Here is a 112465-nt window from a genome sequence, read left to right on the forward strand (position 1 = left end):
CTGATGAATTACCTTGTCTAATAACCAAAGATTTTATACTCTCTATGCATAAAGAGTTGGTTGTGGTTATAGCATCTTCATAGTTTTCATAGAAATTTGATATTAAGAATAAATCATAAGTTTTTACAAAAAAGTGAATTTTTTCTTGTTCAAAAAAACGATAAAAAGTTAAAAAATTAATATCCTCATATAAATAAATATGAAGTCTTTTATTTTGTAAATCTTGACTAAAATCGCTTAAATGTAAAGCAATATATAAAAGTTCTATTTCAGGCTCTATAACACAAATATAATCTTTGAATGGATTTTTTAATAGTTCAAAAATTAATATACCATTGCCTATTCCAAAAAAAACTAAAAATGGATGTCTTTTATAATTTTGCTCATAAAAAGATAAATTATCTAAGGTATTTTGTACGCAAAATTGTTTTGTATTATGATCATAAATATCGTAGCTTTTTTCAAAAAGCTCAAATCTTTCATTTGATTTTACTTGTAAAATTTTGTCTGCTAAATTCGTATTGGTTTCTTTTAAGGCTTGTAAATTTTTAGAAAAATTAAGCTCAAGTAGCATTATAATCCTTTATTTATATTTTTTTAAGAAAAAGCATGAATTATTCCAAAAAATCTTCTTTTTTTAACGCTTGTCCAAATTCTATATCGCAACTTGCTTTTTTACCAAGTATGATAGGTAAAAATTTAGGATGTAAGCCTAGGTTTGGTCTTATGCTTTTTACATTATCTTGTGTAAAAACCTCACCTTTTTTTATATCTTTACTCGCATATAAGCTTCTTGCAAAATGACGATTTTTTAAGGTTTTATCATCTATTGTTAAGCTAGATTTGCCTAGTGCTTGCTCGCTCAAGCGTACCATGGAGCACATTTGCTTAAATTCGTCAAAATCAAGACTAAATTTAGCATCAGCACTATTTAAGCTTTTATCTAATATAAAATGTTTTTCTATGACTCTTGCTCCAAGAGCTACTGCTAAAGTAGGTGCCAAAAAACCCTCGCTATGATCGCTTAAGCCTACTATGGTTTTAAATTTTTCTTGTAAAGTTTTGATGGCGTTTAAATTTAAATCACAAATTTGTGAAGGATAAGCCGAAGTGCATTTAAGCAAAATTAGATTTGGGTTGTTTTCTTCTTGGAAAATTTTAACAACCATTTCAAGCTCTTCTTCATAAGCTATACCCGTAGAAACCAAAGTAGGTTTGTTTTCTTTTGCCACATAACGCACAAAATCATAATCATTTACTTCAAAAGAAGCGATTTTATAAGCTGGGGGATTAAATTGTTTTAAAAAATTCACATCCTCTTTAGAGAAAGGACTAGAAAAGCAGATTAGCCCTTCATTTTTGGCGCATTCAAAAAGTTTTTCATGCCATTCATAAGGCGTTTTAGCTTCTTCGTATAATTCGTATAGTTTACGTCCATGCCACAAACCACCTTCGATAATAAAATCTTTTTTGTCAGAATTTAGCGTTAAGCTATCTGGGGTATAGGTTTGAATTTTTATAGCATCAGCCCCTGCTTTTTTAGCTGCTTGTATGGTTTTTAAGGCCACTTCAAGGCTGTTTGCATGGTTGGCTGAAAGCTCGGCAATGATAAAAACTTTTTCATCTAAATTAAAATTTTCTATAAACATTAAAAGCCTTTTAGCAAATCAAAATTATAGTATTTTATATTTTAATTATTAATTATGATTAAAGGTTTATTTAGTAAAATAAATTTATTATAAGTTTATTAAGGAAAAGCTATGACTAAAACACTTGAGTATTCGATTTATCATTTTTTTGAGCATATTTTAAAATTAAAAATTTCACAAAAAAGCGTGATTAGAGGCGAGCTTTACGGGGCTTCTATACCTTTGTATTTTAAAGATGAGGAATATAGTTTTTATTTGTTTTTTCAAAAACAAGCTTTAAATGAAATTGCACAATTTTTATTGCATGAAGAATTAAAAGAAGATGGATTGGCAGATTTAGTTAAAGAAGTGGCCAATCAAATCATAGGCTATGCTAAAAAGCTACTTAATGATACTAATGGAAAAGATGAGTATCGTTTAGGTGTTCCTGAGTATTTAGGGCGTATTGATGGATTTTCAAAAATTAAACTCAAAGAAAAATTTACTTATGAAGTAAAAAATGCTTCCTTTAGAATAGGTTATAAAAAAATATGATAGAAGATCATTTAGGATTATTGCAATCTTATGAAGATATTTTAGACATTAGTGTTGATTTTGTTAGTGAGCTTGGCACGACTAATATGAGTGTGAGAGAACTCTTAAAGCTAGAAGTTGGTTCTGTGATAGATCTTGAAAAGCCAGCAGGCGAAAGTGTGGAGCTTTACTTGAATAAAAGAATTTTTGGAAAAGGTGAGGTAATGGTGTATGAAAAAAACCTTGCCATAAGAATTAATGAGATTTTAGATTCTAAATCAGTATTGCAGTATTTTAAAAAAGAATTGCAATGAAATTTATTTGGATTTTACTACTTGCTTTGCCTCTTTTTGGGGCAAAAATTCTTGATTATAATATCTATCCTAGAGAAGATAGGGTGGATATTACTTTTTCATTTGATATTCCTTATAAAGAAGGCATTAGTCAAAAGAGAAAAGGCGATATTATTATCTTTACACTAAATGCTCAAAGTGTTAAAGAAGAAGATAAGACGTTAAATTCTAGCATTATTAAAAAAATAAAAATTTTTTCAGAAGGTAAAAAAACTTTTATAGCCTTAAGTGTTGGCGATAAGATACAAATTAATGCAGATACGATTGGTGAATACGGATTAAGACTGCGCGCTCAAAAAGAAGGTGTGAATTTAGTAACTAAAAATAGCTTAGAAGAAAAAAATGAGGAGATAAAAATGCAAGAGTATGATTTTACAAATTATATTTTAGTTGTAAGTGTTTTGATACTTTTGCTTGTTGGACTTTGGTTTTTAAAAATGTATTTAAGACAAAAACATCCTTTAGATAGAAATTTTACTTTGATTTTTCAAAGACCACTTGATAGACATAACCAACTTGTAGTCTTTGAGTATGGCTTAAAACGCTATACTATGATCATAGGAAATTCTAATGTGGTATTAGAAACAAGTGAAGCTATGATGAAAAATGAGGAACAAAACAAAACATCCCAAAAACCAAAAGAAAAAGACTTTGATTCTTATTTTGAAGAAAATAAACAAAGATTGCAAAATTTACTTTTAAAACAAAATGCTTAATTAGATTGATTAAAAGCTAAAACAATAAGTTTTGGCTTTGAAATTTTTTTGATTTCTTCTCTTGAAAAATAAATTTGTTTTTTTGTTGAATAAATATATAAGGTATGATTTTTTAATGTAAAATCAAGATTTTCATCACTATCTTTAGCAAGTTTTTTTGCTAGTGCTAGAATAAAATTAAGCCAAGCTAATATATGGTTATTTGGTAATAATTCTTTAACATGTTCTATGGCAAGGGGGTTTATTTTTTTACCATTGGCTTTTAAAAGAGTTGCAATAAGCAAAATTTCTTTGTGTGAAAAGCCAAAGTTTAAGCCACTCATTGCCATATAGGCGCTATGTTCATTAGCAAAATAAAAATTAATTTTTTCACCTATATGGGCTAATTTAGCAGCGCTTAAAAGATCTTTTTTAAAATCTAAACTTATTTTGTGAATAGGTAAAAGTACATCAAATAATTTACTTGCAAAATAAGCACTTTTATCTTTATAATCAACACCAAAGCGATCTTGTAAGGATTTTAAACTTGGGTTGAAATTTGGCGGAAATTTGGCATTAAATTGCGAAAAGTCATTAGTGTCGTTTTTTATTTTGGCGTATTTTTGAAAAAGATTAGATAAAAACACGCCTTCTCTAACACCTACTGCAGAAGTGATGATATTTTTAGCTTTGAGTTTTTTAGCTAACGCTAAAAATATAACACAACCTTCTTTTATAGTATCAAAGCGATCTTTTTTGATATCAAAATCTGTTAAATTTTTTGCATTTTGAATTTTTTCTATATAATTTTTTTCTTTTTCAAAGCTGTAGCTGAAATTATGGATTATTTTTAAAGGATAGGAATTTTTTTTCATTATAGAATTTGACAATGCTCTTAAGCTTCCACCTATGGCAATAATATTTTCACTTTGAAAATGTTTTGGAACTTGCATTAGAGCTTCTTGTATGAATTGATCTAGAGCATTTAATCTTTTAGTATCATAAAAAATCTCTTTTAATCTTACAGTTCCTAGATCAAGCGAAATACAATCTATAATTTTACCCTCTTTAATCAAGCAAAGCTCGGTTGATCCTCCACCTATGTCTATGGTGGTGGCATTTTGAATATTTGATAGTAAATTTAACGCAGCAAGACCACCTAAAAATGATTCTGTTTTACCATTAATGCATTTTATGTTTAAACCTACATTTTTTGATATTCTAGTAATAAATTCTTTTGCATTAGGCGCATCTCTTAGCGCAGAAGTTCCAACAGCAATAATTTTCCTACATTTTTCTTTTACAGCTTTTTCTTTAAAATAAGCTAGTGCCTTCTCGGCCTTAAGCATGGCTTCTTCTTGGAGAATTTTGTTGTTATTATAAGCATTTTCTCCAAGTCTTACTTTCTTTTTGTGTTCACTGCAAATAAAAAAACCATATCTTGAGGTTCTTTCAAAAACAACCATACGAACGGAGTTAGAGCCAAGATCAATTACTGCTGTTTTTTTAGCCATTAAATATCTTTATTTTTATGTTTTAAGCGAAGCTCATCAATACTTTCTACATTATCAGGATCAGGTATGATACAATCTACTGGACAGGCCACTATACAGGCTGGTTCTGAAAATTCATTCACACATTCAGTACATAAATCAGGATCTATGACATAGATTGGATCATTATCATAAATTGCTTCATCTGGACATTCTTCTCTGCATGCATCACAGGATATACATTCTCTAGTGATTAAAAGTGACATACTTTTCCTTTTATTGATAATAAAGCAAACTTATACTATATAAAAACTTATAGCTAATTTAAAAAGAGATAAAAATATTTAATTTTTAGAATGATCAAATCATTCTAAAAATTTTTTAGTTAGTTTTTTTAGGAAAACAAAAGCGATATCCTCTGCGGCGCACAGTTTCTATAGTGGAAATATTAAGAGGTTTATCCATTTTTTGTCTTATTTGATTGATTGCAACTTCTATAACATTTGGAGTTACAAGTTCAGGTTCTTCCCAAATAGCATCTAAAAGTTGTTCTTTTGATACGATTTGATCAGAGTGCCTAGCAAGGTGAGTTAAAACTTCAAAAGGCTTTCCTTTTAACTCTATGTCTTTTCCTTGATAAGTGATTTTTTCTTCATCAGGATCAATCACTAAATCATCAATCTTAATCACATTTGTCCCGCCAAATCTAAGTCTAGCTTCGATTCTTGCCATTAAAATTTCAAAATCCAAAGGTTTTTTTATATAATCATCTGCTCCAGCTTTTAAAGCTTTGATTTCATTTTCTTTGTCTGCTTTTGTACACATTGTTACTATAGCAGTTCTTGGAGATTTTTGTTTGATAGCATTGATCAAATCGCTTGCATCATTATTACCTATAGTCCAATTTGATAATACTAAATCATAATGTCTAATACCTATAAAATACTCAGCGTCTTTAAAATTTTCTGAAGTGTCGCTTTGATAGCCAAACTCATTTAAAGTGTTTGATAAAGTTTTATTAAGCGATGCTTCATCTTCTACAACTAAAATACGCATTTTATTCCTTTGAAGATAGTTTTAGTGCAAAAGTATAACACAAATTAAGCAAATGTTCAAAATTCTTTAAAAAATTTTTAATATTTTTTGCTTAAACTAGCTCCAACGCACGCATTTTTGATGATATCGGGCTTATAACAAGTAATATTTATAAATTGAAGTTTTTTATGATGTTTTTTAATATCTTTGCATATATATTTTAAAGATTTTTCTATAGTCTTAAATTTTTTCTTTTTATAGATTTTTTCTATTCTAGTGCATAATTTTGCATAATCTAAAAATTTCTTACTTTTAGCTTCTAATTCTATTAGGACTTTTTGCTCTTGAATTCTTTCAAAATCCAAAAGCCCTATAATACATTTAAATTCTAAGCTAACTTTTATATGACTTTGCATTCTTGTTTTCCAATAAGCCTTAAAATATTTGGTATGTGTTTATAAACTACTATAAAAGCGATGATAAATATCGGCGCATGGGTATTAATCACAGGCATATCATAATGAAATATAAAAGAAGTTGCAATTAAAACAATTAAAGCTCCAAGTGAGGCTAAGCTTGAAATTTTAAATACCTTACCTATAATAAACCAAGCCAAAAGTGCACATATAATCTCAAAAGGTAAAAATACTGCTAAAACCCCAGCTCCAGTAGCTACTCCTTTGCCACCTTCAAATTTTAAATAAGGAGAAAAACAATGGCCAAATACTGCTAAAACCGCCATAGTCCATAAGATATTTTCATCATAGCCTAAAATTTTTGCTACTAATATAGGTACAATTCCTTTAAGTGCATCTAAGACAATTGTTGCAACAGCAAGTGTTTTGGCAAGCTTAGGATCGCTTTCTTTTACTACTCTTAAAACATTGGTAGCACCTATGCTTTTACTGCCCGCATTTTTGATATTTGTTTTGGCAAAAATTTGAGCTAGTAAAAGACCAAAAGGTATAGCACCTATAAGATAAGCTAAAAGATAAATTATTAAATTTTCCATTTACTTTCTATCCTAATTCTATAAAGATTTATAATAATGATAGCAAAAAACTCTGAAATAAATATTTAAGAGATATTTTATCCTATAATAATTTTTATTTTTAAATAGAAATTTTTTATTTTATTTAAAGAAAATTATAGATATATTTTCAATAAGTTTATTTTAAATAGGCTTTATTTTATCTTATTTAGGAGTGAATAATGAAAAAAATTTCATTATTAGTTGCATCATCATTATTAGTTGCATCAACTGCTTTTGCTAACGATAAAGCTTTGCTTGATGAAGCAAAAGCAGCAGGTTTAGCACCTTTGCCAAAGGATCAAGCAGGCGTTGAAAAACTATTAAAAGAAATGGGCGTTAAAGCTAGCAAGTTTTCTAAAGAAAAAGCTAATCTTGGTAAAAAGCTGTATTTTGAACCAAGACTTTCTAAAAGTGGTTTGATTTCTTGTAATACCTGTCACAACTTAGGTATGGGTGGTGCTGATGGTATAGCAGCAGCTGTAGGACACAAATGGACTGCTAATCCTCATCATTTAAATTCGCCAACAGTTTATAACTCTGTTTTAAATTCAACTCAATTTTGGGATGGTAGAGCAGGTACTTTAGCAGATCAAGCAAAAGGACCAATTGAGGCAGAGCCTGAAATGGCAACTCCTGCTAAATTAGCAGTAGAAAAAATTTCTTCTATGCCAGAATATGTTAAAGAATTTAAAAAAATATATGGTAATGATGGGGTAACTTTTGATAATATAGCAGATGCTATTGCTACATTTGAAAGAACACTTCTAACTCCATCTAAATTTGATAAATTCTTAGAAGGTGATACAAAAGCTTTAAGCAAAAAAGAAAAAGAAGGTTTAAAAACTTTCATCGATAAAGGCTGTACAGCTTGTCATACAGGAGTAAATTTAGGTGGTAGCATGCAAGCTTTCCAAGTGGCAGCTAAATATAAATTTGCAAATGTAGGTGATTTTAAAGGTGATGCAAATGGTTTAGTTAAAACTCCAACTTTAAGAAATATTGCCGAAACAGCTCCATACTTCCATAATGGCGCTATTTGGTCTTTACAAGATGCGATTAAAGAAATGGGTAGTGTGCAACTTGGCATAGAAATTTCTGACAAAGAAGCAGCTTCTATAGAAACTTTCTTACATGCTCTAACAGGTAAAAAACCAAGCATTACTTATCCTCAACTTCCAAAAGCTACTGAAAAAACTCCAAAACCAGAGCTTTAATTAAAATTTTCCCTAAAGATATTTCTTTGGGGAATGTTGTTTTTTGTTTATTTTTTATATATAATGCATTCTTAATTTTTAATTAGGAATTGGCTATGAAAAATAAAATTTTATTTAGTGTGATTGCATTAACAGCTATTTTATTTAGTGCGTGTGCTAATCATGCAAAAGTAAACAATGAATTAGAGCAAAAATTAACCCAAAAGATATGTTCTGATGAATTTTTTGCCCAAGAAATGACTAAGGTAGATAAAAAAGATGATCCAGTATATGTAGGATTAAATGCAGGTTTAATCGCAAAAAATTGTGGAGATTTTAATCTTAGTAATGAATTTTTTGATAAGGTTGAGGAATCTTATCAAGTTGATGTGGATTTAAGAAGTGGCGCTCAAAAAATTGCTAAAACAGCTGTAACTACATTAATAAATGATTCTATATTAGACTATGATGGCTCTTTATATGAAAGAATAATGGTTAATGTATATAAGGGTTTAAATTTTATGAGTGAGGGTGATTATAATAATGCAAGAGTGGAGTTTAAAAGAGCTTTATTGCGTCAAGATAGAGCAAAAGATTATTTTAAAACTCAAATTGCTAAAAATAAAGCAGAATTAGAAAAGGCCAAAAAAGAAGATCCAAATTTTAATAAAAATTTTAGTGAATCAACAAAACAAATAAATGCTCAATATGAAGTTTTGTTTGAAGAATTTTCAACAAGTAAAAATTTTACCAATCCTTATGCAACTTACTTAGCTTCGATTTTTTATTATATGAGCAAAGATTATACTTTAGCTAAAGATTTATTTAAAGAAATAAAGATTTTAAATCCAAAAAATAAAGAAATTAATAAAGAGTGGAAAGCAATTAGCAATGCTAAATCAAAAAATAAATATGTTTTTATTGTTTATGAGAATGGTTTTGGTGTGATAAAGGATGAGTTTAAATTAACTCTGCCTTTGATTTTAAATGACACTCTTACGACAACTTCTATTGCTCTACCTAAGCTAAAAAAAAGAAGCCAGTCTTTTGAGTATTTAAGTGTAAATGATACTAATACTACAAAATTAGTTGATTTGGATAATGTTGTAGCAAGCGAGTTTAAGTTCGAGCAACCATCAATAGTTACAAAAGCAATAGTTTCAGCTATCTTAAAAACTACTATCAATGCAGCAGTAGCTAATAATGACTCAACAGGAGGTTTTTTAAGCCTTGCTAGTGGTATCATGAATGCAGCAACTACTCAAGCTGATGTTAGATCTTGGAGAGGATTGCCACAAAGTATAGGAGTTGTTATGATTAAAAATACAGGTAAAATTATTATTAAAACTCCAAGTGATGATGTGTTATTTGAAAGACAGATTAATCCAAAGAAAAATGTATTGGTTGTAGTGCGTTCTTTTGCACCTAGTATTGCTCCAAGTATAAATATCATAGAAAAATGAAAAAGTTAATTTTTTTATTATTATTAAATTGTATGTTATTGGTTTCACAAGATGCTCTTGATGCAAATTTTAAACATACAAATGTAAAAAGTATAAAAGAAAGAATAAATAATGCAGGATTATTAGAAGTGCAGATTATTTTTTATAGTTCTGTTGATAAAAAGCTTTCTTATAAAATAGAATGGTTTGATAAGGATGGGTTTGTTATAAAAAATACTATTGATAAAAACTATAAAAATATAAGATTATTAGCTAAACAAGAGTATATTATACAAAATATAGCTAGTAATAAGGAAGCAAAAAAATATAAAATATATATTAAATAAAAAAGGATAAAAAATGCAAAAAATTAAAATTTTAACAAGTGTAGTGGCTATAGGTGTTTTATTTAGTGCGTGTATGCAACAACCTACTTATGTAGATGGAACTGCGGCAAAAGTAAAACAAGGCGATTCTTTAAGCATGGCTTTAACTGGTGAAGATTTTGACAATACAGCTAAAGAGATGTTAAATAGTTTGTTTAATTCAAGTTATGTTGTGAATAAAATAGGAAATTCAGGTAAGGCTATTGTGGCAGTTTATGATGTGGTAAATGATACAGCTTTAAGAATAGATACTAGAAATTTGACTGATTTGATGGTAGAAGAACTTATAAATTCAGGTAAATTTGCAGCTTCAGCTACTCAGGGCAATGATAGTGCTACTCAAAATAATATGGATGATGTAATGAGCGATAAAGATGATGATAGATATGATAAAGCTACGGTATCTAAAAATCATACGCAAATTAGCGCTTCTTTGACTTTACAGGGAAGAATTGGTCAGCAAAATATAAAATTAAGTAATGGTAAAACCCAAGTTGAATACTTTTTTGTTATGAAATTAGCTGAAAAGGGCAGTGGCTTGGTAGTATGGCAAAAAACTAATAGAATCAATAAACTAGGATCTAGTAAAACTGTAAGCTGGTAATATAAAACAACAAGGAAAGATATGATGAAAAAAAGATTTGTTATTGGATCATTATTGGTAGCGAGTTTTCTTTATGCTCAAGCAACTCCACAAGTTGAAATTACTCAAGAAGATATTAAAATTCAAAATGAAATGTCAGATGCTAGCTCTAAAGATATTACTCCAAAATCTTTAGATGATTTTTTTGAAGAATTTGCAGATAATTTTGGTATAGAATATGGTATTACAAAAGATGGAAAAACCTTTTATACGGGTAGAAGTGTAGTTGCGCTAAGCGATAGCGATCCTCAATTTGCTCAAGCTTTGCAAAATGCTTACCAAAAAGCTATGCTTAATTTACAGTCTGATTTTATTGAAGATGCCTTTGGAAGAATGGCAGTGAGTAAAATTCAAAATTACGAAGCTGATAATTCTACTAATGCAAAAGAATTTGAAGAACTACCAAAAGGAAGTGTTGTAGGGCAAATTTTTGATAAACTGGTTCAATTAAGTGGTGCAAAATTAGATAAAGCTTTGAGAGATTTGGGTATTAATGTAGAAGGTTTAACAGAGGAAAGAAAAAAGATTTTATTAAAAGAAGAGTTTCTTAATAAAACAATTACTAGTGCAGTTGGTTCAATGAGCGGTTTAATTCCTGTGCAAACTATAGTTACGCAAAGAAGAGGGCAATATGATATTGGTGTAATTGCAGTCGTTTCTAAAAAAACTCGTCAACTTGCTAAAGATATGTCTTTAGCGCGTCAAAGTAACATCAAAGGTAAAGGAAAAAATATCAACGAGTATTTACCAAAAGACAATAAAGGCTTTCTTAATGAATATGGTATTCGCTTAGTTTATGATGAAAAAGGTTCACCGGTTATTTTAAGCTATGGAAATTGGGGTTATATTGCTGATGCAAATAATGCCAAGAAGACAAATATATTAGAAGATAGGGCTAAAGATACAGCTTCAACTATGGCTGATGCAGCTATAATTGAATTTATCAATACAAATTTAAGTTTAAAAGATGAAAAAACTACAGGTGAAAGTTATGAAGAAATCATCAAGCAAAGCTTAAATATCAATGACAACACTACTCAAGAACAAATTCAAGATTTCACAAATATTGTAGAAAAAATCAATACAAAAATAAAAGCAAGTGCTAGCGGAAAAATCAAAGGCATAGGAACACTTAAAAGATGGAATTATACAAGCGAAAATGGTATAGAACATGTAGGTGTTGTAAGATTTTATTCTTATGATAATGTGGCAAATATTAACGAAGCTTTAAAATCAAATTCAAACACTAGTGTCCCAAAAACTGAACCTAAAAAGTCTTCTAATATACAAAGAAGTTCTAATGTTGTAAATGATATAGATGATTTTTAGGAAAAATTTATGAAGATATTACAAATTTGTATTTTGATTTTATGTTTTCATTTGAGTTTATATGCCAAAATAATCACCACAAGCACTACCAATTCAAGTATGGGCGAGGGTATAGGAGCTAGCAGAGAAGAGGCAATAAATAATGCCATAATAGAAGCTATTGGTAAATTAAATGGTGTTAATATTGACTCGACCAAGCAGTCTTTTGTCGCGGTAAATTCAAATAATAAAAAGACTAATATAGAAGATAGCTATAAAGAGCAAATCATAAAAGCTACAAAAGGCAGAGTTGATGCATATGAAATTGATAGTGTGGTTCAAGAAAACGATAAATACATAGCAAATGTAACCATTTTTAAAACTACTACTCATAAAAAATATCAAATACCAGGTTATAAGCCAGATAGTAGAAGAAGTATTACGGTATTTAATACCTCTTCTAAATACCAAGAGCTTGGAAATATTTTACAGCAAAAAATTATCACAGGTTTACTTCAAAGTAGGAAATTTAATGTTTTAGATAGAGATTCTAAAGGTTATTATGAAATGGAGAAAGCTTTGATAAATTCATCTAATACGCATAAAGATGAAATTTACAAACTTAAGAATGTTTTAGCTACTGATTATATTTTGTTATTTCATGTAGGTGGAGTAGATCTTAAAACCAAAGGAAATAAAAATAAAATAGATATTGTGGTGGATTATCGCGTGCTTTTATTTGCCACCAGACAAATTAAATTTTCAAATACTTTAACCATGTCAGCCTTTGTTAAAGGTGATTCTTTAGTAGCTAGTGAAAAGCTAAGTGAAAAAATTGCAAAGAAAATTTCAGATGATATTTTAAATGCTATTTATCCTTTAAAAGTTGCACAAGTTAGTAATAATGAAGTAGTCTTCTCGCAAACTTTGAGTAATGATGAAATCTATGAGTGTTATTCTTTAGGTGAAGTGATAAAGGATGCTTATACTAAAGAAAATACAGCAAGAATAGAAACAAAAAGTGGAAAGGTTCAAATTATCCGCTCAACACCAAAACTATCATATGCTAAAATTCTTGAAGGAAGTGTTAAAAAAGATGATGTTTGTAGGCCTTTAGATGAAGCTAATATGGGCGTGGAAAAACAACATAGTGTAAATCCAAATGGTACAGTAAATTTAGGTTGGTAATTAACCTAAATTTAAAATTATTTTGAGTATAATCTCAAGTTTTAACCACTAAAGCTTTTTAAATTTATGTTTTATGCATAATGCTTTATGGTGCTACCAAAATATTTTAAGAAAGGATAGCTGTATGTATGCTATTATAAAACACAGTGGAAAACAATACAGAGTAAGCCAAGGTGATGAGCTTAAACTAGATCGTTTTGAAGCTGAAGCAAAATCAAGCGTAGAAGTAAGTGAAGTTCTTGCTGTATGTGATAAAGAATTAAAGGTAGGTGCGCCGTTTGTTGCGGGTGCAAAAGTTGTTTTAGAAGTGATTGCTCATGGAAAAGACAAAAAAGTTGTGATTTATAAAAAAAGACGTAGAAAAGACTCAAAATTAAAACGCGGTTTTAGAAGACAATTTACTCGCGTTAGAGTAGTAGATATTAAAGCTTAAGGAGTAAAGAATGGCACACAAGAAAGGTCAAGGTTCAACTCAGAATAATCGTGATTCTATAGGTCGTCGTCTAGGTGTTAAAAAATTTGGTGGAGAGTTTGTTCGCGCTGGCAACATCATCATTCGCCAAAGAGGAACAGCAACTCATGCAGGTAATAATGTAGGCATGGGAAAAGACCATACAATTTTTGCTTTAATTGATGGTTTTGTAAAATTTGAAAGAAAAGATAAAAATAGAAAAAAAGTTTCTGTTTATCCTGCATAATTTAAAGGCTACTTTGTAGCCTTTTTCTTCTTTTTAATCTTAATATATTAAAAAAAATATAATATCATTTTAAAAATTTATACTTTGGTGATTGTATGTTTATAGATAATGTGAAATTAGTTTTAAGTTCAGGCAATGGTGGTAAAGGTGCTGTGAGTTTTCGCCGTGAAAAACATGTTCCACTTGGTGGACCTGATGGTGGTGATGGCGGAAATGGTGGTGATGTATATTTTATATGTGATAACAATACCCATACCCTAGCGCACTTTAAAGGCAAAAAAGAACTTAAAGCGCAAAATGGCCAGCCGGGTTTGGGCCGTAACAAAAATGGTAAAAGAGGGGAGAGCTTAGAATTAATCGTTCCTCAAGGCACTCAGGTAATTGATGCACAAAGTGGGGAAGTTTTGCTTGATATGCTAGTAGAAGGCCAAAAAGAACTCTTTTTAAAAGGTGGTAAAGGTGGTCTTGGTAATACTCACTTTAAAAACTCTACTAATCAACGCCCAGATTATGCCCAACCAGGCGTGGCAGGAAAAACCTTAAGCGTGCGTCTAGAGTTAAAACTCATAGCAGATGTTGGACTTGTAGGCTTTCCAAATGTAGGAAAATCTACTCTTATAAGCGTAGTATCTAATGCAAGACCTGAAATAGCTAATTATGAATTTACTACTTTAACTCCAAAACTTGGTATGGTTGAAGTAGATGATTATAATTCTTTTGTAATGGCAGATATTCCAGGTATTATAGAAGGTGCAAGCGATGGTAGGGGTTTGGGACTTGAGTTTTTAAGACACATAGAAAGAACTTCTTTTTTACTTTTTGTGCTTGATCCATTAAGAGATATGAGTTTAAAAGAACAATTTTGCATTTTAAGAAAAGAATTAGAAAAATTTTCAAGCAAACTTTATGCAAGAAATTTTGGCTTAATGCTTTCAAAAAGTGATAGTGTAAATTTAGGTGAGGAATTTGCACAAAAAATGGAAGATGATTATAATGAGTTAAAAGCTTATTTACAAAGTCAAAATAATCCACAAAGCTTTTTTATTAAAGTATCAAGCCTTGAAAAAACAGGTTTAAAAGAGCTTAAATTTATGCTTTTAGAAGAAGTTAAAAAAATTAGAAGTCAAAATAATCTTTGATGAGTGAAAAATTAACTATAGATTTTATCCAAGAATATATCAAGTCCAATTTTAAAGGTTTGGTATATAAATTTACCTATAAAGAACATAGCTTTTTTTATAATCCCGATAAGGTTTTAAAAAACGGAGTTTATTTTTGTACTATTAAAGAAAATGATGGCATAAATGATAAAGCTTCGAATTTAAATAGAGAAGGTGTGTTTCGTCTAAGTTGCTCTCTTTGTGATCAAGATTACCAAAATCTTTTTGGTCAAAAACCTAAAAAAGCTTTAAAGGGTGAGATTGTTAGTTTAAATTATGATTTTTCTATACTTGATCTTATCATGCCTCATCCAATTTATGCTTATATGGGATATATTTGTATTAACAATCCTTCAAGAAAAAATTTTGAAATTTTTAAAGATTATCTTGAGCTTTCATATCAAAAAGCTATAAAAACTTATCAAAAAAGGATAGCGGTACTATGAAAAATATCATTTTTATGGGAACTCCCTCTTATGCAACATGTATTTTAAAAGAGCTTGTCGATAAAGGATTTAATATCCAGGCTTTATTTACTCAACCTGATAAACCTGTGGGAAGAAAACAAATTTTAACTCCAAGTGATACTAAAAAATTTGTTTTAGAAAATAATTTAAATATAGAAATTTTCACTCCAAAAAGTTTAAAAGATGAAAACATAATCAATGAAATAAAAAGCCTAAAACCTGATTTTATAGTTGTTGCTGCTTATGGGAAGATTTTACCAAAAGAAATTTTAGATATTGCTCCTTGTATCAATTTACATGCTTCCTTGCTTCCTAAATATCGTGGTGCTTCACCTATACAAAGCGCTATTTTAAATGGAGATAAAATAAGCGGGGTTTGCACTATGCTTATGGAAGAAGGGCTTGATAGTGGTGCAATCTTAGAAAGTATAGAATGTGATATCGCAGGTAAAAATTCAGCTGAAGTTTTTATTATGCTTTCAAATTTAGCAGCTAAGCTTACTATTTCTACACTTTTGAATTTTGAAAAAATTATCCCAAAAAAGCAAGATGAAAGTTTAGTTACACATTGTAAAAAAATCAAAAAAGAAGATGGCTTGATTGCTTTAGATAATGCAAGTGAAATTTATCAAAAATTTCTAGCTTTTACACCTTGGCCTGGAATTTTTTTAGAAAATGGTATGAAATTTTTAGACATAGAATTAGTTGATAGTGAAAAGACTCAAAAACCAGGTGTGATTTTGCAAGTAGAAAAGGAAAGCTTTTTGCTTTCGTGTGCAAAAGGTATTTTAAGGATTAAAACTTTACAAGAAAGTGGAAAAAAAGCTTTAGATGCTAAGACTTATTTAAATGGAAAAAGGTTAAAACTTGGAGATAGTTTATTTTGATGAACTTGAATCAACTCAAGTTTATTTAAGTGATAAAATTCGCAGTGGAGAAATTATAGAAAATACAGCCATTTGTGCTTTTATCCAAAGTGCTGGTATAGGTAGTAGAGATAATACTTGGCAAAGTAAGCAAGGAAATTTACATGTATCTTTTTGTATAAAAACTCAAGAATTAGCACAAGATCTTCCTTTAGCTTCTGCTAGTATATATTTTGCATTTTTAATGAAAGAAGTATTGCAAAGACAAAATTCAAAAGTATGGATTAAATGGCCTAATGATTTTTATATAGAAGATAAAAAAATAGGCGGATTGATGAGTTCTAAAATCAATGATTTTTTGGTTGTAGGAATGGGGATTAATCTTAAATATGCTCCATTTAATGCTGAAATTTTAGACATAGAAGTAGATATAGCAAAACTTTTAAATGAGTATTTTTCTTATGTAGATGAGAAAATTTTATGGAAGAATATTTTTAGCAAGTATATGCTAGAATTTGAAAAATCAAGAAATTTTTTTATACATAATGAAGGTAAGATTTTATCTTTAAAAGATGCTTTGTTGTATAAAGATGGTTCTATATTGTTAGATAATAAAAGGATATATAGTTTAAGATGAGTGAAATAATAACTATTGCAAATCAAAAAGGTGGGGTAGGTAAAACTACTACCGCTATTAATCTAGCGGCTTCTTTAGCAGTAGCTGAAAAAAAGGTTCTTTTAATAGATATTGATCCACAAGCTAATGCTACAACAGGACTTGGTTTTAATAGAAGTAATTATGAATATAATATTTACCATGTTTTTATAGGTAGGAAAAAACTTTCTGAAATCATTTTAAAAACTGAGCTTCCGCAATTATATTTAGCTCCATCAAATATTTCTTTGGTTGGAATTGAGCAAGAAGTAGTAAAAGAAAGCGGAGAATATAGAACAATTTTAAGAGAAAAAATCAAAGAAATTGCCAAAGATTATGATTTTATTATCATTGACTCACCTCCTGCGCTTGGAAGCATTACAGTGAATGCTTTTGCAGCAAGTGATAGTGTTATTATCCCTATACAATGTGAGTTTTATGCACTTGAGGGCGTTGCGATGGTTTTAAACACTATTAAGTTTGTGAAAAAAACTATCAATCCAAAACTAAAAATAAAAGGCTTTTTGCCAACTATGTATAGCTCACAAAATAATCTTTCAAAAGATACTGTGGAAGATTTAAAGCAAAATTTCAAACAAAAGCTATTTAGAACAGGTGATAATGAAGATGATTTCATCATCATACCAAGAAATGTAAAACTTGCTGAAAGTCCAAGCTATGGAAAGCCTATTATACTTTATGATATAAAATCTCCAGGTTCAGTGGCATATCAAAATTTAGCACATTCTATATTAGGATAAAAAATGGCAAAAAAAAGTGCATTAGGAAGAGGTTTAAGTAGCATTTTGGCTGATATTGATGAGGTTTATGAAAAAGAATTAGGCTCTAATGAAGGCAGAATAGAAGAAATTGATATAGATTTAATTAGTCCAAACCCTTATCAGCCAAGAAAAAATTTTGATACCCAAGCTCTAGAAGAACTTGCAGGTTCTATTAAAGAATATGGCTTGATTCAGCCTGTTGTGGTTTTTAAAAAAGATGAATTTGATTATATTTTAATAGCAGGTGAGAGAAGATTTAGAGCATGTAAGCTTTTAGAAAAAGAACAGATTAAAGCTGTAGTTTTAAATGTAGATGATATAAAATTACGTGAGCTTGCTTTAATAGAAAATATTCAAAGAGAAAATTTAAACCCTATAGAATTAGCACATTCTTATAAAGAGTTATTAGAAATTCATGATATCACTCAAGAAAAATTAGCCGATCTTATTCACAAATCAAGACCTCAAATTGCTAATACTTTAAGACTTTTAAATTTAAATGAGCAAACGCAAAATTTCATTATAGAAGGTAAAATTTCACAAGGACATGCAAAAGTTTTAGTGGGGCTTGAAAAAGAAGAAGAAAAAATGATAGTTGATACTATCATAGGACAAAAACTTAATGTAAGAGATACTGAAAAATTAATTAAAAATTTTAAAAATACAAACCAATTAGAAAAAAACACAACTTCAAACAAACAATATCAATCTATAATAAATTTAAAAGAAAAAATTGAATCTTTAGGCTTAAAAGTAAATGCAAAAGATTTAAAAATTACTATAAATTTTGAAAATGAAGATGAGGTTAGGGAATTTCTAAAGACATTAAATTAAATATGTTTTTAGGTATGTTTTGCTATAATTTCGCGTTTTATTTAGATTTATTTAGGAGTATTAATGTTTAATGATGTACATTTTTCCATCATGATAGCCACCGGTGTCATTTTTTTGCTTATGATAGCGATTTTAAATTCTATGCTCTATAAACCTTTGATTAAATTTATGGATTCTAGAGATTTAACCATAAAAAATGATGAAGAAAAAATGAAAAAAAATTCTGATGATGTTTCAAATGTAGAAAGTGAATTAGAAAAAATTCATATCCAAACAAGAGATGAAATCAATCAAATCAAAGCAAAAGCAATAGAAGAAGCTAAAATAAAACAAGAAAAAGAATTATCAACAAGAAAAAGAGAATTAGAAGATCAAATGCTTGTTTTTCTTAAAAGTCTAAAAGAAAAAGAAAAAGAGTTAAAAGAAGAAATGCGTTTAAAAATGCCAGAATTTAAACAAAGCTTTAAAAATAGCTTGAGTAAAATTTAAGGAAGATAAATGTTGAAAAAAATTACATTATTATCAATACTTCCTTTTTATGCTTTTGCAGCAGGTAATGGAAGTGGTGAGTATGATATTATTCCAAGAGCGGTGAATTTTGTTTTATTTGCTGCTATTTTGTATTATTTCATAGCAACACCTTTGAAAAATTTCTATAATGGTAGAATTGCAAAGATTGCATCTAGAATGAATGAAATTCAAGAAAAACTTATTGCAAGTAAAAATCATAAATTAGAAATGATGAAAAAATTAGATTTAGCCAAACAAGAAGCTGTTAATGCAATTGCTCTTGCAAAAAAAGAGGCAGAAATTATTACTGAAAAAATCGAGAATGAAACAAAAATGGAAATTAAAGCTCTAGAAAAAACTTACGAAGAGCACAAAGAATATGAAATAAGAAAAATGGAAAAAGAAGTTGTGCAAGCAGTTTTAGAAGAAATTTTTGAAGATCAAAATTTACAGCTACAACAAAAAGAAATTTTAAATATCATGATGAAAAAGGTGTCTTGATGGAAAAAGTAATTGCTAAAACATATGCAAAGGCAATATTAGAAAGAAATGATTTTGAAGATTTTTATTCTAATTTGTTAGAGTTAAGCTCAGCTTTTGCATCTAATAAATTTATAGATATTTTAAATTCATACGAAATAAAGCAAGACAAAAAATTAGAGTTAATACTTTCATTATTGAATAATCCAAGTGATGCTTTTAAAAATTTTATAAATTTGATTGTGGATAATAAAAGAGAAATGCTAATTCCAGAAATCACTAAAGAATTAAGTGAACAAAAAGCATCAAAAGAAAATACATTTTTAGGACAGGTTTACTCAAAAGAAAAATTAAGCGAAGAAGAAATTAAAAATTTAGAGGAAAAACTTAGTCTTAAATTTAATGCAAAAATTAGATTAGATAGTAAAATAAGTGATAATGACAGTGTGAAAATTAGCTTAGATGGACTTGGATATGAAATTTCATTTTCAATGCAAAGCTTAAAAGCTAAGATGAATGAATATATATTAAAAGCAATTTAAGGAGATTTGATGAAATTTAAAGCAGATGAAATTAGTTCTATTATAAAAGAAAGAATTGAAAAATTTGACTTTAATCTTGAAATAGAAGAAACCGGTAAAATTATTTCAGTTGCCGATGGTGTTGCTAAGGTATATGGCCTTAAAAATGCTATGGCTGGAGAGATGGTTGAATTTGAAAATGGCGAAAAAGGAATGGTTCTTAACCTTGAAGAATCAAGTGTTGGTATTGTTATCTTAGGTAAAGGACTTGGACTTAAAGAAGGAAGTTCTGTAAAAAGATTAAAAAAACTTTTAAAAGTTCCAGTTGGAGATGCGTTAATAGGACGTGTTGTAAATGCTTTAGGAGAGCCAATTGATGCTAAAGGCGTAATTGAAGCGAGCGAATATCGTTTTGTAGAAGAAAAAGCAAAAGGTATTATGGCTAGAAAAAGCGTTCATGAGCCATTACATACGGGTATTAAAGCTATTGATGCTTTAGTTCCAATTGGTAGAGGACAAAGAGAATTAATCATCGGTGATAGACAAACAGGTAAAACAACTGTAGCAATTGATACAATTATTAGTCAAAAAGGTAAAGATGTTATTTGTATTTATGTTGCAATTGGTCAAAAACAAAGTACTGTAGCTCAAGTAGTTAAAAAGCTTGAAGAATATGGTGCAATGGATTATACTATAGTGGTAAATGCGGGTGCATCAGATCCTGCTGCGTTACAGTATCTTGCGCCATATGCTGGGGTAACTATGGGTGAATATTTTAGAGATAATTCAAGACATGCATTGATCGTTTATGATGATTTAAGTAAACATGCTGTTGCATACCGTGAAATGTCTTTGATTTTACGTCGTCCTCCAGGTCGTGAGGCTTATCCTGGTGATGTGTTCTATCTACATTCAAGATTGCTTGAAAGAGCAAGTAAGTTAAGTGATGAGCTTGGCGCGGGAAGCTTGACTGCACTTCCTATTATTGAAACTCAAGCAGGGGATGTTTCAGCTTATATTCCAACCAATGTTATTTCAATTACAGATGGTCAAATTTTCTTAGAAACAGATTTATTTAACTCAGGTATTCGTCCTGCGATTAATGTTGGTTTATCTGTATCTCGTGTTGGTGGTGCCGCGCAAATTAAAGCAACAAAACAAGTTTCAGGTACATTAAGACTTGATTTAGCTCAGTATAGAGAATTGCAAGCTTTTGCACAATTTGCAAGTGATTTGGATGAAGCTAGTAGAAAACAACTTGAGCGTGGACAAAGAATGGTTGAAGTTTTAAAGCAACCTCCATATTCTCCACTTTCACCAGAAAATCAAGTTGTGATTATTTTTGCAGGCACTAAAGGTTATTTAGATGATGTTGCAGTTTCGAAAATTGGAGAATTTGAAGCAGCTTTATATCCATTTATTGAGGCTAAGTATCCAGAAATTTTTGAGCAAATTAGAACTAAAAAAGCTTTAGATAAAGATTTAGAAGAAAAACTAGCTAAAGCATTGAGTGAGTTTAAAGCAAACCATATATAAGGTTTTTAAATGTCTAATTTAAAAGAAATTAAAAGAAAAATAAAAAGTGTTCACAATACACAAAAGACAACCAATGCGATGAAGCTTGTCTCTACTGCTAAACTAAGAAAAGCAGAAGAGGCAGCTAAAAAATCAAAGGTTTTTGCTCAAAAAATCGATGAAGTTTTATCAGAAATTGCGTTCAAGATCAATCAATACGATGGGCTTGATGACAAACTTCCATTTTTTAGAAAAAAAGATAATATAGAAAAAATGGATATTATTTTTGTCACAGCCGATAAGGGTTTGTGTGGTGGATTTAATATTAAAACCATTAAAGCCGTAAATGAAATGCTTGAAGATTGCAAAACAAAAAAAATCAAGGTAAGATTAAGAGCTATTGGTAAAACAGGTATAGAATATTTTAATTTTCAAAATATAGAAATTTTGGAAAAATATTTAGATACAAGTTCAAGTCCAGATTATGATAAGGCTTGTGCTATTATCCAAAAAGCTGTTGATGATTTTGTAAATGGCGTGACAGATAAAATTGTAATCATTCACAATGGTTATAAAAATATGATTTCTCAAGAAATTCGTATTAATGAGTTGTTGCCAGTAGAAGCTATTGTTGGTAAAGAAGAACAAAAGTCTGAATCTTTAATGGACTTAGAACCAGAAGATGAAGAAATTTTAAACGATTTGTTAAAAACTTATTTTGAATATAACATGTATTTTTCTTTAGTTGATTCTTTGGCAGCTGAACATAGTGCTAGAATGCAAGCCATGGATAATGCAACCAATAATGCAAAAGCTAGAGTTAAGCAGCTTAATCTAGCTTATAATAAAGCAAGACAAGAATCTATTACCACCGAGTTGATAGAAATCATCAGCGGTGTTGAGTCAATGAAATAAATTTAGGAGTGATGATGCAAGGTTTTATTTCTCAAGTTTTAGGACCAGTGGTTGATGTTGAATTTAAAGACTATCTTCCACAAATTAATGAAGCTATTATTGTTAATTATGAATTAGAAGGAAAAGAATGCAAGCTAGTTCTTGAAGTAGCTGCGCATTTAGGCGATAATAAAGTAAGAACCATCGCTATGGATATGACGGATGGTCTTGTTAGAGGTTTAACAGCTGTCGCAACTGGAAATCCAATTAGCGTTCCAGTAGGCGAAAAAGTTCTTGGAAGAATTTTTAATGTAACGGGTGATTTGATTGATGAGGGTGAAGAAATCAATTTTGATAAACACTGGTCAATTCATAGAGATCCGCCTCCATTTGAAGAGCAAAGTACAAAAAGTGAAATCTTTGAAACAGGTATAAAGGTTGTTGATTTGTTAGCTCCTTATGCTAAGGGTGGTAAAGTTGGTCTTTTTGGTGGTGCAGGTGTTGGCAAAACCGTTATTATTATGGAATTAATTCACAACGTTGCATTTAAACACAGCGGATATTCGGTTTTTGCAGGTGTTGGCGAAAGAACTCGTGAGGGTAATGACCTTTATAATGAAATGAAAGAAAGTAACGTATTGGATAAAGTTGCATTGTGCTATGGTCAAATGAATGAACCACCAGGGGCAAGAAATCGTATTGCGTTAACAGGTCTTACTATGGCTGAGTATTTTAGAGATGAAATGGGACTTGATGTTTTAATGTTTATTGATAATATTTTTAGATTTTCTCAATCAGGTTCAGAAATGTCAGCGCTTTTAGGAAGAATTCCTTCAGCTGTTGGTTATCAACCAACCCTAGCTAGCGAAATGGGTAAGTTCCAAGAAAGAATTACTTCAACCAAAAAAGGATCTATTACTTCAGTTCAAGCAGTTTATGTACCAGCAGATGACTTAACAGACCCTGCGCCAGCAACAGTTTTTGCACACTTGGATGCAACAACAGTTTTAAATAGATCAATTGCTGAAAAAGGTATTTATCCAGCTGTTGATCCACTTGATTCTACTTCAAGAATGCTTGATCCACAAATTATTGGTGAAGAGCACTATAAAGTAGCACGTGGAGTACAATCAGTATTACAAAAATATAAAGACTTGCAAGATATTATTGCTATTTTGGGTATGGATGAGTTAAGCGAAGAAGATAAATTGATTGTTGAAAGAGCAAGAAAAATTGAAAAATTCCTATCTCAACCATTCTTCGTTGCTGAAGTTTTCACAGGTAGCCCTGGAAAATATATCAGCTTAGAAGATACAATTGCAGGATTTAAAGGTATTTTAGAAGGTAAATATGATGATTTACCAGAAAATGCTTTTTATATGGTTGGTAATATAGATGAAGCTATAGCAAAAGCTGAAACACTTAAAGAAGTTAGCAGAAAAGACGTTTGTTTAGATAATTGTAAAGTGGATAAGGCTAAAAAAGGTTAATTTATGCAAGATTTAATATCTTTAGAAATCATTACACCCCTTGGTATGATTTATCAAGGGGATGCAAGATTGGTAGTTCTTCCTGGAAGTGAGGGTGAATTTGGTGTTTTAAAAGGACATGCATCTTTAATCTCTTCTTTAAAAGCAGGAATTATAGATATAGAAAAATCAGATTCAACTCATGAATTAGTTGCTATTGATTCAGGTCATGCAAAAGTTTCTGAAACTAAAGTAAGTGTTTTAGCAAAAGGCGCTGTATGGGTTGGAGGAAATAGTGATAGTGAAATAGCAAAAAGATTAGAAGAAGCAAAAGATTTAATTAAATCTATGAGCAGTGATAGTATTGCACTTGCTTCTACTTTTGCTAAAATGGATAATAATGTAAGGCAAAAATAGTGGATTTTCAAGCAATTTTTCATTTTTTTGAAAATACAAGCTTAATCACTTATATAGTATTAGCTTGGCTTTCGGTGTATTTTATACTTAGTTTTAGTATATTATTTTCAAGGTTGATGCTTATTAATAAATGGACTCAAAACGAAAGCCAAGCTTTAGAAGCTTTAATGAGAGGCGAAAAAGATTTAAGTCAAAGTGCATCAATTTTAAAAAAATGTGTTGAAGTTGATGAAACAAAGATGAATATTTATAAAAATTCTGTAGAAAAAAAAGCCACAATAGGATTAACTTGGCTTAGCATTATCGCTTCAACCTCTCCTTTTATAGGTCTTTTTGGCACGGTTATTTCTATACTTGAAACTTTTGGTGGCTTAGAGATGCAAAATTCTTTAAGCATTATAGCTCCTAAAATCAGTGAAGCTTTAGTGGCTACAGGTTGTGGAATTTTAGTAGCGATTCCTGCATACAGTTTTCATTTGATTATTAAACGTAAAGCCTATGAATTGATTAATATCTTAGATAGCGAGATCAAAGTATTAGTAAGCTCTACAAAGGTATAGTTAATGTTTTTAGAAGAAAAACCTGAACTCAATATTACACCTTTGGTAGATATTATGCTTGTGTTGCTTGCTATTTTAATGGTAACAGCACCAAGTATCACATATGAAGAAAAAGTTCAACTTCCTCAAGGTTCGCAAAAAACTTCAAGTGCGCCAAATATTAAAAGTTTGATTATAACAATTAATGCAAAAAAAGAAATTTTTATAGGAAAAGATAAATTTGATTTTATAAGTTTTGCGGATAATATGAATGCTTTAAAAGTTCAGTATAATACTCAAGAGACAGTTTTTATCAGAGCGGATAAGAATCTAAAATATGATGATGTAATGAGTGTTTTAAGAACAATGAAACATTTAGGTTTCCAAAAAGTTGCTTTGCAAACTGAGTAAAAAATGGAAGAAAATTCTACACATAATCTTAAAGCTTTTATTTATGCAACTTTAGTTTATTTTTTTGTTGTTTTTTTGGTATTTTTTAAGTTGGTTGAGTATAAACCAAAAGCCATTGAATATACTGATGATCCTAATAGTTTTATCAATATAGAACTTGGAGATAGCATAAATCAAAATCAAGTAAATATGATACAAGAATTACAAAAAGAAAATCTACAAAGTTTATTTGAAGAAAATCTTCTACAAAAATACACTACCAATAAAAGCGTTAACACCCAAAATATAGAACAACAAGCAAGTGTTTTTAATGAGTTGTTTGGTAAAATAGAAGACTATCAAGAAGAAAAAACGACTAAAGTGCAGTCTTCTATGCCTTCAAAAAAACCTACTTTTGCCCAAAGAGAAAAAATCAATGATTTTTCTAAGCAACTCAATGAAAATTTAAAAATAAATCAAGAATTAGGTCAATCTGTCATGGAGCAAAAAGTAGGGGTTTATGATCAATTCTTAGGCGCTGTTAGAAAATATCTTGAAGATAGATGGAGGATTTATAATCCTAGTGGTAACTTAAGTATAGAAGTAGAATTTGTAATTGATAATAATGGTTATTTTTACCTGTTAAACACTACTAGTGCACATAGTGATAATTTTGATAAAAAAGCAAAAGAATTTTTACAAAATTTAGAAGGAAAATACATAACTTTACCTCCAAATGGTAAAATAAGAAAAATTAAAATGCAACTTAGTGATATAATTGAGTTTAAAACGGAGAAACAATGAAAAAAATACTAGTGTTTTTATTTTTTTGTTCAGTATTATTTGGACAAGATGCAACAATATCTGTTGTTAATAAAGGTATGCAATTGCCAAAAATTTATATTAAAGATCAGTCTAAATTGAATGATTTAGATCTTAAAAAAAGTTTTTATAGCATGCTTGTTAATGATATAAAAGTAAGTTCAAATTTTGAGATAACTCAAGATGAAAAACAAGGTGATTATATTTTTTCTTATATATTAAATAAAAACGGCAAACTTTTAGATATTGATGTTGAAATCTTAGCTGCAAATGAAACTAAAACAAGATTTTACGAACAAATTCTTTCCATCGAAGAGTATCCATTTTTAGCACATAGAAGTGTTGCTCAAATGAATAAAAAGTTAGGTTTTGCTCCGGTTGATTGGATGGATCATAAAATTTTAATAGCTAGAACACAAGGTAGCAAGCAAAGTGATATTTTATTAGCAGATTATACTTTAACTTACCAAAAAGTATTGATTTCAAAAGGTTTAAATTTGTTTCCTAAATGGGCAAATAAAGAACAAAATGCATTTTATTTTACTGCCTATGAAGATGAGATTCCAACTCTTTATAAATATAATATGAAAAATAAAAATATAACAAAAATTATTGCTAGCAAAGGTATGATGGTTGCTTCTGATGTGAGTGATGATGGTAAAAAAATTTTACTTACCATGGCTCCAAAAGACCAACCTGATGTATACTTGTATGATGTAGATTCAAAAAATCTGACACAAATTACAAACTATATGGGTATTGATGTAAATGGCAATTTTGTTGATGGTGATAAAAAAATTGTATTTGTGTCTGATCGCTTAGGCTATCCAAATATTTTTATGCAAAATTTAGATTCAAATTTAACAGAACAAGTTGTTTTTCATGGTAAAAATAATTCTTCGGTTTCTACTTATAAACACTACATGGTTTATTCTAGTAGAGAAGTAAATCAAAGCGGAGTTTTTAATCTTTATTTAATGTCAACCCAAAGCGATTACATAAGACAACTCACTGCAAATGGTAAAAATCTTTTTCCAAGATTTTCAAGTGATGGAGAAAGTGTTGTGTTTATTAAGTACTTAGGCTCTCAAAGTGCTTTAGGTGTTATTCGAATTAATGCAAATAAAGCTTTTCATTATGGCTTAAAAGTGGGTAAAATTCAATCAATTGATTGGTAAAATACTAAAATCATATTTTTTTTGTTATAATTAAATTATGATTTTTAAATAAACAAAAGGGGAAATCAATGAAAAAAATCATTTTTGCTTCAATTACTGCATTTGCTGTTATTGTAAGTGGTTGTGCTACTAAAAACACTAGCGTTAGTAGTTCAAGTAGTGTAGATGGCTCAAAAGGTAGCGGTGGATCTGATAGATTTGAAAATCTTGAATCTTTAAATTCTGTAGCAAATGTATATTTTGATTTTGATAAATTTAATGTTAGATCAGATATGCAAAAGGTTATTGCAAATAATGCTGAAATCTTCAATAAAGAAGCTGCTAATGCTGCAATAGTAGTTGAAGGAAACTGCGATGAGTGGGGAACTGATGAGTATAATCAAGCTTTAGGTTTAAAAAGAGCTAAAGCAGTAAAAGAATCTTTAGTAGCTCAAGGTGTTAGCGCAGATAGAATTAGCGTTAAAAGCTATGGAGAAACTAATCCTGTATGTACTGAAAGAACAAAAACTTGCGATGCTCAAAATCGCCGTGCAGAATTTAAATTATCAAAATAAGTTTTAAATAAATGAAATTAAAATTATTATCAGTAGCTCTTTTAGGAGCTACTTTTTTACACGCTGAAATTTCAGCTTTTGATGCAGGAAAAGTAGATACAAAAACACCTTATGGTTTAACTCAAAATGAAAAATTACAATATGAAAATCAAGAACGCCTAAGAGCACTGAATGAATATTATACAAATTTAACAAGTAAAATAAATACAGCAGTAGAGAATATAGAAGGATTGCAAAGTGTAACAGAGGGTTTGAATGCTCAATATTCAAAAGCTAACACAAAATTGCTTTCATTAGAAGAAACTTATCAAAATTTTGACGCAAACATAACTCAAGAAATTCAAAATTTAAGAGCTTATGTAGAGGAAAATAGGCAAATTCAAGAAAAAAATCATCAAGAAATTCAAAAAGTTTTAAGTGAAATTACAACTTTGATTAATAAAATCAACGATGATTATATTTCAAAAGAAGATATGAACAAAACCATAACTTTCTTTCAATCTGAAATAGCTAGAGTGCAAAATCAGACAAAAGTAACCCCTGTTGTTCCTATTGTAAGTGATGATAATAAAACCGAAGAAATCATTCAAGATGTAAATGAAACTCAAGATGAAGTGATTGAAGCAAAAGATGATAGTTGGAAAAAATTGCAATCTAGTGAAATTTTGAAAAAAGCGATAGAAGAAACTAATAAAAATCAATTTGAGGATGCAAAAGAAAAATTTGAACATCTAATAAGTATTCACTACAAACCTGCTAGATCTACTTTTTGGCTTGGAGAGATAAGATATAAACAGCAAGATTACGCAGGTGCTTTGGGATTTTATAAGAAAAGTTCTGCTATAAGCACTAAAGGCGATTATGTACCAAAATTGCTTTATCATACAGCTATTAGCTTAGATAAGGTTGGGGATCCAAAAAGTGCAAATAAATTTTATAAAGCTTTAAAGACGGCTTATCCTGATAGTCCTGAAGCAAAAGTTTCACCAGATAGAAAATAACAAAGGAGATAAAATGGCTATAGAAAAAAATAGTGTAGTTTCAATGTTTTATGAATTAAAAGATGCAAATACTAATGAAGTTTTAGAATCAAATATTTATGCTGAACCTATTTCTTTTATTTTAGGTAAGGGTCAAATTTTAGAAGGATTAGAAGAAGAAATTCAAAAGCTTAATGCTCCTTGTAATGCTGATATTGTGATAAAAAAAGAAAATGCTTTGGGCGAATATGATGCCAATGCATTACAAACTTTACCAAAAGAGCAGTTTGCAGGGATTGATTTGCAAGTTGGTATGGAGCTTTTTGGCGAAGGTGAAGATGGTAATACGGTAAGAGTAATTGTTAGAGAAATTACCGAAAATGAAGTTACTATTGATTACAATCATGCTTATGCAGGAAAAGACTTGTTGTTTTCAATCAATATCGTAGATGTTAGAGCTGCAAGTGAAGATGAAATTTTAACAGGAATTATTGCAGGCAGTAGAAGCTGTGGATGTGGTGGTGGAGGACATCATCATGATCATCATCACGGACATGGCGGCGGTGGATGTTGTGGTGGCCACGGACATGGCGGCGGCGGTTGCTGCGGTGGTCATTAATGAATAGCGCATTTATTTTCCCAGGTCAAGGTTCTCAAAGTGTTGGCATGGGTTTGAGTTTTTATGATAATTCTAAAAAAGCGAAAGAATTATTAGATAATGCTAGTGATTTTTGTAAAATTGATTTTAAAAATTTGCTTTTTAAGGAAAATGAAAATTTAAATAAAAGCGAATTTACACAAATGGCCATAGTATTAAACTCACTAATGGCTTATGAAGCCTTGAAAGAGCAAGTTGATATAGAAGCTAAGTACAGCCTAGGTCATTCGCTAGGAGAATTCAGTGCTTTAGCAACCCAAGATGCATTTAGCTTTTTAGATGTTATAGCACTTGTTAATAAACGCGGTAAGTTTATGCAAGAAGATTGCTCTAAAATAGAAGCTGGTATGATGGTGATTTTAGGGCTTGAAGATAAAGTGGTAGAAGAACTTTGTCAAAAAGCATTGAGTGAGAAAAAAAACATTTTTGCGGCTAATTATAATTGTGATGGACAAATTGTAGTAGCAGGTTTAAAGCCTGATTTAGCTTCTTATGAGAGTGAGTTTAAAAATGCAGGAGCTAAAAGAGCTATGCTTTTGAACATGAGCGTTGCAAGTCATTGTCCATTATTAAAAAATGCGTCTTTGAAACTTACAAAAGAATTAGAACCTATTTTAAAAGAGAGCTTTAAAAGCGTAGTGTCAAATGTTAATGCAAAAGTGTATAATGATAAAAATCAAGCTCTAATGCTTTTAAGCGAGCAACTCATCAAGCCTGTTCTTTATAAACAAAGTATTAAAGCAATAGATGAAGAAGTAGATTTTTATATAGAATTTGGTGCAAGTGTGTTAAAGGGATTAAATAAAAAAATCACTCAAAAAGAAACTTATACTTTAAGTAAAATAGAAGATATTGATGAAATTTTAAAGGTAATTAAATGAAAATAGCTATTTTAGGAGCTATGCCTGAAGAGGTTACTCCTTTACTAGAAACATTAAAAGAGTATCAAACAATAGAATATGCAAATAATACTTATTATCTTGCAAAATATAAAAATCATGAATTAATTATTGCTTATTCTAAGATAGGGAAAGTCAATTCTACCCTTAGTGCGACTATTATGATAGAAAAATTTAAAGCCGAGCTTTTACTCTTTACGGGTGTGGCTGGTGCTTTTAATCCTAGTTTAGAAATAGGGGATTTAATCTATGCTACAAAATTAGCTCAATATGATTTAGATATCACAGCTTTTGGGCATCCGCTTGGCTATGTTCCTGGTAATGAAATTTTTATAAAAACAGATGATAAGCTAAATAATCTCGCCATAGAAGTTGCTAAAGAACTTGGTGTTAAATTACAATCAGGTATTATCGCTACGGGTGATGAGTTTATTTGTGATGAGAATAAAAAAGCAAAAATTAGAGAAATTTTTAATGCAGATGCTTGTGAAATGGAAGGAGCTAGTGTAGCTTTGGTGTGCGATGCTTTAAAAATTCCATGTTTGGTTTTAAGATCTATGAGTGATAAAGCAGGTGAGAAAGCTGAATTTGACTTTGATGAGTTTGTAGAAAAATCAGCCAAAATTTCAGCTAATTTTGTTTTAAAAATTTGTGAGAAATTATGATAAATCTTAGTAAAAAACTAATCAGAGAAGTAGCTAAAGCTAATGCTAAATTTTCTTTAATAGGAGACAATGATAAAGTTTTATTAGGGCTTAGCGGTGGAAAAGATTCGCTTGCCTTAGCACATCTTTTAAAGCGTATGCAAGCACATGCGCCTTTTAAATTTGAACTTAAAGCAGTAACTTTAAGCTATGGCATGGGTGAAGATTATACTAAACTTCATAATCACTGCAAAGAACATGATATTGATCATGAAGTGATTGATTCTAATATTTATGAAATTTCAGGTGATACGATTAGAAAAAATTCAAGTTTTTGTAGCTATTTTTCAAGAATGAGGCGTGGTGCTTTATATACTTATGCTTTGGAAAATGGTTTTAATAAATTAGCTATAGCTCACCATTTAGATGATGCGGTAGAGAGTTTTTTTATGAATTTTATTTATAATGGCTCTCTTAGGAGTCTAGCTCCCAAGTATAAAAGCAAAAGAGGTGTAGAGGTTATTCGTCCTTTGATTTTTGTAAGAGAAAGACAATTAAGAGAAAATGCTATTAATAATGAATTAGAAGTAATTGGTAATGAATTTTGTCCTGGCATGAAATTAAGTGAAAAAAATGTAAAATTTCCTCATGCAAGAGAAGAAGCTAAGCAGCTTTTGGCAAATTTAGAAAAAGAAAATCCAAAATTATTTACAAGTTTAAAAACTGCATTTGAAAATATCCACACGGATAGCTTTTTTATGGTCAAGGATAATGGCTAATCTTTTAGTTGTTGTTGATTATCAAAATGATTTTATCGATGGTAGCTTGGGCTTTGAAGAAGCTACCAAGATAAAAGATAATATTCTTGCTCTTTTAAAAAATCATCAAGGTGATATTGTTTTTACTTTTGATACGCATGATGAAAATTATTTAAAAACTCAAGAAGGAAAAAATTTACCTACTTATCATTGCATTAGAGATACTTTAGGTTGGCAAATGCCAGGTGATTTTGATGCGTATTTAAAAAATGCAAAAAAAATATTTTATAAGAATGCTTTTGGTAGCTTAGAATTAGCCAATTTTTTAAAACAAAATTATTATGAAAGTATAGAATTTTGTGGTCTTGTTTCACATATTTGTGTATTTAGTAATATTATTTTAGCTCAAAGCGCTAGCATCAACTCAAAAATTATATTACATAAAAACGCAACAGCGAGTTTTAGTAAGTTTTTGGAAAATAGTGCATATGAAATTTTGCAAGCTTATGGTATAGAACTTTTATAAAATGCAAGGGTATATTTTACACACTCAGAGTGTAAAAGATGAGGATTTAATCGTTTATCTTTTAAGTACTAAAAAAGTTATTAAAAGTTATAGATTTTATGGCATGCGTCATTCTAATATACTAAGTGGGTATAAGATTGATTTTGAGCTTGAAGAAAGTTCGAGATTTTTACCACGTTTAAAAGATGTTTTACATATTGGTTTTTCTTGGATTTTAGATAGAGAGAGAATGTTTTTTTGGCAGGAATTTATCAGACTTTTTTATTGGCATTTAAAAGACGTTGAGGAAATTGATAGTTTTTATTTTGAGCTTTTAGAAGATTGTGCTAAGCGTTTTGAAAAGCAAGATTGCAAACGTGTTATAGTGGATGCTTATTTAAAAATTTTAGATTTTGAAGGGCGTTTGCATAAAAGTTTTGTATGTTTTTATTGTGATGAGTATATTCAAAAAAATGTTGTACTAGTAAGAGCTTTTTTGCCCGCTCATAAAAAATGTGCTTTTGGTTATGAGTTTAATGCTAAAGATCTTGTAAAATTATATAGGAGTTTTAATTCATCGCATTTTAGCGATGAATATATTGATAATTTATATAAAATTATCAAAGAGGGTTTTTAAGGGTAATATCATACATCATAATGACTTCTTGTCTTAATCTTGCAATGATATTTGCACTATCTTTGTGTATATTTTTTGTGATAGTATCTTGGCTATTTTTAATATTTTCAAGCAAATTTTCAAGTTCTTTTTGAGAATTTTGTAAACAAGTTTTTATACATTTTGGTTGGGTTTGTTGTAAAACTTGCTCGAAATTTAAACTTTGATTGTTAAGCTTTGAAGCATGTGCTGCTAAATTATTCGCACTTGTTCTAATGCCACCTAATGCTTTGTAAATCCCTTTTGAATTGATATGAGCTGCCATGAACCTTCCTTGTTTTATGGTATCTCTTCATTCATATTGCTTGATAATTTACAAGCAAAAATCATTCCTTATTGAAAAATTCTTGAATATATTTTCGCATAATTTCTGCATCATTAATGCGATTAACACAATCTCTAAAATTAGAAGCATCATCATAGCCCTTAGAATACTCATGTAAGTGTTTTCTAAAGATGCTTATACCTTGTTCTTTATAATGCTTTAACATTTCTTCAAAATGTGCAAAAATGATTTTATTTTTCATAGCCTTTTCGATTTTTTTGCCAGTTTTTATCTCATAAAATATCCAAGGTTTTCCTACACTTGCACGCCCTATCATCAAAGCATCACAATTTGTTATTTTAAACACCTCTTTGGCGTTATCTTCACTAATATCACCATTTGCAACTAAAGGAATTTTGATATTTTTTTTGGCTAAAGCTATGGCTTCATAATCAGCATTTCCACTATACATTTGTTTTCTAGTGCGACCATGCATACTGATAAAATCTACTCCAGCATTTTCACACGCTTTAGCGATGGCGATGGGATCTTTTTTATCAAATCCTAATCTTACTTTGACACTAGTTAATTTTTTGTTACTTGTTTTTTTGATAAGTTCTAAAATTCTTTGTAATTTATCAAGATCTTGTAAAAGAGCACTACCTGCACATTGTTTTATAACCTTATTTACAGGGCAACCACAATTAAAATCAATCCCATCTATAAAATCAAAACGATTTAATATTTCTACCGCTTTGCAAATTACGCTTTCATCCGAGCCTGCAATTTGAACTATATAAGGATTCTCAAGTTCAGCTTTTTCCAACATTTTAAGAGTTTTTGAGCTTTCATACACTAAAGCATTAGAACTTATCATCTCACTAATTGTTACATCAGCCCCAAATTGCTTAACTAAATTTCTCAAAGGCAAGTCTGAAAAACCTGCCATAGGAGCTAAAAATAAAGGCTTTTTATTAAAATCTATCATTGTATTAATTTTTCAAGTTCTATTTTTTTATTATGTTCTCTTAAAAAGAGTAAGAGTCTAAAATCCTTATGTTCGTTTTGATCATTTCCTAATTCATTAAGCAATTCATCATACATACCAAATTCTGCTAAAGTATAAAGATAAGCTTTTAAAGCTTGAGAATGACTATCTTTTAACTTTTTAAATAAAGCAATTAATATTTGAGGCTCTATTTTTTTACAAAGTATTTTAGCACAGCGTAAATATGACTTATCATCTAAAGTATTCATACTAAGTAAAACTTCGATTTCAGCGTGATTTAATTCTAAGTTTTCTTTTTCAAATCTATCCAAAAGCAATAAAATATCATCTTGGTTTTTTTGAACTTTTAGTGTTTTAATCTGACTATAAGGCGCATTTTCTAATACCATTTTATAAGCAAAAATTTCTAGCTCACTAGCTAAGGTATCTTTGTTTTTGATAAAAGAAAAAGCATAATTGCTATCATTTTGAAAGCGATTTTTTTCATTTAAAATGAAAATTTCATTATTTGAATCTAATTTATATTTTTTTAATTCCACAAATTCTTTTTTATCTAAGTGTTCAAAAATATCAATAATTTCATCTATTTTGGGATTTTGAATTTTTCCTTTAAAACAAAGAGCTTGCGTATCTTTTGCAATGTTTTGAAATTCTTGAGTTTTGAATTTAACCCTGCTTATTTTTTTTAAAAAAATATCAATAATAAAATTTTCATAATTTTTACTATCTTTAATTAGATTTTTATATTGTAAATGTTTTAAAAAGCCATAAAAACTCATATGTGCTAAAGCTAGTATCATCAAAAATAAAGCAGGCAAAACAACCCATAAGCTAATAGGCAAATTTAATTCAAAAGTGGAAATTGTAAAAGTATAATTTCCTAAATTTAGATTATAAACTAAGGCTGCGATGATTAGAAGATAAACTAAACTTGCAAAGAAAAATAATCTAATTTTCATAGCTCTTTCCTTTTTTCTAAATTTTCACGACAATTTATGCAATATTTTGCGTGAGGTTTAACCTTAAGTCTTTCAGGATGAATATCATCTTCACAATATTCACAAATACCATAAGTATTGTTATCTATTTTGCTTAATGAATGTTTAATTTCTTCTAGTTCAGCTTTTAAATTTTCATTGATTTTAAAGTCGATATGAGAGCTATTGTCAATTTGCTGTAAATCAACTTCATCCCTAGGTTCACTATCTTGTAGATTATGGATATTGTCTATATTGCCTTGAAGTTCTTGTAAAATTTCTTTTTGTCTTTGAAGTAATATATTTTTAAATTCTTCAAGATTTAATTCTTGCATAAACGCTCCTATTTGTGATATGGGTGATTTGTATTAATGCAAAATGCACGATAAATTTGCTCTAAAAGCATAGTTTTAGCAAATTTATGTACCAAGGTCATTTTGCTAAGAGCTATACTTGTATGCATATGTGCGATAAATTCTTGCTCAAATCCATAAGCACCGCCTATAAAAAATGTAATTTCATTTTTATCTTGCAATAATTTTGCAAATTCTACACTTGTAAATTCTTTACCCTTTTCGTCTAATGCTATACAAAAACCTTTTTTATAAGGACTTAGTGCATTTGTATAAGATTTTTTTGCTTCTATGGCGTTAGTGTTTTGTGCTTGATTAATTTTGTTATTAAAAACACATATATCATTAAAACTACAAAATTTCTTAATAAGCTTAGTATAATGCTCATCTATCTTGCTAAATTCATCATTATTATTTTTTTGAATGCTTAAAAGATTAATTTGCATTTTTAGTTTTTAGAAAAAAATCTTAAAAAGTCTGCTATAAATTTTTTATGTTCACTTCTTACTACAATCGCATCAATCAACCCATGTTCAAGTAAAAATTCAGCCTTTTGAAAGCCTTCTGGTAAATCAGCCCCTATGGTTTGTTTGATTACCCTAGCTCCTGCAAAGCCTACTAGGGCACCAGGTTCAGCCATGATGATATCTCCAAGCCAAGCAAAAGATGCGCTTACACCACCCATAGTTGGATCAGTTAAGACTGAAATATAAGGAAGTTTTTCTTCTGCTAATAGTTTTAACGCCGCACTTGTTTTGCTCATTTGCATTAAAGAATAAGTACTTTCTTGCATTCTAGCTCCACCGCTTGCACTCACTATAACAACAGGAGTTTTTTTCTCAATCGCTCTTTCAATAGCTCTAAGAATTTTTTCACCTTCTACTGAGCCTAAGCTTCCACCCATGAAAGAAAAATCAAAAACAACTAATTGAGTTTTTATCCCATCTATGGTGCATTCCCCGCTTATTATGGCACTTTTTCTACCTGTTTTTTCTTCATTTTCTGCCAATCTTTTTTTATACGATTTGCTATCTACAAATTTAAGCGGATCGATTGCATGTAAGTCTTTATCCATTTCCACAAAAGAGCCTTCATCGCTAAGTAATTCAATGCGTTTTAGAGGGTTTAATCTCATATGAAAATTACATTTAGGACAAACATTATAACAAGTTTCTATTTCTTTATAATACATTAACGCATGACAAGAATTACATTTTACCCAGTGATTTGGAGCTTCACTTGGAGCGGCTTGCTTGCGTCTTATACTAGAAAAAATATCTAAAAAATTCATTATCTCTACCTAAAATAAAATTTCAAAATTATAGCAAGATTTTATTGCTTTTAAAATCTTGCACCCAACATAAACTCAAATTTGCTCAAATCGTCTTTTGAGCTAGTATTAAATGGTTTAGCAAAAACTAAATTTAAAGCACCTAGTGGGGTTAACCACTCAAAGCCAACGCCTGTACTCCATCTTTGAATTTGATTTAAAGAACTCTCTCCTATAGCACCATAATCAAAAAATACACTACCTCTAAGTTTGATTCTATCAAAGATTGGAAAGCTAAGTTCTACAGAATTTGCAAAAGCCACTGTACCACCTGTTTCATCACCCCATTCGTTTTTAGGACTCACGCTTCTTCTATCAAAACCTCTAATAGTTCCTATACCACCAAGATATAATTTTTCATTGATAGGTAAATAGCCTTGATCCCATACTTTATAAAAACTCGCTTTATAACGATAAATCAAATCCCAACCTATAAACTCTTCCAAGCCTTGATAATAATTAAATTTAGTAGTAGAACTTATGAATTCTTGATCCCCGCCTAAGCCTGCATATTCAAGCGAAGTTGAGGCAATAAAACCTGATCTTGGTAAATAATAATCATCTGTATTGTTAAACACTATCGAAGGAGTGATGGAACTTTTATAAGTTTTACCAAGTTTATACCCTTGAGCGATTAAGCGATCACTTAAATGATAAATATCACTTTGTTCAAGATTATAAGTTAAATCTATGCTTGTATATCTTCCTAAAGTTTTACCAACGCTTATGTCAAAACCATAGTTTCTCTCATCATAGCTATCCCATTCTAAACGATCTGAATACAATGATCCTCCAAGAGAATAATCACTATCATTTACTCTAGGATTTCTTAAAGATACTCTACCAGAAAGTGTATCATCGCCTTTGTCTATACTCACACTTCCTTTCATACCAGAGCCTAAGATATTTGCATCAGATAATGAAGCGCTAAGTAAAATTCCATCACTAGTTCCATAGCCAATACCACCTGAAATGGCTCCAGTTGAAGCTTCCTTGACTTCTACTATCAAATCAATATGCGTATCATCTACTCTTTGTTCTTTAATATCTACATTTTCAAAATATGCAGTTCTTCTTAAGGCATTTCTTGAGTCTATTAAATCAGTTCTATTGTAAAGATTACCTTCGGTTAGATAAAGCTCTCTACGAATAACTCTATCAACTGTTTTGGTATTGCCTGAAATTTCAACATTTCTAACATATACTTTTTCATTAGGTATGACTTTAAAAATAATCATAGCTTCATGATTTTCTTTATCTTTTTGTATATCAGGTATAACTTGTACAAAAGCATAGCCTAAATCTGCTGTTTTAGTTTCTATAGTCTTTATATCTTCTCTTAGTTTTTCTATATTAACTATTTTTCCAACACTTAATTTTAAATCATTTGCCAAAGCTTCATTTTCTTCATCACTAAAAATTGGATTAAAAATTTTAATCCCTTTAACTTTATAAACCTCACCCTCGTTGATAAAATAAGTCAAATCAGCTTGATAAGTATCTGTGTAAGTATTTAAAAAAGCAGGAGATACGCTCACATCAAGATAACCTTCTTTTAAATATACATCTGAAATTCTTGAGCTATCATTTGCTAAATCAAAGATTTTAAGCTTACCATCATTAAAGCCCCACATCCAGCCTAGGGCTTCTCTTTGTTTATTTGCTACCGCAGGTTCAATATCTGAATAGCTTAATTTTTTTGCACCACTTAAATGCACTTTTTCTATGATGATATTTTCCCCACGATTTACAACAAAAGTAAGTTTTAATGAACTTGAATTGCTTAATTTTTCATCTTTGATTTCTACAACAGTATCATAAAAACCTTTGGCTTGATAAAAAAGTTTGATTTTTTCAGCAGCTTCTTTAGCTGAATTTTCATCATATAAAATTCCAGGTTTTAAGCCAACAAGGCTTTCTATTTGTTTTCTATCATTACTTGCTATACCTTGAATATCTATTTTTCCAATGGAAGGTTTTTCTACTACTTTAAAAATCAGCACCCCATTTTTTTCTTCTACTACTATGTCTTTAAAATAATTTCTATCAAAAAGATTTTTAATCGCTGTATCTATACTAGCAGGATCAATTTTTTGTCCTATTTTTAATTTAGAAATCGCAATAGCGCTTTCTTTGGAAAGTTGCGATAAGCCTTCAAATTTTATATCTTTAATCGTAGCTGCACATAAAGAACTTGAGAGTGCAAAGAAAACAAACCATTTTTTCATCAAATCTACCTAAATTTTTATATACAAAATCGTTATAATACCAAAATATTTTTAACTAATGCTTTTTAAGGAAAATTTATGAAAGTAGGTATAATCGGACTTGGCTTAATAGGTGGATCTTTGGGTCTTAGCTTAAGAGAGAATAAATTAATAGATTTAGTTTGTGGATATGATATAAACAAAGAATTTGAGCAAATCGCACTAGAGCGAAAATTAATAGATAAAATTGTTTCTTTTGAAGAATTAAAAAAATGTGATGTGATTTTTTTAGCTATTCCTGTAAGAGCTATTGTAAAAATCTTAAAAGAATTTCAAGGCATTTCTAAAGATTGTACTATCATCGAGCTTGGAAGCACAAAAGAAGAAATTATTAAAAATTTACCTTCTTATTTGAAAAGTCAATTTATCGCAGCTCATCCTATGGCAGGAACTGAAAATAGTGGTCCAAATGCAGCTATAAAAGATTTATATAAAAATGCAGTTTGTGTTTTATGTGATGTGCAAAATGCTGATCATATTCATCAAAAAAGAGCTATAGAAATTTTTTCAGATTTAGGAATGAAACTTGTATTTATGGATAGTATTGCGCATGATCATCATGCTTCTATCATTTCACACTTACCACATGTGATTAGTTTTTCTTTGGCAAATTTTGTGATGAAAGAAGAAAATAAAAAAAATATAGCTCACTTAGGAGGCCCTTCTTTTAAAGATATGTGCAGGATTGCTAAGTCAAACCCTCAAATGTGGAGTGGTATTTTTGAACAAAACAAACAAAATTTATTAAATTCTATTGATTTATTTCAAAAAGAATTACAAGAATGTAAAAAAATGATAGAAAAATGTGATATAAATGAGCTTGAGACTTGGATTAAAAGTGCAAATAAATTAAGAGAAATTCTATAAAATTTTTTATAATTTACTCTTAATTTGCTAAAGAATAATATATTTTTAAAAAAATAGATTGAAAGTGAAAATATGGTTTTTGCGCGTAAAAGATCAAATAAAAAATGGATTTTTGTAGTTTTTTTAATACTTTTAGCCTTTGTGGTGTTTGTTTTAAATACAAAGTTGTTTGAAAAAAATCCTCCGTTGATTCAAACAAAATCAGATGTAATTTATAGTAATCTAACAGACCCTATATCTATAGAAATAAGCGATGAAAGTGCTTTAAAAGATGTTAAAGTCACGCTATTTAAGGTAAATGAGTTAAATGGTGAAATACTTGTTAATGAGCATGTTAAAGGCAATAAAAAAAGTGTCCATTTTGATTTAAAATTACCAAAACCAGCTTATAAAGAAAAAGTCGATTCTTATAAACTTGTAATAGAAGCAAGTGATAGTAGTTTTTGGAATTTCTTTTTAGGAAATCAAGCGCTTAAAGAAGTGAAAGTTATCATTGATACCAAAAAACCACTTGTAGAAATTTTAGATAATTCTTACCAAATCGAACAAGGCGGAATAGGTAGTGTGGTATTTAAAGCAAGTGATGAGAATTTACAAGAAGTTTATATCACAACTGATAAAGATAAAATTTTTAAAGCAACTCCTTATGTAAAAGAAGGATATTATGCTGCTTTAATTCCTTGGGAGGCTACTGATGAGCACTTTAGAGCTTATGTGGTGGCAGTAGATAAAGCAGGTAACGTAAACAAACAAAGAATTAGATATTATTTTACTAATAAAAAATACCGTGTATCAAATATAAAAGTAAGTGATAGATTTTTAGATGGTAAGATTGAATTTTTAGCACAAAAATATGCTCCAAAAGATAGAGAATTAAGCAGGCTTGAAAAATTTAAATTTGTGAATGAAGATTTAAGAGCTTCTAATGAAGTTATTATTCATGATATTACAAGTAAAGTTCCTGATACTATGATTAATAATTTTAAAGTTAATCTTTTCAAGCCTTTAAAAAATGGCCAAAAAGTAGCTGATTATGCTGATCATAGATTTTATTCTTATAATAATCAAGCATTTAGTAGCTCTTATCATATGGGGCTTGATTTAGCAAGCGTAAAAGAAGCACCTATTATTAGCAATAACGATGGTGAAGTCGTATTTGTGCAAGAAAATGGAATTTATGGATTAAATATTATCATCTATCATGGCTTTGGTATTTATACTCTTTATGGACACTGCACTAATGTGGATGTAAATGTAGGAGATAGAGTTAGAGCAGGTGATGTTATAGGTACTACAGGCACTACAGGTTTAGCACTTGGAGATCATGTGCATTTTGGTGTTTTAGTACAAGGAGTTGAAGTGCGTCCTGAGCAATGGCAAGATGCAAAATGGATAAAAGAAAATATCTATAATGTATTAGAATCAAGCAAAAAAAGAATTTTGAGTGAATAAAAATGAATCAAACAACAATAGCAAAAGAAGTTAAAGGTGTTGGCATAGGTTTGCACAAGGGTGAGCCTATTAGTATAAAATTAGAGCCATTAGAAGCTGGTAGTGGTATAGTGTTTTATAGAAGCGATCTGGGAATTTCTTATGAAGCAAAGCCTGAAAATGTCATCGATACACAAATGGCTACTGTAATAGGCGATCATAGGGGTTATGTTTCTACTATAGAACATTTAATGAGTGCGATTAATGCTTATGGTATTGACAATGTACGTATAGTTTTAGATGCTAATGAAGCTCCTGTAATGGATGGTAGTAGCATAGGCTTTTGTATGATGCTTGAAGAAGCAGGTATAAAAGAGCTTTACGTGGCTAAAAAAATTTTAGTGATTAAAAAAAGTGTAGAGGTGAAAGAAGGTAATAAATTTGTGCGTTTAAGTCCTACGGATATGCCTATTATAAACTATACAATCGAATTTGATAATCCTATTATAGGCAAACAAAATTATTGTTTTGAATTTAGTAAACAAAACTACATAGAGCAAATAGCAAGAGCAAGAACCTTTGGGTTTTTAAAGGATGTTCAAGCTTTAAGAGCTATGAATTTAGGTCTTGGTGGAAGCTTAGAAAATGCTGTTGTGATTGATGATAATCGTATTTTAAACCCTGAAGGTTTGCGTTTTAAAGACGAATTTGTGCGCCATAAAATTTTAGATGCTATCGGGGATTTAACCTTGCTTGGATGTAGAGTTTTTGGAGACTATACTTCTTATGCAGGTTCGCACAAACTTAATCATCTTCTAACCAAAGAACTTTTAAAAGATCCTAGTGTTTATGAAGTGGTAAGTTTAGAAAAAAGTGCATATAAAGTTTATGAAAAGGTTTTTGCATAAAAAAGGTTACTTTACTTTTAAATGCCATAGCAAAACCTTTAATGCTTGGTATTTATGAAAATGATGTATTGATAAAAACCATTGAGAATGATTTAAAAGTTAGTGAAGTTTTGCCAAAAATACTGCAAGATTTACTTTCACAATATGAGTTTGAAAAGCTTATTTATGTGCATGGACCAGGCTCTTACATGGGTATAAAAATTTCTTATGTTTCTTTTAAAACCCTAGCCATAGTTAAAAATATACCTTTAAAAACTATTAGCGCTTTTGAGCTAAATAATAACGCTCCTATAGCTGCTAATAAGCATTTGTGTTTTGTAAAAAAAGATGATGAGATTGTTTTAGAAAAGACACAAGCGGGAAGTTTTTTTATGCCCCAGAGTTTAAAAGGTTTAAATTTCAGTAAAGAAAATACACCTTTTTATGTTTTAGATGCGATTAATTAAGGTAAAAAATGAAGATTTTAGTTCCTGCTACAAGTGCAAATTTAGGTCCTGGTTTTGATTGTTTGGGTTTGAGTTTAAAATATTTTAATCAAACCATAGTTGAAAAATCTAAATTTTTTAGCATTAGCATACACGGAGAAGGTGAAAATAATATCTATCTTAAAAAAAACAATAGTTTTGTCAATATTTTTTATGAAATTTATCAAAGACTTAGTGGTAAAAAAGATAATTTCCGCTTTGTTTTCCAAAATAATATCCCTTTAGCTAGAGGCATGGGAAGTTCTTCTGCTGTAATAGTTGGAGCTATTGCTTGTGCTTATGAATTAAGTGGGTTTAAAGCGGATAAAAATACCATTTTAAATGAAGCTTTAAAATATGAAAACCATCCAGATAACATAGCTCCAGCAACACTTGGGGGTTTTGTGTGTGCATTAACTCATAATGAAAAAGTTTTAGCTATAAAAAAAGAAGTGGATAAAGACCTACAAGCTGTTATAACCATACCAAATGTAGCGATGAATACTCAAAAATTAAGAGCAGTTTTAGCCAAAAAAATCAACCTAGAAGATGGTGTTTTTAATCTTTGCCATGCTTCATTTTTAACCGCTTGCTTTTTAGAGAAAAAATATGATTTATTAAAATATGCAAGTTTGGATAAACTTCATCAAAATCAAAGAATGAAACTTTTGCCAGAACTTTTTGAAGTGCAAAAACTAGCTTTAGATAATAATGCTCTCATGAGTACGCTTTCGGGATCAGGTTCGAGTTTTTTTACTCTAGCTTATAAAGATGATGCTAAACAAATCAAAGAAAAAATCAAAAATAAATTTGCTAAATTTAGAGTTGAGCTTTTAGAATTTGATGATGAGGGCTTTAAAATTTGCTAAAAATTCCAAAAAAAAGATATAATTTTGAAAAATCATATACCCATTAGAATGTGCATTGTTTGCAAAGGTCGTTATGAAAAGCAAAGTTTGCATCAATTCCAAATAAAAAATTCTCAAATTATCACTAAAGTGAAATTTGGTAGGAGTTTGTATATTTGTAATTCATGTTTTGATAAAGATGAAAAAACATTGCAAAGGGCTTTTATGAGAGCTTGCAAAGGCAATTTTCATGGTAATATAAATCAGCAGGATTTAAAGGAGATATTTTTTAATGGCAGATGTAAAGATTAGCGAGATCGCTCAAGAGTTAGGATATACAAGTAAAGAAATTATAGAAAAAGCCAATGAAATGGGCTTAGAAGATATCAAATCCCCTAACAAAAAAGTATCTTCTGAAATTGCAGAGGCGATTTATCAATACGTTCAATCTGGTGAAATACTAGATGTGGTAAAAAAAGTAGCCAAACCTAAAAAAGAAAGTGCAGCAAAAAAAACTACTAAAAAAGAAGAAAGCAAAAAAGAAGAGAAAAAAACTACTATTAAAAAAGAAAGTAAAAGCCCTACTAAAGCAGTAAGTGAAAAAAAAGATGAAATAAAAAAAGAAGAAAAACAACCTGAAAATCCTATAAAAAATGAAGTATTAGAAGAAAAAAAAGAAGAAATTAAACTCGATGAAAAGCTAGGTTCTAATTTAAATTTAGCTAAAAGAAGAGGCTTAGTCATCGTTAAAAAGAAAAAAGAAGAAAGCAAAGAAACTCAAATAAATAAAGAAGAAAAAGCTAGCACACAAACTACTCAAGGTCTAAGCCTTAGTATGATTTTTTCAAATTCAGATGAGAATTTAAAAAGAAAGAAAAAAGAAAAGAAAAATCATCCTGTAGCAAGCAAAAAAGAAAGCACTACTAAAATGGATCTTTTAGGAGATAAAGACTTTGCTGATATTTCTTTAGAAGATGATGATATGGTGGTTTTACCTGATTTTAGTGTAAAAGAAAATAAACCAGCACAACCAGCAAACAAAAAACAACCAAATATTTTAAAGCAATCTTTAAATAATTCTATCAATCCATTTGGCGAGGGTGGTATACAAAGAAGAAGTCGTAAAAAACCACCTAAAAAGGTAGAGAAAAAAGAAAGTGAAGCAATCACAAGTGTAAGTATACCTAAAGAAATTCGTGTGTATGAATTTGCTGAAAAACTTGGTAAAAACACCGGAGAAGTTATCTCTAAACTTTTCATGCTTGGTATGATGACGACTAAAAATGACTTTTTAGATGAGGATGCTATAGAAATTCTTGCAGCTGAATTTGGCGTGGAGATTAATATCATTGATGAAGCTGATGAGTTTGATTATGTAAAAGATTATGATGAAAATCAAACAGAAGAAAATTTAAGCCAAAGAGCTCCGGTTATCACTATCATGGGACATGTGGATCATGGTAAGACTTCTTTGCTTGATTATATAAGAAAATCACGCATTGCAAGTGGTGAAGCAGGTGGGATTACTCAGCATGTGGGCGCTTATATGGTGGAAAAAAATGGTAGAAAAATCACTTTTATCGATACTCCAGGCCATGAGGCATTTACTGCTATGCGTGCAAGGGGAGCTAGTATAACGGATATTGTTATTATCGTAGTAGCTGCAGATGATGGGGTAAAACCACAAACTAAAGAAGCGATCAATCATGCAAAAGCAGCTAATGTACCTATCATCATTGCTATTAATAAAATGGATAAAGAAAACGCAAATCCTGACATGGTAAAAACCCAGCTAGCAGAAATGGATATCATGCCAGTAGAATGGGGTGGAAGTCATGAATTTGTGCCAGTTTCAGCTAAAAAGGGTGATGGTATAGAGGATTTACTTGAAATTGTATTATTGCAAGCTGATATTTTAGAGCTTAAAGCAAATCCAAAAGCCCATGCTAAAGCAAGTATTATAGAATCTTCGGTGCAAAAAGGTAGAGGTCCTGTGGCTACTATCATCGTACAAAATGGTACTTTAAGAGTGGGAAATACAGTCGTAGCAGGGGAAGCTTATGGTAAAGTGCGTGCTATGAGTGATGATCAAGGCAAAGCTTTAAAAGAAATAGGCCCAGGTGAGTGCGGGGTGATCATAGGTCTTAGTGAAGTAGCTGATGCAGGAGAAACTCTAATAGCTGTAGATAGTGATAAGCAAGCAAGAGAATATGCTAATAAACGCCATGAATACAACCGCCAAAAAGAACTAAGTAAATCTACTAAAGTAAGTATAGATGAGCTTGGTGCAAAAATCAAAGAAGGCAATTTAAAAGCCCTTCCTGTAATCTTAAAAGCAGATGTGCAAGGTTCACTTGAAGCGATTAAGGCTAGTTTAGAAAAACTTAAAAACGATGAGATTAAGGTTAATATCATCCATAGTGGGGTAGGTGGTATTACTCAAAGCGATATAGAGCTTGCAAGTGCTAGTGAAAACTCTATCGTTTTAGGCTTTAATATACGCCCAACTGGTGAGATCAAAGAACGCGCTAAAGATAAAGGCGTAGAGATAAAAACTTATAATGTTATTTACAATTTGCTTGATGATGTAAAAGCCTTGCTAGGTGGTATGATGAGCCCTATTATCTCTGAAGAACAACTTGGTCAAGCTGAAATTCGCCAAGTGATCAATGTACCAAAACTAGGACAAATCGCAGGTTGTATGGTGACAGAAGGCACGATCAATCGTGGTGCGAAAATCAGGCTCATTAGAGATGGGGTTGTGGTATTTGAAGGCAATGTAAGCTCGCTCAAACGCTTTAAAGATGATGTAAGAGAAGTTGCAAAAGGCTATGAATGCGGTGTAGGCATAGAAGGTTGTAATGATATGAGAGTGGGCGATTATATAGAAAGTTACAAAGAAGTTGAGGAACAAGTAAGCCTATGAACCCAGCTGAAATCAAAAAGCTACGCACAGAAAGCATTTTAAAAGAACTTATACCAGAAGCTTTAGCAAATTTAGACAACGAAGCTTTAAAAAATTTGTGCGTAGTGGATGTAGAGTGCAAAAAAGGCAGATACGATGCTTTTGTGTATTTAGATAAAATGTTTTTTAATACCCAAGAGCAAGAAATCATACTCAATCAACTTAAAAAAGCCGCCCGTGCTTTGCAAAATTACTGCATGAGTGAGCAAGGGTGGTATAGGTGTCCGAATTTTCACTTTAAATTTGATGATAGATTAGAGTATCAAAACCACATGGATGCTTTATTTGAAAAAATCAAAAAGGAACAAAATGAATCTTGAAGCACTTTGTAAAGAAGCAGGGCTTAGCTTTTATGATGATGAGCTAGTAAGTGAAAATGGTAGAAAGATTTATAGAATTTATGTGCAAAAAGAAGGTGGGGTAAATCTTGATGATTGTGCTAGGCTTAGTGAGATTTTATCGCCTATTTTTGATGTAGAGCCACCTGTGAGTGGGGAGTATTTTTTAGAAGTATCAAGCTGTGGGCTTGAAAGAAAACTTAGTAAAATCGAGCATTTTGCAAAAAGCATTAACGAACTTGTAAAAATCACAACCAATGAAAAAGAAAAAATCGAAGCAAAAATCATCGCTGTAGATGGTGAAAATATCATTTTAGAAAATTTAGAAACTCAAGAAAAAACTACTATAAATTTTAGCGACATAAGAAAAGCTAAAACCTTCATACAATGGTAAAAATTTAGAATTCTAAATTTTTACTTATTTTTTATATAATTAAATTTAAATACAAAAACAAAAAGGCGTATAATGCTTGAAAATAAATATGATTATAATATAAGCAAAAAAGATAAAAATGGTAATGTGTATTATCATTTTCCAAAAGATGAAGATGAATTTAAAGAAGCAGTTGTAAAAAATGGTGGCATGAGTGTGTATGTTTATCAAGATGATAAATTAATAGATGAATTTCATACGAAAAGCCGAGGCTATAAATGGACTTCACCTGTTTTTAATTATTTAAAAACTATGAATAAAAATAGGGAAAGATTTTATAGATATTATAAAAATTGCAAGTTATTTGCGGTTGTGGATTAAAAGGAAATAGTATGAATATTAATTTAAACGAAGAACAAAAGAAAAATATAAAGAATAATTTTTTAGAATTTCAAAAAATTTGGACTTTGGAAAAAGTTAAAGATATGACTCTTGAAGAGTATACTAGCACCAAAAAGGATAATCCGGATAGAAATGATTTTACTTTTTGGATAGAAAATAAACTCGATGATATAGGAAGTATTTGGGGTGGTTCTAGCTTTAAATTTGGTATATATAAAAGAAATTTTAATGATGATAAAGAAAATTTAAAAGGTAAAATTTACAATGACAATTATGCTTGGTTATCTAAATATGGAAATAATCAAGATGAAGCTTTTGATAAAATAAAACAAACAATTGTAGATATAATACAAGCAAGTAAAAATAATGACTTTAAAACTATAGAAAATATAGATTTTGGAGATGCTACTAAATGGAAAATAGCTTTTCATTATCAAGATGTAAATAATATAAAAATAGTTAATATTTTTTCTAAAAATGTTTTAGACTTAATATCTTTGAATGAATTTAAAGAAAAATTAAAAATATATCAAATTTATGAGAAATTGTTAGAAAATAAAAATTTATCATTAATCAAAATGATAGAAAATATAGCTATTCCTTTATGGGTTGAGTATGGAATAAACATAAAAAAAATGAAAAAATTATTTTGTGAATATTTAAGTAAAAGAAATATAGATACTTCTAGCATAAAAAAATATGCTTCAGCTGTAGAAAATATATCTAATGAATTTTTGAAAGATAATTTATATAGTTGCAATTTATATAATTTTGATCAAAATATAGAAAAATTAAATAAAAATAATAAATTTGTATTAAAAAATAATAATGGAAATAAAATGTATTCTGTTGCTTTAAAGCATTATAGAACTTTTTTATACAATTTTGAAAGACAATTTTTAAATAATGAAATAATGGATAAGGAATTAAATATGAAAAATCCACCTTTAAATCAAATTCTTTATGGGCCTCCAGGAACGGGGAAAACTTATCACACTATAGATAAAGCTTTAGAGATTTTAAATGAAAATTTAGAAAATAGAGATGATAAAAAAGTAAAATTTGATGAGTATGTTAAAAACGGACAAATAGTTTTTACTACTTTTCATCAAAGCTATGGATATGAAGAATTTGTAGAAGGTATAAAGCCTGATATCAATAAAACAGCGGAAAATTCTCAAGAAGTAAAATATAAAATAGAAAAGGGAATTTTTAAAGAACTTTGCGAAAAAGCTTTGGATAATTATGAGAATAGTATCTTAAATGCAGATGAGTTGAATAAAAAAATAGAATTAAAAGAAAAGGTTGAAAATTTTTTAAATTGGCTTTTGGAAACAAATGAGCCTATTAGTAAAACAAAGGGTAGAAATTTCTTTGTTGTTGAAATTGATAATGAAACAATTGTGATTTATAGTGAAGGCGTAGAGAGATTCGATGGAATTTTTAAATTAAATTTATCTATATTTATGGAGTTATTAAAATGCAAAGATGAATTTAACAATGCTACTGAAATGTTTAAAAAGGTATTTAATAGAGATTATGTTGATAGAACTCATACTTATTACTTTAATTTAGTGAAAAAATTTAAAGCATATGAAAAACAATTAACTGCAAAGATTGAAAATAATAAAAACAATGATAATTCTTTAAAACCTTATATAATCATCATAGATGAAATTAATCGTGGTAATGTAAGTAAGATTTTTGGTGAGCTTATAACCTTGATAGAGCCTAGCAAAAGGATAGGCACAAAAGAAGAGTTAAAAGTGATTTTGCCTTATAGTGGCAAAGAATTTGGAGTGCCTAAAAATGTTTATATCATAGGCACTATGAATACAGCCGATAGAAGCATAACTTCACTTGATACAGCTTTGCGAAGAAGATTTGAATTTATTGAGATGATGCCTGATGTGAGCAAATTATCTATGGATTGTGAAGGTATTAATTTACAAGAATTATTAAAAGCTATCAATACGCGTATAGAATACTTGCTAGATAGAGAAAAGACTATAGGACATGCATTTTTTATAGGCATTGATAATTTAGGGAAATTAAAAAAAGTTTTTCAAAACAAAATCATTCCGCTTTTGCAAGAGTATTTTTATAATGATTATGCATTGATTGACGCGGTTTTAAATGAAAATGGTATGCTAGAAAAACAAGATACAAATAATGATTATTTGAAAAATATGACAGATTTTATAGAAAGTGGTAATGTTGTTTATAAATTTAGTGATAGCCAAAAATGGGACGAAAATACTTTTAAAAAAATATATGAATAATGAAAACAATTAACACCTTTTCTATCATCGAATACCAAACCTTTTCTAAAGAAGATTTAAAAGAAATTTTAAAAGAAAAAGCTGAAATGTTTTATAAAGAGCTAGAAGACTTTGCAAAAAATAATGAAAGTCTTCTAGGCTTTAAAAATAAAAATACTTTAAAAGCTAAAAATTATGTAGGCATTATACAAACTAAAAGTGGTGTTTTGGAGATCTTGCCAAAATGTATGAATTTGGAAAAATTAGAAGAAGATAAACTATCAAGTGAATGTAAAGAAAAATCAAAAGAAGATACTAATTCAAAATACGATAAAGAAAAATTAAAAAAATACTACGAATTAGAAAATATCTCTAAAAATGATGATTTTTATAAAAAAGATTGTGAGATTAATCCTAGTATTCTTTTAATCAACATGCTAAAAACCTTAAAAAATTCTCCCTTTAAAAAATCTCAAATTTCATCTTTAAAAATTGCTAAAATGCCTTTGTTTGAAGTGTTTATCACGATGTTTTTAGATGAATTTGATAGTGTGTATAAAAAAGGTTTGATGAAATCTTATGTAAGTAGTGAGGAAAATAGAACTTTTTTAAAAGGAAAATTACTATTTAATGAGCATATAAAATCAAATTTAATACACAAAGAAAGATTTTTTACAAGTAGTGATGAATTTGTTTTAGACATAGCGCCAAATCGTTTGATAAAATCAACATTAAATTTTTTAAAATCCAAAACAAGCTTGAATAAATTTAAAATCATCAAAGCTATGCAAATGCTTGATGAGGTAGAATTTTCTAAAAATTATGAAAAAGATTTTAGCTTTAAAATTTCAAGACATTTTGATTATTATGAAAATATACTTTCTTGGTGTAAGGTATTTTTACAAAATCAAAGCTTTGCTCCATATAAAGGTAAAAACGAGGCCTTTGCCTTGCTTTTTCCTATGGAAAAACTTTTTGAAAACTATGTAGCTTATATGTTTAAACTTGCTAATCCTAGTGAAAATATAAAAACTCAAAGTAGTAGAAAGTATTTAATCTCAAAAAATGATGAAAAATGTTTTATGTTAAAGCCTGATTTATATATAGAAAATAAAATGATCTTAGATACCAAATGGAAAATTCCAGATGATAACGAAGATGAGAAAAAACATGGTATATCACAAAGTGATTTATATCAAATGTTTGCTTATGCAAATAAATACGAGATAAAGGAAATTTATCTTATTTATCCTTTATGTGAGAGAACTTTTGATTTAAGAGAGAAGTTAAAAACTAAAGATATTAAGTTTTTAGCGCAAGGTTTTTTAAAAGCTTGCGATGAACATGTAAAGCTTAAGGTATTTTTCGCACCTTTGCCTTTTTAAAACAAGTAATCTTGATCTAGTTTCCATTTTTGCGCAATGCTTTTGTCAAGTTTATGGCAGTTTCTAAACATTTTATGCATATAATCAACTTTACTTGTATCCCAATTAGATAAGTCTTGATTAAAATTAACGCAATTTTCAAACATAAAATCCATATTTTTTACTTTAGAAATATCCCAATTCGATAAATCCTGATTAAAATTTTCACAACCTTCAAACATTGAAGCCATGTTTTTTACATTTGAAACATCCCAATATTTTAATCCTTTAAAATCACTTCTTGTAGAATTTTTAAATAATTCGCTCATATCTGTGATAAAGCGGGTATCTATATCTTTTAAATTAATTTCATCTTCAATCAACTCTTTTAACTCATCTTTTGTTTTTGGGTAATAATTTTTTAAAGATAAAATTTTCGTGTAAATATAATATAAAAATACTATACCTATAAGAATTGCTCCGATTATTAATATAGCACCAATTATAAAAGAGAAGACAAGCATAATAACATCGATATTATAGTATATTAAAAGCCCTATTCCTATGATTGCTCCAATTATGAGTGTTGGGATTAATATAAATAAAGCTAAACCTAGCCATAATTTCCAAAAAGCTAAGAGTAAAAGTATGAATATCATTATTCCTACGATAGTCCAAATCATATTATTCCTAATTAATTATATTAATTTTATTATATTGATTATTTATTGATAAGTGATTAATATATTTTGTTATATTTTTAAAAGTAAAACGATAGAAGGTAGTATGAATCACGAATTTTATATGAATTTAGCCATAGATGAAGCTTGGAAATATCAGCTTTTAACCTACCCCAATCCAGCCGTAGGCTGTGTGATCTTAGATAAAAATGGCAAAATTTTAAGCATAGAAGCACACAAAGAAGCAGGCAAGGCTCATGCAGAACTTGAGGCAGTGAGTAAAGCCTTAAAAGCACTTAATCCAAATTTAGATTTACCACAAAATGCAAATGATTTGCATGAGTTTATTTGTCAAAATCATCAGGGGTTGTTAAAAGGCGCTAGTGCTTATGTGAGCTTAGAGCCTTGCAATCATCAGGGCAAAACCCCACCTTGTGCGAAACTTTTTAGCGCACTTGGTTTTAGTGAAGTTTTTATCGCTACTAAGGATGAGCATAAGCTTGCAAGTGGTGGAGCAGAGTTTTTAAAAGATCAAGGCATAAAAGTTCACATGGGAATTTGCGAGCAAAGAGCCAAAGAGCTTTTAAAACCTTTTTTAAAATGGCAAAAGTCAAGCTTTAAATTTTTTAAACTAGCCCTTTCTTTAAACGGCTCTGCTTATGGTAAAATCGTAAGTTCTAAAGCAAGTAGAACCTATGCTCATGCATTACGCTCAAAGCTTGATTTACTTGTAGTAGGTGGAGAAACTATAAGGCATGATAGGCCTATTTTAGATGCAAGGTTAGTTCAGGCTAAAGCACCAAATTTATGCATACTAAGCCGTCAAAATTTAGAAAGTTTTGATCCAAACATTCCTTTATTTAGCGTAGCTGAAAGAGAAATTTTTACAAGCATTCCTAGTGAAGCAAAGCTCATCATGTATGAGGGCGGGGAGAATTTTTTAAAAGCCTTTAAAGATGAGTTAGATATGCTTTTGATTTTTTCAAGCTCAAATTTAAATACCTTTGAAAATGTTAAGTTAGATTTAAAACTAAAGCCTTTATATAAAGGCTTTTTAGAAAATGATACTTATGGATTTTATGAGATTATTAAATCTTAGTAGATTTTTTGTGAGCTTACTTGTGTGAAAAATTGCGCTAAAGTGTTAGCAAAAAAGCTAGCACTTTGCTCTTCTAAACGTTTTAAAAACTTATCTATGGCATCTTCTTTTTGCCAGATAGGGTTTTGCACTTTAGCTAGTTTTTCTACTTCTTTTTTGGCTTGCTCGTAATTGCCTATTTTATCAATGAGTTTTAATTTTAAAGCCTCGTTTGCTAAAAACACTTTTGCATCAGCCCATGAGTTTGTTTGATTTAAGTCTAATTTACGATTTTTAGCGACAAATTGTGTGAAAAGCTCATAGCTTTGATTAGCTAAATTTTGTAAAAAGTCTTTTTCATCTTCGCTCCATTTACGCATGAAAGTTCCTGCTTCTTTATAACTTCCTGCTTTGATGGTTTGCTCATTTATGCCAAGTTTTTGCGCAAGATTGCTTACTTCAAAGCCTTGCATGATTACCCCGATAGATCCTACAAAGCTAGCAGGATTAGCGATGATCATATCAGCTCCCACCGCACTTAAGTAGCTTCCGCTTGCTATAGTTCCACCTGCATACACTACCACAGGCTTTTTAGCTTTAAGATCTTGTATAGCTAAAGCTATTTCCATACTTGGTGCAAAAGCTCCACCAGGGCTATCTACAAAAAGCAAAACCCCTTTTATAGCTTTATCATCTTTGACTTTGTAAATTTGTTCTAAAAGATTACTCGCATCGCTAATTTCACCTTTAAGATTAATTTGAGCTAAGTTCGCATTAGAAAGTTTGGCATTATCCCCGCTTGGAGCAAGGATCAAAAACACGATAAACAAAAACACAAAGGTTTTAAAATAAGTGTTGATATAAGAAATGATTTTTCCAATTCCTTTAAAAAATGATTTTATAATTTGCATTCTTTTCCTTCTATAAAAAGTTTTAACACTTCTTTGCTTTGTAAGATAAACTGCAAAGGAAGTTGTTTTAAATTTACACTATTTGGTAAAGCAAAAAGACTAAAATCAGCTATTTTGCCTTTTCGAATTTGCCCTAGGTTTAAATTTAAAGCTTTTGCAGCTTTATTTGTTGCCATTAAAAGCAATATTTTAGCAAAATTTTCTAACTCTAAATCATCATGTATAAGTAAATTTGCTCTCATTTCATCAAGCATACTTAAAGAAGTATTTGAGCTTAAGCCATCGGTTCCTAGATGGATATTAACACCATTTTTTAAAGCAGATTTTAATTTAAAAGTGTTTTTACTCAAAAGTCTGTTTGAAAAAGCACAATACGTGATCGAGTGTAAATTTTTATCTAGCAAATCCCATTCTTTAAAATACACACAATGAGTAAATAAAGTCCTTTGGTCTTTAAAAAGCTCTAAAAAGCTTTGTGGGGTGTAAAATGGCATAGGATTTTTGCTAAATTTAGCCAAGCTCTTTTTAAAACCACCTTTTTTAAACCTTAGCCAGTTGTTTTCATGATTACTTTCAAGAAAATGTGTGCTTAGTAAATGATTATTTTCTCTAGCAAGTTTTATAGCAAATTTGGCAAGTTCTGGGTGGGTTGAGTAGGGCGCATGCACTGAAATAGCAGGGATAAATTTAGAACTTTTAAAACTCATGCTTTTTTCATAACGGTTTAAAAATTCTTCTTTTTTAGCTTGGATAAAATTTTCATTTGAACCTAAAATTTCATTGAAAAATACCACTCTAGCTTGTGAATTGACACAAGGGCTTAAATCACTCCCAAAGCTTGAAATTTCTCCTATGGTAGCAGTGCCACTTTTTAGCATTTTATGAATATTTTGTGAGATTAATTTTTCTTTGGCTTTTTCGTTTAATTGCTCGCGGTTATTAAAAATGCTATCAAGCCATTTTAAAAAGTCCCCAAAGACTAAATTTCCATTATTTGCACTAAATTCTAAATGCGTGTGTGGATTGATAAAAGCAGGTAAAAGTAAGGTATCTTTTGGAGTTGGTATAAGCTTAGCTTGTGGGTGGGATTTTTGTAAATTTTCTAAGCTATCAATTTCTAAAATATTATCATCAAAAAGAACTGCTTTGTCTTCTAAAAGATTAAAATCATCATCACAAGTTAAGATGATCTTGGGTGCTATTATAAACATTTTACCTCCTTTAAAAAGGGAAATTGTAGCTAAAATTTAGCTTTAAAATGCTATAATATAGTAAATTTTACTAAATAAAGGTTAGATTATGAAAGTTATGGTGATACAAGGACCAAACATCAATATGCTTGGTGTGAGAGAAACTCATATTTATGGCAATATGAAAATGGAAGACATCCATGAGCAAATGAAGCAAGCTGCAAAACAAGCTAATGTAGAGATTGAGTTTTTTCAAAGCAATTTTGAAGGTGAGCTAGTTGATAAAATTCAAGAATGCTTAGGTAGTGTAGATGGAGTGATTATTAATGCAGCTGCTTATGCACACACTTCTATAGCAATCCGCGATGCGATTGCAGCGATTAATATGCCTGTGATTGAAGTGCATATTAGCAATACTTATAGAAGAGAAGAATTCAGACAAAAAAGCATGATAGCACCAGTTTGTGCAGGTAGCGTGGTAGGTTTTGGTCCTTTTGGTTATCATATGGCTTTAATGGGACTTTTCCAAATTTTTGATCAAATCAATGCATATAAAGCAGCTCAAGCAAAAGCACAACAAGCAAATCAATGAATTTTATCTTAAAAAACGAAAATGCACTTTTTTATGAGTGTGGCTATTCTTGTGATAATGCTTTGTTTTTAAAACTTGAAGATGAAGCTTTTTTCATCACTGATGCAAGATATAGCTTTGAAGCTAGCGAAATGATAAAAAATGCTAAGGTAGTTTTAGCACAAGATCTTTTTGCTAGTGTTAGAGAGCTTTTAGAAAAAGCAGAAATTGATAGGGTGTGTTTTGACCCAAAAGACTTTAGTTATTTTGATTTTAAAGAACTTAGTAAAAGTGCAAATATCGTTTTTGAAGAAAAATTAGACATGAGTAAAAATAAACGCATTATAAAAAATGCTAAAGAATTACAGCTTTTGCAAAAGGCTGTAAATTTTGGCAAAGAATGCTTTAAAGAATTTGCTAAATTTATCAGCCAAGAAGGTTATGGAAAAAGTGAAAAAGAATTACATTTTAAAGCATGTGAAATTTTTCAAAAAAAAGGTGCTTTAGGACTTTCTTTTTCACCTATTGTGGCCATTAATGAAAATGCGGCTAAAGCACATGCTTTACCTAGTGATAAATGTTTAGAATATGGAGATTTGTTATTAGTTGATGCGGGTGTGGTTTATCAAAGGTATTGTTCTGATCGCACAAGAACGGCTTGTTTTGATGAAAATGGCATAGTTTTTGATAAAAATAAGCCAAATTTTAAAGATAAAGAAATTATGCAAATTTATGAAGTGGTCAAGCAAGCTCAGCTTCAAGCTATAGAAAAAGCACGCGTTGGTATGAGATCAAGTGAGCTTGATTTTATCGCAAGAGAAGTGATTAAAAACGCAGGTTTTGAAAAAGAATTTATTCATAGTTTAGGACATGGAGTGGGACTTGATATACATGAGCTGCCAAACATTAGCCCAAGAAGTGATTATGAGCTAAAAGAAGGTATGGTATTTACCATTGAACCTGGAATTTATATCAAAGATAAACTTGGTATTAGGATAGAAGATATGGTCTATCTTGATAAAGAAAAGGCAGTGGTGTTATAATTTGCTGATTAAAGGAGCTAGAAGGTTAGAAAAAATTCGTTTTTTTCCTTTTTATTCAAAAGCAGATAAAAAAGGAAAATACATAGCCATTATAGGACTTGGAAGCAATATAGAAGATGAAAAAAAACGCTTTCGGAGTTTATTTAGGCTTTTAATGCAAGATAAACGCTTGCAAGTATTGCAAACATCGCCATTTTTGATTAATAAAGCTTTTGGCTTTGAAGAGCAAAAAGACTTTACTAATGCAGTGATGGTTGTAAGTACAAGTTTGCATGCAAGAGCACTTTTAAAAGTTTTGTTTTTTTATGAGTTTAAATTCAAAAGAAAAAGAACTTTTAAAAATGCTCCTAGAACGCTTGATTTGGATTTGTTGTATTTTTCAAAAAAAGCGCGTAAAGATGAGTATTGCACAGTGCCTCATGTGGGGGTAAATGATAGAATTAGCGTAACTTTGCCTTTGGGCTTGTTAAGATAAGGAAAAATATGGGACAATTGATTCATACTTTTACAGTTGAAAGCACAGATGAGATTATACCTAAGGTTAAGCAAGATTATGGCGATAAAGCTTTGATAGTAACTAATAAGCAAATTCGTCCAAAAACTATCAATCAAAAACCTTTATACGAGGTTATAGTAGCGATTGAAGAAGCTGATTATGAAGAGCATTTAAAACAAAATAATTTACCTATGCCACCAAAGAAAAAACCAAACACAGCAAGTTTTCCTGAGGCTAAAATTCAAGCACCAAAACTTGAAGATGAAAAAAAAGAAGAAGATGTAGTGCTTGATTTTTCTTCAAAAGCTAAGCAAAAACCTATTAATCCTTATTTAAATACAAGCAAAAAAGATGATAATTTTTTAAATTTAAAAAACAAACTTTCTCAAGTTAGTTCAGAAATTAGCAAGGTTTCAAACTATCAAGATTTTTCTATGCCAAATCCAAATTATGATAAAAAAATTGAAGCCTTTGAAAAGCAAATGAATAAGCTTAATGATAAAATGAATTTGCTTGTGGATATGATGTGGGATGATAAGGCAGATTTACGCAAAGAATTAGCTATACCACCTGAGTTTGCAAGTATTTATAAGCAAGCTAAGGCAAGTGGCATGCAAGAAGCGCATTTAGAAGCGATTATGAAAGCAACTATTGAAAATATGCCAAGCACTATGAAAGCAAATCAAGAAGCAGTGCAAAGGTATTTTTACTCACTTTTGCGTAATATGCTTCCATGTCGTTTAGAAAGTGAAATTAAAAAGCAAAAAATCATGATGTTAGTAGGTCCAACAGGAGTGGGTAAAACTACAACTTTAGCAAAGCTTGCTTTTCGCTATGCTTATGGAGATAGACGCTATAAAACCGGTATTATAACTCTTGATACGTATAGAATAGGTGCGGTAGAGCAACTTTTTCAATATGCTAAGATGATGAAGCTTCCTATTATTGATAGTATAGAACCAAATGACTTAGATGATGCGATTAGAAGTTTAAATACTTGTGAGGTTATTTTAGTAGATACAACTGGAAATTCACAGTATGATAAGGCAAAACTTGAAAAAACAAAAGAATTTTTATCGCATTCTAATGCACAAATTGATGTGAATTTAGTGCTTTCAGCAAATACAAAATATGAAGATTTATTAGAAACTTACAATAATTTTTCATTTTTAAATATAGACACCTTAATCATTACAAAATTTGATGAAACAAAAGTATTTGGAAATGTGTTTTCTTTACTTTATGAAACTAGCACTCCGATGAGCTTTTTTTCCATAGGTCAAGAAGTGCCTGATGATATAGAAGTGGCTAATAGTGACTTTTTAGTGCGTTGTGTGTTAGAAGGTTTTAGAAGGGATGAAAATGAGTAATCAAGCAGAAAAATTAAAAGATCTAGTAAAAAATGAAAACTCAAATGTAAAACATACTCATTTTATCGCAGTTACTAGCGGTAAAGGTGGGGTTGGAAAAAGTACTTTTAGCGCAAATTTGGGCAACATCCTAGCTAAAAATGGTTATAAAGTAGGACTTTTTGATGCAGATATAGGGCTTGCAAATTTAGATGTGATTTTAAATGTGCGTGTGGAAAAAAACCTTTTACATGTTTTAAAGGGTGAATGCTCGCTAGAAGATATTTTAATAGAAGTAAAGCCAAATTTATGGCTTATCCCAGGTGAAAGTGGCGATGAAATTTTAAAATATAATGATAAAAATATTTACGAGAGATTTTTAAATCAAACAAGTATTTTAGATGATTTAGATTTTTTAATCATTGATACAGGAGCAGGTATAGGTGGTAATATAGGAAATTTCTTAGAGATGTCTGATGAGGTTATTGTCATCACTGTGCCTGATCCTGCTGCGATTACCGATGCTTATGCTACTATAAAAACCACTTCAAAAACTAAAGAGAATTTATTAATGGTGTTTAATGTAGTTAGGAATGAAAATGAGGCTTTGAGAATTTTTGATAATATTAAAAAAGTAGCAGATATTAACATTAAGCATAATTTAAATTTAGAATTTTTAGGATTTTTAGGTCAAAGTAAAGATATTAGTTCTAGTATTAAAAAAAGAACTTTATTTAGTGATGATGACACTAATGCAAGTGATGAGCTAAAAACCATAGCTTCTAAGCTTTTATATAGGTTGGAACAAAAAGTGCTTAATAATGTGGGAGATAAAAGCATTATGAGTTTTTTCAAAAAGCTTTTGGATCGTTTTTAGATTGAGGGAAAAAGATGAGACCAGAGAATTTTGTTGCTTTTTTTACTGTTTGTGGTTTTTTTATAGGATTAATGTTTACCATAGTTAATATAGAAGATGCAGTAGAGATAGTTGTATATACTTGTTTGATTACTTTTGTATTTTATGTTTTAATCCATATAGTAATTATGATTTTTGTAGATGTTAATAAAATTAGCGGTAGAAGCTTTAATAAAGAAAAATATGAAAATGAAAACAATAGTTTTATAGCAGAATTAGCCGCAAGAGAAAAGAAAATGGATTACTTGCTTGAAAAACTTCAAGAAGAGCGCGAAGACCTTAAAAAGCTTGAAAGCTCTTCAAAAAGAAAAGTAAAACATGCAGCCGCATAATGCCTATGCTTCTACGCTAAAAAAAGAACAAGATGATTTAGTCATCTCTTATATGCCAGCATTAAGAGCTATGGCTTTTAGGCTTAAAGAGCGTTTGCCTGCAAGTATTGATGTAAATGATTTAATTAGTATTGGTGTAGAGGAAATGATCAAACTCTCACGCCGTTATGATAAAGAACAAAATGATAATTTCTGGGGTTTTGCAAGAAAAAGAGTAAATGGAGCTATGCTTGATTATCTAAGAAGCCTTGATGTAATGAGTAGAAGCAATAGAAAAATCATCAAAGATATTGATGCTATTATAGATGAGTTTTATCAAGAAAATGAAAAAGAACCCGATGATGAATATTTAGCACAAAGACTAAATTTAGAAGTAGAAAAGGTAAAAGAAGCAAGAGCAGCTCATGCTATATCGCTTGTAATGCCTTTGGATGAACAGCTAAATTGCTTTAATGATAGCAATATCATAGAACAAATAGAAAAAGAAGAATTAATAGAAAAAATCAATGCAGTTTTAGAAGAATTTAAAGAAAGAGAAAAGCTTGTAATACAGCTTTATTATTATGAAGAATTAAATTTAAAAGAAATCGCAGAGATTTTAGAGATTAGCGAGTCAAGAATTTCACAAATTCATAAGCGTTTGCTTAAGAAGATTCGAGAAAGGCTAGTTTAATGGCTGAGATACTTTCCCAAGAAGAAATTGATGCTCTATTAGAAGTTGTTGATGATGATAGTGATGAAAGTGCAGCTTCTTCGAAATTAGAAGAGCTAGAAGATAAAAGAGATATAGTAGTATATGATTTTAAGCGTCCAAACAGGGTTTCTAAAGAACAACTTCGTTCTATTAAAGGGATTCATGATAAATTAGCAAGAAATCTTGCTTCGCAAATTTCATCTATGATGAGAAGTATAGTTGAGATTAAACTTCACTCGGTGGATCAAATGACTTATGGTGAGTTTTTAATGTCTTTGCCTTCGCCAACAAGCTTTAACGTTTTTTCAATTAAACCTTTAGATGGAAACTGCGTTTTAGAGATTAATCCAAGTATTGCTTTTCCTATGATAGATAGACTTTTAGGTGGTCAAGGAGAGAGTTTTGACACCTTAAGAGAGCTTACAGAAATCGAGCTTAATTTGCTTGATTCTATTTTGCGTATTATTATGCAAAGGCTTAAAGAAAGTTGGATGAATGTTACTGAAATTTATCCAAGTGTTGAAGCAAAAGAATCAAGCCCAAATGTTGTGCAAATTGTTTCTCAAAATGATTATCATGGTGGTAATGGAAATTATCATCGGAAATTCAAGTGGTATGGTTAATATTTGCTATCCGGTTGTGCATTTGGAAAGTATTTTGAGTCGTTTGGCAAATCGTGATATTATGATGGGTGAAACTTCGGCTAAAAAATCAAGAAATAAAGAACTTAAAACCTTGATCGGTCGTGCTGAGGTAATTTATGAAGCTATGCTTGGTAAGACTTTTATCAATGTAAATGAATTTTTAGATTTAAAACAAGGAGATATTTTAAAGCTTGATAGAAGTGCAGATGATAAAGCTATAGTAGCTATTGATAAAAAAGAAGTATTTTTAGCTCAAGTGGGGCTTCATAGATTTAGAAAGTCAATTAAAATCTTAGAACTTATCAAAACTGATAAAGATGAGATTAAAGAAATGCTTGAAAAATATGAAGATGAAAGAAGAGCAAAAGCAAATTCGTATGATGATAATGAAGAACTAGAAGAGGAAGACGATGATCAATGATTTTTTAGGCATATTCGTCAATGAATGTGTAAGTACAATAGAAGGTTTAACAGGAAAAAGTGCTGAATTTAGCGAATATTATGAGTATGATGTAAATTCTCAAGATTCTATGACTCCACCATTAGTTAGCGCTACTTTTAGCGTTAATAATGAAATGAAAATCAAAATCCTAGCCAGTGCGGTTTTAATGAGTGCAATTGGTGAGTGGATGATGGGAGAAGAAGAAATCTCCAAAAACAGTGAGCTAAATGAAGATGAAATGGACGCTGCTAAAGAAGCTATACAAAATATCATCTCAGCGTTTTCTACAACCTTAGGCGCACAAAAAGAAATTCCAAAAATGGAGTTTAGTCTAGAAAATTGTGAATTTGTTGCAGATAGTTTAGAACTTGGTGGTTTTCATAAACTATATTTATACAATGTAAAAATAGCTGATTTAGAAGAAAAAATTTCTTTGGTTTTTGATGAAAAAATTTATAAGATTTTAACCAAAACTGACTTAGAAGAAATTGTAGCAACAAATGAAGATCATACACAAGATCATAAAGCCTTGGCTAATGTAGAAGAGCTAAGAAATATCGGTTTGATTATGGATGTACGCTTACCTATAAGAGTGCGTATAGGTAGTAAAAAAATGCTTTTAAAAGATGTTTTAACCATGGATATAGGTTCGGTTATCGAGCTTGATCAATTAGCAAATGATCCTTTAGAAATTTTAATAGGTGATAAAAAAATCGCTTACGGGGAAGTAGTTATCGTAGATGGAAACTTTGGAGTGCAAATTACTGAGATAGGCTCTAAAAAAGAAAGATTAGAACAGCTAAGATGAAAGAATATGTCATTGAAGATATTGCCTATCTTAAAGAATTAGAAAAAATTCAAAAAGGCATAACTTTTTTTGGTTCTGCGCGTTTAAAAGAAGATAATGACTATTGTATTTTGGCTTCAAAATTAGCCCAAAAGTTAGCAGATCTTGGTTATAGTATCATCAGTGGTGGTGGCGGTGGTATTATGCAAGCTGCAAATTATGGGGCTATGCAAAGTCAAGCTTTACACTTAAAATCTTTTGGATTTAATATACATTTACCATTTGAGCAAAAAGCAAATGACTTTTTAGAGTATAATATCACTTTTAAGAGCTTAGCCATTCGCAAAATGGCTCTTATTCAAAAGAGTCTAGCTTTTGTGATTTTCCCAGGCGGCTTTGGAACATTAGATGAATTTTTTGAAATTCTTACTCTTAAACAACTTAGTTTTAAAAAGGATGTTCCTATTATTTTAGTTGGGCAAAAATTTTGGCAACCTCTTGATGAATTTATCAAAACTTCTTTACTAGGACTTGGAACTATATCTAAAAATGATGAGTTAAAGTATAGTATAAGTGATGATTTGGATGAAATTATAAGAATGATAAAGGAAAAAGATGAAAATTCTTGTTGCGATGAGTGGGGGTGTAGATAGTACTGTAACTGCTTATAAGTTAAAACAAGCAGGACATGAGATCATAGGTTGTTATATGAAGCTTCATGGAAAAGCTAATTATCATGAAGAAAATATACAAAAAGTTGAAAAAGTTGCTAAATTTTTAGACATCAAATATCATATTTTAGACTTACAAGAAGATTTTAAAAATCAAGTTTATATGCCTTTTGTTAATACCTACAAAGAAGGAAAGACGCCAAATCCTTGCGCTTTGTGTAATCGCTTTATCAAGCTTGGCAAGCTTTTAGAATTTGCTAAGAGTTTAGGTTGTGAAAAATTAGCCACAGGTCATTATGCAAGGATAGAAAATGGTTTGATTAAAACTGCGGTTGATGAGAGCAAGGATCAAAGCTATTTTCTAGCAAATGCAGATAAAGAGGCTTTAGGGTATTTGATTTTTCCTCTTGGAGAGATGAAAAAAGAAGATGTGAAAAAATTTGCTTCCACAATCGATGTTTTAAAATCTTTTGCAACACAAAAGGAAAGTTCTGAGATTTGTTTTGTGGAAGATACTTATGTGCAAGTTTTAGATCAGTTTATGGATACTAAAATTCCAGGTATTGTAAGAGATAGTAGTGGTAAAGAAGTAGGAAAACACGAAGGTTATATGCACTATACCATAGGTAAAAGAAGAGGTTTTGAGGTGCGTGGGGCTCATGAACCACATTTTGTATTAAAAATTGATCCTAAAAAAAATGAAATCATAGTAGGTAAAAAAGAAGAGCTTAGGATAAGTGAATTTAATCTTGATAATATTAATTTATTTATCGATGCTAAAGAGTTAGATTGTGAAGTAAAAATACGCTATAGATCAAGATCAACCCCATGTAAAGTTTTGATTAATGAAGATAAAAGTGCAAAAATCATCTTACAAGAGCCTGTTTATGGGCTTGCTAGCGGACAAATGGCAGTATTTTACGATAAAGATTTGGTTCTTGCAAGTGGATTTATAAATTAATGCTAAAGGGTTGCAGTCCCTTTGGCATTGTAGTATTTATTCTAATAAATCTTTTAATGGAATTTCTAAACTTTTAGAAATTTTATATAAGTGCTCTAAGTTAAAATGTTTACCATATCGATTACACTCACAATTTGAATAAAATGCAACGGATTTTATACCTATATCTAAGGCTAACTCAAGCTGAGAAATTCCTTTTTTCTCTCTAAAATTTCTTATATTCGATGATACTTTTTTATAAAAATTTAAAATTTCTTCTTCGCTAGAATTGCTAAAGTCCTCTTCCATTTTTTATCCTATAGGATTAATATGAAATTAAACTTTACAAAGATATAATTTTTTTAAATATATCCTATAGGATAAATTAAAGGAGATTTAATGCGTAAAGTTTCATTTCTTTTCGTTATTGCTTTATCATTCACTGCATGCAATAAAACTTTATATAATCCGCAAGTAGATGAAAAAATAACAGTAGCAAAAGCTCAAAAAGATATAAAAATTGGTATGAGCTCATCTGAAATCATAGAAATAATGGGATCTCCAAATATTATATCAACTGATGAGCAAAGAAGAGAAGTTTGGGTATATGATAAGATTAGTACCCAAAGAGCTTATCAAAATTCATCTGGCGGTATAAGTATTATTTTGACTGGAGTTGCTGGAAATAGTGGTAGTAACGTTAGTACGCAACGAACTTTAACTGTTATTATAAAATTTGATAATAACCAAAAAGTTAGAGATGTGGCATACCACACTTCAAGTTTTTAAGGTATAAATATGAAGTTTATAATACCTATTTTTTTACTTATTTTTAGCGGTTGTGCAACAACCAGTGTTAAAGAGATGATGAAGATTGAAACATCTACAGCACAAGAAAGGCAATTGCAGACTAAAAGTTTTAATACTGTTGATACAAGTAAAATTTTATCATCTAGTATTGCAACATTGCAAGATCTTGGATTTAATATAGATGAAATTAATAGAGATTTTGGAATAGTAAGTGCATCTAAAACAAGAGATGCTAGAGAAGTTTCTACTCAAGCTGGGATTGTTGTCTTGGCGCTTTTATCTCCGGGTGCAGCTATGGCTGCTTCAAAACAGTCAGATCATACGCAAGAAATTAAGGCAAGCGTAGTTATCTCTACAAATAATAAAATCAAAAAGACTTTTGTAAGGTTTACAATGCAAAGAATTGTAAGAAATCAAGAGGGCTCTGTTAATGAAGTTGGAAGTATAAGAGAACCAGAAATTTACCAACAATTTTATGAAAAATTATCAAAATCAGTGTTTTTGGAGGCAAATGAACTATGAAAAAAATATTATTATTTATAATGGCTTTGTATTTTGTTGGGTGTGGTACAAATTCTAGACAAATGGTTATTGAAAATACTCAGCAGCTTCAAGTTAGAACATATCAAACAAAAGAATATGATTATCCTAAAAAAATTGTTGCAAAAGCTGGTGTTTCTGCATTACAAGATCTTGGTTTTGTAATTGATAAAGCGGATTTACAAACAGGAGCAGTTACTGCAACGAAATTATCAAAAGGTGCAACAATGCGTATAACATTGGTTGTAAGAGAAAAAGGAGATAAAAAATCAACTATTAGAGCTAATGCTCAATATGGATCTAATATGCAAGTTCCAACTCTGGTAGAAGATCCAGAAATTTATCATTCGTTTTTTCAAGTGCTAGATAAGGCAATATTCTTTGAAAAAGAGAATATATAACAAGGAAATATAATGAGAATAGTAATTTTTATGTTATTTTTATCTGTAATGTATGCAGATAATTGCAATAATGAGCAAAATAATTATGTAGTAGCTATATTAGAATATAAAATTACTATGCAAAATTTAGATCAACAAGAGCAAATTGACTTAGACAGAGTGCATAATAATATTCTTAGAAATAATATAAAGTCTCCAATGGATTTAATGCAAGAAAGACTATCTGATAGTTATAATGCTTTCGAATATAGAAATAAAATATTAGAGGAAGATAATCGTGTTATAAGAGATATAATAAATATGCAAGATGAGGTTAGAAATTTTACAATAGACAAAGGTTAATAGCTCTTGAAAAATTAAATTTATCAAAGTTGAAACTACAAAGATGTAAAAATAAAAAATAAATTATAACAGTTTGGAATTATTATGGAGATCTTCTTTGTTTTTACTTATCATATGGATTTTATTTACGAGATTGACTTATTTTCTTTTATTTATAATGATTTTATTCAAAGTGCCAATTATAAATCAGGTGGAAACATATCAAAACTTGATTCTTTGTTTGGTGTAATTGCTTCTGCACTTATAAAATTAATCTTTTGCATAGTTGTAGTTGTAATTATTTTGAGCTATATTTTAGAAAAACTACATAGCAAATCTTAAAAACATAGAACAATAAATATAAATTAAAATATCTCCATAATACTTATATCAAACCATAAAAGATCAAATTTAAGTAAAATTCCATAAATCACAGCACTAAATAATCCTGCGAAAATTCCTGCTAAAACATCATCTAGCATTACACCCAAACCGCCTTTGGTTTTTTTGTCAATTTTACCTATGATAGAAGGTTTTGTGATATCAAAAAATCTAAATAAAACAAAAGAAAGTAAAAAAGTAAAAACACTTTGCCCGCAAATTGCCAAAGCTAAGAACACTCCTACAACTTCATCTATTACAATATGCTTATCATCATGTTTACCTGTTTGTTTTTCGTATTGATCGATGATTTTTATAGAGATTAAAAAAAGCAAAATTGCAAGTAAGATCAAAGTTCCTATACCCAAATACCTTAAAATAAAAAAAGCAGGGATTAGCGCTGCTATTGTACCAAAAGTTCCTGGAGCTTTATTAACACTACCTGAATAAAAAAAAGTTAAAAATAATTTTTGCATGATTACACCATATATGACATTTGATGGAGTTTTATAAGTTGCTCATAAAATTCTTTATCGCCTCTATATTCTAAAATACCGTGCGTAGGGAAAAGATTGCTATAGATATTTTGTTTATTATGGAAACGATTTGGAAAAAGCTCTGATAAAATCAAAGCAGAAATTTCTCTTCTTATAAAAACTGCTGGTGGAATGATACCAAGTCTGAGTAAATTTTTTAAAGAATCGCCATGATATTTCATATGATGATGAGCTCCATGTGGGCATGATTTGGTGCTTACTATCATTTTACACTCATCACAAAATACAAATTCAGGAAGTATAGTTACTTCTATATTATAATCTTTTGCAAAATCATCAAGTACAGTAAAGGCTCTGTTTTGATTAAAATACATTCCAAGCCCTGCGTGATTTTGTCCTACAAACAGTTTATTACAATCAAAACTTTTAGCCAAAGCACACTCAAGCACCGGATTTAAATGCGAGGCAAAAATTTTGATATTATGTAAAGGTATGAGTAAAACTCTAGAAGATGGTAAATAATTTTGCGCAAAAACATCAAAGCAACGCTTTTTAAGTTTTAGGTTTAAACCATTACTTTCATAAGATTCTATAAGGAAAATAATTACTAGATCAGATTGCTCTATAGCCCATCTTAAAATTCTTTCATGCGCTCTATGAAAAGGATCAAAACTTGAAACAATAGCAGTGATATTAGAAGGGTTTAATCTTTTTTTGATTTTTTCAAAATCTTCTTTTATAGCCTTGATACGATTGTGATAAATTTCAAATTCACCGCTAATGCAAATTTCTCCAAAATCATCAATCAAGCATGTATTAGGTGTAAAAATATCATTAATGTTTTTATCGTTTTTAAATTTACTTTCTAAGATGATGTGGCCTACTATTTGATCATTGCATACAAAATCTATTTTGTCTTTAACTTTGGCATTTTCTATGATTTTTTTGTTTTCATTGTGTGGAGCAAAAGTTAAGGCATAGGGAAATTTATATCCGTTTATTGCTTCATTTTTTAAAAATTCATTTCTTTCTTGTTCGTTCATCAATTTTGTAAAAGAACCAAAAATTCCTTCTTTAATGAAACATAAAACTTCGTATTCTTCTTCTGAGATTATAATGCTATTTTTTCTTTGTAATGCCATATTTTTTCCTTTTTTCCCATAAAGATTTTCTTGAAATTCCTAATTTTTTGGATAAATCCGTATCAGGAAAGATATTTTGATAACTAATGATAATATGCTTAACATAATCATCAATGGTTAAAATTCCATTACTTTCAAAACTTTTTTCATCTTCACCTAGCTCTAAAATTTGAAAATTGCTATGCTCAATATTCGTACTTGTATGTATAATAACAGCCTTTTTTAAAGCAAGGTTTAACACCTTTTCTTTTTCTAAAGGTTTTAGGGTTTGAAAATTAACCAAATAATACAAAGAATTGTCTTTGAAAATTTTATCTAAATTTTGCTGGTGTGAAAGATCTATATAAACATTTGCGATGTTGTGTTCGTTAGTATAATTAAATACAAAATGATCAGCAAAAATTTGATTATTAGTTTTTAAAATCAAAGGTAATTTGAATTTTTTATAATCAAAAGTTGGTAGTTTTGCTGTTTCAAATTTATGTTTTAAATATGCTTGATAGGTGCTATTTAGCATAGTGATTTTTTTAAATTCTTGAAAATGCTTAATCTTGCGCATTAATTCTTCTATCATGAAAGGTTTTTGTATGTAATCACTAGCACCAGATTTTAAAGGAGCTAAAACAGTATCTGAACTTATGTAAGATATGAGTAAAATAATGATTTTATGCTTAAAAATTTCTATAATATGTTCAAAATTAGCCATACTAGTAGAAAGCAAAATGATTTCATAATCATGATGAGTCAGCTCATTAACATTTGCGATAATATCACAATCATAACCTATAGAATTAAGCTTTGATCCTATGCTTTGGGCTAAATAAAATTCATTTTCTACTATTAAAACTTTCATAATTTCATCCAATCAAAATATTTTAAAATTACACTTGCTAAAACAGCAATCCCTTCTTTCCTTCCTACAAAACCTAGATGTTCTGTAGTGGTAGCTTTGATATTGATTTTATTTGGTGTGGTTTTTAATGTTTTAGCTATATTAAAAGCAATAGCTTCTTTAAAATCTTTCATTTTAGGTGTTTGGGCTATGATGGTAATATCAGCATTTACAAGCTCAAAACCATAATTTTGCACTAAAGTATAAGCGCTTTGTAATAAAAGCATAGAATCAGCGTTTTTATACTGCATATCATTATCTGGGAAAAGTTCGCCAATATCTCCAAGCCCTGCTGCGCCCAAAAGCGCATCAATTAGCGCATGAGCTAGTACATCTCCATCAGAATGAGCTTTTAAACCCATATTTTCATGCACTTTTACTCCACCTAAAAGCAAGGCTCTTTGCTCTCCAAATTCATGCACATCAAAGCCATTTCCATTAAAAATATCCCAAGATGGTTTTGGTAAATTTAAGCTTTTCAAATCTTCTTTAAAGGTAATTTTTTTAGCTAACTCATCACCTTGTACATACCAAATTTTACCACCAATAGCTTGTATAGCTGTACTATCATCGGTGAAGTTTGAGCTTTGTTCTAAAGCTTTTTTTAGCATACTTGTGCGCGAAAGTTGAGGGGTTTGTATGAGTTTGATTTTATCTCTATCAATAGCTTCTTGAGCATAAATTGTAGTATCGCTTACTTTTAAAATAGGTGTAATACAATCAGCTTTGTCATGATTTTCTATGATATTGTTAAAAAGATTTTTAGAAATCAAAACCCTTGCAACATCACTAACTAAAACATATTCACTCTCAACCATACTTAAAGCATTGAGTAAAGATTGTGCTCTAGTTGCACCACCTTGGACAAATTTATATTCAGGGGCAAATTTTTTCATATAAGAAATATTACCAGAAGTAACAACTATTTGTTTAAAAGGATAAAAAGAACTTAAATTTTTAGTAGCATAAAGCCATAAAGGTTGTTCACCTAGTCGTAAAAACTGCTTTTTTACCGGAGCATTAAATCTTGATGATTCTCCAGCAGATAGCATAATCAAGGAAATATCTAACATTTGTTACACCTTAATTTCTTATTAATGTTACGATATTATACACCATAAAAGCCAAAATTTATATTTATGTTAGTAGAATTAATCATTTTAAATAATAAGGAGAAAAATTGAAGGAAAAAATCGAAGAAAGACTAAAACAAGTTATATATCCAGGCTTTAAAAAAGATATAGTTAGTTTTGGTTTTGTAAAAAAAATTGAATCAAACGAAAATCAAGCTCATATAGTAGTTGAAATTGTTTCAGCTAATGCTCAAATCGCACAAGAGCTTAGACTAAACATCGCAAATGCTTTAAAAGATTTAAATTTAAGGCTTAATTTAGAAATCATTCAACCAAAAATTCCTGAAGAAAAAAGCAATTCAAGAAGTGGTAAAAATATCGCTCCACAAATTAAAAATTTCCTTATGATTTCAAGTGGTAAAGGTGGGGTAGGTAAAAGTACTACAACTTTAAATTTAGCGATTTCTTTAGCTAAAATGGGCAAAAGAGTAGGGCTTTTAGATGCGGATATTTATGGGCCAAATATACCAAGAATGTTAGGTGAGAGTAAAAGCAAGCCTGAAATTGTAGGTCAAAAAATTCGTCCTATTTTATCTCATGGGGTTTATATGATGAGTATGGGTGTGCTAATAGAAGAAGGTAAAGGTTTGATGTGGCGTGGTTCTATGATTATGAAAGCAATTGAGCAACTTTTAGCTGATGTGCTTTGGCCTGAACTTGATGTATTATTGCTTGATATGCCTCCAGGAACTGGTGATGCGCAAATTACCTTAGCTCAAAGTGTGCCAGTGAGTGCAGGTGTGTGTGTAAGTACTCCTCAAGTAGTGTCTTTAGATGATAGCAAAAGAGCGCTAGATATGTTTGAAAAATTACACATTCCTGTTGCAGGTATTATAGAAAATATGAGTGGCTTTTTATGCCCTGATAATGGCAAAGAATATGATATCTTTGGTAAAGGCACCACAGAAGAAATGGCAAAAGCTTATAAATGTGAAGTTTTAGCTCAAATTCCTATCGAAATGAGTGTAAGAGAAGGTGGAGATAGTGGTAAGCCTGTAAGTTTTTATATGCCTGAGAGTGTAAGTTCAAAAAGATATTTGCAAGCTGCTGAAAAAATTTGGGAATTTATAGAAAAGGTTAATCAAGAAGGTAAAGTAGATAATTCAGCTATTCAACCTGTAATGAATGGCAAAAGTGCGTGCTCGCAATAAGGAGAAAATATGCCAATAGAAAGTAAAGAAGAATTTTTAAATTTAATCAAGCAAATCGAACAAAGGATTAATTATAAAAAACCTAAAGCTTTTGCTATAGCAAGGCTTGATCTAAGTCAAGTTGATCCTAGTAAAAAACTTCAAGCCAATTTTGGTGTGATTAATTTTGAGCAAAATTATGCTGCTGCAGCTGTTATGTTTGAAGCTTTTTTTAGAAGAGGGGTTGATGTTGATTTTAATGAAAGTGAGTTTGTGGCTACTTTAATTAAAGAAGATTTGGATTTTGCACTTGAATGTTTTGCGCCATTTTTGCAAGAGCAAGGCCATAAAAATATAGAAGCAATCAAAGCAGCAAAGGAAAATTTTAGAGAAAATGCTTTTTCTTTTGTTTGTATTTTTGAAGATGAGGCACCAAAAAGTTTAGAAAGTGTGTATTTAAAACTTTATTTGCTTTCCAATAAAAAAGTGCCTTTGAGAAGTTTAAATTTAACAGGTGCTTTTGGGATTTTACCAAATGTTGCATGGAGCGATAATAAGCCTATTGATTTGGACTTTTTAAGAGAAAATGAGATTGATTTAAAAATGAGTGGAAGGTATCCAAGGATTGATTATGTAGATAAATTTCCAAGATTTTTAGCTCATGTTATTCCTGAAGATAATACTAGAATTTTAGAAAGTTCTAAAGTAAGAATGGGTGCGGTTTTAGCTGCAGGTACTACTATAATGCCAGGGGCTGCTTATGTGAATTTTAATGCAGGTACAACTGGAGCTTGTATGGTGGAAGGACGTATTAGTTCTTCAGCTGTTGTGGGTGAAGGTAGTGATGTAGGAGGCGGTGCTTCTATACTTGGTGTTTTAAGTGGTACAAGTGGTAATGCTATTAGCATCGGTAAAGCTTGTCTTTTGGGTGCAAATTCGGTTACTGGAATTCCTTTAGGGGATAATTGTATCGTTGATGCAGGTATTGCTGTTTTAGAAGGGACTAAATTTGCTTTAAAAAATAAAGAAGAACTTCAAAAAATCAATCCTGATTTTAAATTTGATAAAGATATATACAAAGGTTTAGAATTAGCAGGATTAAATGGTTTGCATTTTAGACAAGATTCTCAAAGTGGAGTGATGATAGCAGCTTTTAATAAAAAGGCTGTAAAACTTAATGAAGACTTACATTAATTCTTAGCCCTTATGGGTTAAGAATTTTAAATAATTCATGCAGTTTATAAATACACACGCTAGGGTGATGTTTAATGCTTCCTATATGTAGTAAAATCTCCTCGCTATCTTTTTTATAAAGCTTTTGCACAAAATTAAAATTCCACCATTTGTAAGTTTTGAAATTTAAATTATGGGTGGTATTTATATGAAAATTTATATAAGAATGATTTTGAAAGTTTTGGTTTAAACCAGGTGCTTGAAAGGCATAGACTTCTTTTACCGCGCTAGGAAAGGTTCTTGCAAAAGTTTGAGCTAGATATCCTCCTAAAGAATGTCCTATGATGATGAGCTTTTTATCAATGGTGTATTTTTGTTTAAGTTGATTGTAAAAATACTGCATGGATTGAATCTGGCCTTTTGGAGTTTTGTTAAGTAAAATAAAAATCACTATAAAGATCTTTAAAATCAAAACACAAAGGATTTAAATCACTCCCTGCAAAGGCTAAAATATAGTTTTTTCTTTTATTATCATAAATAAAACTAGCTCTAAAACCCATTTTAGATTGAGGGTGTGTTTCGTTGATGTGTTCAAGTATTTCATAATTTTTTACAAATTTTAAAGCTAAAAATGCATTGTTTAAACCACCTACGGGGATTTTTTCTTTTTTATAAAAAGGATTAGTTAAAGCTTTTATAATGGCTTTGTGTTTTTGCAAGCCTTCTTTTTTTAAGCTTTGATTTAAATATGCATTAGCACAATAAGCTACCAAACTATAATCATATAATTTTTGCAATAAATCGATATTTTTTTCAAAATGAGTATGAAGTTTTAATAAGAGTAGTTTTTCTTGGGAAGTTAAATTTGTTTTTTGACTTAAAGCAATAAAGCTTTGTAAGTCAAAAAACATTATAAATTCTTACATAGAGCAAGTATTTTGGATAGTTGAATTAAGCATCCAAAGAACTTTTTCATATTTTGCAATATTTTCTTGAGCAAATGCTGCTGTTGTAGTGTCACTTGCTTTTTCAGCTTCTTCATTTAGCTTTTTAAATTCAGCCAAAAGATACTTATAATCTTCTCTAATAAGTTCTAAAACTTCTACTGGAGTAAAGCAATCTTTTTGAGCCTTAGGTGCTTTTGCATTTTCTAGTAATGTTTTTGAGCAAACGATAGCTTTTTCTCCTAGTTGCAAAGCTCTCTCAGCGCAATCATCAAAAAGTTCTGCCATTTCTTCATAAGCTTTTTCTGTATATTCATGAATTGAGAAAAACTGTAAACCTTTTACATTCCAGTGATAATTATGAAATTTAATCCATAAACTATGAGCATCCGCTTGTAATTGTAATAATTGTTTTGTTACTGACATGTTATCTCCTTTTTTATTTTTAAAATTATAACATAAAATTCTTAAATAATAATAATTATTATATAATAAATTTTAATGTTAGTAATTATTATATTTTCATTATACTCTTTTTTTACAATAATGCAAATTTATTTACTTAACATATTTTTAAGTATTAATTTTCCTACCTCTACACCAGGTTGATCATAAGTATTAATTCCAAGCATAATGCCACATGCAGAAGTAAATAACTCATAATAATACATCAAATATCCACAATGATAAGCATCTAATTTTTCAAGTTCTATGACATCAACACTTAAATTTTCAGCAATTAATGCATGCATGGTTGCATCGCATTGCGCGTTTAAAAGATCATGCAAATTAACTTCATTAGTAAAATCACAATTTTGTAAATGATTAAAGCTTATATTTGGGATGCTAGGAGATTTTTGACTATCTTTGATTTTTAAAAAAGTAACAGTTTTATCTTTAGGTCCATCCATGATAAGTTGTAAAAAGCTATGCTGATCTCTAGCACCAATTAAAGCAATAGGAGTTAAACCTATGCGTTTAAATCCTTGTTTTTTACCTAGACTTTCAGCAATTAGTTGAATATACCATTCATTAAAACCTTTAAAAGCATCCCCATAAGAAAAAAGCACATTAATATGCGCACTTTTATGTGTGCAGTAATGATAAGCCTTTTGTAAAATTTGATCACATTTTTTCTCAAAAAAATCCACATAACAAGCTTTTGCACCTTCTAATAAGGCTTTAGTATCATACCCACAAAAGCTCAAAGGAACAATACCAATAGCAGATAAAACACTAAATCTACCACCGACATTTTTAGGTATAAAAAAACATTTTATATTTAATTCTTCTCCTAGTTTGTGAAGTTTTGACTCAAAATCAGTAATAAACACAAAATTTTTGTGTAAATTTTCATTTTTAAAATCAAAATGAGCAATGATGAGTTTAAATAAAGAAATCACTTCTATAGTTGTGCCTGATTTGCTTGCTATGATGAAAAGTGTTTTTTGGGGATTTATTTTTTGCATAGTTTGGGTAAAAGTATGCGAGGAAGTATTGTCAATAATAAAAAGTTTTTTTTCTTCTATTTGATCAAATAAAAGCTCTTTTAAAGCTTTAACCCCACAACTTGATCCACCCATGCCTACTAAAACGATATTTTCTATATGAGTTTTAGTTGCGATAAATTCTTTACTTTCTTTGATTAAATCAAAGCTTGTATCTACTAAATGATAATACCCTATATCGCCACTTTCTAACTCATCATTCATTCTATTTGCATAAGCGGTAATTTTTTTAAAATCTTGGGTTTTAAAAAATAAAGTATTATTTAGCATTTTTACTTTTCTCATAAAAATAATTTGTCGCCTCAACAAAGCCTTCTACGCTTCCACAATCAAACCTTTTTCCTTTAAATTTATAAGCTAAAACCATATTATTAGTTGCTTGTGAAAGTAATGCATCAGTTAGTTGAATTTCTCCGTTTTTACCTGCTTTAGTATTTTCTAAAATGCCAAAAATATCAGGCGTTAGAATGTATCTTCCTATGATAGCTAAGTTGCTTGGAGCATCTTTTGGATCAGGTTTTTCTACCATAGAATTTACCATGATCAAATCCTCTTCCACAGCATTTCCTGCTATAACCCCATAGTTTGAAACTTGATCAGCTTCAACTTCCATCACAGCTATAACAGAGCAGCGGTATTTTTCATAAATTTTTACCATTTGAGCTAAGACATTTACCCCATCTTCATTTACGCATAAATCATCTGCTAAAATTACCCCAAAAGCTTCATCTTGCACTAAAGGCTTTGCTTTTAAAACCGCATCTCCTAAGCCTCTCATTTCATTTTGTCTTGTAAAAGTAAAGGTACAACGATCTATGAGTGTTCTTATTTCACTTAAAAGATATTCTTTTTTAGTGCCTGCGATTTGGTGTTCAAGTTCATAAGAAATATCAAAATAATCCTCCAAAGCTCTTTTTCCACGCCCTGTAACAAAACCCATAGTTTCCATACCAGCTTCTAAAGCTTCATCCACACCATAGTGAATTAAAGGTTTTGTCAAAATTGGTAGCATTTCTTTAGGTAGGGTTTTTGTAGCAGGTAAAAATCTAGTACCATAACCTGCTGCAGGAAAAATACAAGTTTGAAGCATAGTTTATCCTTAAATTTTTATAAGTTGTTTTGATTATAATTTTATTTAAATATTATAACTAATTTAAGGAAAAAATGAAAACCATTGATCAAATTTATCAAGCAAAAATAGAAATCAAAAAATCAACTTTTTTGTCTTTTTTATGTCCTTTTGAAAATTTTCAAACTTTAATGCAAAAGCTAAGAAATGAGCATTTAAAAGCCGTGCATTTTGTATATGCTTATCGGTATTTAAATGAATTTGATCAAATCATAGAAGATAAAAGCGATGATGGTGAGCCAAAAGGAACTTCTGCAATGCCTTGTTTGAATGTTTTAAGAGGGGCTTTGCTTGTTAATTGTGCGGTGATTGTGGTGCGTTATTTTGGAGGGATTAAACTTGGTACAGGTGGTCTTGTAAGAGCTTATAGTGAAGCCACAAATGAAGCTATTTTAAATGCAACGCTTTTAGAATTTGAAGCTAAAAATATTTTAAATTTAAACATTCCTTTTCATCTTTATGCAAGATTTGAGCATTTTTTAAATAAAAATAACATTTCATTTGAAAAAAAATTTCAAGAAAATGTTGAACTGGTTTTAAGTGTTAATGTAAAAGAAGAGGAGGAATTTAAAAAATTTGCAAAAGAGTTCGAATTTAGCGGACTTGTTTGGAAGTAAGCGTTTGCTTACTTCATTTTTATAAAGAACTTAAAAGATCTTTTACCATATCTTTTTGCAGCTCTTGTTTTTCTTCTATATTAGCTTGCATAGGAGTTTCGTTTTGTCCTCTAAAACGATAATTATAAATATTTGACATATTTGAGCTAAAAATTCCTGTGCTAAATTGATCTTGACTCATAGCTTTTGAAAAAAGCTCATCAAGTTTTATACTTTGCTCGTTTAAATTTTCACTATTATTTTGACTAAGTAAAGACATAAAGTCTTCATTAGCTCCTTGAGTGCTTTTATAAGCACTACTTTGACCATATCCATACTCTTTAACCGATAAATTATCATGGTTAACTTGCATGTTTTCTCCTTTCAAAATATTACAAGGAAAAAACAAGCAAAAATCATTCCTTAATCGCCATGAGTCGGGTAGTATTCAGCTTCTATTTCATTGTTTTTGATAAACTCTTCTCTAGCTTTATTGCAGCGCTCATCTCTTAGTTTTCTATAAGCATTTCTACTTTCTAATTCTTGAGAAGTTAAAGGGCGATCTTCTAAGAATGAAATGTGAAAATAAGTATCATCTTCTTTGCTGAATTTTTCATAAAATTCAACATAGTCAAAATAATCTTTTTCGCTTTGAAAATCAATACTTTCTTCTACATAAATAGTTGGGCCAAAACCTCTGTGATTTTGAGTAAAATGTCCAAAACCAGCTGCATATTTTATCTTAAACGAATTCATTCTAAACCTCCTAAAAATTCGTCATAACTTCCTTTAAAGTCTATTAGTTTTCCATCTTCTAAAAACCATATACGATTAGCAAAAGCGCTAATTAGCTCTCTATCGTGGCTTATACATATCACACAACCTTTGAAATTATACAAGGCTTCACCTAATGCAATGATACTTTCAAGATCTAAATGATTATCCGGTTCATCTAAAAGTAAGAAATTTCCACGCTCTAACATTAATTTTGAAAGCATTAAGCGGTGCTTTTCACCTCCACTTAAACTAGAAGCCATTTTTTCTTGATCGCTTCCGCTAAAGAGCATTCTACCAAGACATTTGCGAATTTCATCCAAATCTTTGAATTTTTCACTCATTAGCCATTCATAAAGTTTCAAATCTTCATTGATTAAATTGGTTGTATCTTGTGAAAAATATCCCATTTCTATGGTAGCACCAAGGTGAATATGACCACTATCAGGTTCTAATTTTGATGCGATGATTTTAGCTAAAGTGCTTTTTCCAACACCATTTGCGCCAATTAGGGCTATTTTATCACCTTTTTCTAATTTTAATTCTAAATTTTCAAATAAAGTTTTATCATAAGCCTTGCTAATACCTTTTAATTCTAAAACTTCATTTCCTATTTCTCTATTTGTTCTAAAAACTATGCTAGGATCACGCCTGCTTGAAGTTTTAATCTCTTCTAGTTCAAGTTTTTCTAAAGCTTTAGCCCTACTTGTAGCTTGCTTAGCTTTTGAAGCATTAGCGCTAAAACGACGTATGAAATTTTCTAATTCTTCTCTTTCTTTTAAAGTTTTATCTCGTTTGAGTTCGGCTTGTTTGGCAAGTAAGGTTGAGGCCATGTACCAATCATCATAATTTCCAGCAAAATCGCGTATTTGTTTAAAATCCACATCTAAAATTCTTGTACAAACTTTATTTAAAAAATGTCTATCATGGCTAATTACTACTAAAGTTCCCTCATGTCTTAAAAGTTCATTTTCAAGCCAAGAAATAGCTTCTAAATCAAGGTTGTTTGTAGGCTCATCTAAAAATAATACATCAGCACCTAAAAACAATACTTGAGCTAATAAAACTTTAAATTTATCCGCACTTTGTAAAGTACTCATGAGAGCATTAAAATCTTTAATATTTAAAGAGCTAAGAATTTTTTCACATCTAAGCTCACAATCATAGTTTGGATCTTCTTCTGCTGTTATGATTTCAAGCTCGCTTAATCTATCATTAATTTCATCGGTAAATTCTTCGCTCATATAAAGTTTTTCTTTTTCTTTTAGTGCATCGTATAATCTTTTATTTGCACACATTACCGCATCTTTAATAGTGTAGTTTTCAAAAGCAAATTGATCTTGTCCTAACACTGCGATTTTTAAATTTGGATCTATGCAAATTTCTCCACTGCTTGATTCTATTTCGCCTGAGAGAATTTTTAAAAAGGTTGATTTTCCTGCACCATTTGCGCCTATAAGTCCATATCTTTCACCACGGTTTAATTTTAAATTTACATCTTCAAATAAAAGCTGGTTCGCAAAACGCATAGTGAGATTTTTTACTTCTACCATTAATATCCTTAAAATATTTTTGCTATAATTTTAACAAAAAAAGGTTTATTATTTTGGATTTTTCGTATTTATTGTTAAAAACATTGCCTAGTATGACTTTGGTTTTTAATATCTTAGCTTTATTTTTAGCTTATTTTTTTAAGCAAAATAAGATTTTTTTCTTACTTTTGTTGATTTTATGTGCTAGAGCTTTATCTTTAGTAGCAAGTGAGTATCAAGCGCATTTGTTTATCTCGGTGTTTTTACCTTTTTCTTTTGTGCTTTTTGTATTTTTACAAGATAGTAAGCTTGTGTTTGAAAGAATTAATCTCATTAAATTTGCATATTTAGTCTTTATGGGTTTTGTAGCGTTAATACTTAGCACAAGTACTAATTTTAATGCAAGCATTACAAGTGAGATTTTTGGTCTCTCAACGCAATTTTTTAAGCCTATTAGTGAGTTAAGTTTTTGTGTGTTTTTGGCGGGAATGATATTTTTATTATTTTCGTATTTTAAAAACAATGATTTTCATTTCTTACTTGCTTATATGGGCTTGAGTGTGCAGTTTTTATTTTACAATAGTGTTGATTTGGGTTATTATGAATTTGCTTCTTTAGTGTTGATAGGATTTTTAGCATATAAAGCTTATAAAATAGCCTTTTTTGACACTTTAACCAATTTGCCAAATTTAAAAGCCTTAAGAAGATATGCTCAAGGACTTGAAAATTTTCATTTAGCCTTGATTGAAGTAAAAAATATCAATGAAATTTATCATCAAAAAGGCTCAAAAATGGGTGAGTTTGTAATGTATGAGTTTGCTAGGATTTTAAAAAAAGCTTTACACGCTAGAGTTTTTAAAGATGATAAGGATTATTTTATCATTGTATTTGAAAATGAAAACATGGCCTTTGTACAAAGTAAGCTTCAAATGCTTGAAAATTTTATGCAAAAATATAGTTTTGAATTGAAAGAGCAAAATGCAAAATTAGAAATTAAACTTTGTTTATCAAGTAAAAATGAAAACATAGAAGAAAGTTTAAAACAAGCAAAATTAGAACTTAGAAGACAAAAGGATTGAAATGTTAGATTTGATTTTTAGAGAGTATGATATAAGAGGGCTTTACCCAAGTGAGTTAAATGAAAAAAGTGTAAAAGCTATAGGTTATGCTTTGGGTTTAGAAATGAAATCAAGAGGTTGTGAGAAAGTAAGTGTGGGCTATGATGCAAGATATAGTGCAAATGAACTTTTTAACTATTTAATTAGCGGTTTAAATAAAGCTAATATGCAAGTTTTTAATATAGGCTTAGCGCCAACTCCTATGGGTTATTTTAGCTTATTTTTTGATGATATTTTTGATGCAAATATCATGATAACAGGCTCGCATAATCCAAAAGAATACAATGGCTTTAAAATCACGATTAACAAAGAAAGTTTTTTTGGTGCTGATTTGAAAAAGCTTTCTTTAAAAGTGCAAGAGTATTTAGAACTTGAAATCAATGATGATTTAAGATATGAAAATTATGATGTTAAAAGCTTATATATAGACTTTTTAGTTAAGCATTTTTCACATCTTAAAGATTATAAAGAAAAAATCATTATTGATTGTGCAAATGGAGCTACTGGAGTGATTATAAAGCCTTTGGTGGAAAAATTAAATCTTAATGCACAAATTTTATTTGAAAATCCTGATGGAAATTTCCCAAATCACGCGCCCGATCCAACAGAGCTTGAAAATTTACACGCATTGCAAGTTGCGCTAAAAGAAAATGAAAACGCAAAAATGGGCTTTGCTTTTGATGGAGATGGGGATCGTTTAGTAGTAGCAAGTAAAGATTATGTATTTAAGGGCGATGAGCTTTGCTATTTATTTGCTAAAAATATAAAAAATCCTAGGGTTTTAGGTGAAGTAAAATGTTCTAAAAATCTTTTCGATGAGGTGGCTAAATTTGGCTTTATCATGATGGGTAAGACCGGGCATTCTAACATTAAAAAAATGATGAAAGAGCAAAATATCGACATAGCAGCAGAGCTTAGTGGGCATATTTTCTTTAAGGATAGATATTTTGGTTATGATGATGGAATTTATGCATTTTTAAGAACCTTAGAGCTTTTAGTAAATGGTTTTGATATAGAAAAATTAGTTAAAGAATTACCAAAACTTTATGCAAGTGAAGAGATTAAGCTTAAGGTTAGTGAGGAAAATAAATTTCAAATCATAGAAAAATTTAAAGAAAAAGTAAAAGCGAACGCTTTTGAAAATGTGCTTGATTGTAATGAAATTGACGGAGTTAGAATCACCTTTAAAGAAGGCTGGGCTCTTTTGCGTGCTTCTAATACAAGTCCATATCTTATCATGCGTGCTGAAGCTACAAGTGCTGAATTTAAAGACTTTTTAGAAACAAGAGTAAAAGAACTTTTTGAAGAAATCATAAAAGAGCTTGCATAAGCTCTTTTATATCAATATTTTTTGTGTATAAATATGCTCTTAAGAGTTTAGGGATTTTTGCTTTTCTATAAATTTCTTTAAATTCTTTTGGCATTTTCTCACAACTTACAAAAGGAAAAATCAAAACTTTTTCTTGTATGTAAACAATGCCTATTTTATGCGAAATTACTCCATCGCCTTTTAAAGCTTCTTGTCTTTGTTTGGCACTTAAAAGTACTCCAAGTTTTTTAAAACATTTTGCGATTAAACTTTCATCTTTATGAGTAATGTAAATATTTTTAAATTCACAAATATTTTCTTCTTTTAAGTCTTTTTCTAGGTATTTAAAGCTCTTTTTTACTCCATTTGGATAAAGCTTTAAAAACTCATTAGCAAAATTTTTGCGTATGAAATTTCTAAAATATTTTTCATCATCATTGCTCTCATCATGAAAATAGCTGATATTATTTTCTTTTAGGTAGTTTGAAATTTCTTCTTTTGGAATTTCAAGCAAGGGTCTTATGATGGTAAAATATTTTCTTTTTTCAATATCTTTAAAACCAAGTAATTCTCTAAGCCCTGCACCTTTAGAAAATTGCATTAAAAACCATTCTAGTTTATCATTTAAATGATGAGCTAGTAAAAGATTATCATAAGAGTGATTTTTGCAAAGTTCTTCAAAAAACTCATAACGCAAAGCTCTTGCATGGGCTTCGAAATTTTTTGTTATCTTGGGTGCGGTTTTGATATAAATTTTTTTATGAAAACGCTTGGCTAATTCTTTAGCACTTTGCTCTTCTTTATCGCTATTTTTGCGAGTTTTGTAGTTTATAAAAGCAAGATCAAAATCTATATTTTTTTCTAAAAGCATGAAAAATAAAGCACTAGAATCACTTCCATGAGAAAACGCTAAAAGATTTCTCCCTTGCTTTAAATGATTTAAATATTTACTATCAATCATCAAGCTTTCTTAGGGCTTTTGCAATGAGTTTTTTATCTAAACTCTGTGTGATTTCACACTCATAAAGCTCACCCATTTCTAAATCGCCACAATCACTTTCATTGATGAGAATTTCTCCATCTATATCTCTATCCCAACGCAAATCTTTTGCACCGATGAAAAATTCTCCCTCAGAGCTTTGACCTTCACAAAATGCTAAGATTTTTTTACCAATTTGTTGATTAAAGCTTTTTTCTATGCATTCATCAACAATTTTTTCTATCACTTTTAATCTTGCATTGATGATTTTACTAGGAATTTGCTCCATTTCAAAAGCTGCAGTATCTTCTTCTTTAGAATAAGCAAAAACACTAATTCTATCAAAACCAAATTCTTTTATAAAAGTGCATAATTCTTCAAAGTCCTCATCACTCTCTCCTGGGTGACCCACGATAAAACCTGTGCGTAAAAACGAATTTGGAGCTTGTTTCATTAAATTTAAAAGCTCGATTAATTTAGCTTTATTAGCTCCGCGTTTCATGATTTTAAGCATATTATCACTGATGTGTTGTAAAGGCATGTCAAAATAATTTACAAAAACTTTTGATTGAATAATTTTTTCTATCACTTCTTTACTAATGCTTGTTGGATATAGATATAAAATTCTAGCAGCCTTTACACCTTGGATATTTTCTATAACCTCAATAAGCTTTAAAAGTCCATCTTTTTGACCTTGATCAAACAAATACGAACTTGTATCTTGAGCGATAAAAGAAAAGTCTTTATAGCCTTTTTTAACAAGTTCTTTTACTTCATTTACAATGCTTTCTAAGCTTCTTGATTTGAGTTTGCCTTTAAAACTTGGTATAGCGCAAAATGAACATTTTTGATTGCACCCTTCAGCTATTTTAATAAAAGCGTGATAATTTGATCCTGTGATCACACGATTGGTATTTTTATCTTGCAAGTAAGTAGAATTGGAAAAAAGATTAGTTTTTTTAAGTATCATTTCATCAATTTTTTCATAATCTCCCACACCGGTAAAAAGATCAACTTCAGGTAGTTCTTTGATTAATTCTTCGCGGTAGCGTTGCATTAAACATCCTGTTACAACTAACAATGAATCTTTTTTTCTTTGCTCGTGTAAGTCTAAAATCGCATTTATGCTTTCTTTTTTAGCACTATCTATAAAGCCACAGGTGTTTACAATCAAAACATCAGCTATGCTTGGCTCATCGCAAATTTCATAATCACTTAATCTTCCAAGCATGATTTCACTATCAACTAAATTTTTATTACAACCTAAAGATATTAAAAAAAGTTTTGACATATTTCTCACTTTAAATGTTTTATTTTTTTGCTAAAATTATAAGATTAAATTATATCAAAATTAGAAAGAAAATTTTTATGGATAATTACGAATACAGCGAACTTTTAAAAAAATTAAAAAATAAAGTTGGAAATATCGCTTCTATCATCAAGCCTGAAGAGATAAAAGCAAGATTAAAAGAAATAGAAAATTTAGAAAATTCTCCTTCTTTTTGGAGTGATGTAAAACAAGCAGGAGTGATAGGTAAAGAAAAAACTAAAATTTCAAATTTATTAAAAAACTACGAGAACGCTTTCAATGCTTTAAATGACGCTAGTGAGCTTTTTGATCTAGCAAATAGTGAAAATGATTTAGATACTATAGAAGCTTTATTTGAAGATGCAAATAAGCTAGAAGATCTTATCGTAAATCTTGAAATTTCTATGCTTTTAAGCGGGGAAAATGATGGTAAAAACGCCATAGTTTCCATTCATCCAGGAGCAGGTGGAACGGAGAGTAATGACTGGGCTAGTATGCTTTATAGGATGTATTTGAGATTTTGCGAAAGAGAAGGTTTTAAAGTGGAAACACTTGACTTTCAAGAAGGCGAAGAAGCAGGACTTAAAGATGTTAGCTTTTTAGTAAAAGGAGAAAATGCTTATGGGTATTTAAAAGCTGAAAATGGCATTCATCGTTTAGTAAGAACTTCTCCATTTGATAGTGCAGGACGCCGTCATACGAGTTTTTCTAGTGTGATGGTTTCGCCTGAACTTGATGATGATATAGAAATAGAAATTGAAGAAAAAGATATAAGGATTGATTATTATAGAGCAAGCGGGGCAGGTGGACAGCATGTTAATAAAACTGAATCAGCAGTGCGCATAACTCATATGCCAAGTGGTATAGTAGTGCAATGTCAAAACGATAGAAGCCAACATAAAAACAAAGCCACTGCTTTTAAAATGTTAAAATCACGCCTTTATGAGCTTGAGCTTATGAAACAACAAGATGAAGCAAATTCAAGCGAAAAAAGTGAGATAGGTTGGGGGCATCAAATCCGCTCTTATGTGCTTTTTCCTTATCAACAAGTCAAAGACACACGCTCAAATGAAGCTTTTTCGCAGGTTGATAATATCTTAGATGGGGATATTAAAAAAATCATAGAAGGTGTTTTAATAGCGCAAAAAGCACAAGATTAATACTACAAAAGGATATTAAATGGAAAAAATTCTAGTTTGTGTGGATGTTTTAGAGCCTTGTAGGGAAAGTTTGCATTATGGGGTGTATTTAGCTAAAAAGCTAGATTTACCTTTAATGTTTTTATATACCATAGAACCAAATTTTACTAATGCTGAATTAGCTTGTAGTTTTGGTATAGGTGCTAGCGGGTGCGTGATTGAAGATTTAGTAGAAGAGCAAAGCCAAAAAAATGAAAATCTTTGCAAAAAAGGGCAAAGAATTTTAGAAGAATTTTGCACTTATGCAAAAGAACAAGGTGTAAAAGAATGCTTTAGTGTACAAAGAGATGGAGATTTAGAAGAAGTTTTAAAAGAATATAATGATCAAATAAGATTAGCTATAGCAGGTTTAAAAGGCGGAGGTAAGAAAAACAAAATAGGCATTCATACAGAAGAATTAGTAAGAGCTTTAAATGTGCCTATTTTGCTTGTAAATTCTGCTTTTAAAGAGATTAAAAGTGTGATGATGGCTTATGATGGGAGTAATTTAGCTAAAAAGGCTATAGAACAAGCCATTAAAAGACCTATTTTTAAAGAAGCAAAACGTTATGTAGTAAATGTATCTAAAGATGAAAAAGCTTCTTATGAGTTATTAACTCAAGTAAGTCAAATTTTTAAAGAAGCAAATTTAAATGTGCAAACTCAGCATTTAAATGGAGAGATTACTCAGGCTTTATTTGATTTTGGTGAGCAAAATGATATAGATTTATTGATTATGGGAGCTTATTCACATCACTGGTTAAAAAGTATTTTATTTGGTAGTTTGACAAATGATATTTTAACTAAGGCCAAAAAACCTTTATTGCTGATTCGCTAATGTTGCACCATAGACTTTTAAATCATTATATTAGCATTTATCACAAAAGTACCAAACAATTTCTTTTTGTTTGGACTTTGCTTGCTATGGTGCCTTTGTTTTGTAGTTTTTTATTTGATGAACTTGCTATTTATGCAACAGGTAAAATTACTTCTGAAATTTTATTTTTAATTTTAAATATTATTCCTATTATGGTGGCTGTGGCATTGATGGTTTTTTTGCTTATTAGTATTTGGGCTGCTTTTAGTAGTAAGATTAATATTAAAGAAAAATTTTTTATTATTTTATATGCTTATGTTTTAATATGGTTTGCGTATGGGAATTTGTATTATTTTTCTTGTGATGTAGATAATTACAATAGAATGTTAATTGCTACTCAAAAAAATGAAAATCTAGATATTGCGGATTTACAAGAAAAAGTTATAGAAGTGCAGTTTCAAACCCCTATAAGAGGAATTCATAATTTTTGGTCTTTAAATGATGAGTTAAAACCTCAAATTCAAAATAGAATAAAAGGTTTGGTTGATTGTTATTATTTTAGTGGAGTTACTATGCTAACGATAGGCTTTGGCGATGTAACACCTGTTAGTTCTTTGTTAAGATTATTTAGCGTATTTCAAGGATTTTTAGGGCAGGTTATTGTTGTGATTGCTATGGGGCTTTGGATTAACCAAGCAGGTAAGCAATAGCTTACCTTGCGATTAATGTTTTATAGCATATTTATTTTGTATTTCTTCATGTCCTAGTATTTTTTGAACATTGCAGTTTTTGTCAATATCTAATTTTTTAACATCATGATGAAAATTAGTACAATTGTGCAATAAAAACGCCATTGTTTTAGCATTGTGTACATCCCATCTTGATAAATCTTGATCAAATTGTTTGCAGTTTTCAAACATATGTGCCATTGTAATGGCATTATGCACATCCCAATTTTCTACTTTATGATTAAATTTAAGACAATTGCAAAACATATACTTAGTATCTTTAACATTTGACATATTCCAAGAAGATAAGTCTTGATCAAAAGATTCACAATCAAAAAACATTCCTTCCATGTTTTCAACATTTCTAACATTCCATTTAGAAATATCATGATTAAAGCTTTTGCAGCAATAAAACATATAAGACATATCTTTAACATTTGATACATTCCACTTTTCTATACCATCAAAGTTAGTCCTAGTCGAATAGTAGAACAAATAAGACATATCCGTAATTAAGCTTACATCGATTTCATCTAAGGCAATAAGCTCTTCTCTAACAAGAGCAACTAATTCACATTTTGTTTTAGGCGTAAACATGTTAGCTCCTTTTTTGGTATTTATTTTCTTTCAACGCAATTATAATACTATTTAAATATAAAGTAGTAAAAAATAAATATTAAATTAATAAAAAAATATAAAATACTATAATATGTTTCATAATGAAACATATTATAAAATACAAAAAACTATAATAAATATAGTATAATTTCAATAGAACTAATTTACAAAAAAAAGATCATAACAATGGAAAATAATTCAAAAAATAATATATACTTGTGTAGTTTTGCTGATACTAGACTCGGGACTTCAATTTATAGATTTAAACTACAAGCAGAAGCAATGAATGTGTTTGATGATATCATTATTCATACAGAGGCTAGTTTGCCTTTAGATTTTAAAAATTATTTTAAAGATAAGTTTTATACAAAAGATAAAAAAATCACTAGAGGTTTTGGGTATTGGTGTTGGAAGCCCAAAGTTATATTAATGACTTTAGAGCAAATGCAAGAAAATGACATTCTTTTATATTTAGATATAGGTTTTACTTTTAATCCAAAAAAAAGAAAGCAGCTGTTAGAAGATTTAGATTTTATCAATAAAAATGAAATAGTAGGATTACAAAGTGATTTTTGGATAGAAAAAGAGTGGCAAAAAATGGATACTTTGGTTTTTTATGGATTGCACAATAACGAAAAATTTTTAAATTCATTTACTTATGAAGCTGGTTTTATTGGTATAAAAAAAACAACTCAAAATATAAAGATCATACAAGAATGGATGGATGTATATTATCAACATTGGAATTTTATAGATGATAGTCCATCTCGACTTCAGAATTTTAAATGTTTCAAAGAAAATAGACATGATCAAAGTATATGGAATATATTGCGAGAGAAATATAATATAGTATCAGTCGGTGGAAGAGAATATCATACTAATAAAAAAGCAATTTTATATGCAAGAAATAAAATATTTTTTCCAGATAAGTTAAGTAAGCTTGAAGAAATAGAGGATATGGTAAATGGTAAAGATAGTTTAATTTATAAAATAGGAGAACTCTTTTTCAGAGCTAACAAAACTTGGTATGGGGGGGGGTATATCAAGTTGCTGTTTAAAATTAGGAAGTTGAAAAGAGAATTTAAGAATAGATAATTTCCTAGAAAAAACTAGGAGATCACATGAGAAATTTTACAAAAATAATATTTGAAAATATAAGCCATGCAAATAACAACAATGCCATCAAAAATGGTTTAAAACCTGCATTTTTTAAAATATTTTTATGGATATTCACTCCTAAAGCTACCATAGCCATAGAAAGCAAAAGTGTGTCTATGGTTTGTATGCTTGGTTTTATATAGCTAAGTGCAAAATCTGTATTTAATATTTCAAGTGAGCTAATACCACAAGCAAATAAAAACCACAAAGCAAAATAAGGAATATTTGCTTTAATGGATATTTTTTCATTATTTTTGCTTAGAAATTTCAATGAAAAAAGACTTAAAAAAATCAAAAAAGGTACTAGCATTAAAACACGCATCATTTTTTCTATGACAGCGCCATCTCCTGCTTGCACGGCTTCACCTGCTGCAACAGCATGTGCAACTTCATGCAAGCTTGCTCCCACGAAATACCCCATTTGCTTTAAATTAAAAAAATCAAACCAACCTAAATTCCAAGCCAAAGGATATAAAAACATCCCTAAGGTTCCAAACACAACCACAGTACAAATTGCCACGCCAACTTTAGCAGAGCCACCTTTAACAACGCTCTCACTAGCCATCACAGCAGCTGCTCCACAAATGCTTGAGCCACTACTTATAAGTATGCTTTCTTTAAGATCAAGTTTGAATAATTTTCCTAGTAAAAGCCCTATAAAAAAGGTAGAAAACACCACTAAAAATGCTAGTAAAATCCCATTTAATCCAACTTTTTCTAAATCATTAAAAGTAATTCTAAAGCCATAAAGTATAATTCCAAGTCTTAAAATTTCTTTTGTTGCTATGCCTAAAACTCCTGATTTTTTAAGTAAATTTGCATTTTGATGAGCTAAATTTCCTATTAAAGCTCCTAAAATCACGGCTATGATTAAAGCTGAAATTCCAAGATTTTTAAAAAAATTAAGCTCAGAAATAGCAAAAGCACAAAAAGCAAGAGTAAAAAGCAGTAAAAAAGCTTCAAATTTTCTATTTTTATATATATTTTTATGCATGAAATTTTCCTTTTTTTGTTTTTTGTAATCTTAATGATTTTTTTATGATAAGTAAAATTAATTTTATTTGATATAATGATTAAAAATATTTATCAATAGATTGCTTATGACTTTTAAACAAATAAAATATTTTCAAGCATTGTGTGGAAATTTAAATTTAAGAGCTTGTGCTAAAGAATTAAATATAACTCAATCTGCTTTGTCTTTAGCTATATTTGAACTTGAAAAAAGTTTAAACACCAAGCTTTTTGATAGAAATGCTAAATTTTTAAGTTTAAATGAAAAAGGAAAGGTTTTTTTAAAACAAATCACACCTTTAATTTTAGAATTTGAGCGCATTGAAAAAGCAATGCAAGATGATCAAAGCTATGAAATAAGTATGAAAGTTAGTCAAAATGTAGGCACTTATTTACTAGGATCTTTTTTGGATCAAAAGGCAGAAAATATCAAGTTAAATTTGTCTTTAGATAATAGTCAAAATATCATCAAAGATATTTTAGATAAAGAAATCGATATAGGTTTGATTGAAGGGATTTGCAAAGATAAGGATATAAAAAAGATTAAAATTTGTGATGATGAGCTTATTGTGGTGAGTAAAAATGACTTCAAAAAAGAATTTTTTATAGATGAGTTAAAGGATTTTAAATGGTTAAGTCGTGAGCAAGGTTCAGGTGCAAAAGAAGTATTTTTAAGTGCTTTACCTAAAGATGTAAAGCTTAATTTAGTCTATGAGTTAAACTCAACTGCTATGATAAAAGAGTTAGTTAAAAAAGGTGATTTTTTAGCAGTTTTACCTAAATTTAGTGTTAAAGAAGAACTTGAAGCTAAAAGCCTATTTGAAGTGAGATTAAAAAATTTTAGAATTTCAAGAGAGCTTTGTTTGATTTATCATAAAAATAAAGAGCCAAGCAAGAAATTTATAAATTTATGTGAGTTTTTAAAACTTTGCATTCAAAAAGATTTAGTTTAGCTCTTGAATGCATTTTTTAAAAAGCTCCCCTCTTTCTTCATAGGATTTAAACTGATCTAAGCTCGCACAAGCAGGGCTTAGCAGGGCTACTTCATCATTAGTTAGATTTTGATTGATTTTTTCTACTGCTTTAGGTAAAAACTCACAAAAATGTGCTTTTAAATTAGCATTTTTAGCGTATTCAAGCATTTTATTAGTGCTTTTTCCTATGGCATAAAGCTCTATATTAAGCTCTTTCATAAAAGCAAATAAAGCACTTAAATCCACTCCCTTATCATCCCCACCTATGATAAGATGAATTTTTTTATCCTTATAGCGTTTAAGAGCAGCTAAACTAGCATCCAGATTAGTCGCTTTAGTATCATTTACCCAAAGTCTATTTTTATGATCAAATATTTCTTCAAGTTTATTTTTTTCTATTTTAAACTCGTTTAAAAGCTCATAAGAACAACGATCTAGTATGATTTTTTCTATACTTAAGGCAATAAGTGCATCAAGTAAAAATGGAGTTTTAAAATGAATTTTTTCTAAGTCAATTTGCATTTTTTTAGCTAAATCTTGCTCATCTTCATAGCTTATAACATAAGCATGGGTTGGATAAGCCTCATATTTTTTAGGTAAAATTACCACATCATTTTCATTCATTCTTTCAAGCACGCTAAGCTTTGCTCGCTCATAATTTTCAAAGCTTTTATGCCAAGAAAGATGATCAGGTGTGATAGGTAAAAGCGCATAAATTTCAGGTTTAGCTATTTTGGTGTAAAAAAGTGAAAAAGATGAACTTTCTAAAATCCATAATTTAGCATTAGTATCCATTTGTGCTAAAGGAGTTCCTATGTTTGCTCCCATTTGTGCATTGATGTGTTTTAAAAGATGGTGTGTCATTTGAGTGGTGGTGGTTTTGCCATTTGTTCCACTTATCCAAACGCTTTTTGGCATGCCATCGTAAAAAAAATCATACTCGCTGCTTAAATTTCTTGCTTGCTGTATGAGAAAATGATCACTTGGAAAACCAGGGCTTGGAATTTCTAAGTCACTTTTTAAAGGATCAAATTTACAAGGTGGTAAAAGTGTATTGCCAAATTCATCTTTACTTATACTTGTAAAATGATCATCATAAATATCACAATTTCCAAAACGCTGCGCAAAAGCTTTGGTTGTTTTTCCGTATCCAAAAAGTGAAATTTTCATTATCTTAACTTTATACTAATTAATGCAATGATATTTGCAAGTAAGGCTATCATCCAAAAACGCACGATGATTTTATTTTCCACCCAACCTATTTTTTCAAAATGATGATGAATGGGTGCCATTTTAAAAACTCTTTTATTAAAGATTTTAAAACTTCCTACTTGTAAAATCACTGAAATAGTTTCTAAAACAAATACAAAACCTATAAGCAAAAGTAAAATTTCATTTTTACTTACTATACCAAGATAGCCTAAAAATGCCCCTATGCTTAAACTCCCACTATCTCCCATAAAAACTTGCGCAGGATAGCAGTTATACCACAAAAACCCCATAAGCGCACCAACTAAAGCTGCACTTATTACCACAAGTTCTCCTAGGCCTTGAATTTTAGGTAAAAATAAATAAGAACTATAAATAGCATTTCCGCTTAAATACAAAAAAGCACCAAGGCTTAAGAGAGAAAATATAGAAGGCACAGTTGCAAGCCCATCAAGTCCATCGGTTAAGTTCACAGCATTAGAGCTTGATACAATGACTAAAATCCATAAAAACAACATAAACATACCACCATCAAAAATAGCATGTTTGTAAAAAGGTAAATAAAATTCAGTATTTATATCAAATAAATACAATAAACCAACACAGATAAAAGCAGCGCTAAATTGTCCTAGAAGTTTCATTTTTGGGCTTAGTCCTGCGTGATTGTCTTTTTTTAAAATTTTCCCTAAATCATCCACTAAACCTATAGTGCAAAATAATACCAAACATAATAATCCAACAATTACAAAACTATTATTTAAATCAGCACTTAAAACACTTGCTATGATAGTAGCAAAGATAAAAACAAGCCCACCCATAGTAGGGGTGTGAGATTTAGCTTGGTGTGATTGTGGAGCGTATTCATAAATAGGTTGATTTGCTTTTTTATTTTGAGCCCATTTGATAAATTTTGGCATTAAATACAAACTCAAAAATAAAGCGATAAAAAATGCAAAACCAGCACGCACGCTAATATAAGAAAAAAACATATAATTTGTATATTCTGTAAGATAAAGCAAAATTTTAACCTTGTATTTGTTTTTTAAAAGCATAATTTTAGTAAAATCACATAAATAAATTATAAAAAAGAGTAAAAAATGAGTCAAAAATGTATTTTGATAATCACAGATGGTATAGGACATAATACAAATTCAAACTATAATGCTTTTTTTCATGCTAAAAAGCCAACTTATGATAAGCTTTTTGAAAATACCCCTAATGTTTTGATAAAAACAAGTGGTTTGGCAGTTGGCCTACCTGAAGGTCAAATGGGTAATAGCGAAGTAGGGCATATGTGTATAGGTAGTGGACGCATAATCTATCAAAATTTAGTTAAGATAAATAAAGCCATAGAAAATGATACTTTAAAAGATAATAAGGCTTTAAAAGAGTTATTACAAAAATGCAAAAGAGTGCATATTATAGGGCTTTATAGTGATGGTGGGGTGCATTCTATGCATACGCATTTTAATGCGCTTTTAAAAATTTGTAAGCAAGAAAATAAAGAAGTTTTTGCGCATGCAATTAGTGATGGTAGAGATTGTCCTCCAAATTCAGGTTTAGAATTTATAAAATCTTTACAGGAATTTTGTGAAAAAGAAGGGATTAATTTTGCTTCTTTATCAGGAAGATTTTATGCTATGGATAGAGATAAGCGCTATGATAGGGTTAAGTCTTATTATGATGTTTTATTTGCTAAGGCACCAAAGTGTGATGATTTTGTGCAATTTATACAAAAAAGCTATGGTGAAAATATTACAGATGAGTTTTTAAGCCCAGTTATTAGTCAAAACTTTGATGGAATTAAGGCTGAAGATGGTGTGATTTTTATCAATTTTAGAAATGATAGAATGCGTCAATTAGTTGCTTCTTTAACCCAAGAAAGTTTTAATGAATTTCCAAAAGAAGTACTTGTAAAAAATGCTATTACTATGAGTTTGTATGATGAGAGTTTTAAACTGCCTGTGATGTTTGAAAAAGAAGAATTAAATAATACCTTAGCTTCTGTGATAGCTAATGCAAATTTAAGCCAACTTCACACAGCTGAGACAGAAAAATACGCTCATGTAACCTTTTTCTTTAATGGGGGAAAAGAAGAATTAGAGTGTAATGAAACAAGAGTTTTAATCCCAAGTCCTAAGGTAAAAACATACGATGAAAAACCTCAAATGAGCGCTAAAGAAGTCGCAGATGAAGTGATTAAGGGTATAGAAAATGGTATGGATTTTATCGTAGTCAATTTTGCAAATGGTGATATGGTAGGACATACGGGTGATTTTGAAGCTGCAGTTAGTGCGGTTGAATGTGTGGATGAATGTTTGGGTAGGGTTATTGCTAAAGCAAGAGAACATGATTACGCTTTCATTATTACTTCAGATCATGGAAATTGTGAAGCGATGAGGGATGAAAAAGAAAATATGCTCACTAATCACACAACTTTTGATGTTTTTGCTTTTGTGGAAGCTAAAGGAGTAGAAAAGCTTAAGGAAGGCATGGGGCTTAGTAATATAGCACCAAGCGTGCTTAAAATTTTAAACTTACCTATCCCAAAAGAAATGGATGAGGCTTTATTTTAATTTAAAGGAGAACAATGAAATTTAGTGGAAAAAATGTTTTAATAACAGGTGCAAGTAAAGGTATAGGTGCAGCAATAGCTAAAGAATTAGCAAGTCATGGTTTAAAAGTTTGGATTAATTATAGAAGTAAGCCTGAACTTGCTGATGCGTTAAAAGAAGAGATAGAAAAAAGTGGTGGCACTGCAGCTGTGATTAAATTTGATGCAAGTGTTGAAGAAGAATTTATCAGTGCTATTGCAACTATAGTAGAAAGTGATGGTGAGCTTAGTTACTTAGTTAATAATGCAGGTATTACTAATGATAAACTAGCGCTTAGAATGAGTATGGATGATTTTTATTCAGTGATTAATGCTAATTTAAATTCAAGCTTTTTAGGTTGTAGAGAGGCGTTAAAAACTATGAGTAAAAAGCGTTTTGGCGCGGTTGTAAATATCGCTTCTATAGTTGGAGAAATGGGAAATGTAGGCCAAACTAATTATAGTGCTAGTAAAGGCGGTATGATAGCATTAACAAAATCTTTTGCTAAAGAAGGTGCAGCAAGAAATATAAGATATAACTGCATTACCCCAGGTTTCATAAAAAGTGATATGACTGAAGTTTTAAGTGATGAAATAAAACAAAATTATATTAATAATATCCCTTTAAAGCGTTTTGCAGATGCAAGCGAGGTAGCTCAAGCTGTGGCGTTTTTATTAAGCGATCATTCTTCTTATATCACAGGAGAAATTTTAAAAGTCAACGGTGGGCTTTATATGTAAGCAAGGTTTTAACCTTGCTTAGTTTCTATAGCTACTACTGCTATAGCAAAACCCCCATCATGTGCTACGCTTACACTTGCTGATTTGATTTTAAATTCTTGCATGACTTTTTGAGAAAAACTAATATGTGGGGCATTTTTATCATCTTTAGAGATGATGATGTCAAAAAAAGAACATTCTTTAGAAATTCCAACCCCCAAAGCCTTAGAAGCAGCTTCTTTAATAGCCCAAAATCCTGCTAGAGTGTTGGTATTTTTTATATAACTTTGCTCTTGCTTGGATAAAAATTTATCCAAGAAAAGCGTTTTATGTCTTTCATAAATTTTTTCTATGCGAGAGCATACAACTATGTCACAGCCTATCATTAAGATACTACAAAGTCAGTAAAATAAATATTTTTGATAAAACCATCAGTTAAAACCTCATTGATTTTACCAGTTAATTCATCTTTTAATCTTTCTTTGCCTTTTGTGGTGCTTACTTCTTCAAAGGTTTTTGAAGTTAAAGTTCTAATGATAATATCTCTAATAATAGCAACTTTTTTATCAAGTTCTGGGGTTAGGGTTTCAACATTTTGTTCAAGTTGAATGGTGCATTTTACATATCTTGATCCACCATCACTTAATAAATTTAGTGTAAAAGGTGCTAAAGGATACATCACCCCAATATTTGCATAGTCACTCCCTCTAGCTGCTACTGCATTTGTTTTTTTAGGAGCTTGTGCAACTTGTGCGCTTTCTTCAGCTTGCGGAGCAGGATTTTCTTCAGAACCACCGCTAAACATTAAATAAGCAATCGCTCCTACAATCACAAGTAAAAATACAAATAAAAATACAACGATAATAATTACTAAAGTATTGCCACCTTTTTTCTTTGATTCGCCTTGTTCATCCATCATATCATCAGCCATATTTTTCCTTTTATAAAATTTAAAGTGTTATTGTATCAAAAATTACAATTTTTTTAAATTATGATTATTTAATCTTTTGTAAATGTCTATAAACACTAGGCTCAGAAATACCTAAAAGCTCAGCAACCTTAGGAATAACACCTTTTACATTAAACACACCTTTTTCATATAAACTAGCTATCATTTTTTGCTTTTCTTTTGGTTTTAAGCTTTTATTTTTAAAACTTTCTATATCCATACCCGAAATATCTTCGACAATTTCTTCTAAATCAAGTTTAATATATTCTTTGTTTTCTTGCTCAGGGTTTTCATAAGCATTATCATAAATATTTCCAAGATTTAAAATTTCATCAGATATTTTTTTAAACGCTGAGGTATCATGATTAATGCAAAGCAAACCTTCGAGTTTTTCATCTTTTTTAATAAAAAAAGTAGAGCCTGACATTGCTTGTGAGCTTTTAGCTGAAGTTTTATAATGTGTTATGTAATCACGCTCTAAATAGATTTTATTTTTAATCATTTCAATGGCAAAACCAGTTAGAGGTGAGTTTATAGTTCTTTTGCTAATATGGTTATTAGCAATTTCTGCTATATTAGCTCCATCTTCGCTTACATCGTGCAAGACTATTTCATAATTTCTACCCAAGGCTTCTGCAAGAAATTTAACTAATTTAATATAATAAGTTCTTGTTTCTTTATCCATAAGCTCTCCTTTTTTATTAATTTTGTAGTAAAAATATTTAAAATAAGAATGCTTATTCTTATTTTTTAACAATTTTATTACAAAATAAAAATATTTATGCTTAAAAAAAGATTATTTTTTTAAAAATAAGAATTTTATAATCATTTTTTAAATAATGATAATTTTTATCGTTTAATTTTATTTTAATAATATAGGAATATAATTTATCAAATAATAAAAATTATTATTTAAAAAGGAGACGCAATGAAAAAACTAACAAATGATTTTGGAAATATCATAGCTGATAATCAAAATTCACTAAGTGCGGGTGCTAAAGGTCCACTTTTAATGCAAGATTATATTTTGCTTGAAAAACTTGCTCATCAAAATAGAGAAAGAATTCCAGAAAGAACAGTACATGCAAAAGGAAGTGGTGCTTATGGAGAACTTAAAATTACTAAAGATATTTCTCAATATACTAAAGCAAAAGTTTTACAGCTTGGAGAAAATACACCTTTATTTATAAGATTTTCAACCGTTGCAGGTGAAGCAGGTGCAGCTGATGCTGAAAGAGATGTAAGGGGTTTTGCGATTAAATTTTATACCAAAGAAGGAAATTGGGATTTAGTAGGTAATAATACTCCGACATTTTTTATAAGAGATGCGTATAAATTTCCTGATTTTATCCATACTCAAAAAAGAGATCCAAGAACTCATTTAAGAAGTAATAATGCTGCATGGGATTTTTGGAGCCTTTGTCCTGAAAGCTTACATCAAGTTACTATTTTAATGAGCGATAGGGGAATTCCTGCAAGTTATCGTTATATGCATGGTTTTGGAAGTCACACTTATAGTTTGATTAATGATAAAAATGAAAGATTTTGGGTGAAATTTCATTTTAAAACCAAGCAAGGTATTAAAAATTTAACTAACGAAGAAGCGGCAAATTTAATAGCAAATGATAGAGAAAGTCATCAAAGAGATTTATATGAAGCTATAGAAAAAGGAGATTTTCCAAAATGGACTTTCCAAATTCAAGTTTTAAAAGAAGATGAAGCAGAAAAATTAGGTTTTAATCCTTTTGATTTAACTAAAGTTTGGCCACATAGCATTGTGCCTTTAATAGAAGTAGGTGAATTAGTACTTAATAAAAATGTGCAAAATTATTTCAATGAAGTAGAACAAGCTGCATTTAGTCCAAGCAATATCGTTCCTGGTATTGGTTTTAGTCCTGATAAAATGTTGCAAGCTAGAATCTTTTCTTATCCTGATGCACACAGATACCGCATAGGAACAAATTATCATTTATTGCCAGTTAATCGTGCAAAAAGTGAAGTAAATACTTATAATGTAGCAGGTGCTATGAATTTTGACACTTATAAAAATGGCGCAGCTTACTATGAGCCAAATAGTTATGATGATAGTCCAAAAGAAGATAAAAGCTATCTTGAGCCTGACTTAGCACTTGAAGGTAGTGCGCAAAGATATGCTCCACTTGATGATGATTTTTATACTCAACCAAGAGCTTTGTTTGATATAATGAACCAAGATCAAAAAGAGCAGTTATTTAAAAATATAGCAGCTTCTATGAGTGGGGTTGATGAAAAAATTATTGCTAGAGCATTAAGTCATTTTGAAAAAATTTCAAGTGAATATGCAAATGGCGTTAAAAAAGCTTTGAAAATGTAATTTTTACTTGCCACTTTTAAAGTGGCAAACTAAAGATTATAAAAGGAAAAATATGTTTAGCAACGAAGAAGAAAAAAGAATTCAAGAACTTTGTACTATGGCTTTTGATTACGCAAGAAAAAATGATTTGCAAAATTTAAAGATTATGATAGAAGCAGGTTTGAGTGTGAATTTAAAAAATCACAAAGGCGATAGTCTCTTAATGCTTGCAAGTTATCATAATGCTTATGAATGTGCTAAGTTTTTACTAGAAAATAATGCTAGGGTAGATGAGAAAAATGACAGAGGACAAACTCCATTAGCAGGGGTGTGTTTTAAAGGATATTTGCCTATGTGTAAGCTTTTGGTAGAATATGGGGCAAATATTGATGAAAACAACGGTCTTGGTATGACACCTTTTACTTTTGCACTAATGTTTGGGCATAGAGATATAGTAGAATTTTTAACAAAGCATTCTAAAAAAAATTTTCTTAAAAAAATAGCTTTTGCTGTGTTAAAAATTTTTAAAAGAAAGAAAAGTTAAACTCTTTGAAAAAATAAAAATTATAAAATTATCCTTTTATTTGTAAATAGAAGGATAAATATGTCACAAAAAGCAGAGAAATTATGGGGTGGACGTTTTGATTTACCTACAAATAAATTAGTTGAAGAATACACCGCTTCATTATTAGTTGAGCCAAGACTTGCTCCTTTTGATATACAAGGAAGTATAATTCATTGTACTATGCTTGCAAAACAAGGTATTATAAAAGAAGATGAAGCAAAAACTATCATCAAGGGTTTAGAACAAGTTAGAGAAGAAATTCAAAATGGAACCTTTGTTTTTGATATAGCTGATGAGGATATTCATATGGCTGTAGAAAAAAGAATGACACAAATTGTAGGCCCAGTAGGTGGAAAGCTTCACACTGCAAGAAGTAGAAATGATCAAACTACGCTTGATTCAAAAATGCATATGAGAGCCGTTATAAAAGAAATTTTAAATCAAATTATTGCTTTGCAAGAAGAAATCATCAATCAAGCTCAAAAAAATATCAAAGCTATTATGCCAGGTTATACACATTTACAAACCGGTCAACCAGTGCTTTTTTCACATTGGATCATGGCGTATTTTTGGATGTTAAGTAGGGATTATTCTCGTTTTGAAGATTTATATAAAAGAATGGATGAGTGTCCTTTAGGAGCAGCTGCGCTTGGTGGAACCACATTTAATATAGACAGACATTTTTGTGCCAAAAAATTAGGTTTTGTAAAACCAACAGAAAATAGCATTGATAGCGTTAGTGATAGAGATCATATGGTTGAATTTACTTCTGTGGCTGCAATGTGCTTTATGCACCTTAGTCGTTTTTGTGAAGAGCTTATACTTTTTTCAAGTCAAGATTTTAAATTTATAGAATTAAGTGATGATTTTTGTACCGGCTCAAGCATAATGCCTCAAAAGAAAAATCCTGATGTGGCTGAAAAAATGCGTGGTAAGACAGGTAGAATGTATGGCAATGTTATGGCAATGCTAACTATTATGAAAGGTATTCCACTAGCTTATAATACTGACATGAGTGAAGATAAGGCTCAAGTTTATGATTCTATGGATACTCTAATGGCAAGTTTGAAAATCATAACTCCTATGATAGAAAAAATGCAAGTAAATGCTAATAATACAAGAGCAGCTGCTGCAAAAGGCTTTTCAAATGCTACGGATATGGCTGATTATTTAGTAAGAAAAAATATACCATTTAGAGAAGCTCATAGTATAGTTGGCGGGGCTGTGAATTATTGTATTAAACATGGAAAAATGCTTGAAGAACTTAGCATGGAGGAATTTCATCAATTTAATGAAAATATCCAAGAAGATATTTATGAGGCAATTGCTTTAGAAACTTGTATAGACGCAAGAGTATCTTATGGTGGTACAGGAACTAAAGTAGTATTAGAGCAAATTAAACATGCAAAAGAGCTTTTGGAGCAATATAAGGCACAAGATTAATGGATATTATTTTTATATTAGAATTTTTCATCATTTTTTCTATGATAGCCATAGGTGGTAGATATGGTGGTATAGGACTTGGGGTTGCAGGTGGGCTTGGTATGTGTATTTTGGTTTTGGTCTTTGGTATGCAACCAGCTTCACTTCCTGTGAGTGTTGTGTTTATTATACTTGCTGTGATTACTTGTGTGAGTGTTTTGCAAAGCGCAGGTGGGCTTGATTTACTAGTAAAAATAGCAGAGAAAATTCTAAAGAAAAAACCTCAAGCTATTGTTTTTATGGGACCTTTGATTAGCTCTGCTTTTACGATTTTTTGCGGTACTACCTATGTGGCTTTTTCTATTTATCCAGTGATTGCTGAAGTGGCAGCTGATGCTAAAATTCGTCCCGAAAGAGCGCTTTCAGTTTCAGTTGTAGCAGCAGGCATTGGTGTTATAGCTTCACCTATGAGTGCAGCTACTGCTGCTATGGTGGCTGTTTTAGCTTTTAGTGGTACAACAATAGTGCAAATTTTAATGGTAAGTTTGCCAGCCTTTTTTATAGGTGTGTTTCTTGCTTGTTTGAGTGTTTTAAAAAGAGGAAAAGAGCTTGAGCAAGATGAGGAATTTCAAAAAAGAGTAAGAGCAGGAGAATATCATTTTTTAAGTGAAGATTTGCAAAATAAAGATAGCGAACATGATCCTATGGCTAGAAGATCTTTGTATATTTTTGCTTTAGGGATTTTAACTATTATTTTCTTTGGTACTTTTACAAATTTATTGCCTCATTATGAGCTTGCAAATGGCAAAATAGAAAGACTTTCTACTCCAAATTTAATCCAAATGATCATGCTTGCAACGGCTTGTTTGATTATGCTTTTTGCTAAAGTTCCTGCTAATAAGCTTGGTGAAGCTTCGGTATTTAGATCAGGACTTATAGGAGTTGTAGGGGTTTTTGGTATAGCTTGGATGACAGGAACATTTTTTGAAGCTTATAAGCCTTTATTTAGTGATTCTTTATCGCATATTGTAGAGGATTATCCGTATTTATTTGGTGTGGCTTTATTTGCCTTTTCTATGGTGATTTTTTCTCCTTCAGCAACAGTAGCTGCTTTGATGCCTTTGGGTGTGAGTTTGGGAATTCCTCCTCAAATTCTTATTGTGCTTTATCCTTGTGTGAGTGGAGATTTTATAGTCCCAGGAGCTAATCAAATAGCATGTGTGGCTTTTGATAGAACAGGTACAACAAAAATAGGTAAATTTGTGATCAATCACTCTTATTTAAGACCAGGTTTTGTTTTGATTATTAGTGCGACTATTGCAGGTTATTTTATCTCTAAGCTTGTATTTTAGCTTAGAGATTGTTTTTAAGTTTTTGTAAATACCTATAGACGCTAGGTTCTGATATATTAAGCGACTTAGCAACTATAGGTATGCTTCCTTTAATGTTAAAAATTCCTTTTGAATGAAGCTTTTTAATAATTTCATCTTTTTGCTCAGTGCTTAAGCTATATCCTGAATTTAAATATTTTAAGTCTATGTTCTCAGCTAAAATATCTTCTATAGAATGACTAAGTGTTTCTATATTACTCACATTGTGTAAATTTACATTGTTTTGATTATGAATATCTAACAAATCACTAAAATCATTGATTTTTTCAAGTTCTATGATTTTACTAATAGCATTTCTAAGCTCTGTGGTATCGTGATTTATACATAAAATTCCCACGATTTTATTTTGATTTTTAATGAAAAAAGTTGATCCAGTAACAATCTTAGACTTTCCAACCTTTGCTTTATAATCACATAAAAAATCTTTGTTTAAATACTCTTTTTCTTGTACAAGCTCACTTGCAAAAGAAGTTAATGGAGAATTAATGGTTCTTCCACTAATGTGGTTATTTGCAATGGCTGCAATATATGAACCCTCAGGTGCAATCACATGAAAAACTATTTCATATTGATCCCCAAGCACCTGTCCTAAAAATTGAGTGAGTTTGATAAATAATTCTTTTTGTTGCTCATCCATGATCTAGACCTTTTTGTTGTTTTTTGTTATTTTACATAATATTTTCATCAAAGTTGTTAATAATTATAACAATAAAAAAAATTATTATTATGATAAAAAAATATTGACAATTTATTATTATGATGATAATATTATATTATGATTTCATTTAAACACAAGGAGTATACATGGCAAATTATCCAAAGGCTATAGGACCATATTCAGCTTATAGAGAAGCTAATGGTTTGTTATTTATTTCAGGACAACTTCCTATTAATCCAGAAAGTGGAAATATAGAAAGTGAAGATGTAAAAGAACAAACAAGACAATCATTGTTAAATATTAAGGCTATATTAGAAGAAAATAATCTTTATTTTAATAATGTAGTTAAAACAACTTGCTTTTTAGCAAACATTGATGATTTTGTGGCTTTCAATGAGGTTTATTCTGAATTTTTCGCAGCTCCATATCCTGCAAGAAGTGCTTTTGCGGTAAAAGATCTTCCTAAGGGTGCTAAAGTGGAGATAGAGGTTATTGCTCATAAAGGATAGAGCATGTTGGGTTTATTTTTTGCAGGATGTTCTGTATTTTTACTTGTATTTATGCTCTATAAAAAAATCAACGCTCATATGGCGTTGCTTTTAAGTGGTTTATTCTTGCTAACTTTGGCAGGAATTTTTGGACTTTCTCCTATTATTAGTGAAAAGCAATCTTTACATTTAGGTCTTTTTGATATTTTCCAAGTAGTAAATACCAAAATGTCAAGTACTCTAGCAGGGCTTGGACTTACTTTAATGTGTATAGCAGGATTTTCTGCTTATATGGATCATGTAGGTGCAAGCTATGCTTTATTTAAAGTATTTGAAAGACCTTTAAAGGCAGTAAAATCACCTTATATTTTATTGCTAGTTTCATATTTTGTAATCCAGTTTTTAGTGCTTTTTATACCTTCACATGCAGGTTTAGCACTTTTGCTTATGGTTACAATGTATCCTATTTTAGTGCGCTCAGGTGTTTCTAAACTTTCTGCACTTTCAATTATTGCTATTTGTCAATACATTGACCATGGTCCAGGTAGTGGTAATGTGATTTTGGCTGCAAAAACAGCTGAAATTGATCCTGCGGTATATTTTGTGCATTATCAGCTTCCTACAACTGTGCCTATTATCATAGCAGTAGGTATTGCGATTTATTTTTGCTCAAAATATTTTGATAAAAAAGAAAATTTCACATTTAATCGTGATGATGTTGAAAAAGAATTAGCAGAACATGATGGCAAAAATGAAGAGCTTAAAAAGCCACCTAGAATTTATGCGATTTTACCTATTATACCTTTAGTATTGATTTTGGGCTTTAGTAGTGTTTTAGATAGCATTATGGTGCTAATGGGGCTTACCACTATGGAAGAAGTTAAAGCAGCTTCATCTACTGCTATTAGAATGAATGTACCGGTTGCTATGATGATTTCAACCTTTATAGCGATTATTTTTGAAATCATTCGTTATAGAAGTTTGATTGATACTTTAAATTCTATTATGGTATTTTTCAAAGGCATGGGGCATTTGTTTGTAATCACAGTTTCTTTGATCGTTTGTGGTCAAGTTTTTGCAAGCGGACTTTTATCAGTTGGCTTTGTGGATACTTTAATAGGTTTTGCAAAAGATGCAGGTTTTGGAGTGCTTGCTATTATTATAGCAGTTTCTATTTTGCTTGCTGTATGTGCATTTTTAATGGGTTCAGGAAATGCAGCATTTTTCTCTTTTGCACCACTTATCCCAAATATAGCAAAATCTTTTGGCGTTGATACCATAGCTATGATAGCACCTATTCAAATCATGACAGGTTTTGGTAGATGTGTTTCACCTATTGCACCTGCTATTTTGGCGATTTCAGCTATGGCTAAAGTAAATCCATTACAAGTTGTAAAAAGAACGACTATTCCTATGCTTGTAGCTGCTATTGTTAATGTGATTATGACTTATATTTATCTATAAAAAGGAGTACAAAATGAACAACAAAACTAAATTAATCCATCTAGGAAGAGGCGATCAAAATGTCGAAGTAAGATCAGTTAATCCAACCCTAATGCGTGCATCAACTATACTTTTTAAAGATCATGCAACTTGGCAAAAATACCGCGAGCTAAGAAAAACAGATCGTGTTTTAAGTTATGGCGCTAGAGGAACAGCTACAAATTTTGAACTTGAAAAACTAATTTGTGCGCTTGAAGGAGGCCATAGAGCGCAACTTTTCCCAACAGGACTTGCAGCGCTAGCTATGGTGCTTTTAAATTATGCTAGCAAAGATGCTCATTTTTTAATCACTGATGCTATTTATGGACCTGTTAGAACAATTTGTGATTTATTTTTAACTAAAATGGGTGTAGAAATTGACTTTTTAAAAGCTGATGCTTCTGATGTAGAAGAAAAAATCAAACCAAACACAAAATTAATCCTTTGTGAAAGCCCAGGTTCTATACTTTATGAAATCATAGACTTGCCAAAACTTTGTGAAATTGCACACAAACATAACATACCAGTAGCGATTGATAATACTTATTCAAGCGGGTATTTTTTAAATCCGCTTGAGCTTGGCGTGGATATTTCAGTGATTGCCGCAACTAAATATCTAAGTGGGCATTCAGATGTTACTATGGGTATAGTAGTGATTAATGAAAAAGAATGGAAAAATTTTGATAAATTGCCAGAAGCTTTAGGATTTACTACAAGTCCTGATGATGCTTATTTAGTGCTTCGTGGTATGAGAACTTTAGATGTAAGAATGAAAGCGCATGAAAAAAGTGCAGATGAGGTAGTAGAGTTTTTACAAAGTAGAAAAGAAGTTAAAACAATTTTTTATCCAAAATTAAAAACTCATCCAAACCATGAAGTTTTTAGGCGCGATCATAAAGGTGCTAATGGTATGGTAACGATTGAATTTGCAGATGGTATTTCAAAAGAACAAGCCATTGAGTTTGTAGATAATTTAGAGTATTTTTCAATCGGTGCAAGCTGGGGTGGATATGAGAGTTTAGCTACTGTTACTACTCCACCAAGAACGGCAACAGATTGGAGTGCTAGAGGGCCTTTTGTGAGATTTCATATAGGTCTTGAAGATAGTAAGGATTTAATCGCTGATTTAAAACAAGCATTTGAAAAAATAAATTTTAAAGGATAAAACATGGGTGTGAGTGTATTTGATATGAGGTTGCTTCAAGATTCTTGGAGCACCCCTGCAATGAGAGCTATTTTTAGTGAAGAAAATAGAATTCAAAAATGGCTTGATGTAGAAGCTGCCCTAGCAAAAGCTCAAGCAAAACTTGGCATTATCCCTAATGAAGCAGCTGTAGAAATAGCTAAAAAAGCGCATTATAAATTTATGGATATGGATTTTATTTTTGCTGAGTTTAAAAAAACCAAACACCCTTTAGTACCTACTGTGCGTGGTTTGGAAAAAGCTTGCGAAAATGGTCTTGGCGAATATGTACATTTTGGTGTAACAACGCAAGATATCATTGATACAGGTATAGTTTTACAATTTAAAGAAGCTATGGCTTTAATCAAGCAAGATTTAAAAGATATAGCTAAAAATTTAGCAAATATCGCAAAAGAGCATAAAAATACTGCAATGATGGGAAGAACCTTAGCTTTACAAGCTTTACCTATAACTTTTGGACACAAAGTTGCAATTTGGCTTAGTGAGCTTAATCGTCACTATGAAAGAATTATTGAACTTGAAAAAAGATTATATGTAGGATTAATCGTAGGTGCAGTGGGAACTAAAGCAAGTTTAAGTGACAAGGCTAATGAAGTAGAAAAACTTACTTTAGAAAGCTTAGGTTTAGAAGTTCCTGATATCTCATGGCAACCAGCAAGAGATCGTTTTATCGAGCTTGGTTATGTTTTAGGTAATATCAATGCAACCTTTAACAAAATCGCACATCAGCTTTTAATCTTAGCTCATAATGAAATCGATGAAATTGCTGAGCCTTTTGGAAAAGGTCAAGTAGGAAGTTCTACTATGCCTCATAAAAGAAATCCTGCAGTAAGTGAAAATGCAGTGACTGTAAGTAATGCCCTAAGAGCCAATATTGCAATTTTAAGCGATATAGAAAGACATGAGCATGAAAGAGATGGTCAAGTTTGGAAAATGGAATGGAAGCTTTTGCCAGAAGCGTTTTTAATGCTTTCAGTGGTATTGGCAAATATGAAATTTGTCTTTGATGATTTAGAAGTTAAAAAAGACAAAATGTTAAAAAATCTTGATACGCTTAATGGCTTTGTATTAGCAGAACGCGTGATGTTTGCTTTAAGTGATCATTATGGTAAGCAACATGCACATGAAATTGTTTATGAAAATGCTATGAGAGGTATAGAAAATCATAAAACTTTCAAAGAAGTTTTACTTGAAGATGAGCGTGTGAGCAAGGTTTTAAGTGAAAAAGATATTGATGTTTTAATGGATGCTACAACTTATGTAGGTTATGCACCAAAATTAGTTGATGAGTTCTTAGAAAAAATCGCTAATGCACCAATTCTAAAGTAGGAAAAAATGTATTTAAGTGAAAAACTAGCCGAATTTATCGTAAATTTAGACTATGAAGCTATTCCTAGTGAAGTAAAGCAAAGAGCAAAAGAGCTTATGCTTGACGCACTAGGAACAGCCCTAGCTGCTAAAAATGAAGCTTGTGTTTTAAATGCGACTAAGGCTTTTGAAGCTTTAAGCGTAAATCCTAGTGAAAAAATTTGGAGTGAAGATAAAAAGCTTGATGTAATTTATGCTGCGATGGTAAATGCCATTGCAGCGCATGCCCTTGATTTTGATGATACTCATACTGAAGCTATTTTGCACGCTAGTGCTATTTTAACTCCGCTTTGTTTAACTTATGGATTTAGCGTAAGTAAAGATGGAAAAAAAGTTTTAAAAGCTTTTATAGTTGGTTGGGAAATTGCTGCTAGAGTGGGTATAGCAAGCAAAGGAAGTTTCCATAAACGCGGCTTTCATACTACAGCTATAGCAGGAATTTTTGGTAGTGTAGCTGCAAGTTGTGTTTTACTTGATTTAAACAAAGAACAAATCATCAGTGCACTAGGTTTAGCAGGAAGTTTTGCAAGTGGGGTGAATGAGTTTTTATCTAATGGTTCTAATTCTAAAGTTTTACACATAGCTAATGCTTTGAAAAATGGAATTTTAGTAGCAAATTTTGCAAAAGCTAATATGAGTGGTCCTTTGAGTATATTTGAAGGAAGGGATAATATTTTTAGAACTTTTGGCTTAGAAGATGAGTGTGATAAAAATGAACTTTGTAAGGGGTTGAATGAAATTTGGCAAGTAATGCAAGTTTCGTTAAAACCTTATCCAAGTTGTCATTTTGCACATGGGCTTATTGATTGTGCTATGAATTTAAGAAATGATGGCTTAAAAGCACAAGATATCAAAAGTTTGCATTGTTTTGTAGATGAGGTGCCAATTTCATTTATCTGTGATCCAATAGAAGCAAAATACACTCCACAAAGTGCTTATGCTGCTAAATTTTCCATGCCTTTTTTAATGGCTTTGGCATTTTTTGATGGTAAGATCACTTTAAAATCTTATGAAAATTTAAATAGAGCTGAACTAATAGAATTTGCTAAAAAAATTAGCTATGAAAAGAAAAAATCTAGTGGTTTCCCTAAATACTTTCCAGGACATTTAGAAGCTGTTTTAAATGATGGAAGAGTAATTAAAAAAGATGTACTGATTAATAAAGGAAATTTTGATAATCCTTTAAGTTTTGATGAATTAAAAGATAAATTTCTTTCTAATGCTAGCATAGCACTTTCTTTAGAAAAGGCTGAGGAATTAGTCAAAAAGCTTCAAAATTTAGAAAATCTAAATGATTTTGATTTCTAGCAATCTCATTTTTTGAGATTGCTTATTATTTTAAAAAAGAAATAATTTAATTTTTTATATAATGTTTTATCTTAGTTTTTGTAAGGAAAAACATGACTTTAGATACATTAAAAGATAATGAAGAAGCTATTATAGTAGGCTTTGAAGCAGATAAACAACTCCAAGCAAGACTTTTTAGTTTTGGTTTTGCAAAAAACAAAAAAGTTAAAAAAATTCGCTCTTCTATAGCAAATTCTACTATCATGGTAGAACTTGATACAACTTGCGTGATTTTACGTTCAAGTGAAGCAAAAATAATACAAATTTCAAAAGAGTTTTAATGAAAAAAATCATCATTGCTTTAGTAGGTCAGCCAAATGTCGGTAAAAGTTTATTAATTAATGCACTTTGCAAAGCTAATATGAAAGTTGGCAATTTTAGCGGTGTTACGGTTGAAAAAGCTGAGGCTAGATTAGTTTATAAAAATTATGAGTTTAAATTTATAGATTTACCAGGAACTTATGCATTAGATGGTTATAGTGAAGAAGAAAAAATTACAAAAGATTTTTTAAAAAAGGGTAAATTCGATCTTGTAGTAAATGTGCTTGATTCTACAAATTTAGAGCGTAATTTGATTTTGAGTGCATCTTTAATAGAAGCTAAAATCAAAATGATTATGGCTTTAAATATGCAAGATGAAGCTAAAAATGAAGGTTTTAGTATAGATTTTAAAATTTTATCCCAACTTCTAAATACGCATTGTCTTGGCGTGTGTGCTAAAACTAAAGAAAATCTAAATGCACTTTTGGATTTAATCATTTCAACCCATGAAGCTAAATTTGAAGCTAAAGAGCGTGTTTATAGCGATATCATAGAAGAAGAACTTGCAAAAATAAGTGAAGTTTTAAATCAAAATGAAATTACATATTTAGATTTTTCTACAAAAGATTTAGCACTTGCTTTACTTAAAAATGAAGCTAATATAGTCATTTCACACGCTTTGAGAAAAATACTTGATGAGGCTTTAGAAAAAATTTATATGGCATATAATAGCAAAGATATGGAAAGTATTTTTAAAGAAGAGCTAATTGCTTTTGCAAATGGTATATGTGCTAAGGTTTTAAGTAAGGGCGTTAAGTATAAAAATCATACCAAAGAAATAGATTCTATTTTAATTAATAAATTTTTAGGAATTCCTATATTTTTGTTTTTTATGTGGGCTTTATTTCAACTAACCTTTACTTTAGGGCAAATTCCTATGGATTATATAGAAATGTTTTTTGCTAATTTAGGTGATATGGTAAAAAATAATATTAGCAATGAATTTATCGCTTCAGCCTTAGCTGATGGTGTTTTAGGTGGGGTTGGTGCGGTTATAACTTTTTTACCAAATATTATGATTTTGTTTTTTGGTATAGCCTTGCTTGAAACAACTGGATATATGGCTAGGGTTGCATTTTTGCTAGATGGAATTTTATATAAATTTGGCTTACATGGTAAAAGTTTTATTCCTTTAATCACGGGTTTTGGTTGCTCAGTACCTGCATTTATGGCTACAAGAACTTTAAAAAATAAAAAAGATAGACTATTAACTCTTTTTATTATTAATTTTATGAGTTGTGGTGCAAGGCTTCCTGTGTATGTGCTTTTTGTTGGAGTGTTTTTTCCTGCTGATGTGGCGGGAAATTATCTTTTTGGGATTTATCTTCTAGGTGCGTTTTTGGGTTTGATTGCAGCTAAAATTTTAAGAATGAGTGCTTTTAGGGGACAAGATGAACCTTTTGTAATGGAAATGCCAAAATATAGAATGCCAAATTGGAATTTGGTATGGTTTATGGTGTTAAATAAAGCCAAAATGTATTTAAAAAAAGCAGGAACATTTATTTTGATAGCTTCTTTGCTTATTTGGTTTGCGAGTAATTTTCCTGCACAAGAAAATAATACTCAAAATGCTTTAACTCAAGAACTTCAGATAGAAAATAGTTATCTTGGACAATTTGGTAAAGCAATAGAACCTATTTTTGCACCACTTGGCTTTGATTGGAAACTTAGTGTATCTTTGGTAAGTGGTTTAGCTGCTAAAGAAGTGATGATTTCTACTATGGGTGTGCTTTATTCTTTAGGTGATGAAGTTGATGAGACAAGTTTAAATTTACAAGAAGCCATAAAAGAAAACATCCCTTTTAATACAGCAGTAGCTTTTATACTTTTTGTTATGATTTATAATCCTTGCTTTGCAGCAACCATAGTTTTTGCTAAAGAAGCAGGAAATAAAAAATATGCATGGTATCTTTTTATATTTACATCTTTATGTGCGTATTTGGTTGCTTTTGTAGGGATTAATATTGCTAAATTGATAATTTAATCATCTTTATGATGATTAAATTTCCATTTTTTGCTCTAAAGAATGTTGCCAAAAGGCTGTTTCAAGTCTTACAGTAGTATAAAAAATTTCGTTTAATTTTTTAAATTTTTCTTCGCTAATGCTATTTGCATAAGAATTAAAAAAATCTTTAAATTCTTTAATTTCATCTTGAAATTCTTTTCCCGCATAGGTTAAAATCCACTCTTTGTAAGGATGATTTTCTAAGTTTTGTTTATCAAGTCCTTTATAAATTTCTTCTCCTATATATGCATAGCCTATAGCACAAGCACTCAAAGCACATAGCATATCTAAATAATCTCCATTTTGTCCCACACTTAGTAAGTACCTTGTATAAGCAATATTGGTTAAACTTTCATCTTTATAATTTAGTTTTTCTACATCAATACCTAGCTTTAAAATACTTCTATGAAGTTCCAATTCTCCTTCTAAAGTGTAGTTTTGATTTTTAATGGCAAATTGAATTTCTTTAGCATTATTTGCATTTAAAGCAAGCAGGGCATAGCATTTTGCGTAATTGTTTAAAAAGATATAATCTTGTTTAAGATAAAATAAAAATACATCTTTTTCTAAAGTGCCATTTTGAAGTTTTTTTACAAATTCATGATGGATGTATTGATCCCAAGTTTTTTTATTTTCTTTTATAAGTCTATCTAAAAGCATTAATTTCCTTTGTTAAAAATTAAGCTTTTATTTAAACACAGATAATTAAATTTTTCGTAATAATCTTTAATTTTTAACTTTTTAAACAAGAAATTTATTTTTTTATTGTAAAATGTGGTTTAATTTTTTAAACTAGGAGATAAAAATGGCAATTTTTGATGATGTAAAAAAAGTAGTTGTTGAGCAACTTAGTGTTGATGAAGATGCAGTTAAAATGGAATCTAAAATCATTGAAGATTTAGGTGCTGACTCTTTGGATGTTGTTGAATTAGTTATGGCTTTAGAAGAAAAATTTGATGTAGAAATTCCAGACAGTGATGCTGAAAAACTAGTAAAAATCGAAGATGTTGTTAATTATATAGAAAATCTTCAAAAATAATTTTAATTTTTAAAATAAGGAGTGCGGTTTGAAACGCGTTGTAGTAACAGGTATAGGAATGATCAATGCCCTTGGCTTAGACAAAGATAGCTCATTTAAAGCGATTTGTGATGGTAAAAGTGGCGTTGATAAAATCACTCTTTTTGATACCACTGATTTTCCAGTGCAAATTGCTGCTGAAGTAAAAAATTTTGATCCTTTAAGTGTTTGTGATGCTAAAGAGGTTAAAAAAATAGATCGTTTTATACAACTTGGTATTAAAGCAGCAAGAGAAGCTATGGAAGATGCTAAATTTGATGAAACTTTAAACAAAGAAGAATTTGGTGTAGTTTCAGCAGCTGGTATAGGTGGTTTACCAAATATAGAAAAAAATTCTGTTACTTGTGCACAACGTGGACCACGCAAAATAACTCCTTTTTTCATACCATCAGCTTTGGTTAATATGCTTGGTGGGATTATTTCAATCGAGCATGGATTGCAAGGACCAAATATCTCATGCGTAACTGCTTGTGCAGCAGGAACCCATGCTATAGGCGAAGCTTATAAAAGCATAGCTTTAGGCAATGCAGATAAAATGCTTGTAGTAGGCGCTGAAGCAGCTATTTGTGCTGTGGGTATAGGTGGCTTTGCTGCTATGAAAGCTCTTTCTACTAGAAATGATGATCCAGCTAAGGCTTCAAGACCATTTGACAAAGAAAGAGATGGTTTTGTAATGGGTGAGGGTGCTGGTGCTTTAGTGTTTGAAGAGTATGAGGCTGCTAAAAAGCGTGGAGCTAAAATTTATGCTGAGTTAGTAGGTTTTGGCGAAAGTGCGGACGCACATCATATCACTTCGCCTACTTTAGAAGGGCCATTGCGTGCTATGAAAAAAGCTTTAAAAATGGCAGGAAATCCAAAAGTAGATTATATTAATGCGCACGGAACTTCTACTCCGGTAAATGATAAAAATGAAACAGCAGCTATTAAAGAACTTTTTAAAGATCAAATTCCTTTAGTTAGTTCTACAAAAGGTCAAACAGGACATTGCTTAGGTGCTGCTGGTGCTATTGAAGCTGTTATTTCTTTAATGGCACTTGATCAAGGTATATTACCGCCAACTATCAATCAAATCGTAGCAGATGAAAACTGTGATCTTGACTATATACCAAATACTGCAAGAAAAAGCGAAGTTAATGTTGTAATGAGCAATTCTTTTGGTTTTGGTGGAACAAATGGTTGTGTGATTTTCAAAAAAGTAGATTAATATGGCTTCTTATTTAGATTTTGAAAAAAATATTCAGCAAATTGATGAGGATTTAGCAA

At 30.1% G+C, this 112465-nt stretch carries 130 protein-coding genes and 2 pseudogenes (1 of these 132 cut by a window edge); 91 read left to right on the forward strand and 41 right to left on the reverse strand.

All coding sequences use genetic code 11. The features are described 5' to 3' along the window. Positions 1–574 (reverse strand): annotated as a pseudogene (locus tag L8T90_RS03185) (hypothetical protein); the annotation flags it as partial. A 40-nt stretch (positions 575–614) separates the two neighbouring features. Beyond that, entirely contained in the window at positions 615–1649 is a 1035-nt protein-coding gene (gene pseI, locus L8T90_RS03190) for a pseudaminic acid synthase (protein WP_263736706.1), read from the reverse strand. 111 nt (positions 1650–1760) lie between these two features. Here pseI and L8T90_RS03195 point away from each other — a divergent pair, with 111 nt between their 5' ends. From L8T90_RS03195 to L8T90_RS03205, 3 genes are read left to right on the forward strand one after another with little or no spacing between them, the layout of a single operon-like run. Beyond that, positions 1761–2183, forward strand: a complete 423-nt coding sequence (locus L8T90_RS03195; RefSeq protein ID WP_012660918.1) for a hypothetical protein — start codon at positions 1761–1763, stop codon at positions 2181–2183. Further along, positions 2180–2476 carry a flagellar motor switch protein FliN gene (gene fliN, locus L8T90_RS03200; protein ID WP_012660919.1) on the forward strand — a complete coding sequence of 99 codons (297 nt, stop codon included), beginning with the start codon at positions 2180–2182 and terminating at the stop codon, positions 2474–2476. The genes L8T90_RS03195 and fliN overlap by 4 nt, the downstream gene beginning before the upstream one ends. Next, positions 2473–3231, forward strand: a complete 759-nt coding sequence (locus L8T90_RS03205; protein WP_263736707.1) for a hypothetical protein — start codon at positions 2473–2475, stop codon at positions 3229–3231. The genes fliN and L8T90_RS03205 overlap by 4 nt, the downstream gene beginning before the upstream one ends. Here the strand turns inward: L8T90_RS03205 and L8T90_RS03210 are convergent. The 5 genes from L8T90_RS03210 to plsY form a co-directional block, all read right to left on the reverse strand. After that, complete coding sequence (locus tag L8T90_RS03210) at positions 3228–4724, reverse strand: Ppx/GppA phosphatase family protein (RefSeq protein WP_263736708.1); 1497 nt, start codon at positions 4722–4724, stop codon at positions 3228–3230. The two genes, L8T90_RS03205 and L8T90_RS03210, sit on opposite strands and share 4 nt — an antisense overlap. Next, positions 4724–4969 carry a YfhL family 4Fe-4S dicluster ferredoxin gene (locus L8T90_RS03215; RefSeq protein ID WP_012660922.1) on the reverse strand — a complete coding sequence of 82 codons (246 nt, stop codon included), beginning with the start codon at positions 4967–4969 and terminating at the stop codon, positions 4724–4726. Before L8T90_RS03215 ends, L8T90_RS03210 begins: the two co-directional genes overlap by 1 nt. 115 nt (positions 4970–5084) lie before the next feature. Next, positions 5085–5759, reverse strand: a complete 675-nt coding sequence (gene hsrA, locus L8T90_RS03220) for a homeostatic response regulator transcription factor HsrA (RefSeq protein ID WP_039667907.1) — start codon at positions 5757–5759, stop codon at positions 5085–5087. A gap of 77 nt (positions 5760–5836) precedes the next feature. Next, the gene (locus L8T90_RS03225) at positions 5837–6154 is read right to left on the reverse strand and encodes a dihydroneopterin aldolase (RefSeq protein WP_173787072.1); all 318 of its coding nucleotides are present in this window, start codon (positions 6152–6154) and stop codon (positions 5837–5839) included. After that, the gene (gene plsY / locus L8T90_RS03230; protein WP_263736709.1) at positions 6139–6750 is read right to left on the reverse strand and encodes a glycerol-3-phosphate 1-O-acyltransferase PlsY; all 612 of its coding nucleotides are present in this window, start codon (positions 6748–6750) and stop codon (positions 6139–6141) included. The genes L8T90_RS03225 and plsY overlap by 16 nt, the downstream gene beginning before the upstream one ends. A gap of 200 nt (positions 6751–6950) precedes the next feature. On the opposite strand from plsY, the gene L8T90_RS03235 reads away from it, so the two are divergent. The 33 genes from L8T90_RS03235 (at position 6951) to recO (ending at position 32763) form a co-directional block, all read left to right on the forward strand. After that, positions 6951–7985 (forward strand): cytochrome-c peroxidase, encoded by a 1035-nt coding sequence (locus L8T90_RS03235; protein WP_173787074.1) that lies wholly within the window; start codon positions 6951–6953, stop codon positions 7983–7985. 95 nt (positions 7986–8080) lie between these two features. Then, a complete protein-coding gene (locus L8T90_RS03240) occupies positions 8081–9427 on the forward strand; it encodes a COG3014 family protein (protein WP_263736710.1) in 1347 nt (448 codons plus the stop codon). Then, positions 9424–9753, forward strand: a complete 330-nt coding sequence (locus L8T90_RS03245; RefSeq protein WP_263736711.1) for a YcfL family protein — start codon at positions 9424–9426, stop codon at positions 9751–9753. The genes L8T90_RS03240 and L8T90_RS03245 overlap by 4 nt, the downstream gene beginning before the upstream one ends. Positions 9754–9766: 13 nt before the next feature. Then, on the forward strand, positions 9767–10396 hold the full coding sequence (lpoB, locus tag L8T90_RS03250) for a penicillin-binding protein activator LpoB (RefSeq protein ID WP_263724717.1): 630 nt from the start codon (positions 9767–9769) through the stop codon (positions 10394–10396). Between the two features lie 24 nt (positions 10397–10420). Next, entirely contained in the window at positions 10421–11764 is a 1344-nt protein-coding gene (locus L8T90_RS03255; protein ID WP_263736712.1) for a DUF6844 domain-containing protein, read from the forward strand. A gap of 9 nt (positions 11765–11773) precedes the next feature. Continuing rightward, a complete protein-coding gene (locus L8T90_RS03260; RefSeq protein WP_263736713.1) occupies positions 11774–12931 on the forward strand; it encodes an LPP20 family lipoprotein in 1158 nt (385 codons plus the stop codon). A 124-nt stretch (positions 12932–13055) separates the two neighbouring features. After that, a complete protein-coding gene (gene rplU, locus L8T90_RS03265; protein ID WP_039617324.1) occupies positions 13056–13364 on the forward strand; it encodes a 50S ribosomal protein L21 in 309 nt (102 codons plus the stop codon). Between the two features lie 10 nt (positions 13365–13374). After that, positions 13375–13629 (forward strand): 50S ribosomal protein L27, encoded by a 255-nt coding sequence (rpmA, locus tag L8T90_RS03270; RefSeq protein ID WP_002862355.1) that lies wholly within the window; start codon positions 13375–13377, stop codon positions 13627–13629. A gap of 95 nt (positions 13630–13724) precedes the next feature. Continuing rightward, complete coding sequence (gene obgE / locus L8T90_RS03275) at positions 13725–14768, forward strand: GTPase ObgE (RefSeq protein ID WP_087685080.1); 1044 nt, start codon at positions 13725–13727, stop codon at positions 14766–14768. Further along, the gene (locus tag L8T90_RS03280; RefSeq protein ID WP_263736714.1) at positions 14768–15235 is read left to right on the forward strand and encodes a DUF6194 family protein; all 468 of its coding nucleotides are present in this window, start codon (positions 14768–14770) and stop codon (positions 15233–15235) included. Before obgE ends, L8T90_RS03280 begins: the two co-directional genes overlap by 1 nt. Continuing rightward, positions 15232–16143: a methionyl-tRNA formyltransferase gene (fmt, locus tag L8T90_RS03285; RefSeq protein ID WP_263736715.1), complete on the forward strand. Its 912-nt coding sequence runs from the start codon at positions 15232–15234 to the stop codon at positions 16141–16143. Before L8T90_RS03280 ends, fmt begins: the two co-directional genes overlap by 4 nt. Next, positions 16124–16759: a biotin--[acetyl-CoA-carboxylase] ligase gene (locus L8T90_RS03290; RefSeq protein ID WP_263667134.1), complete on the forward strand. Its 636-nt coding sequence runs from the start codon at positions 16124–16126 to the stop codon at positions 16757–16759. The genes fmt and L8T90_RS03290 overlap by 20 nt, the downstream gene beginning before the upstream one ends. Then, positions 16756–17538: a ParA family protein gene (locus L8T90_RS03295; RefSeq protein WP_012660935.1), complete on the forward strand. Its 783-nt coding sequence runs from the start codon at positions 16756–16758 to the stop codon at positions 17536–17538. Before L8T90_RS03290 ends, L8T90_RS03295 begins: the two co-directional genes overlap by 4 nt. Before the next feature lie 3 nt (positions 17539–17541). Further along, positions 17542–18393, forward strand: a complete 852-nt coding sequence (locus tag L8T90_RS03300; RefSeq protein WP_087685083.1) for a ParB/RepB/Spo0J family partition protein — start codon at positions 17542–17544, stop codon at positions 18391–18393. Positions 18394–18456: 63 nt separating this feature from the next. Beyond that, positions 18457–18882 (forward strand): FoF1 ATP synthase subunit B', encoded by a 426-nt coding sequence (locus L8T90_RS03305; RefSeq protein ID WP_263708304.1) that lies wholly within the window; start codon positions 18457–18459, stop codon positions 18880–18882. A 9-nt stretch (positions 18883–18891) separates the two neighbouring features. Continuing rightward, positions 18892–19404, forward strand: coding sequence for a F0F1 ATP synthase subunit B (locus tag L8T90_RS03310; RefSeq protein ID WP_173787085.1), 513 nt, complete (start codon positions 18892–18894; stop codon positions 19402–19404). After that, positions 19404–19925, forward strand: a complete 522-nt coding sequence (locus L8T90_RS03315) for a F0F1 ATP synthase subunit delta (protein WP_263678389.1) — start codon at positions 19404–19406, stop codon at positions 19923–19925. Before L8T90_RS03310 ends, L8T90_RS03315 begins: the two co-directional genes overlap by 1 nt. A 9-nt stretch (positions 19926–19934) precedes the next feature. Continuing rightward, entirely contained in the window at positions 19935–21440 is a 1506-nt protein-coding gene (gene atpA, locus L8T90_RS03320; protein WP_012660940.1) for a F0F1 ATP synthase subunit alpha, read from the forward strand. A 9-nt stretch (positions 21441–21449) separates the two neighbouring features. Beyond that, complete coding sequence (gene atpG / locus L8T90_RS03325) at positions 21450–22334, forward strand: ATP synthase F1 subunit gamma (RefSeq protein ID WP_263663543.1); 885 nt, start codon at positions 21450–21452, stop codon at positions 22332–22334. A 14-nt stretch (positions 22335–22348) separates the two neighbouring features. Beyond that, complete coding sequence (gene atpD, locus L8T90_RS03330) at positions 22349–23803, forward strand: F0F1 ATP synthase subunit beta (RefSeq protein ID WP_039667925.1); 1455 nt, start codon at positions 22349–22351, stop codon at positions 23801–23803. 3 nt (positions 23804–23806) lie between these two features. Further along, a complete protein-coding gene (gene atpC / locus L8T90_RS03335) occupies positions 23807–24199 on the forward strand; it encodes an ATP synthase F1 subunit epsilon (protein WP_012660943.1) in 393 nt (130 codons plus the stop codon). Beyond that, the gene (locus L8T90_RS03340) at positions 24199–24759 is read left to right on the forward strand and encodes a MotA/TolQ/ExbB proton channel family protein (protein WP_263736716.1); all 561 of its coding nucleotides are present in this window, start codon (positions 24199–24201) and stop codon (positions 24757–24759) included. The genes atpC and L8T90_RS03340 overlap by 1 nt, the downstream gene beginning before the upstream one ends. 3 nt (positions 24760–24762) lie before the next feature. Next, on the forward strand, positions 24763–25149 hold the full coding sequence (locus tag L8T90_RS03345; RefSeq protein WP_012660945.1) for an ExbD/TolR family protein: 387 nt from the start codon (positions 24763–24765) through the stop codon (positions 25147–25149). Between the two features lie 3 nt (positions 25150–25152). Then, positions 25153–25932: a Tol-Pal system subunit TolA gene (locus L8T90_RS03350; protein WP_039667927.1), complete on the forward strand. Its 780-nt coding sequence runs from the start codon at positions 25153–25155 to the stop codon at positions 25930–25932. Then, positions 25929–27128, forward strand: coding sequence for a Tol-Pal system protein TolB (gene tolB, locus L8T90_RS03355; RefSeq protein ID WP_263736717.1), 1200 nt, complete (start codon positions 25929–25931; stop codon positions 27126–27128). Before L8T90_RS03350 ends, tolB begins: the two co-directional genes overlap by 4 nt. A 68-nt stretch (positions 27129–27196) precedes the next feature. After that, positions 27197–27682: a peptidoglycan-associated lipoprotein Pal gene (gene pal / locus L8T90_RS03360; RefSeq protein ID WP_263678394.1), complete on the forward strand. Its 486-nt coding sequence runs from the start codon at positions 27197–27199 to the stop codon at positions 27680–27682. An 11-nt stretch (positions 27683–27693) separates the two neighbouring features. Continuing rightward, positions 27694–28683 (forward strand): tetratricopeptide repeat protein, encoded by a 990-nt coding sequence (locus tag L8T90_RS03365; RefSeq protein WP_263736718.1) that lies wholly within the window; start codon positions 27694–27696, stop codon positions 28681–28683. 13 nt (positions 28684–28696) lie between these two features. Then, positions 28697–29281 (forward strand): FKBP-type peptidyl-prolyl cis-trans isomerase, encoded by a 585-nt coding sequence (locus tag L8T90_RS03370; RefSeq protein WP_039617371.1) that lies wholly within the window; start codon positions 28697–28699, stop codon positions 29279–29281. Beyond that, positions 29281–30201 carry an ACP S-malonyltransferase gene (gene fabD / locus L8T90_RS03375; protein ID WP_263736719.1) on the forward strand — a complete coding sequence of 307 codons (921 nt, stop codon included), beginning with the start codon at positions 29281–29283 and terminating at the stop codon, positions 30199–30201. The genes L8T90_RS03370 and fabD overlap by 1 nt, the downstream gene beginning before the upstream one ends. After that, the gene (locus L8T90_RS03380) at positions 30198–30884 is read left to right on the forward strand and encodes a 5'-methylthioadenosine/adenosylhomocysteine nucleosidase (RefSeq protein WP_263736720.1); all 687 of its coding nucleotides are present in this window, start codon (positions 30198–30200) and stop codon (positions 30882–30884) included. The genes fabD and L8T90_RS03380 overlap by 4 nt, the downstream gene beginning before the upstream one ends. Further along, the gene (locus tag L8T90_RS03385; protein WP_263678398.1) at positions 30881–31642 is read left to right on the forward strand and encodes an ATP-binding protein; all 762 of its coding nucleotides are present in this window, start codon (positions 30881–30883) and stop codon (positions 31640–31642) included. The genes L8T90_RS03380 and L8T90_RS03385 overlap by 4 nt, the downstream gene beginning before the upstream one ends. Then, positions 31635–32147 carry a cysteine hydrolase family protein gene (locus tag L8T90_RS03390; protein WP_263736721.1) on the forward strand — a complete coding sequence of 171 codons (513 nt, stop codon included), beginning with the start codon at positions 31635–31637 and terminating at the stop codon, positions 32145–32147. Before L8T90_RS03385 ends, L8T90_RS03390 begins: the two co-directional genes overlap by 8 nt. A 1-nt stretch (position 32148) precedes the next feature. Further along, complete coding sequence (gene recO, locus L8T90_RS03395) at positions 32149–32763, forward strand: recombination protein RecO (RefSeq protein WP_263678402.1); 615 nt, start codon at positions 32149–32151, stop codon at positions 32761–32763. Here recO and L8T90_RS03400 read toward each other — a convergent pair. The 7 genes from L8T90_RS03400 to bamA form a co-directional block, all read right to left on the reverse strand. After that, positions 32747–33067, reverse strand: a complete 321-nt coding sequence (locus tag L8T90_RS03400) for a hypothetical protein (protein WP_070256278.1) — start codon at positions 33065–33067, stop codon at positions 32747–32749. The two genes, recO and L8T90_RS03400, sit on opposite strands and share 17 nt — an antisense overlap. A gap of 61 nt (positions 33068–33128) precedes the next feature. Further along, the gene (locus tag L8T90_RS03405) at positions 33129–34055 is read right to left on the reverse strand and encodes a tRNA dihydrouridine synthase (protein ID WP_263702717.1); all 927 of its coding nucleotides are present in this window, start codon (positions 34053–34055) and stop codon (positions 33129–33131) included. Continuing rightward, entirely contained in the window at positions 34052–35035 is a 984-nt protein-coding gene (locus L8T90_RS03410) for a hypothetical protein (protein ID WP_263736722.1), read from the reverse strand. The genes L8T90_RS03405 and L8T90_RS03410 overlap by 4 nt, the downstream gene beginning before the upstream one ends. Then, on the reverse strand, positions 35032–35388 hold the full coding sequence (gene dksA, locus L8T90_RS03415) for an RNA polymerase-binding protein DksA (RefSeq protein ID WP_012660959.1): 357 nt from the start codon (positions 35386–35388) through the stop codon (positions 35032–35034). Before dksA ends, L8T90_RS03410 begins: the two co-directional genes overlap by 4 nt. An 8-nt stretch (positions 35389–35396) precedes the next feature. Beyond that, positions 35397–35852, reverse strand: coding sequence for a 23S rRNA (pseudouridine(1915)-N(3))-methyltransferase RlmH (locus L8T90_RS03420; protein ID WP_263736723.1), 456 nt, complete (start codon positions 35850–35852; stop codon positions 35397–35399). A 2-nt stretch (positions 35853–35854) separates the two neighbouring features. After that, on the reverse strand, positions 35855–36697 hold the full coding sequence (gene accD / locus L8T90_RS03425; RefSeq protein WP_263708295.1) for an acetyl-CoA carboxylase, carboxyltransferase subunit beta: 843 nt from the start codon (positions 36695–36697) through the stop codon (positions 35855–35857). Between the two features lie 50 nt (positions 36698–36747). After that, the gene (gene bamA / locus L8T90_RS03430) at positions 36748–38964 is read right to left on the reverse strand and encodes an outer membrane protein assembly factor BamA (protein ID WP_263736725.1); all 2217 of its coding nucleotides are present in this window, start codon (positions 38962–38964) and stop codon (positions 36748–36750) included. Between the two features lie 78 nt (positions 38965–39042). Between bamA and L8T90_RS03435 the strand changes: the two genes are divergently transcribed. The 12 genes from L8T90_RS03435 to L8T90_RS03490 all read left to right on the forward strand — a co-directional run bounded on the left by L8T90_RS03435 (position 39043) and on the right by L8T90_RS03490 (position 51245). Beyond that, on the forward strand, positions 39043–39870 hold the full coding sequence (locus L8T90_RS03435) for a prephenate dehydrogenase (protein ID WP_263702711.1): 828 nt from the start codon (positions 39043–39045) through the stop codon (positions 39868–39870). A 72-nt stretch (positions 39871–39942) separates the two neighbouring features. Then, complete coding sequence (locus tag L8T90_RS03440; protein WP_263736726.1) at positions 39943–41322, forward strand: M23 family metallopeptidase; 1380 nt, start codon at positions 39943–39945, stop codon at positions 41320–41322. Positions 41323–41324: 2 nt separating this feature from the next. Next, positions 41325–42209, forward strand: coding sequence for a UDP-3-O-acyl-N-acetylglucosamine deacetylase (gene lpxC, locus L8T90_RS03445; RefSeq protein ID WP_263736727.1), 885 nt, complete (start codon positions 41325–41327; stop codon positions 42207–42209). 41 nt (positions 42210–42250) lie between these two features. Then, positions 42251–42655, forward strand: a complete 405-nt coding sequence (locus L8T90_RS03450) for a tRNA threonylcarbamoyladenosine biosynthesis protein TsaB (RefSeq protein ID WP_263682576.1) — start codon at positions 42251–42253, stop codon at positions 42653–42655. Between the two features lie 8 nt (positions 42656–42663). Then, a complete protein-coding gene (gene thrB / locus L8T90_RS03455; RefSeq protein ID WP_263682578.1) occupies positions 42664–43542 on the forward strand; it encodes a homoserine kinase in 879 nt (292 codons plus the stop codon). 48 nt (positions 43543–43590) lie between these two features. After that, positions 43591–43833, forward strand: coding sequence for a hypothetical protein (locus L8T90_RS03460; RefSeq protein ID WP_263736781.1), 243 nt, complete (start codon positions 43591–43593; stop codon positions 43831–43833). Next, complete coding sequence (infB, locus tag L8T90_RS03465) at positions 43814–46447, forward strand: translation initiation factor IF-2 (protein ID WP_263682582.1); 2634 nt, start codon at positions 43814–43816, stop codon at positions 46445–46447. Before L8T90_RS03460 ends, infB begins: the two co-directional genes overlap by 20 nt. Continuing rightward, on the forward strand, positions 46444–46806 hold the full coding sequence (rbfA, locus tag L8T90_RS03470; RefSeq protein WP_039617407.1) for a 30S ribosome-binding factor RbfA: 363 nt from the start codon (positions 46444–46446) through the stop codon (positions 46804–46806). The genes infB and rbfA overlap by 4 nt, the downstream gene beginning before the upstream one ends. Next, positions 46796–47218, forward strand: a complete 423-nt coding sequence (gene rimP, locus L8T90_RS03475; protein WP_263736729.1) for a ribosome maturation factor RimP — start codon at positions 46796–46798, stop codon at positions 47216–47218. The genes rbfA and rimP overlap by 11 nt, the downstream gene beginning before the upstream one ends. Before the next feature lie 72 nt (positions 47219–47290). After that, the gene (locus L8T90_RS03480; protein ID WP_263736730.1) at positions 47291–47578 is read left to right on the forward strand and encodes a hypothetical protein; all 288 of its coding nucleotides are present in this window, start codon (positions 47291–47293) and stop codon (positions 47576–47578) included. A gap of 11 nt (positions 47579–47589) precedes the next feature. After that, entirely contained in the window at positions 47590–49881 is a 2292-nt protein-coding gene (locus tag L8T90_RS03485) for an McrB family protein (RefSeq protein WP_263736731.1), read from the forward strand. Beyond that, positions 49881–51245, forward strand: coding sequence for an McrC family protein (locus L8T90_RS03490; protein ID WP_263736732.1), 1365 nt, complete (start codon positions 49881–49883; stop codon positions 51243–51245). The genes L8T90_RS03485 and L8T90_RS03490 overlap by 1 nt, the downstream gene beginning before the upstream one ends. Here the strand turns inward: L8T90_RS03490 and L8T90_RS03495 are convergent. Next, positions 51242–51907, reverse strand: coding sequence for a BspA family leucine-rich repeat surface protein (locus L8T90_RS03495; RefSeq protein ID WP_263736733.1), 666 nt, complete (start codon positions 51905–51907; stop codon positions 51242–51244). The two genes, L8T90_RS03490 and L8T90_RS03495, sit on opposite strands and share 4 nt — an antisense overlap. A 103-nt stretch (positions 51908–52010) precedes the next feature. On the opposite strand from L8T90_RS03495, the gene ribD reads away from it, so the two are divergent. Continuing rightward, a complete protein-coding gene (ribD, locus tag L8T90_RS03500) occupies positions 52011–53003 on the forward strand; it encodes a bifunctional diaminohydroxyphosphoribosylaminopyrimidine deaminase/5-amino-6-(5-phosphoribosylamino)uracil reductase RibD (protein WP_263736734.1) in 993 nt (330 codons plus the stop codon). Here ribD and sppA read toward each other — a convergent pair. Further along, positions 53000–53893: a signal peptide peptidase SppA gene (sppA, locus tag L8T90_RS03505; protein ID WP_263736735.1), complete on the reverse strand. Its 894-nt coding sequence runs from the start codon at positions 53891–53893 to the stop codon at positions 53000–53002. The genes ribD and sppA overlap by 4 nt on opposite strands. Then, positions 53881–55104, reverse strand: a complete 1224-nt coding sequence (locus L8T90_RS03510; RefSeq protein WP_263736736.1) for a metal-dependent hydrolase — start codon at positions 55102–55104, stop codon at positions 53881–53883. Before L8T90_RS03510 ends, sppA begins: the two co-directional genes overlap by 13 nt. Before the next feature lie 88 nt (positions 55105–55192). On the opposite strand from L8T90_RS03510, the gene aroQ reads away from it, so the two are divergent. The 11 genes and pseudogenes from aroQ (at position 55193) to mnmA (ending at position 63989) form a co-directional block, all read left to right on the forward strand. Further along, positions 55193–55675, forward strand: a complete 483-nt coding sequence (gene aroQ / locus L8T90_RS03515; protein ID WP_039625266.1) for a type II 3-dehydroquinate dehydratase — start codon at positions 55193–55195, stop codon at positions 55673–55675. Then, complete coding sequence (locus tag L8T90_RS03520; RefSeq protein ID WP_263736737.1) at positions 55672–56697, forward strand: M24 family metallopeptidase; 1026 nt, start codon at positions 55672–55674, stop codon at positions 56695–56697. The genes aroQ and L8T90_RS03520 overlap by 4 nt, the downstream gene beginning before the upstream one ends. Position 56698: 1 nt before the next feature. Further along, positions 56699–57172 (forward strand): 2-amino-4-hydroxy-6-hydroxymethyldihydropteridine diphosphokinase, encoded by a 474-nt coding sequence (gene folK, locus L8T90_RS03525; RefSeq protein WP_039617423.1) that lies wholly within the window; start codon positions 56699–56701, stop codon positions 57170–57172. Positions 57173–57180: 8 nt separating this feature from the next. Next, positions 57181–58563 carry a flagellar biosynthesis protein FlhF gene (flhF, locus tag L8T90_RS03530; protein WP_039667960.1) on the forward strand — a complete coding sequence of 461 codons (1383 nt, stop codon included), beginning with the start codon at positions 57181–57183 and terminating at the stop codon, positions 58561–58563. Next, positions 58556–59419, forward strand: coding sequence for a P-loop NTPase (locus tag L8T90_RS03535; protein WP_214114936.1), 864 nt, complete (start codon positions 58556–58558; stop codon positions 59417–59419). Before flhF ends, L8T90_RS03535 begins: the two co-directional genes overlap by 8 nt. A 14-nt stretch (positions 59420–59433) precedes the next feature. Then, positions 59434–59790 carry a hypothetical protein gene (locus L8T90_RS03540; RefSeq protein ID WP_039617428.1) on the forward strand — a complete coding sequence of 119 codons (357 nt, stop codon included), beginning with the start codon at positions 59434–59436 and terminating at the stop codon, positions 59788–59790. Further along, a complete protein-coding gene (locus L8T90_RS03545; protein WP_039627867.1) occupies positions 59777–60463 on the forward strand; it encodes an RNA polymerase sigma factor FliA in 687 nt (228 codons plus the stop codon). The genes L8T90_RS03540 and L8T90_RS03545 overlap by 14 nt, the downstream gene beginning before the upstream one ends. After that, a pseudogene (fliM, locus tag L8T90_RS03550) lies at positions 60463–61549 on the forward strand (flagellar motor switch protein FliM). The gene L8T90_RS03545 and the pseudogene fliM overlap by 1 nt, the downstream one beginning before the upstream one ends. Further along, positions 61539–62378 carry a flagellar motor switch protein FliY gene (gene fliY, locus L8T90_RS03555; RefSeq protein WP_039617433.1) on the forward strand — a complete coding sequence of 280 codons (840 nt, stop codon included), beginning with the start codon at positions 61539–61541 and terminating at the stop codon, positions 62376–62378. Before fliM ends, fliY begins: the two are co-directional and overlap by 11 nt. Then, positions 62375–63010, forward strand: a complete 636-nt coding sequence (locus L8T90_RS03560) for a TIGR00730 family Rossman fold protein (protein WP_263736738.1) — start codon at positions 62375–62377, stop codon at positions 63008–63010. The genes fliY and L8T90_RS03560 overlap by 4 nt, the downstream gene beginning before the upstream one ends. After that, a complete protein-coding gene (gene mnmA, locus L8T90_RS03565) occupies positions 62973–63989 on the forward strand; it encodes a tRNA 2-thiouridine(34) synthase MnmA (RefSeq protein WP_263736739.1) in 1017 nt (338 codons plus the stop codon). The genes L8T90_RS03560 and mnmA overlap by 38 nt, the downstream gene beginning before the upstream one ends. A 36-nt stretch (positions 63990–64025) precedes the next feature. Here mnmA and L8T90_RS03570 read toward each other — a convergent pair whose 3' ends face one another. Then, on the reverse strand, positions 64026–64277 hold the full coding sequence (locus tag L8T90_RS03570; RefSeq protein ID WP_039640720.1) for a helix-turn-helix domain-containing protein: 252 nt from the start codon (positions 64275–64277) through the stop codon (positions 64026–64028). A gap of 90 nt (positions 64278–64367) precedes the next feature. Here L8T90_RS03570 and bamE point away from each other — a divergent pair, with 90 nt between their 5' ends. From bamE to L8T90_RS03595, 5 genes are all read left to right on the forward strand, one after another. Beyond that, positions 64368–64757: an outer membrane protein assembly factor BamE gene (gene bamE / locus L8T90_RS03575; protein WP_263736740.1), complete on the forward strand. Its 390-nt coding sequence runs from the start codon at positions 64368–64370 to the stop codon at positions 64755–64757. A gap of 9 nt (positions 64758–64766) precedes the next feature. Further along, the gene (locus tag L8T90_RS03580; RefSeq protein ID WP_263663587.1) at positions 64767–65300 is read left to right on the forward strand and encodes a hypothetical protein; all 534 of its coding nucleotides are present in this window, start codon (positions 64767–64769) and stop codon (positions 65298–65300) included. Continuing rightward, positions 65297–65719 (forward strand): hypothetical protein, encoded by a 423-nt coding sequence (locus L8T90_RS03585; protein ID WP_039640727.1) that lies wholly within the window; start codon positions 65297–65299, stop codon positions 65717–65719. The genes L8T90_RS03580 and L8T90_RS03585 overlap by 4 nt, the downstream gene beginning before the upstream one ends. 12 nt (positions 65720–65731) lie before the next feature. Beyond that, positions 65732–66061: a hypothetical protein gene (locus L8T90_RS03590; RefSeq protein WP_263736741.1), complete on the forward strand. Its 330-nt coding sequence runs from the start codon at positions 65732–65734 to the stop codon at positions 66059–66061. A gap of 84 nt (positions 66062–66145) precedes the next feature. Then, the gene (locus L8T90_RS03595; protein WP_263724694.1) at positions 66146–66382 is read left to right on the forward strand and encodes a hypothetical protein; all 237 of its coding nucleotides are present in this window, start codon (positions 66146–66148) and stop codon (positions 66380–66382) included. A gap of 23 nt (positions 66383–66405) precedes the next feature. Here the strand turns inward: L8T90_RS03595 and L8T90_RS03600 are convergent, their stop codons facing one another. The 4 genes from L8T90_RS03600 to L8T90_RS03615 are packed head-to-tail and all read right to left on the reverse strand — an operon-like array spanning position 66406 to position 70025. After that, the gene (locus L8T90_RS03600; protein WP_039617442.1) at positions 66406–66897 is read right to left on the reverse strand and encodes a phosphatidylglycerophosphatase A; all 492 of its coding nucleotides are present in this window, start codon (positions 66895–66897) and stop codon (positions 66406–66408) included. A gap of 2 nt (positions 66898–66899) precedes the next feature. Continuing rightward, positions 66900–68060: a sulfate adenylyltransferase gene (locus tag L8T90_RS03605; protein WP_263736742.1), complete on the reverse strand. Its 1161-nt coding sequence runs from the start codon at positions 68058–68060 to the stop codon at positions 66900–66902. Further along, complete coding sequence (locus L8T90_RS03610; RefSeq protein WP_039667971.1) at positions 68038–68913, reverse strand: response regulator transcription factor; 876 nt, start codon at positions 68911–68913, stop codon at positions 68038–68040. The genes L8T90_RS03605 and L8T90_RS03610 overlap by 23 nt, the downstream gene beginning before the upstream one ends. Continuing rightward, positions 68910–70025, reverse strand: coding sequence for a bifunctional 2-C-methyl-D-erythritol 4-phosphate cytidylyltransferase/2-C-methyl-D-erythritol 2,4-cyclodiphosphate synthase (locus L8T90_RS03615; protein ID WP_263736743.1), 1116 nt, complete (start codon positions 70023–70025; stop codon positions 68910–68912). The genes L8T90_RS03610 and L8T90_RS03615 overlap by 4 nt, the downstream gene beginning before the upstream one ends. A gap of 107 nt (positions 70026–70132) precedes the next feature. Between L8T90_RS03615 and L8T90_RS03620 the strand changes: the two genes are divergently transcribed. Both L8T90_RS03620 and L8T90_RS03625 read left to right on the forward strand, forming a co-directional pair. Continuing rightward, positions 70133–71236, forward strand: coding sequence for an Mrp/NBP35 family ATP-binding protein (locus tag L8T90_RS03620; protein WP_263708279.1), 1104 nt, complete (start codon positions 70133–70135; stop codon positions 71234–71236). A gap of 9 nt (positions 71237–71245) precedes the next feature. Beyond that, positions 71246–72409, forward strand: coding sequence for a 2,3,4,5-tetrahydropyridine-2-carboxylate N-succinyltransferase (locus L8T90_RS03625; RefSeq protein WP_039627879.1), 1164 nt, complete (start codon positions 71246–71248; stop codon positions 72407–72409). A 10-nt stretch (positions 72410–72419) separates the two neighbouring features. Here the strand turns inward: L8T90_RS03625 and L8T90_RS03630 are convergent, their stop codons facing one another. The 5 genes from L8T90_RS03630 to galU form a co-directional block, all read right to left on the reverse strand. Further along, positions 72420–72839 (reverse strand): alpha/beta hydrolase, encoded by a 420-nt coding sequence (locus tag L8T90_RS03630; protein WP_263736744.1) that lies wholly within the window; start codon positions 72837–72839, stop codon positions 72420–72422. Continuing rightward, positions 72820–73299 carry a hypothetical protein gene (locus L8T90_RS03635; RefSeq protein ID WP_263736745.1) on the reverse strand — a complete coding sequence of 160 codons (480 nt, stop codon included), beginning with the start codon at positions 73297–73299 and terminating at the stop codon, positions 72820–72822. Before L8T90_RS03635 ends, L8T90_RS03630 begins: the two co-directional genes overlap by 20 nt. Positions 73300–73308: 9 nt before the next feature. Next, positions 73309–73758, reverse strand: a complete 450-nt coding sequence (locus tag L8T90_RS03640) for a Dps family protein (protein ID WP_039667974.1) — start codon at positions 73756–73758, stop codon at positions 73309–73311. Between the two features lie 128 nt (positions 73759–73886). Beyond that, positions 73887–75110: a glucose-6-phosphate isomerase gene (locus L8T90_RS03645; RefSeq protein ID WP_263702768.1), complete on the reverse strand. Its 1224-nt coding sequence runs from the start codon at positions 75108–75110 to the stop codon at positions 73887–73889. Next, positions 75100–75930, reverse strand: a complete 831-nt coding sequence (galU, locus tag L8T90_RS03650) for a UTP--glucose-1-phosphate uridylyltransferase GalU (protein ID WP_039617457.1) — start codon at positions 75928–75930, stop codon at positions 75100–75102. Before galU ends, L8T90_RS03645 begins: the two co-directional genes overlap by 11 nt. A 74-nt stretch (positions 75931–76004) precedes the next feature. On the opposite strand from galU, the gene L8T90_RS03655 reads away from it, so the two are divergent. Beyond that, positions 76005–76586 carry an IMPACT family protein gene (locus L8T90_RS03655; protein ID WP_263736746.1) on the forward strand — a complete coding sequence of 194 codons (582 nt, stop codon included), beginning with the start codon at positions 76005–76007 and terminating at the stop codon, positions 76584–76586. A gap of 19 nt (positions 76587–76605) precedes the next feature. Here the strand turns inward: L8T90_RS03655 and L8T90_RS03660 are convergent, their stop codons facing one another. The 3 genes from L8T90_RS03660 to L8T90_RS03670 are packed head-to-tail and all read right to left on the reverse strand — an operon-like array spanning position 76606 to position 78892. After that, on the reverse strand, positions 76606–76938 hold the full coding sequence (locus L8T90_RS03660) for a hypothetical protein (protein ID WP_263736747.1): 333 nt from the start codon (positions 76936–76938) through the stop codon (positions 76606–76608). A gap of 50 nt (positions 76939–76988) precedes the next feature. Next, positions 76989–77321, reverse strand: coding sequence for a hypothetical protein (locus L8T90_RS03665; RefSeq protein WP_039617462.1), 333 nt, complete (start codon positions 77319–77321; stop codon positions 76989–76991). Next, positions 77318–78892 (reverse strand): ABC-F family ATP-binding cassette domain-containing protein, encoded by a 1575-nt coding sequence (locus L8T90_RS03670; RefSeq protein WP_043019375.1) that lies wholly within the window; start codon positions 78890–78892, stop codon positions 77318–77320. The genes L8T90_RS03665 and L8T90_RS03670 overlap by 4 nt, the downstream gene beginning before the upstream one ends. A gap of 53 nt (positions 78893–78945) precedes the next feature. Between L8T90_RS03670 and L8T90_RS03675 the strand changes: the two genes are divergently transcribed. Both L8T90_RS03675 and L8T90_RS03680 read left to right on the forward strand, forming a co-directional pair. Beyond that, positions 78946–79950: a GGDEF domain-containing protein gene (locus L8T90_RS03675; RefSeq protein ID WP_263736748.1), complete on the forward strand. Its 1005-nt coding sequence runs from the start codon at positions 78946–78948 to the stop codon at positions 79948–79950. A 1-nt stretch (position 79951) separates the two neighbouring features. Beyond that, positions 79952–81319 carry a phosphomannomutase/phosphoglucomutase gene (locus tag L8T90_RS03680; protein WP_263736750.1) on the forward strand — a complete coding sequence of 456 codons (1368 nt, stop codon included), beginning with the start codon at positions 79952–79954 and terminating at the stop codon, positions 81317–81319. On the opposite strand, the gene tilS is transcribed toward L8T90_RS03680, so the two are convergent. Both tilS and rimO read right to left on the reverse strand, forming a co-directional pair. Continuing rightward, on the reverse strand, positions 81300–82262 hold the full coding sequence (gene tilS, locus L8T90_RS03685; RefSeq protein ID WP_263736751.1) for a tRNA lysidine(34) synthetase TilS: 963 nt from the start codon (positions 82260–82262) through the stop codon (positions 81300–81302). The genes L8T90_RS03680 and tilS overlap by 20 nt on opposite strands. Next, positions 82252–83568, reverse strand: a complete 1317-nt coding sequence (gene rimO, locus L8T90_RS03690; protein WP_263736752.1) for a 30S ribosomal protein S12 methylthiotransferase RimO — start codon at positions 83566–83568, stop codon at positions 82252–82254. Before rimO ends, tilS begins: the two co-directional genes overlap by 11 nt. Positions 83569–83645: 77 nt before the next feature. On the opposite strand from rimO, the gene prfB reads away from it, so the two are divergent. Genes prfB through L8T90_RS03705 form a run of 3 tightly spaced genes read left to right on the forward strand, consistent with a single transcriptional unit; the run spans position 83646 to position 86291 of the window. Continuing rightward, on the forward strand, positions 83646–84746 hold the full coding sequence (prfB, locus tag L8T90_RS03695; protein WP_047207962.1) for a peptide chain release factor 2: 1101 nt from the start codon (positions 83646–83648) through the stop codon (positions 84744–84746). Positions 84747–84765: 19 nt separating this feature from the next. After that, the gene (locus tag L8T90_RS03700; RefSeq protein WP_263663611.1) at positions 84766–85602 is read left to right on the forward strand and encodes a universal stress protein; all 837 of its coding nucleotides are present in this window, start codon (positions 84766–84768) and stop codon (positions 85600–85602) included. Next, on the forward strand, positions 85602–86291 hold the full coding sequence (locus tag L8T90_RS03705; protein ID WP_263736753.1) for an ion channel: 690 nt from the start codon (positions 85602–85604) through the stop codon (positions 86289–86291). Before L8T90_RS03700 ends, L8T90_RS03705 begins: the two co-directional genes overlap by 1 nt. Before the next feature lie 12 nt (positions 86292–86303). Here L8T90_RS03705 and L8T90_RS03710 read toward each other — a convergent pair whose 3' ends face one another. After that, positions 86304–86906: a BspA family leucine-rich repeat surface protein gene (locus tag L8T90_RS03710; protein ID WP_263724394.1), complete on the reverse strand. Its 603-nt coding sequence runs from the start codon at positions 86904–86906 to the stop codon at positions 86304–86306. A 207-nt stretch (positions 86907–87113) separates the two neighbouring features. Here L8T90_RS03710 and L8T90_RS03715 point away from each other — a divergent pair, with 207 nt between their 5' ends. After that, a complete protein-coding gene (locus tag L8T90_RS03715; RefSeq protein WP_263736754.1) occupies positions 87114–88022 on the forward strand; it encodes a hypothetical protein in 909 nt (302 codons plus the stop codon). Between the two features lie 22 nt (positions 88023–88044). On the opposite strand, the gene L8T90_RS03720 is transcribed toward L8T90_RS03715, so the two are convergent. Further along, positions 88045–89079, reverse strand: a complete 1035-nt coding sequence (locus L8T90_RS03720) for a YeiH family protein (protein WP_263736755.1) — start codon at positions 89077–89079, stop codon at positions 88045–88047. 106 nt (positions 89080–89185) lie between these two features. On the opposite strand from L8T90_RS03720, the gene L8T90_RS03725 reads away from it, so the two are divergent. Further along, positions 89186–90049 (forward strand): LysR family transcriptional regulator, encoded by an 864-nt coding sequence (locus L8T90_RS03725; protein ID WP_263736756.1) that lies wholly within the window; start codon positions 89186–89188, stop codon positions 90047–90049. On the opposite strand, the gene murD is transcribed toward L8T90_RS03725, so the two are convergent. Next, positions 90041–91240: a UDP-N-acetylmuramoyl-L-alanine--D-glutamate ligase gene (gene murD / locus L8T90_RS03730; protein ID WP_263736757.1), complete on the reverse strand. Its 1200-nt coding sequence runs from the start codon at positions 91238–91240 to the stop codon at positions 90041–90043. The genes L8T90_RS03725 and murD overlap by 9 nt on opposite strands. Continuing rightward, a complete protein-coding gene (gene mraY, locus L8T90_RS03735) occupies positions 91240–92298 on the reverse strand; it encodes a phospho-N-acetylmuramoyl-pentapeptide-transferase (protein WP_133319598.1) in 1059 nt (352 codons plus the stop codon). Before mraY ends, murD begins: the two co-directional genes overlap by 1 nt. A gap of 78 nt (positions 92299–92376) precedes the next feature. Between mraY and gpmI the strand changes: the two genes are divergently transcribed. Further along, positions 92377–93855, forward strand: coding sequence for a 2,3-bisphosphoglycerate-independent phosphoglycerate mutase (gene gpmI / locus L8T90_RS03740; protein WP_263736758.1), 1479 nt, complete (start codon positions 92377–92379; stop codon positions 93853–93855). A 14-nt stretch (positions 93856–93869) separates the two neighbouring features. Further along, positions 93870–94613: a 3-oxoacyl-ACP reductase FabG gene (gene fabG / locus L8T90_RS03745; protein ID WP_263736759.1), complete on the forward strand. Its 744-nt coding sequence runs from the start codon at positions 93870–93872 to the stop codon at positions 94611–94613. Positions 94614–94621: 8 nt separating this feature from the next. On the opposite strand, the gene acpS is transcribed toward fabG, so the two are convergent. From acpS to L8T90_RS03760, 3 genes are all read right to left on the reverse strand, one after another. Beyond that, on the reverse strand, positions 94622–94978 hold the full coding sequence (gene acpS, locus L8T90_RS03750; RefSeq protein ID WP_263688290.1) for a holo-ACP synthase: 357 nt from the start codon (positions 94976–94978) through the stop codon (positions 94622–94624). Next, positions 94978–95523 carry a flagellar basal body-associated protein FliL gene (fliL, locus tag L8T90_RS03755; protein WP_404842191.1) on the reverse strand — a complete coding sequence of 182 codons (546 nt, stop codon included), beginning with the start codon at positions 95521–95523 and terminating at the stop codon, positions 94978–94980. Before fliL ends, acpS begins: the two co-directional genes overlap by 1 nt. Before the next feature lie 64 nt (positions 95524–95587). Then, a complete protein-coding gene (locus L8T90_RS03760) occupies positions 95588–96226 on the reverse strand; it encodes a transcriptional regulator (RefSeq protein ID WP_257403836.1) in 639 nt (212 codons plus the stop codon). A 243-nt stretch (positions 96227–96469) separates the two neighbouring features. Here L8T90_RS03760 and L8T90_RS03765 point away from each other — a divergent pair, with 243 nt between their 5' ends. The 4 genes from L8T90_RS03765 to L8T90_RS03780 are packed head-to-tail and all read left to right on the forward strand — an operon-like array spanning position 96470 to position 101212. Next, a complete protein-coding gene (locus tag L8T90_RS03765; RefSeq protein ID WP_263736760.1) occupies positions 96470–97894 on the forward strand; it encodes a catalase in 1425 nt (474 codons plus the stop codon). A gap of 52 nt (positions 97895–97946) precedes the next feature. Then, complete coding sequence (locus L8T90_RS03770; protein ID WP_263736761.1) at positions 97947–98417, forward strand: ankyrin repeat domain-containing protein; 471 nt, start codon at positions 97947–97949, stop codon at positions 98415–98417. 60 nt (positions 98418–98477) lie between these two features. After that, positions 98478–99881, forward strand: a complete 1404-nt coding sequence (gene argH, locus L8T90_RS03775; RefSeq protein WP_263736762.1) for an argininosuccinate lyase — start codon at positions 98478–98480, stop codon at positions 99879–99881. Further along, entirely contained in the window at positions 99881–101212 is a 1332-nt protein-coding gene (locus tag L8T90_RS03780) for an anaerobic C4-dicarboxylate transporter family protein (RefSeq protein WP_263736763.1), read from the forward strand. Before argH ends, L8T90_RS03780 begins: the two co-directional genes overlap by 1 nt. A gap of 1 nt (position 101213) precedes the next feature. On the opposite strand, the gene L8T90_RS03785 is transcribed toward L8T90_RS03780, so the two are convergent. Then, positions 101214–101888: a YheO-like PAS sensor domain-containing protein gene (locus tag L8T90_RS03785; protein WP_039617503.1), complete on the reverse strand. Its 675-nt coding sequence runs from the start codon at positions 101886–101888 to the stop codon at positions 101214–101216. Positions 101889–102055: 167 nt separating this feature from the next. Here L8T90_RS03785 and L8T90_RS03790 point away from each other — a divergent pair, with 167 nt between their 5' ends. The 7 genes from L8T90_RS03790 to feoB all read left to right on the forward strand — a co-directional run bounded on the left by L8T90_RS03790 (position 102056) and on the right by feoB (position 110103). Beyond that, a complete protein-coding gene (locus tag L8T90_RS03790) occupies positions 102056–102418 on the forward strand; it encodes a Rid family detoxifying hydrolase (RefSeq protein ID WP_012661024.1) in 363 nt (120 codons plus the stop codon). A gap of 3 nt (positions 102419–102421) precedes the next feature. Next, a complete protein-coding gene (dcuC, locus tag L8T90_RS03795) occupies positions 102422–103861 on the forward strand; it encodes a C4-dicarboxylate transporter DcuC (RefSeq protein ID WP_263736764.1) in 1440 nt (479 codons plus the stop codon). 13 nt (positions 103862–103874) lie between these two features. After that, positions 103875–105044 (forward strand): cystathionine beta-lyase, encoded by a 1170-nt coding sequence (metC, locus tag L8T90_RS03800; protein WP_263736765.1) that lies wholly within the window; start codon positions 103875–103877, stop codon positions 105042–105044. A 3-nt stretch (positions 105045–105047) separates the two neighbouring features. After that, the gene (gene purB / locus L8T90_RS03805) at positions 105048–106412 is read left to right on the forward strand and encodes an adenylosuccinate lyase (RefSeq protein WP_263736766.1); all 1365 of its coding nucleotides are present in this window, start codon (positions 105048–105050) and stop codon (positions 106410–106412) included. Between the two features lie 6 nt (positions 106413–106418). After that, the gene (locus tag L8T90_RS03810) at positions 106419–107759 is read left to right on the forward strand and encodes an MmgE/PrpD family protein (RefSeq protein ID WP_263736767.1); all 1341 of its coding nucleotides are present in this window, start codon (positions 106419–106421) and stop codon (positions 107757–107759) included. Positions 107760–107851: 92 nt separating this feature from the next. Then, the gene (locus L8T90_RS03815; RefSeq protein WP_039625344.1) at positions 107852–108079 is read left to right on the forward strand and encodes a FeoA family protein; all 228 of its coding nucleotides are present in this window, start codon (positions 107852–107854) and stop codon (positions 108077–108079) included. Next, the gene (gene feoB, locus L8T90_RS03820) at positions 108079–110103 is read left to right on the forward strand and encodes a ferrous iron transport protein B (RefSeq protein WP_263736768.1); all 2025 of its coding nucleotides are present in this window, start codon (positions 108079–108081) and stop codon (positions 110101–110103) included. Before L8T90_RS03815 ends, feoB begins: the two co-directional genes overlap by 1 nt. A gap of 15 nt (positions 110104–110118) precedes the next feature. Here feoB and tenA read toward each other — a convergent pair whose 3' ends face one another. After that, on the reverse strand, positions 110119–110784 hold the full coding sequence (gene tenA / locus L8T90_RS03825) for a thiaminase II (RefSeq protein ID WP_263736769.1): 666 nt from the start codon (positions 110782–110784) through the stop codon (positions 110119–110121). 145 nt (positions 110785–110929) lie between these two features. Here tenA and acpP point away from each other — a divergent pair, with 145 nt between their 5' ends. The 3 genes in view from acpP to L8T90_RS03840 are tightly spaced (at most 28 nt apart) and all read left to right on the forward strand, a layout consistent with a single transcriptional unit that may run on beyond the window. Further along, positions 110930–111163 carry an acyl carrier protein gene (gene acpP / locus L8T90_RS03830; RefSeq protein WP_039617517.1) on the forward strand — a complete coding sequence of 78 codons (234 nt, stop codon included), beginning with the start codon at positions 110930–110932 and terminating at the stop codon, positions 111161–111163. 28 nt (positions 111164–111191) lie between these two features. Beyond that, positions 111192–112406, forward strand: a complete 1215-nt coding sequence (locus L8T90_RS03835; protein WP_039627924.1) for a beta-ketoacyl-ACP synthase II — start codon at positions 111192–111194, stop codon at positions 112404–112406. A gap of 1 nt (position 112407) precedes the next feature. Then, positions 112408–112465, forward strand: the 5' portion of a protein-coding gene (locus tag L8T90_RS03840; protein ID WP_173787044.1) for an acetyl-CoA carboxylase carboxyltransferase subunit alpha. The gene runs 878 nt beyond the window's last position; the window shows 58 of its 936 coding nt (coding positions 1–58); its start codon is at positions 112408–112410; the stop codon falls past the right edge of the window.

This window comes from Campylobacter sp. RKI_CA19_01121, from assembly GCF_025771295.1.
GTDB lineage: Bacteria > Campylobacterota > Campylobacteria > Campylobacterales > Campylobacteraceae > Campylobacter_D.

What these genes read in the sequence shown, in the direction of transcription:
- atpC (WP_012660943.1), top strand. Translation starts at nt 23,807, where the DNA reads ATGCAAGATTTAATATCTTTAGAAATCATTACACCCCTTGGTATGATT.
- L8T90_RS03480 (WP_263736730.1), top strand. Translation starts at nt 47,291, where the DNA reads ATGCTTGAAAATAAATATGATTATAATATAAGCAAAAAAGATAAAAAT.
- fabG (WP_263736759.1), top strand. Translation starts at nt 93,870, where the DNA reads ATGAAATTTAGTGGAAAAAATGTTTTAATAACAGGTGCAAGTAAAGGT.
- L8T90_RS03260 (WP_263736713.1), top strand. Translation starts at nt 11,774, where the DNA reads ATGAAGATATTACAAATTTGTATTTTGATTTTATGTTTTCATTTGAGT.
- L8T90_RS03440 (WP_263736726.1), top strand. Translation starts at nt 39,943, where the DNA reads ATGGTTTTTGCGCGTAAAAGATCAAATAAAAAATGGATTTTTGTAGTT.
- fabD (WP_263736719.1), top strand. Translation starts at nt 29,281, where the DNA reads ATGAATAGCGCATTTATTTTCCCAGGTCAAGGTTCTCAAAGTGTTGGC.
- L8T90_RS03345 (WP_012660945.1), top strand. Translation starts at nt 24,763, where the DNA reads ATGTTTTTAGAAGAAAAACCTGAACTCAATATTACACCTTTGGTAGAT.
- L8T90_RS03420 (WP_263736723.1), bottom strand. Translation starts at nt 35,852, where the DNA reads ATGCAAATTAATCTTTTAAGCATTCAAAAAAATAATAATGATGAATTT.
- L8T90_RS03300 (WP_087685083.1), top strand. Translation starts at nt 17,542, where the DNA reads ATGGCAAAAAAAAGTGCATTAGGAAGAGGTTTAAGTAGCATTTTGGCT.
- L8T90_RS03725 (WP_263736756.1), top strand. Translation starts at nt 89,186, where the DNA reads ATGACTTTTAAACAAATAAAATATTTTCAAGCATTGTGTGGAAATTTA.
- bamE (WP_263736740.1), top strand. Translation starts at nt 64,368, where the DNA reads ATGCGTAAAGTTTCATTTCTTTTCGTTATTGCTTTATCATTCACTGCA.
- plsY (WP_263736709.1), bottom strand. Translation starts at nt 6,750, where the DNA reads ATGGAAAATTTAATAATTTATCTTTTAGCTTATCTTATAGGTGCTATA.
- rimP (WP_263736729.1), top strand. Translation starts at nt 46,796, where the DNA reads ATGAATCTTGAAGCACTTTGTAAAGAAGCAGGGCTTAGCTTTTATGAT.
- L8T90_RS03665 (WP_039617462.1), bottom strand. Translation starts at nt 77,321, where the DNA reads ATGAATTCGTTTAAGATAAAATATGCAGCTGGTTTTGGACATTTTACT.
- L8T90_RS03350 (WP_039667927.1), top strand. Translation starts at nt 25,153, where the DNA reads ATGGAAGAAAATTCTACACATAATCTTAAAGCTTTTATTTATGCAACT.
- rimO (WP_263736752.1), bottom strand. Translation starts at nt 83,568, where the DNA reads ATGTCAAAACTTTTTTTAATATCTTTAGGTTGTAATAAAAATTTAGTT.
- L8T90_RS03810 (WP_263736767.1), top strand. Translation starts at nt 106,419, where the DNA reads ATGTATTTAAGTGAAAAACTAGCCGAATTTATCGTAAATTTAGACTAT.
- L8T90_RS03410 (WP_263736722.1), bottom strand. Translation starts at nt 35,035, where the DNA reads ATGAAAATTAGATTATTTTTCTTTGCAAGTTTAGTTTATCTTCTAATC.
- acpS (WP_263688290.1), bottom strand. Translation starts at nt 94,978, where the DNA reads ATGATAGGCTGTGACATAGTTGTATGCTCTCGCATAGAAAAAATTTAT.
- fliY (WP_039617433.1), top strand. Translation starts at nt 61,539, where the DNA reads ATGATCAATGATTTTTTAGGCATATTCGTCAATGAATGTGTAAGTACA.
- feoB (WP_263736768.1), top strand. Translation starts at nt 108,079, where the DNA reads ATGAAAAAAATCATCATTGCTTTAGTAGGTCAGCCAAATGTCGGTAAA.
- sppA (WP_263736735.1), bottom strand. Translation starts at nt 53,893, where the DNA reads ATGCAAATTATAAAATCATTTTTTAAAGGAATTGGAAAAATCATTTCT.
- galU (WP_039617457.1), bottom strand. Translation starts at nt 75,930, where the DNA reads ATGCTTCAAACTTGTATTTTTCCTGCAGCAGGTTATGGTACTAGATTT.
- L8T90_RS03240 (WP_263736710.1), top strand. Translation starts at nt 8,081, where the DNA reads ATGAAAAATAAAATTTTATTTAGTGTGATTGCATTAACAGCTATTTTA.
- L8T90_RS03535 (WP_214114936.1), top strand. Translation starts at nt 58,556, where the DNA reads ATGAGTAATCAAGCAGAAAAATTAAAAGATCTAGTAAAAAATGAAAAC.
- mnmA (WP_263736739.1), top strand. Translation starts at nt 62,973, where the DNA reads ATGAAAATTCTTGTTGCGATGAGTGGGGGTGTAGATAGTACTGTAACT.
- acpP (WP_039617517.1), top strand. Translation starts at nt 110,930, where the DNA reads ATGGCAATTTTTGATGATGTAAAAAAAGTAGTTGTTGAGCAACTTAGT.
- L8T90_RS03245 (WP_263736711.1), top strand. Translation starts at nt 9,424, where the DNA reads ATGAAAAAGTTAATTTTTTTATTATTATTAAATTGTATGTTATTGGTT.
- L8T90_RS03485 (WP_263736731.1), top strand. Translation starts at nt 47,590, where the DNA reads ATGAATATTAATTTAAACGAAGAACAAAAGAAAAATATAAAGAATAAT.
- atpG (WP_263663543.1), top strand. Translation starts at nt 21,450, where the DNA reads ATGTCTAATTTAAAAGAAATTAAAAGAAAAATAAAAAGTGTTCACAAT.
- L8T90_RS03595 (WP_263724694.1), top strand. Translation starts at nt 66,146, where the DNA reads ATGGAGATCTTCTTTGTTTTTACTTATCATATGGATTTTATTTACGAG.
- L8T90_RS03510 (WP_263736736.1), bottom strand. Translation starts at nt 55,104, where the DNA reads ATGTTTATAATAGCACCCAAGATCATCTTAACTTGTGATGATGATTTT.
- L8T90_RS03655 (WP_263736746.1), top strand. Translation starts at nt 76,005, where the DNA reads ATGAAAACCATTGATCAAATTTATCAAGCAAAAATAGAAATCAAAAAA.
- L8T90_RS03790 (WP_012661024.1), top strand. Translation starts at nt 102,056, where the DNA reads ATGGCAAATTATCCAAAGGCTATAGGACCATATTCAGCTTATAGAGAA.
- L8T90_RS03580 (WP_263663587.1), top strand. Translation starts at nt 64,767, where the DNA reads ATGAAGTTTATAATACCTATTTTTTTACTTATTTTTAGCGGTTGTGCA.
- L8T90_RS03365 (WP_263736718.1), top strand. Translation starts at nt 27,694, where the DNA reads ATGAAATTAAAATTATTATCAGTAGCTCTTTTAGGAGCTACTTTTTTA.
- dksA (WP_012660959.1), bottom strand. Translation starts at nt 35,388, where the DNA reads ATGCAAGAATTAAATCTTGAAGAATTTAAAAATATATTACTTCAAAGA.
- flhF (WP_039667960.1), top strand. Translation starts at nt 57,181, where the DNA reads ATGGGACAATTGATTCATACTTTTACAGTTGAAAGCACAGATGAGATT.
- L8T90_RS03385 (WP_263678398.1), top strand. Translation starts at nt 30,881, where the DNA reads ATGATAAATCTTAGTAAAAAACTAATCAGAGAAGTAGCTAAAGCTAAT.
- L8T90_RS03635 (WP_263736745.1), bottom strand. Translation starts at nt 73,299, where the DNA reads ATGTTTTTTGACTTACAAAGCTTTATTGCTTTAAGTCAAAAAACAAAT.
- L8T90_RS03710 (WP_263724394.1), bottom strand. Translation starts at nt 86,906, where the DNA reads ATGTTTACGCCTAAAACAAAATGTGAATTAGTTGCTCTTGTTAGAGAA.
- L8T90_RS03215 (WP_012660922.1), bottom strand. Translation starts at nt 4,969, where the DNA reads ATGTCACTTTTAATCACTAGAGAATGTATATCCTGTGATGCATGCAGA.
- L8T90_RS03540 (WP_039617428.1), top strand. Translation starts at nt 59,434, where the DNA reads ATGAGACCAGAGAATTTTGTTGCTTTTTTTACTGTTTGTGGTTTTTTT.
- L8T90_RS03680 (WP_263736750.1), top strand. Translation starts at nt 79,952, where the DNA reads ATGTTAGATTTGATTTTTAGAGAGTATGATATAAGAGGGCTTTACCCA.
- gpmI (WP_263736758.1), top strand. Translation starts at nt 92,377, where the DNA reads ATGAGTCAAAAATGTATTTTGATAATCACAGATGGTATAGGACATAAT.
- atpA (WP_012660940.1), top strand. Translation starts at nt 19,935, where the DNA reads ATGAAATTTAAAGCAGATGAAATTAGTTCTATTATAAAAGAAAGAATT.
- pal (WP_263678394.1), top strand. Translation starts at nt 27,197, where the DNA reads ATGAAAAAAATCATTTTTGCTTCAATTACTGCATTTGCTGTTATTGTA.
- L8T90_RS03715 (WP_263736754.1), top strand. Translation starts at nt 87,114, where the DNA reads ATGGAAAATAATTCAAAAAATAATATATACTTGTGTAGTTTTGCTGAT.
- L8T90_RS03255 (WP_263736712.1), top strand. Translation starts at nt 10,421, where the DNA reads ATGAAAAAAAGATTTGTTATTGGATCATTATTGGTAGCGAGTTTTCTT.
- fliN (WP_012660919.1), top strand. Translation starts at nt 2,180, where the DNA reads ATGATAGAAGATCATTTAGGATTATTGCAATCTTATGAAGATATTTTA.
- tolB (WP_263736717.1), top strand. Translation starts at nt 25,929, where the DNA reads ATGAAAAAAATACTAGTGTTTTTATTTTTTTGTTCAGTATTATTTGGA.
- dcuC (WP_263736764.1), top strand. Translation starts at nt 102,422, where the DNA reads ATGTTGGGTTTATTTTTTGCAGGATGTTCTGTATTTTTACTTGTATTT.
- L8T90_RS03645 (WP_263702768.1), bottom strand. Translation starts at nt 75,110, where the DNA reads ATGCTAAATAATACTTTATTTTTTAAAACCCAAGATTTTAAAAAAATT.
- metC (WP_263736765.1), top strand. Translation starts at nt 103,875, where the DNA reads ATGAACAACAAAACTAAATTAATCCATCTAGGAAGAGGCGATCAAAAT.
- L8T90_RS03450 (WP_263682576.1), top strand. Translation starts at nt 42,251, where the DNA reads ATGCTTGGTATTTATGAAAATGATGTATTGATAAAAACCATTGAGAAT.
- L8T90_RS03660 (WP_263736747.1), bottom strand. Translation starts at nt 76,938, where the DNA reads ATGCAAGTTAACCATGATAATTTATCGGTTAAAGAGTATGGATATGGT.
- lpoB (WP_263724717.1), top strand. Translation starts at nt 9,767, where the DNA reads ATGCAAAAAATTAAAATTTTAACAAGTGTAGTGGCTATAGGTGTTTTA.
- L8T90_RS03400 (WP_070256278.1), bottom strand. Translation starts at nt 33,067, where the DNA reads ATGGCAGCTCATATCAATTCAAAAGGGATTTACAAAGCATTAGGTGGC.
- accD (WP_263708295.1), bottom strand. Translation starts at nt 36,697, where the DNA reads ATGAATTTTTTAGATATTTTTTCTAGTATAAGACGCAAGCAAGCCGCT.
- L8T90_RS03405 (WP_263702717.1), bottom strand. Translation starts at nt 34,055, where the DNA reads ATGATAGATTTTAATAAAAAGCCTTTATTTTTAGCTCCTATGGCAGGT.
- L8T90_RS03315 (WP_263678389.1), top strand. Translation starts at nt 19,404, where the DNA reads ATGGAAAAAGTAATTGCTAAAACATATGCAAAGGCAATATTAGAAAGA.
- L8T90_RS03785 (WP_039617503.1), bottom strand. Translation starts at nt 101,888, where the DNA reads ATGGATGAGCAACAAAAAGAATTATTTATCAAACTCACTCAATTTTTA.
- L8T90_RS03570 (WP_039640720.1), bottom strand. Translation starts at nt 64,277, where the DNA reads ATGGAAGAGGACTTTAGCAATTCTAGCGAAGAAGAAATTTTAAATTTT.
- prfB (WP_047207962.1), top strand. Translation starts at nt 83,646, where the DNA reads ATGGATAATTACGAATACAGCGAACTTTTAAAAAAATTAAAAAATAAA.
- L8T90_RS03490 (WP_263736732.1), top strand. Translation starts at nt 49,881, where the DNA reads ATGAAAACAATTAACACCTTTTCTATCATCGAATACCAAACCTTTTCT.
- L8T90_RS03615 (WP_263736743.1), bottom strand. Translation starts at nt 70,025, where the DNA reads ATGTTAGATATTTCCTTGATTATGCTATCTGCTGGAGAATCATCAAGA.
- L8T90_RS03305 (WP_263708304.1), top strand. Translation starts at nt 18,457, where the DNA reads ATGTTTAATGATGTACATTTTTCCATCATGATAGCCACCGGTGTCATT.
- L8T90_RS03495 (WP_263736733.1), bottom strand. Translation starts at nt 51,907, where the DNA reads ATGATTTGGACTATCGTAGGAATAATGATATTCATACTTTTACTCTTA.
- L8T90_RS03625 (WP_039627879.1), top strand. Translation starts at nt 71,246, where the DNA reads ATGCCAATAGAAAGTAAAGAAGAATTTTTAAATTTAATCAAGCAAATC.
- recO (WP_263678402.1), top strand. Translation starts at nt 32,149, where the DNA reads ATGCAAGGGTATATTTTACACACTCAGAGTGTAAAAGATGAGGATTTA.
- L8T90_RS03295 (WP_012660935.1), top strand. Translation starts at nt 16,756, where the DNA reads ATGAGTGAAATAATAACTATTGCAAATCAAAAAGGTGGGGTAGGTAAA.
- L8T90_RS03780 (WP_263736763.1), top strand. Translation starts at nt 99,881, where the DNA reads ATGGATATTATTTTTATATTAGAATTTTTCATCATTTTTTCTATGATA.
- L8T90_RS03605 (WP_263736742.1), bottom strand. Translation starts at nt 68,060, where the DNA reads ATGGCATTACAAAGAAAAAATAGCATTATAATCTCAGAAGAAGAATAC.
- L8T90_RS03720 (WP_263736755.1), bottom strand. Translation starts at nt 89,079, where the DNA reads ATGCATAAAAATATATATAAAAATAGAAAATTTGAAGCTTTTTTACTG.
- lpxC (WP_263736727.1), top strand. Translation starts at nt 41,325, where the DNA reads ATGAATCAAACAACAATAGCAAAAGAAGTTAAAGGTGTTGGCATAGGT.
- rpmA (WP_002862355.1), top strand. Translation starts at nt 13,375, where the DNA reads ATGGCACACAAGAAAGGTCAAGGTTCAACTCAGAATAATCGTGATTCT.
- L8T90_RS03435 (WP_263702711.1), top strand. Translation starts at nt 39,043, where the DNA reads ATGAAAGTAGGTATAATCGGACTTGGCTTAATAGGTGGATCTTTGGGT.
- L8T90_RS03765 (WP_263736760.1), top strand. Translation starts at nt 96,470, where the DNA reads ATGAAAAAACTAACAAATGATTTTGGAAATATCATAGCTGATAATCAA.
- L8T90_RS03815 (WP_039625344.1), top strand. Translation starts at nt 107,852, where the DNA reads ATGACTTTAGATACATTAAAAGATAATGAAGAAGCTATTATAGTAGGC.
- tenA (WP_263736769.1), bottom strand. Translation starts at nt 110,784, where the DNA reads ATGCTTTTAGATAGACTTATAAAAGAAAATAAAAAAACTTGGGATCAA.
- L8T90_RS03390 (WP_263736721.1), top strand. Translation starts at nt 31,635, where the DNA reads ATGGCTAATCTTTTAGTTGTTGTTGATTATCAAAATGATTTTATCGAT.
- pseI (WP_263736706.1), bottom strand. Translation starts at nt 1,649, where the DNA reads ATGTTTATAGAAAATTTTAATTTAGATGAAAAAGTTTTTATCATTGCC.
- thrB (WP_263682578.1), top strand. Translation starts at nt 42,664, where the DNA reads ATGAAGATTTTAGTTCCTGCTACAAGTGCAAATTTAGGTCCTGGTTTT.
- L8T90_RS03310 (WP_173787085.1), top strand. Translation starts at nt 18,892, where the DNA reads ATGTTGAAAAAAATTACATTATTATCAATACTTCCTTTTTATGCTTTT.
- L8T90_RS03640 (WP_039667974.1), bottom strand. Translation starts at nt 73,758, where the DNA reads ATGTCAGTAACAAAACAATTATTACAATTACAAGCGGATGCTCATAGT.
- L8T90_RS03705 (WP_263736753.1), top strand. Translation starts at nt 85,602, where the DNA reads ATGTTGCACCATAGACTTTTAAATCATTATATTAGCATTTATCACAAA.
- L8T90_RS03225 (WP_173787072.1), bottom strand. Translation starts at nt 6,154, where the DNA reads ATGCAAAGTCATATAAAAGTTAGCTTAGAATTTAAATGTATTATAGGG.
- L8T90_RS03770 (WP_263736761.1), top strand. Translation starts at nt 97,947, where the DNA reads ATGTTTAGCAACGAAGAAGAAAAAAGAATTCAAGAACTTTGTACTATG.
- obgE (WP_087685080.1), top strand. Translation starts at nt 13,725, where the DNA reads ATGTTTATAGATAATGTGAAATTAGTTTTAAGTTCAGGCAATGGTGGT.
- L8T90_RS03760 (WP_257403836.1), bottom strand. Translation starts at nt 96,226, where the DNA reads ATGGATAAAGAAACAAGAACTTATTATATTAAATTAGTTAAATTTCTT.
- L8T90_RS03235 (WP_173787074.1), top strand. Translation starts at nt 6,951, where the DNA reads ATGAAAAAAATTTCATTATTAGTTGCATCATCATTATTAGTTGCATCA.
- fliL (WP_404842191.1), bottom strand. Translation starts at nt 95,523, where the DNA reads ATGGCTGATGATATGATGGATGAACAAGGCGAATCAAAGAAAAAAGGT.
- L8T90_RS03280 (WP_263736714.1), top strand. Translation starts at nt 14,768, where the DNA reads ATGAGTGAAAAATTAACTATAGATTTTATCCAAGAATATATCAAGTCC.
- bamA (WP_263736725.1), bottom strand. Translation starts at nt 38,964, where the DNA reads ATGAAAAAATGGTTTGTTTTCTTTGCACTCTCAAGTTCTTTATGTGCA.
- L8T90_RS03195 (WP_012660918.1), top strand. Translation starts at nt 1,761, where the DNA reads ATGACTAAAACACTTGAGTATTCGATTTATCATTTTTTTGAGCATATT.
- rplU (WP_039617324.1), top strand. Translation starts at nt 13,056, where the DNA reads ATGTATGCTATTATAAAACACAGTGGAAAACAATACAGAGTAAGCCAA.
- L8T90_RS03380 (WP_263736720.1), top strand. Translation starts at nt 30,198, where the DNA reads ATGAAAATAGCTATTTTAGGAGCTATGCCTGAAGAGGTTACTCCTTTA.
- L8T90_RS03560 (WP_263736738.1), top strand. Translation starts at nt 62,375, where the DNA reads ATGAAAGAATATGTCATTGAAGATATTGCCTATCTTAAAGAATTAGAA.
- L8T90_RS03610 (WP_039667971.1), bottom strand. Translation starts at nt 68,913, where the DNA reads ATGAAAGTTTTAATAGTAGAAAATGAATTTTATTTAGCCCAAAGCATA.
- L8T90_RS03460 (WP_263736781.1), top strand. Translation starts at nt 43,591, where the DNA reads ATGTGCATTGTTTGCAAAGGTCGTTATGAAAAGCAAAGTTTGCATCAA.
- atpD (WP_039667925.1), top strand. Translation starts at nt 22,349, where the DNA reads ATGCAAGGTTTTATTTCTCAAGTTTTAGGACCAGTGGTTGATGTTGAA.
- infB (WP_263682582.1), top strand. Translation starts at nt 43,814, where the DNA reads ATGGCAGATGTAAAGATTAGCGAGATCGCTCAAGAGTTAGGATATACA.
- L8T90_RS03520 (WP_263736737.1), top strand. Translation starts at nt 55,672, where the DNA reads ATGAATTTTATCTTAAAAAACGAAAATGCACTTTTTTATGAGTGTGGC.
- L8T90_RS03205 (WP_263736707.1), top strand. Translation starts at nt 2,473, where the DNA reads ATGAAATTTATTTGGATTTTACTACTTGCTTTGCCTCTTTTTGGGGCA.
- rbfA (WP_039617407.1), top strand. Translation starts at nt 46,444, where the DNA reads ATGAACCCAGCTGAAATCAAAAAGCTACGCACAGAAAGCATTTTAAAA.
- murD (WP_263736757.1), bottom strand. Translation starts at nt 91,240, where the DNA reads ATGAAAATTTCACTTTTTGGATACGGAAAAACAACCAAAGCTTTTGCG.
- argH (WP_263736762.1), top strand. Translation starts at nt 98,478, where the DNA reads ATGTCACAAAAAGCAGAGAAATTATGGGGTGGACGTTTTGATTTACCT.
- hsrA (WP_039667907.1), bottom strand. Translation starts at nt 5,759, where the DNA reads ATGCGTATTTTAGTTGTAGAAGATGAAGCATCGCTTAATAAAACTTTA.
- purB (WP_263736766.1), top strand. Translation starts at nt 105,048, where the DNA reads ATGGGTGTGAGTGTATTTGATATGAGGTTGCTTCAAGATTCTTGGAGC.
- L8T90_RS03590 (WP_263736741.1), top strand. Translation starts at nt 65,732, where the DNA reads ATGAGAATAGTAATTTTTATGTTATTTTTATCTGTAATGTATGCAGAT.
- L8T90_RS03585 (WP_039640727.1), top strand. Translation starts at nt 65,297, where the DNA reads ATGAAAAAAATATTATTATTTATAATGGCTTTGTATTTTGTTGGGTGT.
- L8T90_RS03210 (WP_263736708.1), bottom strand. Translation starts at nt 4,724, where the DNA reads ATGGCTAAAAAAACAGCAGTAATTGATCTTGGCTCTAACTCCGTTCGT.
- L8T90_RS03670 (WP_043019375.1), bottom strand. Translation starts at nt 78,892, where the DNA reads ATGGTAGAAGTAAAAAATCTCACTATGCGTTTTGCGAACCAGCTTTTA.
- ribD (WP_263736734.1), top strand. Translation starts at nt 52,011, where the DNA reads ATGAATCACGAATTTTATATGAATTTAGCCATAGATGAAGCTTGGAAA.
- aroQ (WP_039625266.1), top strand. Translation starts at nt 55,193, where the DNA reads ATGAAAGTTATGGTGATACAAGGACCAAACATCAATATGCTTGGTGTG.
- L8T90_RS03700 (WP_263663611.1), top strand. Translation starts at nt 84,766, where the DNA reads ATGGAAAAAATTCTAGTTTGTGTGGATGTTTTAGAGCCTTGTAGGGAA.
- fmt (WP_263736715.1), top strand. Translation starts at nt 15,232, where the DNA reads ATGAAAAATATCATTTTTATGGGAACTCCCTCTTATGCAACATGTATT.
- L8T90_RS03600 (WP_039617442.1), bottom strand. Translation starts at nt 66,897, where the DNA reads ATGCAAAAATTATTTTTAACTTTTTTTTATTCAGGTAGTGTTAATAAA.
- L8T90_RS03545 (WP_039627867.1), top strand. Translation starts at nt 59,777, where the DNA reads ATGCAGCCGCATAATGCCTATGCTTCTACGCTAAAAAAAGAACAAGAT.
- L8T90_RS03370 (WP_039617371.1), top strand. Translation starts at nt 28,697, where the DNA reads ATGGCTATAGAAAAAAATAGTGTAGTTTCAATGTTTTATGAATTAAAA.